Genomic DNA, 112,028 nt, shown 5'->3' with positions numbered 1-112,028 from the left:
CGGTGACGATCGTTCCGCCCTTGATGACTGTGGTCATGGATCTGTTCCTTGGCTGCTCAGAGGGACGGTCGGGGAACTTGCAAAAAGCGTTGCGGCAAGCTGCAGGAAGACAATCAGCGCACGGTCCAATTGAACCATCTGATCGGCTTCCAAGGTGCCGATCGGTCCGAACACCTTTGCGCGCGGATAAGTCTGGATCTTGTCGGTCATCAACTGAGATTTTTCTCGCAGGCCATTCGCCGCATTCGCTTCAATCGTGACCCGGATGGAGATTTCGCTCGCCACGTCGCTCGTGAACGGCACGACGGTGAGGCTTCCAAGATACTCGGCAAAATAGTCAGCCTGGACGACCACGGCCGGTCGGGATTTGCCGTAATCTCCCTTTCCGGAAACGAGGACGACGTCGCCTCGCTTCATGGGGCGGGATCGATCCAGAGATCGTCGACCTCCTCTGAAAGTCGGTCGAGCTCTCCCGACCGACTGTCTGCCTGGTTGATGGCCTCGCAGTCTTGTCGCAATCTTTTAACAAAGGCCGGGCTGTCCCAGTCCGGAACCCACACCTCCATCGGCCGCCAACCCTTCGCCAGAAGCGCCGACCGTTCTTCGTCCGATAGTTCCCTCGGCCTTCCCATCCTGGCACCTCCGGCTGTGCGACCGCCCGATCCTACTCCACGATACCCGCTGTCTCCACCACCGCGCGCATCAGCACGTTGGCGCCGGCAGCTGCCCATTCCTTGGTGATTTCCTCCGCCTCGTTGTGGCTGAGGCCGTCGACGCAGGGGCACATGACCATCGCCGTCGGCGCGACGCGGTTGATCCAGCAGGCATCGTGGCCGGCGCCCGAGACGATGTCGCGGTGCGAGTAGCCGAGCGCCTCGGCGGCGTCGCGAACCGCCTTGACGCATCCGGCGTCGAAGGTCACCGGATCGAAATGTCCCACCTCGTCGATCGAGACATCGATGTCGAGGGCCTCGGCGATCAGGTCGATCCCGTCCTCGATCCGCTCGCGCATCTCGTCCAGCGTCTCCTTGGACGGCGAGCGGATGTCGATGGTGAAGGTGGTGCGGCCGGCGATGATGTTGCGGGAATTCGGATAGACATCCATGTGCCCGATCGTGCCGACGGCGTCCGGCTGGTAGTCCATCGCCACCTCGTTGACGAGCTCGATCACCCGCGCCATACCGAGCCCGGCGTCGCGGCGCTTGTACATCGGCGTCGAGCCGGTGTGGCTCTCCTTGCCGGTCAGCGTCACCTCGAGCCAGTAGAGCCCCTGGCCATGGGTGACGACGCCGATGTCGATACCCTCGTCTTCGAGTATCGGCCCCTGCTCGATATGCAGCTCGAAGAAGGCCTTCATCTTGCGCTGGCCGACCGGCTCGTCGCCTTCCCAGCCGATGCGCTTCAGCTCTTCGCCGAAGCTCTTGCCGCCCGCGTCCCTGCGCTCCTTGGCCCAGGCCTCGTCGTGGATGCCGGCGAAGACGCCGGAGGCGAGCATGGCAGGGGCGAAGCGCGTGCCCTCCTCGTTGGTCCAGTTGACCACGACGATCGGATGCCTCGTCTTCACGCCGAGATCGTTGAGTGATCGGATGACTTCCAGCCCGCCCAGCACGCCGAGCACGCCGTCGTACTTGCCGCCGGTCGGCTGGGTGTCGAGATGGCTGCCGACATAGACGGGCAGCGCTTCGGGATCGCTTCCCTCGCGCCGGGCGAACATGGTGCCCATCGTGTCGACGCCCATCGTGAGACCTGCTGCATCGCACCAGGACTGGAAGAGCCGGCGCCCCTCGCCGTCCGCGTCGGTCAGCGTCTGGCGGTTGTTGCCGCCGGCGATCCCCGGGCCGATCCGCGCCATCTCCATCAGCGAGTCCCAGAGGCGGTCGCCGTCGATCTGGAGATTGGTGGCAAGGCTCATGAATTCACTCTCTGCTGCTGACGGTCGAAAAATCAGTCCAGGTTCTTCAGGATGGACCGCAAGGTCTCGACGATCTCGCCGATCTGGTCCTCGCTGATGATCAGCGGCGGCGACAGCGCGATGATGTCGCCGGTGGTGCGGATCAGCAGACCCGCCTCGTAGGCCTTCAGGAAGGCCGAGAAGGCCCGCTTGGTCGGCTCGCCCGTCACGGGCTGCAGCTCGATCGCGCCGATCAGGCCGATGGTGCGGATGTCGATGACGTGCGGCTCGCCCTTCAGCGAGTGGATCGCCTCCGCCCAGACCGGCTCCAGCGCCCTGGCCCGCTCGAACAGCCCCTCTTCCTTGTAGGTCTCCAGCGTCGCGAGCCCGGCGGCTGCAGCGATCGGGCTGCCGGAATAGGTATAGCCGTGGGCGAACTCGATCAGGTGCTCGGCCCCGCCCATGAAGGCGTCGTAGATCTCGTCCTTCACATAGACCGCGCCCATCGGGATGACGCCGTTGGTCAGGCCCTTGGCCGTGACCATGATGTCGGGCGTGACGCCGAAATAGTCGGCCGCAAAAGCCGTGCCCATGCGCCCGTAGCCGGTGATCACCTCGTCGAAGATCAGCAGGATGCCATGCTGGTCGCAGATCTCGCGCAGGCGCTTGAGATAGCCCCTGGGTGGCGGCAGGACACCCGTGGAGCCGGCCACCGGCTCGACGATGACCGCCGCGATGGTCGAGGGATCGTGCAGCGCGGCGATACGGGCGAGATCGTCGGCAAGCTCCGCCCCGTATTCCGCCTCGCCGCTTGAAAAGCCGTTGCGCTCAGGGTCGTGCGTGTGGCGCATGTGGTCGACGCCGGTCAGCAGCGTGCCGAACATCTTGCGGTTGCCGACGATACCGCCGACCGAGATGCCGCCGAAATTGACGCCGTGATAGCCGCGCTCGCGCCCGATCAGGCGGAAGCGCGAGCCATCGCCCCTGGCGCGATGATAGGCGAGCGCGATCTTCAGCGCCGTATCCACCGATTCCGAGCCGGAATTGGTGAAGAAGACGTGGTCGAGCCCGGCCGGCGCGATCGTGGCAAGCCGCGAGGCGAGCTCGAAGGCCTTGGGGTGGCCCATCTGGAAGGCCGGTGCGTAGTCGAGCTCGGCCGCCTGCCGCTGGATCGCCTCGACGATCAGCGGCCGGCAATGACCGGCATTGACGCACCAGAGCCCCGCCGTGCCGTCGAGGACCTGCCGCCCCTCGGCAGTGGTGTAATGCATGTCCTTGGCCGCAACGAACATGCGCGGCGCCTGCTTGAACTGCCGGTTCGCCGAGAACGGCATCCAGAAAGCATCGAGATTGTTGGGGGCGATCGTCGCGTGCTCGTTCATCGTCTGCCGCCTCGGTGGGGCTGGTCCCGGTTGCCGGAGACGCCCGAAAATCTTGACTAAATGGTCAAAAGGGAGGCTAGAAGTTCACCCTGTACCGGTCAAGCGTCATGCCGCGAAACTGCACAGTCTCTCGCAGTGCAAACAGAGCAGGCAGCGTGGGGAGGATGGGGCGTGGACGTAAAAGTCGAACCGGCCGGCGGCCAGATGGGCGGCGCAGGCGAGGAGCGCCAGTCGACACGAATCCAGTCGATCAACCGCGAGATCATCCTCGAAGCGGCGCTGGAGGTCTTCTCGATCCACGGCTTTCGCGGCTCGACAGTCGACCAGATCGCGGCCCGGGCCGCCATGTCGAAGCCGAATCTCCTCTATTACTTCAGGCGCAAGCAGGACATCTACCGCGCCGTTCTCGAAGGCACGCTCGCCGACTGGCTGGCGCCGCTCGCCGCGATCGACCCCCAAGGCGATCCGGTCGAGGAGCTGCGCCGCTACATCACCGCGAAGCTCGACATGTCGGCGCAGAAGCCCGCCGCCTCGCGGCTCTTCGCCAACGAGATCCTGGCGGGTGCGCCGGTGGTCGGGGACTTCCTGAGGACACAGCTGAAACAGCTGGTCGACGAGAAGGCGGCGGTGGTCCGCACTTGGGTGAGCACCGGCCGGCTGGCGCCGGTGGATCCGCACCACCTGATCTTCATGATCTGGGCGACGACCCAACATTACGCCGATTTCGACGTACAGGTGCGGGCCATCATGGGGAGCCAGGTCGATCGGCCGGGCTTTCGGGAGCAGACGGCACAGGCCGTCCTGACGCTGGTGCTCAACGGGCTGAAGCCCCGGCCCTGACCTTCGGGCCGGATTGCCGGCCCGCGCCGTTCGGGCCATGATCGTGCCGCGTCAGGGCACCGGCGCGTATGGGAGGACCATTGTCTTGGCAAAGCTCACCGTGCTCTACAAGCACCCCAAGGACCCCGCGGCGTTCGACGCCTACTACATGCGGACACACGTACCCCTGGCGAAGAAGATCCCGGGTCTGGTTCACTACGAGATCAGCGACGGAACGGTAGCGGGACCGGGCGGCGGAACCGACTACCACCTGGTGGCTGTGCTGAGTTTCGCCTCGCTTGCCGAGATCGAGGCGGGTCTCGCAACCCCGGAGGGTCAGGCAGCTGCGGCTGATCTTGGCAATTTTGCCGATGGCGGCGTGGAACTGCTGATGTTCGACACCAAGACCCTTTGATGAGGGAGATGGCTCCGCCGATGGCCTCGCCATTGGCGGCGCGGCGCCTAGGCAGCGACCTCCCTTCGGAGCGCCTCGGTCACCGCGAAGTCGTGGTTCCAGCGGTTTGATATGTCTACCAGCATGAGCGGGATGTCGGCGGCGGGACGGGGCCGGGAAAAGTAGTAGCCCTGCATTTCCCGGCATCCCTCCTCGTAGAGGATCCGCATCTGCTCTTCCGTTTCGATGCCCTCTGCGATCACCTGCATCTCCAAGGCCTTGGATAGACCGAGCACGGAGCGGACGATGGCGATATTCTCCGGCCGGCGCATGTCGCGGACGAATGACTGGTCGATCTTGATCTTGTCGAAGGGAAAGCGGCTGAGATAGCCGAGGGAGGAATAGCCGGTACCGAAATCATCCATCGAGATCGTCAGGCCCATGCTGCGGAATTCGGTGAGGATCGACAGGACCTTGTCGCTTTCGTCGATGAACAAGGATTCGGTCACTTCGATCTGCAGGCGCGAGGCAGGCAGGCCGGACGCCGCGAGAGCCCTGCGGACATCTTCGACAAGCGTCGCGCTCTGGAATTGCACGGCCGACAGATTGACCGAGATCGCAAGATCCGTCGGCCACTGGGTCGCCTGATGGCAGGCCTTCTCGAGGGCCCATATGCCGAGTTGCTCGATGAGACCGGTTTCTTCTGCAAGTGGGATGAAGACGGACGGAGCGATCGTCCCCTGGCCGGGGTGACGCCAACGCAGCAGCGCCTCGAAACCGATGACCCGCCGCTGCCCGGCGTCGATGAACGGCTGGTAGAAGAGTTCGATCTGCTCCTCTTCCAGCGCGGCCCTGAGGTCGAGTTCCATCTCGCGCCGGCGCTGCAAACGCTCGCGCATGGCCGGCACGAAGCGACGCAGGGGCCGGCGACGCCCGCCCTCTTTCGCCTGGTCGAGCGCCAGGTCACAATTCTGCAACGCGAAGTCGGCGTCGAGACCGGGGGTGCGTTCTCCGCCCGGCACGAACAGAACCCCGGCATGCGCCGCTGCGACGATCCGGCGATTCTCCACCTCGAACGGCTCGGCGAAACTGGCAAGGATCGACTGTGCCAGCACATCGACGTCCTCTGGCGCGCGCAGACCCGGCACGATCACGGCGAATTCGTCACCGCCGAGCCTGGCGACCGTCGCATTGGACCCGGCGATCCCGCAGAGCCGCTGGCCGAATTCCTTCAGCAGCGCGTCTCCAGCCGCGTGACCGTAATTGTCGTTGATCGACTTGAAGCTGCTGATGTCGACCACGATGATTCCGAGCGGCTTCAACCCCTTGGAGAGCAGCCCATCAAGTATCTCCCCGAAACGCCGGCGGTTGGGCAGTCCGGTCAGGCCGTCATGATTGGCAAGGTGCTCCAGGCGCGTCGAAATGCCCTGTCGCTCGGTAATATCTTCGAAGGTGATCAGCAGACCGCGGTCCTTGATGCCGCGCCGCTTGACCTCCATCGTGCGGCCATCCAGCGTCTCGTGAAGGTGGTTCGAGGTGCCGTTCTCCGGCAATTGCAGGGCGAGTGCGGAATCGTCGAAAAACGTGCGCGCGGGGGTTCCCGGCCCGAATTTTCCGAAGAGCTCGATGAAGCCGTCGTTGCAGACGACCAGACGTTTCTCGCCGTCGAGCATGCACAGGGCCTGTGTCATGTTATTGAGCGCTGCTTCCAGTTGCGTCTGCTGCATCGCAAGCTGCCCGGCGAGGAACCCGGTCTCGCTCGTCATGGCTCCCTGCAGCTTCGAGCAGCGGACCTGCATCGCCCGGAGCGCCTCCATGACGTCGCGAACTTCTGCCGGACCGCTTGGCCGGATGGGCTCGACCGTCTCGCCAGCCGCCAGCGCCCGCCCCAGGAGGGAGAGCCGGCTTAATGGTCGGCCAGCCAAACGCGTCAGCAACAGGAGAAAACCGCCCAGGACGAGGAGGACGACGGACAGTCCCGCGAGGTTCCCGGCGATCGAGCGATCGATTCGCTCAACGGCCCCGACGCGCTGCGCATCGAGTCCCGCGCGCATCTGCGCACCGGCCCCCGAAAGCCGGTCCGAGAACTCGGCCAGTTCGCCGCGCGCGAGCCGTGGGGAAAGATTGCCGCTCGTCGCCTGCAGGCGGGTCAGGTCGTATAACAGCCCGCTGACTGCGGCATGCTCTTCCGGTGCAATGGGAGCAGCGAGAATGTCTTCCAGGTCGCCGACGGTTTCCGCGAGCGTGCGACGAAAGCTCTCTGCCTCCCGCGCGTCGAGGCCCGGCGCCTGGCGGGTCGTCTCCGCGGTCTCCGAGAGCCGCTGATGCAGGGAGCGGATCCTGATCTGGGCGGACTGCAGAGCCAGCATCGGCTCAAGATTTCGATCATAGAGCCCCGCGACCAGATCCAGCGATGTTCGTTGGGAATGATAGGCGAACCCGGCGAAGCCGACGGCTAACAGGGCGAACACCAGGCTGCCCGCGATAAGCCTTGAGTTGATCGACATTTGCGCCGCTTCTTGCGTTGAAAGTGGTACCCGTCGCCGGACGGCGGCGGCATTCGTGCGACGATAGCCACCCGAAGTTACTTCACGGTTACGCGATCTGACCTTCGGGCTCCTTGTCGCTGCATCGCAGCACGAACGGTCTACGATTGCCGTGCGTCATCATGGGCAGCTGGGCGGTCGGGCTACTCTGCGGCAGCAGGCAGGACCACCGGTTCGGCGGCGAATTGCTGCTTTTCCTTCGCCATCGGGTTGTTCGGATGCGTCGTCCAGTTACCGTATTCGTCGGGGATCGGCTTGCCGGTGCGCGGGTCGACACCGCCGATCTGCTCCATGGTGATGCAGTCCTCGACCGGGCAGACATTGACGCAGAGATTGCAGCCGACGCACTCCTCGTCGATCACCTCGAAATGCCGGACGCCGTCGACCATGGACGTGATGGCCTGGTGCGATGTGTCCTCGCAGGCGATGTGGCAGCGGCCGCACTTGATGCAGAGATCCTGATCGATCCGCGCCTTGGTGACGTAGTTCAGGTTGAGATACTGCCAGTCGGTGACGTTGGGGACGGCGAGCCCACGGAAGTCCTCGATGGTGCGGTAGCCCTTCTCGTCCATCCAGTCGGACAGGCCAGAGACCATCTCCTTCACGATCTTGAAGCCGTAGGTCATCGCGGCCGTGCAGACCTGCACGTTGCCGCAGCCGAGCGCGATGAACTCGGCGGCGTCGCGCCAGGTGGTGATGCCGCCGATGCCGGAGATCGGCAGGCCGCGTGTCTCTGCGTCGCGGGCGATCTCGGCGACCATGTTGAGCGCCATCGGCTTTACCGCCGGGCCGCACATGCCGCCATGGCTGCCCTTGCCGTCGATGGTCGGCGTCGGGGCGAAACTGTCGAGGTCGATCGACATAATCGACGAGACCGTGTTGATCAGCGAGACGGCGTCGGCGCCGCCTTTCTGCGCGGCACGGGCGGGAAAGCGGATGTCGGTGATGTTGGGCGTCAGCTTGACGATCACCGGCAGGTCCGAGTGCTGCTTGCACCAGCGCGCGACCATCTCGATGTATTCCGGCACCTGGCCGACCGCCGAGCCCATGCCGCGCTCGCTCATGCCGTGCGGACAGCCGAAATTCAGCTCCACCCCGTCGGCCCCGGTCTCGCCGACGAGGGCGAGGATCTTCTGCCAGGGCGCTTCCTCGCAGGGCACCATCAGCGACACGACCATCGCCCGGTCCGGCCAGTTGCGCTTGACCCGGGCGATCTCTTCCAGATTGGTGTCCAGCGCGCGGTCGGTGATCAGCTCGATATTGTTGAAGCCGAGCAGCCGCCGGTCCGGCCCCCACATCGCGCCGTAGCGCGGGCCGTTGACGTTGACCAGCGGCGGGTCCTCGCCGAGCGTCTTCCACACCACCCCGCCCCAGCCCTGCTCGAAGGCCCGCTGGACGTTGTATTCCTTGTCGGTCGGCGGCGCCGAGGCCAGCCAGAAGGGGTTCGGCGAGGATATGCCGAGGAAGGACGTCGATAGGTCGGCCATGACTCTGCTCCTCACGCCCTGCCGGGAATTGCAGTCTTGACCGCATCCAGCGCCCGCGACAGCAGGCCGGCCGGAGCCGACAGAGCGGCATGGATGCTGGCGGCGGCGATCTTGCCGTCCTCGACGGCGACGACGGTGAGATCGTCGCCGCCGGCGATGCAGTCGCCGCCGGCCCAGACGCCGGAGAGGCTGGTGCGGCGCTCCGCGTCGACCTTGATGCGGCCCTTTTCGAGCGCCACCGCAGAACCTTCGGCAGAAGTGCCTTCCGGCTCGAAAACCTGTCCGATCGCCTTGAACACCTGGTCGGCGGCGATCGTTACCACCTCACCGGTCCCGGAAAGGCGCCCTTCCCCGTCCAGGCGCGTCCGCTCGAATTCGACGCCGACGACCTGCCCCCCATGGGCAAGCACGCGCTTCGGCTGCAGATTGCAGCGAATATGGACGCCGCGCGTCTGGGCGATCTCCTGCTCGTAGCCGGAAGCGTTCATCGCCGGCTGGTCTCGGCGATAGGCGATGGTCACCTCCTCCGCCCCGAGCCCGCGGGCCTGCACGGCCGCGTCGATGGCGGTCATGCCGCCCCCGATGACGACGACGCGGCGCCCGACCGGGAGCGTGGCCATGTCGCTTGCCTGACGCAATTCGGCGATCCAGGCGACGGCGTCGCGGCTGCCGCGACTTTGCTCGCCTTCCGCGCCGAGCGCATTCACCCCGGCAAGTCCGAGGCCGAGGAAGACCGCGTCGAAGTCGCGACGCAGCTCGGCGAGATGAAGGTCGCGGCCGAGCAGCTTGCCGGTCTCCAGCGTGATGCCGCCGATCGCCAGGATGAACTCGACCTCCCGCTGCGCGAAGTCCTCCGTCGCCTTGTAGGCGGCGATGCCGTACTCGTTGAGGCCGCCGGGCTTCGGGCGCGCCTCGTAAAGCGTGACATCGTGGCCGAGCATTGCCAGGCGGTGGGCGCAGGAAAGGCCGGCGGGTCCCGCGCCGACCACGGCGACGCGCTTGCCCGTCGGTTCTGCCCGTTCGAAGGGATGACCGCCCTTCTCCATCATGATGTCGGTGGCGTAGCGCTGCAGCAGCCCGATCTTCACCGGCTTGCCCTCGGCGATCTCACGCACGCATACCTCTTCGCAGAGTGTTTCGGTGGGGCAGACGCGGGCGCACATCCCGCCAAGGATGTTCGAGGAGAGGATGGTCTTGGCCGCGCCGGTCGGGTTGCCGGCCTGGATCTCGCGGATGAACAGCGGGATGTCGATCGAGGTCGGACAGGCCGTCATGCAGGGCGCGTCGTAGCAGAAATAGCAGCGGTCGGCCTCGACCAGGGCTTCGTGCGCCTCCAGCGGCGGGTGGATGTCCGAGAAGTTGCGGGCGAGCGCCGCCCGGTCGAGCCGTCCGGCGGCGATGTCGGGTCGGATCGGGTGGGCTTCGTTCATCGCGGCACTCCCCAGGCGCTTCGGTCCGAAGCGTCGCATGTCGCGTCGGGACGAATTTAGAATGATCCGAATTTTTCGAGCCGTCAAATTTTTGACCGGACGATCAAAAACGCGGCAGCGTGTGGCTGGGTAGCTGTCTATGCAGGCTCGCGGCCATGGCGGGAACGGCAGAGGGAGCCTGCCGTTGTGCTGAGGACATTGCGGCCATCGTTCCTCCTCGCCCCTTCCCATGACGTGCATCGAGACAGCCCCATGAGTTCATCCTCCTCCCGCGGCCGCGACGCCACGACACCGTCCGACATTCCCGCACGCGGCTGGAAGGAGATCCTCTGGCGGGTCTACAGCGAGATCAACGAGGACCGCGTCATGCTGATCGCGGCGGGCGTCACCTATTATCTGCTGCTCGCGATGGTCCCGAGCCTCTCCGCGTTGATCTCGATCTACGGGCTGTTCGCCGATCCCGCGACCGTCCAGGAACATGCCCAGGCGCTGAGCGGCTTCGTGCCGGGCGGCGGCATGGAGATCCTCAACGAACAGATGGAGCGGCTGGCCGCCGGCGGCCGCACGACGCTCGGCGTCACCTTTGCCATCTCCCTGGCGATCGCTCTGTGGAGCGCCAATGCCGGCATGAAGTCGCTCTTCCAGGCGATGAACGTCGCCTATAACGAGAGGGAGACACGCAGCTTCATCAAGATCACCGCGATCTCGCTGATCTTCACGCTCTCGGCCATCGTCGGCGTCATCTGCATGATCGGCGTGGTCGTCGTCGTTCCGACCGTCCTCGGGTTTGTCGGCCTCGGCAGCGCGGCGGAATGGCTGATCCGCATCGGCTCCTTTGTCGGGCTGATCATGCTTGCCTCGCTGGCCGCTGCCGCGTTGTTCCGCTGGGGACCCGACCGGGAGAACGCCCGGTGGGAGTGGATTACCCCCGGCACGATCCTCTCCGTCGTCGTCGTGGTGGCCGTCTCTGCGCTGTTCTCCTATTACGTTGCGAATTTTGGCTCCTACAACGAGACTTATGGCTCGCTTGGAGCCTTGATCGGCTTCCTGACGTGGATCTGGCTGGCGGTGACGATCCTCATCGTCGGGGCGGAGCTGAACAGCGAAATGGAGCACCAGACCGCCAAGGACACGACGACCCCGCCGGATCAGCGGATGGGCAACCGAGGTGCCCGGATGGCCGATACGGTCGCCGACGGACCCGATGACGGCGGCGCGGACGAGGTCCCGAACGAGAGACCGCAGCGGGAAGAGCGCAAGCGCCACTCGGCGGGCAGTCTCGCCTTCGCGGTCCCCGCCGCCCTCTTGCTGAGCTACCTGGAGCGTCGCTCGAAGCGGCGGTAGCGCGGACTGCGGGCACGGCAGACAAGGCAAAGATCCGACTGGACGTCGCCGGATCATCGGTCGAGCCGGCGGATTCTGCGGTCAAATCGCGGAAATGAAGCGCTGCCGCGTGCAATCACGGCAGAAAACGACTATTTCCCGCGAGTTGCCGGCATCGATGCGAGAGGTGACGGAGGTGGCGCCGCATGGGCGACGCCGTCGGCCGCCCGGCACATCGGCACTGTCCGCAGGCCAAATGGGGAATGACATCTTGAGCGCGACTGCCCTTTCCGAGACGATTCCGGCCACAGCGCCGAAGGAAGAAGCTGTCGGGCACCACAGCCGCCGCACCTTCGCGATCATCTCCCATCCCGATGCCGGCAAGACGACGCTGACGGAGAAGCTGCTGCTGGCCGGCGGCGCCATCGAGATGGCCGGGGCGGTGCGCTCCAAGGGCAACGGCCGGCGCGCCAAGTCCGACTGGATGGACATCGAGAAGAGCCGCGGCATCTCCGTGACCTCGTCGGTGATGACCTTCGAGCGCGACGGCATCACCTTCAACCTGCTCGACACGCCGGGCCATAGCGACTTCTCCGAGGACACCTACCGCACGCTGACCGCCGTCGACAGCGCGATCATGGTGATCGACGCGGCCAAGGGCATCGAGGCGCAGACCCGCAAGCTGTTCGAGATCTGCCGGCTGCGCGATATCCCGATCATCACCTTCGTCAACAAGGTCGACCGCGAGGGCCGCGACCCGTTCGAACTGCTCGACGAGATCGAGGAGCAGCTGGCGCTCACCGTGGCGCCGCTGGTCTGGCCGGTCGGCCAGGGCGGGCTGTTCAAGGGCTGCTACAATCTTGCCAGCAACGACTTCCTGTTCGCCGGCAGCGACAAGACCGTGCATTACGACGGCGGACTCGACGACCCGGCGCTGGTCAAGGCGCTGCCGGCGGACATCTACGCGGGCTTTCGCGATTCAGCCGAACTCGCCGCCGAAGGCTATGCCGACTTCGACCCCGAGGCCTACCGGCAGGGCCATCTAACGCCGGTGATCTTCGGCAGCGCGCTGCAGAACTTCGCCGTCGACCAGCTGATGGACGTGATAGCCGAGCACGCCCCGTCGCCGCGCCCGCAGCCCTCCGACAAGGGACCGGTCGATCCCGATGGCGACAAGGTCTCCGGCTTCGTCTTCAAGGTGCAGGCCAACATGGACCCCAAGCACCGCGACCGCGTCGCCTTCGTGCGGTTCTGCTCGGGCCATTTCCGGCGCGGCATGAAGCTCGACCACGTGCGGTCCGGCAAGCAACTCGCCGTATCCAACCCGATCTACTTTTTCGCCCAGGAGCGGGCGCTGACCGAGGAGGCCTATGCCGGCGACGTCATCGGCATCCCGAACCACGGCACGCTCCGCGTCGGCGACACGCTGACCGAGGGCGAGAATTTCCGCTTCACCGGCCTGCCGGCCTTCGCGCCGGAAGTGCTGCGGCGGGTGCGGCTGGAAGACTCGATGAAGCTGAAGCAGCTGCGCCGGGGCCTGGAGGATCTCGCCGAGGAAGGCCTCGTGCAGGTGTTCCGCCCGTCGATCGGCTCGGACTGGATCGTCGGCGTCGTCGGGCCGCTGCAGCTCGACGTGCTCGCCTCGCGCATCGCCGGCGAGTACAAGGCCGATGTCAGCTTCGAGCCGGTGCCGTTCAACGTCGCGCGCTGGATCCGCTCGGAGAACGACGCGAAGCTGCAGGCCTTCATCCGCGAGAACATCACCCATGTCTCGCGCGACCGCGACGGGCGGCCGGTCTATCTCTGCAAGGACAGCTGGGACCTGCGCTTCATGATGGACCGCAACAAGGACATCGCCTTCGACGCCACCCGCGAGATCGTCTCGATGTGAGCCGCGCGGTGGGCGCTCGCGCGTCCGCCCGGCGATATGTCGCGGCGGACACCTGAGCGTCCGGCACTATCTTCGCCTCATGCGATTGACCCGTCCCCCGCGCCTGCCCGCCACCCCCGATCCGGTCCGCCCCGGCCAGGAGAGCGTCTGGGACTTTCCCCGCCCTGCCCGGCTCGAGCCTGTCTCGTTTCATCTGGTGGTGCAGTTCGCCGGACGGACCATCGCCGAGACGCGGCGCGGGTTCCGGGCGATCGAGACCAGCCATCCGCCCTCGTACTACTTTCCGCCCGACGACATCGAGGCCGGCATCCTGAGGCCGTCATCGGCGCGGACGCTGTGCGAATGGAAGGGCGGCGCGGTGTATTTCGACCTGGTCGAGGGCGAGCATGCGTCGCATGACGCGGCGTGGTCATATCCGCACCCGGCGCCCGACTTCGCTCCCGCCACCGGCTACGTGGCGTTCTATCCGGGGCGTGTGGATGCCTGCTTCGTCGACGGCGAGAAGGTCACCCCGCAGGAGGGCAGCTTCTACGGCGGCTGGATCACCAGCCACGTCGCGGGGCAGTTCAAGGGACCGCCGGGCACGGCTGGCTGGTAAGATCGTCAGACAGGCTCGCGACGCGTCGCGTCAGCCCATGAACTGGCCGCCATTGACCTCGATGACCTGCCCGGTGACGTAGCCCGACAGGCTATCGCTCGCCAGGAACAGATAGGCCGGCGCGCATTCCTCGGCTGTGCCGAGCCGGCGCAGGGGGATCGCTGCGGCGGTCGCCTCTAGCTTCTCCGGCGAAGAATAGCGCCGGTGGAAATCCGTCATGATCGTGCCGGGCGAGACCGCGTTGACGCGAATGCCGTCGGGCGCGAGCTCCTTGGCCAGCGCCCGCGTCCAGGTCGAGATGAAGGCCTTGGAAGCCGAATAGAGCGACGAGCCGGGGCTGCCGCCGATCGTCGCCGAGATCGACGAGGTGTTGACGATCGCGGCGCCGCCCGCCGCCTTCAGCGCCGGCAGCAGCGCCGTGGTCAGTGCCACCACCGAGCGGATGTTGAGGTCGAGCACCTTGTCGTATTGCACCGGCGTCACGTCCACGGCCGCGACCCGCCCGCCCATGGTTCCTGCATTGTTGACGAGCACGTGGATCGGTCCCGACGCCGAAGCGAGAACTTCCGCGGCAAGCCGATCGCCGCCATCGATGGCGGCAAGGTCGCCGGTCAATAGCGTCAGCCGATCGCGTTGCGCCGGCAGCAGGTCGGCGAGAAGGTCCGCCTCGGCATGCTCGAGCGAACGCCCGGCATGGGCGACGACCGTCGCGCCACAGGCGAGAAATGCCCGCGCGACGGCGGCGCCGATACCGCGGCCGGCGCCGGTCACCACGATCGTCTTGCCTGCGAACAGGCTCGCGTCAAAGCCGTTCATCGTCGGCCCCCCTGCCATCGCCAGTGCGCCCCGTGCGCAACGCCTGCACCAGCCCCGACAGGGCGACGATCGACCAGGCGGCGATGAGCAGTCCGCCGCCGATCGGCGCCGCATTGGCAAACAGCCGGTCGCCGAGGACGACGCGGGCGGCGAGATCGCCCGAGAACAGCAGCGTCCCGACGATCATCACCAGCCCGCCTGCGTCTGCCCAGCGTCCCAAGAATGGCCGCAGGGCCGCCAGACCAAGCAACGCCGGTGCATGAACGAGCGCGATGGCGGCGGCGGTGGCCACCAGCCGCACATCCCCGCCATGCGCTGCGAGCGCCGCGCCGGCGACGCCGGCTGCGCCGAACAGCCCGGCAAACAGGACGAGCAGCGCGGCCATCAAGCGACCCCGCAGCCGTTGCGCATCACGGCTGATCGATCGCCGGCTGCGGCGAGGCATTGCGCGCGTCCGCTGGCGCGTCTGTGCCGACATTCGTCGGCCGCGGTGGCGGCATCTCGTCGAGAACCGATTCCGGTCCAAGCTTGTAGCCGACCGAATAGGCCGCCTTGGCGAGGAGATGGGCGGCGAGCGGCGCGGTCAGCAGGATGAATACGACGGCAGCCAGCGCCCTGAGCGCCGTGGGCGTCGAGTCGGCGGTCAGCGCCAGCGCCAGGAGCAGCATCCCCGCCCCGACTGCGCCAGCCTTGGAAGCCGAGTGCATGCGCGTATAGACGTCGGGCAGGCGAAGGATGCCGAGTGCGGCGACCGCGGCGAAGGCGGAGCCGGCCAGGACAAGCAGCCCGGCGAGGATCAGGACGAGGTCACCGATCATGGCCGCTGGCCTCCCGAAAGGCCGGCTTCGGCGTCGATCCCCGCACGCGCCTCGCGCCGCAAGTGCTCCGTCTTGCCGCGCGAGAGTATGAAACGCGCAAAGGCGACGGTGGCCAGGAAACCGACGAGACAAAGCCCGATCGCGACGTCCACGTAGAGCGTATAGCCGCTGTCGAGTGCGATCACCGCGATGAAGCCGATCGCCACGTTGGTCAGCACGTCCAGGCCCAGCACCCGGTCCGGCAGGGTCGGCCCCAGCAGGATGCGGGTTACCGTCAGCAGGAAGGCGATGCAGAGCAGGACTAGCGCGCCGGTGAGCGCCAGCGCGAAGAACGCGACGGCGAAATCATGCAGGTTCATCGGAAGACCTCCAGGATCTTGGCTTCGAACCCGTCACGGATGTCGGCCTTTGCCGCCTCGGGATCGGAGCAGTCGAAAGCATGGACGTAGAGTGTCGACCGGTCTTCCGAGACGTCGATCGACAACGTCCCCGGCGTCAGGGTGATCATGTTGGCGAGCAGCGTGATCTCCGCATCGCTCTTGACCCTGAGCGGGAAGGCCAGGATCCCCGGCTTCAGGTTCATGTTGGGGCTGAGCACCATGACCGCCACCCGCCACGCCGACTTGAGCAGCTCGAGCAGGAACAGGAGGAACAGCGAGAAACCGAGCCGCGCCCGCCCGATATAACTCATGTTGCCCTCTTCGCGGATCAGATACAGAGCCGCGGCGCCGAGCAGGAAGCCGAACAGAAGATTCAGGAGGGTGAACGAGCCGGAGACGACCACCCACATCAGCGCCAGGACGAGGTTGAACAGCAGCATGGTCATGGGGCGTCTCCGAACACCGACGACAGATAGGCCGCAGGGTCGATGACGCCTGCTGCCGCCGCGTCGGTCAACCGTGCCAGCCATTCCGGCCAGAGGCCTGCAGCCAGCACGAAGACCGTCAGGCCGAGGAGCGGGACCAGCGACCAGGAACCGTAGAGACCGGGCGCCGGGGCCGAGGGATGCGGCGCCTGCGCTGCTTCGGTGCCGCTCGCTTCCGCCACCTCCGGCGCGGGGCGCCAGAAGGCCAGCGCGAAGATCCGGGCACTGGCCACGGTCATCAGAAATCCCGAGACCAGGATGGCGGCCGCGAGCCAGGGCATGTCGGCAATGATCGTCGCCCGCACCAGCGCGACCTTCGGCCAGAAGCCGGAGAAGGGCGGCAGCCCGGAAACGGCGAACAGGAAGACCAGCATTAGGGCGGCGAGCAGCGGCGTGCTGCGCCACAGCCCGCCCATCTGCGCAAGCGACGACGACCCCGTCAGCGACGCCGCGACACCAGCCGTCAGATACAGCGCCGTCATCACCACGATCGAATGCAGCGCGTAATAGATCGACCCGGAAAGGCCCGTCTGCATCGCGCCGGCCGCCGTCGAAGCCGCCGCCGCGAGTTCACCTGCGGGTCCCGCCTGCGCCACCATCACCTCTGCGACCTGCGGCAAGGCGAGCCCCGCCATGATCGTGCCGATGCCGGCGATGACCATGTAGTTCAGGAGCCGTCTCAGGTCGCTCTGGGCCAGCGCCCCGAGCGCGCCCACCATCATCGTCAGGCCGGCGATCCAGGCGATCACGGGTGTGACGCCCGCATGTTCGACCGGGAACAGCATCAGCAGGAGACGGATCAGCGCGTAGACGCCCACCTTGGTCAGCAGCCCGGCAAACAGCGCCGACACCACGAAGCGCGGTGTGTGGTAGGAGGCCGGCAGCCAGAAATTCAACGGGAACGCCGCCGCCTTCAGCGACAGCGAGGCCAGATAGAGCACGCCGATGACGTAGACGGCGCTGTCGTTCTCCATCGCCGCCGCCTTGATGGCGATGTCAGCCATGTTGAGCGTGCCGAACACGCCGTAGAGATAGCCGGTAGCGATCAGGAACAGCGTCGTGCCGACGAGGTTGAGGAAGCAGTATTTCGTGGCGCCGTCGAGCTGGTTGTGCTGGGAGCCGAGGATCAGCAAGCCGAACGAGCCGATCAGCAGCACCTCGAACCAGACATAGAGGTTGAAGACGTCGCCGGTGAGGAACGCCCCCGATACCCCGCCCATCATCAGGAACATGAACGGGAAGAAGCCGTAGCGCCGCTCGGTGCTGCTGATCGACGCGACCGCATAGATGCCGCAGGCCAGCGCGACGAAACCCGAGACAGCCAGGAAGAGCGCCCCCATCATGTCGACGGTGAAGGCGATGCCGAAAGGCGGCTTCCAGCCCCCCATCATCATCGTCCATGGCCCCTCGGCCGCGACCTTGAGGAGCACCGCGACGTCGATGGCGAACAGCAGGACGAGTCCCGGTATCGCGAAATAGGCCTGCTGGGTCACGCGCTTGCGCATCATCAGGAGGCCGGCGCCGAAGATGAAGCAGACGAGGATAGGCAGGATGATCAGATAGTCGGACGCGGCGACCGGGGCGGTGACCATCGCCTCCGCCTTCAGCATCTCCAGGCTGTATTCCACGCTCGGGCTCGTCGCCTCCATGTCAGTAGCCAAGGGGCGGGAGCCCCTCTTCTTCAGGTTCGGCGAGACGCATCTCGTCGGTGTTGTCGGTCTCCAGATCCTCGTAGGTGCGGTAGGTCAGCACCAGCAGGAAGGCGAAGAAGGAGAACGAGATCACGATCGCGGTCAGGATCAGCGCCTGCGGCAGCGGGTTGGCGATCAGGCCCTCGGGAACCGACAGATTCCCGGGAATGATCGGCGGCGCGCTTGGCCCGATGCGGCCAGCGGTGAAGATCAAGAGATTGACGGCGTTGCCGAGCAGCACGACCCCGAGCAGCATCCGGATGATCCGCCGCGAAGTCAGGAGATAGACGGCGGCGGCGAGCAGGCAGGCGACGGCGAGGGAAAGGACGGTTTCCATCAGTCGGTATCCCTTTCCTCGAGGGCGAGGGCGATCGAGCTGATGGCGCCGAGGACCACGAGATAGACGCCGATGTCGAAGAACAGCGGCGTCGAGATCGCGACCTCGCTGCCGAGGATCTGCGGGAATGCCCAGAGGCCGGTGAGAAACTGTGCCGACACCACGAGCGAGGCGACACCCGACAGCACTGCCAGCATCAGGCCGGCCGCGGCTACCGACATCGGATGGAAATACATCGCCCGCCGCACCGGGCCGACGCCGCAGGCGATGCCGTATATGCCGAAGGCCGAGGCGGCGATCAGCCCGCCGATGAACCCGCCGCCGGCCTCGTTGTGGCCGCGCAGCAGCACGAAGATCGAGAACAGCACCATCAGGCTCGTGAGATACGGCGCGACGGTGCGGAAGATGATCGTCCTCACGGCGTCTTCTCCAGCGGATCGGGATAGCGCACGCCCTTGGGCCCGACGCGGATCCGGATGAGCGCCAGGACGGCGAGGCCGGTCACCATCACCACGGCGATCTCGCCCATCGTATCCACCCCGCGGAAGTCGACCAGGATGACGTTGACGATGTTGCGCCCGTGGGCGATCGCGTAGCTGTAGCGCTCGAAGAAATCGGACAGGGTGCGGTCGAACGGCCGCTGGGCGATCGACAGCAGGAACAGCCCGAAGCCGGACCCCGCGGCGATGGCCAGGACACCCGCCTGCACCTTGTCACGCAGCGGGCGGTGATCGGCGACCGACAGCTTCAGCCGGGTCATCGCCAGCGCCAGGATGACGACCGACAGCGTCTCCACCATGAACTGGGTGAAGGACAGGTCCGGCGCGCCGAGCAGCATGAAGATCAGCGCCACCGCGAAGCCCTGGATGCCGAGCGAGAGGATGGCGGTCAGCCGGTTGGTCGCCAGCACGACCGGCAGGATACCCGCCAGAAGAAGGGCGAAGACCGCCCATTCGTAGAAATGCAGGCGGGGGAATGCCGGGATCGCCGGCCACCCGCCCGTGTAGATGAGCGGGCCGAACAGGGCCGCGATGATCACCGCGATGGTGACCGCCATGTACTGATCGAGATGCCCCGGCTGCAGCAGCCGGGTGATCCTGACGGCAGCGCGGATCAGCCCGCGCATCGCCTGGTCGAAGCCTTTGTCCGGTCCCCAGCCGACGGCAGCGAGGAAGCCGGCGATGCCGGCGCGAAGCCGTGCGGACAGGAGGTAGATCACGATGCCGAGTACCACCGTTGCCATCGAGAGCGCGAAGGCGAGGTTGAGATGCGGCACCCAGCCGATCCCGATCTCAACCGGCGCGCCGACGGCAGCGGACGCCATCGGCATGGTGAAGAGCTGGTGATAGGTCGCGTAGAACAAGGCGCCGACGAGACCGGCGACACCGAGGATGAGCGGCCCGATCCAGATGGTGAGGCTGCCCTCATGCGGATGATGGATCGTCTCGGGCATCCGGCCGACGAAAGGCTTCAGCGCGACGATGAAGGCCGCCGCGAACATCAGCGCGTTGCCGACGATCGCAGCGATCATCAGCGCGACGTAGTATGGATCGGCATATTCCAGCGCGTGATAGATCTCTTCCTTGGCGAGGAAGCCGACGAAGGGCGTGACGCCGCCCATCGACAGCGCGCACAGCATGGCGGCCGCGAAGGTGATCGGCATCGCCCGGCCGAGCCCGCCGAGCTTCTCGATCTCGCGCGTGTGGGCGCCATGGTCGACCGAGCCCGCCACCATGAACAGGCCGCCCTTGAACAGCGAGTGGGCGATCAGATAGAGCACCGCCGCGATGATCGCGGTCTCCGTGCCGACGCCGATCAGCATGACCAGCAGTCCCAGCGAGGCGACCGTCGTATAAGCGAGCGTGATCTTGATGTCCGTGGCGCGGAGCGCGAGCAGCGCGCCGACGACCAGAGTCACCGCGCCGAAGGCCGGGAGGATCGTCGTCCAGAGCGCCGTGTCGCCCAGCGCCGGATGGAAGCGCAGCAGCAGGTAGATGCCGGCCTTCACCATCGTCGCCGAGTGCAGGTAGGCCGAGACCGGCGTCGGCGCTTCCATGGCGTTGGGCAGCCAGACGTGGAACGGCATCTGCGCGGATTTCGTGAAGGCGCCGCAGAGGACGAGGATCAGGATCGGCACGTACAGCGCGCTGTCGCGCAGCGCGTCGCCCGCCGCCAGCACCTCGGTCATCGAGGCAAGGCCGGTGAGTTCGCGGATCACGATGAAGCCGGCCAGCAGCGCCAGACCACCGCCGCCGGTGATGACCAGCGCCTGGATCGCGCCGCGCCGGGCCGCTTCCCGGTGATGGTCGAAGCCGATCAGCAGGAACGACGTGATCGACGTCAGTTCCCAGTAGACGAACAGCGTCATCAGATCGTCGGCGAGCACTAGGCCGAGCATCGAGCCCATGAACAGGAAGATGAAGGAGAAGAAGCGCCCCTGGTCCTTGTGTCCGGCGAGATAGCCGCCGGAATAGAGCACGATCAGGGTGCCGATGCCCGTGATCAGCAGGCCGAAGACGGTCGAGAGCCCGTCCAGCCGGAACGAGAAGCGGATGTCGAAGGATGGGATCCAGTCGAAGCCGAACAGGAAGACGTCGCCGGCCGAAACGCCGGGCACCGCGCCGAACAGGATGAAGAACGCCGCCGCGGGGGCAATCGCCAGGGGCCAGGCGGCATGCTGGCCGAGGACGCGAGTGAGGAGAGGTGCCAAGGCCGCAGCGAGGAACGGCAGAGCGAGGGCGATATATCCGTTCGTTGCCTCGATGCCTGTCATCCGGCGCGTCCACCCCTTCATTCCGATTTCGCCGCCCAGAGCGACGTGGTTGCGGACCTCTCATAGTCAGGCGATCCAGCCCCGACAAGCTTTTCCGGTTGACACAGAATTGATCGCGACCGGGGTTGCCGGCATTGGCTTCGGCTGACTTTCGCTGACCGGTCGGCGGGTCATGGCACGACAGGCCCGGGCACGATGCGGATTAGTGGTTGGCAAAACAACAGGTTTTGTATTGAAACTATTCCGATTAGGATAAGCCCACCGGTTCGATCCGCCGGACGACAGGCTTTTCCCCAACCTTCCGGCCAGCGCGACTCATGAAGCAAGCACCTATCGACGCCGTGAACCTCGTGCCTCCTGTTGCTTCGCAGCAGGTACGTACGGACGTCCGCCACGGCCGCGAACGCTCGGACGCTTACGGTTGGCTGCGGGCCGACAACTGGCAGGACGTCTTCAAGGACACGACGGTCCTTGATCCGGCGATCCGGGACCATCTCCTCGCCGAGAACGCCTATCAGCAGGAGGTGATGGCCGGCACGGAGAAACTGCGCGAGACGCTCGTCGCCGAGATGCGCGGCCGGATCAAGGAGGACGATTCCTCGGTTCCGGCGCCGGATGGAGAATGGGCATACGGGATCGCCTACGAAACCGGGGCCGAGTATCCGAGGATCATCCGCCGGCCCCGCAGCGGCGGCGACGACGCGGCCACGGTCATTCTCGACGGCGCCAGAGAAGCGGCCGAGCGGCCGTATTTCTCGATCGGCGGCGTCGGCCACTCCCCGGATCATCGCTGGCTCTCCTGGTCCTATGACGACAAGGGCTCGGAGTTCTATGCCGTCTCCATCCGTGATCTGGAGACCGGCAAGGATCTCGACGTCAGGATCGAGGATACCAGCGGCGGCGCCGTCTGGTCGGCGCGCTCGAACGGGCTGTTCTATACGCGGCTCGATTCCAACCACCGCCCGAGCCGGGTGTTCTTCCACCGGCTCGGCAGCGACCCGCTCGACGACTCCCTGATCTACGAGGAGACTGACACCGGCTTCTTCATGGGCGTCGGCAAGACGCAGTCGGGCGAGTTCGTGGTCATCGACATCCACGACCACGAGACGTCAGAGGCCTGGCTGATACCCGCCAACAACCCAGCGGCCGAGCCCCGCCTCGTCGCCGAGCGCGAGACCGGGGTGGAGTACGACGTCGATGAGGGCGACGGCACGCTCTACATCCTCACCAATGCCGACGGCGCCCACGACTTCAAGATCGTCACCGCCCCCACCGATGCATCGCGCCGGTCGGACTGGAGCGAGTACGTTCCCCACAAGGACGGCAGGCTGATCCTCAGCCACATGGTTCTGAAGCGGCATCTGATCTGGATGGAGCGGCGCGACGGCCTGCCGCGCATCGTCGTCAAGCGCCTCTCCGATGGCGAGGAGCATGCGATCGCCTTCGAGGAGGAGGCCTATTCGCTGGGCCTTGCCGGCACTTACGAATTCGACACGGACACGATCCGCTTCACCTATTCGTCGCTGACGACGCCGACCCAGACCTACGACTACGATGTCGCGACCCGCCAGCGCACGCTCCTGAAGACGCAGGAAGTCCCCTCCGGTCACGACCCCGACGACTACGTCACGCGGCGGATCTTCGCGCCGGCCGCCGACGGCGAGCTCGTGCCGATCTCACTGCTCTATCGCAAGGACCTCAAGCTGGACGGCACCGCGCCGTGCCTGCTCTACGGCTACGGCTCCTACGGCATCGCCATCCCTGCCTCCTTCAACGCCAATGCGCTGTCGCTGGTCGACCGAGGGTTCATCTGGGCGATCGCCCACGTGCGGGGCGGCAAGGACAAGGGCTTCGCCTGGTACGACGCCGGGCGGCGGCGCAACAAGCCCAACACCTTCACCGACTTCATCGCCTGCGCCGACCATCTTGTCGCGGAAAACTACACCAGCCACGAGCGCATCGTCGCCGAAGGCGGCTCGGCGGGCGGCATGCTCATGGGCGCCGTCGCCAACATGGCGCCGGAGAAATTTGGCGGGATCATCGCCGTGGTCCCCTTCGTCGACGTCCTGAACACGATGCTCGACGACACGCTGCCGTTGACCCCGCCGGAATGGCCCGAATGGGGCAACCCGATCCTCTCCGGCGAGGATTACGAGGTGATCTCGACCTACAGCCCCTATGACAACGTCAAGCGGCAGGCCTATCCGCCGATGCTGGTGCTGGCGGGTCTCACCGACCCGCGGGTGACCTACTGGGAGCCGGCCAAGTGGGTGGCGCGGCTCCGCGAGATGAAGACCGACGACAATCCTGTGCTGCTGCGGACCAACATGGATTCCGGCCATGGCGGCGCTTCCGGCCGCTTCTCCAAGCTGGAGGAGGTCGCCTATATCTACGCCTTCGCGCTGAAGCTGATGGGCAAGGTGGCTTAGCCCGTGCTCTACTGCACTGGCGTGGCGGCCTCGCTGTCAAGCGCCGGCACCGCCTTCAGATAGGCGGCAATCGCCGCGCGATCCTCGTCCCGCAGCCGCGCCAGGTTGCGCTGGACCGCCACCATCGACCCGCCGACGGAGTCGAAGTCGGGGGTGAAGCCAGTCTCGAAATAATAGGCGAGGTCGCTCGCGGACCACGAGCCGATGCCGGAATCCGACGGGGTGATGTTGGGGATGCGGCCCCTGCCCTCCGGATTGGGCGCACCGGCGAGCCAGCGGTCGTGCTCGAGGCCACCTGCGCCGCCGAGCGAGCGCGGCGTGTGGCACTGGCCGCAATGGCCGGGCCCCTCCACCATCGAGCGGCCGGCGACGACCGTCTCGGACGCGTCCGCGGGCAGCGCCACGATCGGCTCGTCGTCGCCCAGATAGAGCAGCTTCCACAGCCCGATGCCGCGGCGAACGGAGAACGGGAAGGCGAGGTCGTTGTCCGGCGCTCGTCCCTCGACGGGCGGCAGCGTCTTCATGAAGGCCCAGAGGTCGGCGACCTCCTGCGGCTGCATCTTGATGTAGGACGTGTAGGGAAACGCCGGGTAGAGGTGACGGCCTTGCGGATCGACGCCGCGCTGCATGGCGTTGGCGAAATCGGCGAGGCTCCAGTCGCCAATGCCGTCTTCGGGGTCCGGAGAGATGTTCGGCCCGTGGAACGTGCCGAAATCCGAAGTCAGCGGCGCGCCGCCGCCGAGGCGCAGGGCCTCGTCGCCCTCGGCTCTCGACACGGCATGGCAGGAGCTGCAGCCGCCGGCCCAGAACAGGCGCTCGCCGTTACCCGCATCCGCCAACGCCTCGTTGCCGAGGCTTGCGGCGTCCAGACGCTGCGGAACGGTCAGGAGATAGACCGCTCCGGCCCCGACCAGGACCACGACGAAGACGGTGGTGAGTATCCGCTCGATCACCGGCCGATCTCCGTCATCGGTGCGGTATGGGCCAAGCGGCGGGCCAAGGCCTCGCCTTCACCCTGCCCGTTGACCGACGACATCGGCGCTCGCTCCGGCTCAATCGTCCTTGTCGATCCTGAATTCCTCGTGGCAGCCCTTGCAGTTTTCCGCGACGCGCCCGAAGGCCTGCCTGAATGCCTCGACATCCTGCGGCGCTGCGTCGATGGCCGCCTGCGTGTCTTCCTGAAACTTAACCAGTGCCGCCTGGAACTCGGCCGGACGCTCCCAGATCGCCGGTGCGGCCTCGGTGTCCTCGCCGGTCTTGGAGTCCTCGGGGAAGTAATCGCCGAATTCCATGGCGACGTCGTGCATCTCGGTAAAGATCGTCGCGGCGGTCGCCGGGTCGAACACTGCCTCACCCTTGATCATCTCGCCGGCGCCTTTCGCCGACCGGCCGTTCTCCTTCATCAGCTCCTGGCGCTGCTTGATCGGATCGGTGTTCTGCGCGCCTGCCGGCAGGGCGATGAGGGACGTGCCGAGTGCCGCCAGCGTGACGGCGACAGTGAGATAACGGGCCTGCATGAGATGATTTCCTCCCTTGGGCCAAGGCCGCGTCGAGCGGACCGGAGTCCGCGAGTTGAACCGAGTTTTTGGAATGGTTCAATTACCAATATGCGTCCCCTTCTCACGAAAGTGTTGCCCTGCCACGAAAAAGGCCCCGCGGATGGACATCCGCGGAGCCTCGAAGACCGGACTTGGCTGGGACGATCCTAGCGGGTCGCCGCCTCGTAGCGCTCCAGCACGTAGTCCCAGTTGACCAAGTTGTCGACGAACGCGCCGAGATATTTGGGCCGGGCGTTGCGGTAGTCGATGTAGTAGGAATGCTCCCACACATCGACGCCGAGGATCGGCTCGGCCCCGTGCACCAGCGGGTTCTCGCCGTTCGGGGTCTTCATGATCTCGAGCTTGCCGTTCTTGACGGCGACCCAGGCCCAGCCGGAGCCGAACTGGCCGGCGCCTGCCGCCTCGAACTCGGCCTTGAACTTGTCATAGCCGCCGAGGTCGCTGTCGAACGCCGTCTGCAGCTTGCTGGGCAGGCTCTTGCCACCGCCGCCGGGCTTCATCCACTTCCAGAAATGGATGTGGTTGTAGTGCTGGCCGGCATTGTTGAAGAGCGCCTGGTCGGTCCCGTAGGACTTCTTGACCACCTCTTCGACCGACAGGTCGGCCATGCCGGCCTTTTCGGCCAGCTCGTTGCCCTTGGTGACGTAGGCCTGGTGGTGCTTGTCGTGGTGAAACTCGAGGGTTTCCGCCGACATGTAGGGACCCAGCGCGTCGTAGGCGTAGGGAAGTTCCGGCAGGGTGAAAGCCATATCGCAGTCTCCTTCTGAGGTGATTGGTCCTGGCGGAGCACAGTCACCGATGCGCATCCGCGTTGGGGGGAGAAACATAGGTGGCGACGATTGTCCGTCCACCGCCGAAGCAGGCGGCGACCATATCGCCGCCGGTCATTTCATCTGATCAGCGAGGCTCCGGGTGAGCGGTGTGACCTCGTCGCCGGTGTGCTTGGTCGATTCCGGTTCGATCAGCAGGATCCAGCACTCCTCTTCGGCCACCGGATTGTGTCTGATCCCCTTCGGGATCGTCAGGAAGTCGCCCTCGGCGAGTTCGGCAACATGATCCTCGAATTCGATCCTGAGGCGACCCTTGACGATATAGAAGAGCTCGTCCTCGTTCTCGTGGGCATGCCAGACGAGTTGCCCCTTCACCTTTGCAACCTTCAGGAGCTGGTCGTTCACCCGGCCGACGATCTTGGGCGACCAATGTTCCGTCACGCGGTCGAAGGCAGCGAGGAGACTCTGCGAGGCGATCATGATCGGTCATTTTCCTTGCGAAGACAGGATGGAACGGCCTCGGGAATTCGCCGCTCGGCTCAGCGGCCGGCCCGCGCAAAGGCCATGTAGGCCTCCCGTGCCTGCCGATAGACCGGCCCGGGCTGCAGTTCGCGGCCCTCGATGCGCGTCACCGGCACCACCTTCGAATGGTTGCCGGTCGAGAAGATCTCGTCGGCGGAAGCGAAATCCGCCACCGTCAGCGACCGCTCGACGACGTCCCAACCGTCGCCGCGCAGCAGCGCGATGATCCGCTGCCGGGTGATCCCGTTGAGGAAGCAGCCATTCGGCACCGGCGTGTGGACGACGCCGTCCCTGACCATGAAGATGTTCGACGTGCCGGTTTCGGCGACATTGCCCAGCATGTCGAGGACCAGCGCGTTGTCGAAGCCGCGTGCGCGCGCCTCGATGATCGCCCGCGCATTGTTGGGATAGAGGCATCCGGCCTTGGCGAGGGTCGGCATCGTCTCCGGCGTCGGGCGGCGGAACGGCGAGACGGTGAGCGAGAAACCGGCCGGCGAGATCATCGGCGATTCGTAGAGGCACAGGCAGAAGCGGGTCGATTCCGGCTCGGCCGGCACGCCCATGTAGCCGCCCTCCTCCGCCCAGTACATCGGTCGGATATAGACGGCGGTCGAGCCGTCGAAGGACTTCAGGCCTTCCCATGTCAGCCGCTCGATCTCCTCGGCCGCCATGGTCGGCTTCAAGCCGAGCGCTTCGGCAGAACGGTTGACCCGCTGGCAGTGGGCGTCGAGGTCGGGCGCCAGCCCGTCGAACCAGCGCGCGCCATCGAACACCGTGCTGCCGAGCCACATCGCGTGGCTGCGCGGCCCGATCAGCGGCGGGTTGCCGTCGTGCCAGCTGCCGTCGACATAGCTGCGCGTGCGGGTCATCTCTTGTGGCATCGACAATTCGCTCCGGTCGGTTTCGCGCCCATGGCACGTGCAACGGTTGCGAGGGCACTGTTACCGCGAGAAAGCGAGCCCGTCACGGTACGATGTCCCCGTTGCGGCACGAGACGCTTTTCCCCGGCCGATGGCAGCGCTATGACCCGGTGGTCACTCCGCGCCCTGTCCCTTCAGGAGGTTCTGCTTGCATTCCGTCTACGTCTTCGACGCCTACGGTACGCTGTTCGATACCGGCGCGGCCGCTGCACGGCACGCCGGCGACCTCGGCGAATCCGGCCGGCTGCTCTCCGACATATGGCGCCGCAAGCAGCTCGAGTATTCCTGGGTGCGCAGCTTGATGGGCCCGGCTGACCGGAACTTCTGGCAGCTGACCGAAGACGCGCTCGACTACGCCTTTCAGAAGGTGCCCGAGGCCGATCCGGGCCTGAGGGCCAAGCTTCTCGATGCGTACCGCGACCTCGACACCTTCCCCGAAGTGCCGGCGACGCTTCGCGCCCTCAAGGCGCGGGATGCCAAGCTCGCCATCCTGTCGAACGGCTCCCGCGACATGCTGCATCGGGCGATGCGCTCGGCGAGCATCGAGGATCTCTTCGATGGCGTGTTCTCCGCCGAGGATTGCGGCGCCTACAAGACCGCGCCGGCCATCTACGATCTCGTCACCACCGAATTCCGGCTGTATCCTCAGGCGGTGTCGTTCCAGTCGTCGAACCGCTGGGACGTCGCCGGAGCGACGAAGTTCGGCTTCCACACGGTGTGGATCAATCGGACGGGCGAGCCGGACGAGTATCTGGACCTGCAGCCCAACGCCGTCCTGCCTGATCTGCGGGCATTGCCGGGACGGCTTTAACCGATCGTAAGCTCAACTGACCGTGAGCCGGGAACCATGGAACGGGCCGCCAGTTTTCGGCCATACGACAACCGACCGGGCGCCCGCATCCGTCAGGGAAGCCCGGCACAGCGAGGCTGGACCCGATGATCCCGACTGAAGAGAACACTCCCTCCCGACGCAAGTTTCTGATCGGCCTTGGCCTCGGGGCCACGGCCATGATGGCCGGCTGCACGTCGGGCCCGCGCGCCCAGATCGTCGGCGTCGCCTATCCCGGTGCCGCGGGGGGCGGCGGCATCTTCAGCAATGTCGATCCTCGCTATGCACGGATGTATTCGCGGGTCGTCGACGAGGGTCACGTCATCCCCGCGCCGAATCTGTCGCGGGTCGACCCCCTGTACTATCGGCAGGAGGTCGCCGATCCGACGGGTGAGCGGCCGGGCACCGTGGTGGTCGATACCGCCTCGCGCTTCGCATACGTGGTGATGCCCGGCGGTCGGGCGATGCGCTACGGCGTCGGCGTCGGACGCGAGGGCTTCGGCTGGTCCGGCCGCGCCGTCGTGCAGTGGAAGCGCAAATGGCCGACCTGGACGCCGCCGCGGGAGATGATCGCCCGCATGCCGGAACTCGCCCGGTATGCCGACGGCATGGAACCGGGCATCGCCAATCCGCTCGGCGCACGCGCGCTCTATCTGTTCCAGGGCGGCAAGGACACGCTGTACCGGCTGCACGGCACGCCGGAATACTGGACGATCGGCACCAGCGGCTCGTCCGGCTGCATCCGCTTCATGAACCAGGATATCATCGACCTGTACGAGCGCGTGCCGAGCGGCTCGCCGGTGCTGGTGCGGCAGGGCGGCCTGTCGGTCTGAGGTGTTCCGATAGCAAGGTGGCAGCCGCCGCCTTGCTATCTCCAAGGGTAGGCAGCGCCGCGCGGACGGGGCGCTTCCTGCCGATCAGAGGACGCGCTGGCGCTCGCGCTCCATCATATCGATTCGGCTCTCGAGATTCTCCTCCCGGACCATGCCCGGGATGAGGAAGAGGTCGATGATCTGGCCGATGCCGAGGAGGCCGAGCGTCAAAAGCCATAGCAGCCCGGTCCAGGGCCGACCCAGATAGAACCGGTGCAGGCCGCAGATTCCGCCGAGGCAGAGCAGCCAGAGGATGTAGGAGGCAAGCGTCGACTTCCGGTTCATGATCGTCCTTCCAGCGTTCGTTGCTCTCCAGATGGGATCTGGAGCCGACGATTGAAAGTCCGATCCGAAGCGGTGGTCATCGGAGTCGGCCAGGGCGACTACCGGCCACGTTTCAGGCTGCCGAGGATGCCGCGGACGATGGCGTTGGTGACCGTGGAAGCGACCGTTCGCCCGACCTGCTTCATGATCGTCTCGGTCACCGTCTGCCGCTGATAGCCGGACGACCGTGTCCTGGCAGGCGCGCGAGCGCGGGTCTCTGCCCGCTCGGGCTCCTCGCCGCCGCCGAAATCAGGCAGCTGGAATCCGGTCCGTGTGCGGGTCGGCGCATCATCCGCCCCCTCTTCCTCCCGCCGGCGGGCAGCGTCGGCTCGCCTCTCGGCCTCGCCGTTCCGTCGGTCAGCCGCCGCCTCGTCTTCCAGCCGGCGCTGCTCGGCTTCCTGCTGCAGTTCCTTCTCCGCCCGACCGACCAGCATCTCGTAGGCCGATTCCCGGTCGACCGTGTGGTCATAGAGACCCGCCACCGGGCTGCGGCCGATGACGGCGGTCCGTTCCTCGGGAGTGATCGTGCCGAGCCGGCCGGATGGCGGCCTGATCAGCGTCCGCTCGACCATCGACGGCACGCCGCCCTTGCCGAGCGTCGAGACCAGCGCCTCGCCGACGCCGAGCTGGGTGATCGCCTCGAACGAGTCGAAGGCCGGGTTCGGCCGGAAGGTTTCGGCGGCGGTCTTCACCGCCTTCTGCTCGCGGGGCGTATAGGCGCGCAGCGCATGCTGCACCCGGTTGCCGAGCTGCGCCAGCACGCCATCCGGCACGTCGAGCGGATTCTGCGTGACGAGATAGACGCCGACGCCCTTCGAGCGGATCAGCTTCACCACCTGCTCGACCCGGTCCACCAGCACCTTCGGCGCGCCATCGAACAAGAGGTGCGCCTCGTCGAAAAAGAAAACCAGCTTCGGCTTGTCCGCGTCCCCTACCTCCGGCAGTTCCTCGAACAGCTCGGAGAGCAACCAGAGCAGGAAGGTCGCGTAGAGCCGCGGGTTCATCATCAGCTTGTCGGCCGCGAGCATGTTGACGATGCCGCGCCCGTCCCGGTCGGTGCGCATGAGGTCGGCGATCGCCAGCGCCGGCTCGCCGAAGAAGTTCGCCGCGCCCTGCTGCTCCAGCACCAGCAGCGAACGCTGGATGGCTCCGACCGAGGCTTTGGCGACATTGCCGTAAAGCCGCGAGACGCTCTCGGCATTCTCGGCGACATGCGCCAGCATCGCCTGCAGGTCCTTGAGGTCTAGGAGCAGCAGCCCTTCCTCGTCGGCGATCTTGAAGACGATGTTGAGGACGCCCTCCTGCGCCTCGGAGAGATTCATCAGCCGCGACAGAAGCAGCGGCCCCATCTCGGAGATCGTGGCGCGAACGGGGTGGCCCTGCTCGCCGAAAATGTCCCAGAACACGACCGGATAGAGGTCGTGGTAGTAGGGCTCGAGGCCGATATCGCGGGCGCGCTCGACCAGGAAGTCCTTCGGCTCGCCCCGCTCGGCCATGCCGGCGAGGTCGCCCTTGATGTCGGCGCAGAAGACCGGGACGCCGGCTTCGGAGAAGCCCTCGGCGAGGATCTGCAGCGTGACCGTCTTGCCGGTACCCGTGGCGCCGGTGATCAGCCCGTGGCGGTTGGCGAGCCGCAGGTCGAGATACTCGCCCTGCTGCGCAGCTTCTTCAAGCTTGCGGCTGCTCCCGATGTAGATCCGTCCCGCTTCCAGCATGCGCTTCCCCCAAACCGATGGCCGAGCTTACCGGAGCGGGGTCGGCGCTCACAAGCGTGGCGACGCCCGATCTTGGCCATTGCATCCCCCTGACCGAGTTGCCAAGTTCGCGCCGATTCGCCCGGCCCGGCCGGGCCATGCAGACATGATCGAGGACATGATGGACGAACTGCTGACACGCATCACCGCCGAGACCGGCCTCGACGCCGCAACCGCCAAGCGGGCGGTCGGGAATATCCTAGGCTTCCTGTCGGCGGAAAGCGACGATCCCGCCGTCGGCACGATGATCCGGGAGACGCCCGGCGCCGAGGACGCGATGACGGCCACCGGGGACGGTGGCTATTCGGGCGGCGGCATCATGGCGCTCGGCGCAGGGCTGATGGGCATGGGTCTCGACATGAGCCAGATCCAGACCGTCGCGCAGGAACTGGTGGCGTTCTCCAAGCTCCATGCCGGAACCGACACGGTCGACCGCGTCATCGCTTCGGTTCCGGGGCTGGCGCAGTTCGTCTGACGAAGGCCGGAACCCAAAGCCGAGGCGCACGATGGACGAGGCGCCTTCGCGGGCGGCGCGATGCCGCGCTGCCCTATTCGTGTGGATAATGCCCATAGCCTCGCGTATGCTGTGAAACGGAACAAATTCAAGGTTTAACGATGAGGCGCGGTATCCAGGGGGATGGGCGCCGCGGGGGAATTCGAGGTTGATGAGCGTCGATACGCCAGCGGCAAACGGGCGACCGCGAGGGGGACGCGCTGGCCGCTTCCTGCCGGGCGCGCTGCGGAACGCCCGGCTGGCGCGCCTCTGGCGCCGCCCGCCTCTGCTGGCGCACCTGATCGTCTTCGCCGTCATCGTGCTGATACCGGCGCTGCTGTTCAGCGCCTTCCTGATCCTGCAGTTCTCGCGGCAGCAGGAAGAGATCGTCACGGCACAGGTCAACGACACGGCCGAGATCATCTCCAGCGCCATCGACCGCGAGATCTACGGCATGATCACGACCGGCCGCGTCCTGGCGTCCTCGCCTGCCTTGGCGCGCGGCAGCCTGGGCGGTTTTCGGGAGCGGACCATCGCCGCGCTGACGGAAACGCGGACCACGGCGGAGCTGATCGATCCCGAGCTCAACGCCGTCGTTTCGACCAATGGCGGCGCCACGCCCGTCGGCCACACGCTGGGCGACCCGAGCACGATCGAGATGGCGTTCCGGACCCGCCGTCCGGAAGTCTCGGGCGTCATGTTCTCCGAACCGGTCGGCCGTTTCGTCTTCCATGTCGCGGTGCCGGTCATCGAGGGAACGCGGGTTCCCTACGTGCTGGTGCTGCAGAAGTCGGTGGATGCGCTGGGTGCCGTCATCGCCGACCGGAATCTTCCGAGCCAATGGTCGGCGATCATCAAGGACCGGCAGAACCGCCGCGTCTTCGCGGCCATCACCCGCGACGGCAAGATCCAGCCGCAGGAAAGCGTATCCTACGACAATCCTTCCATTGTCGAGACGCTCGGAGGCAGGCGCGCCGACCACATCGAGGGTTCGATCGTGTCCAGTCTTACCGGCTGGGCGACCACCGTCGCGGTGCCGAACGAGGTGATCATCAGGCCGGCGCTGCGCTCCTGGTTCATGCTGGTCAGCGCCGGATTGCTGCTCGTCGTCTTCTCCATCCTGCTGGCGCTCGTGTTCGGCCGGCGACTTGCCGCGCCGATCAGGCAGTTGTCGAAGCAGGCCGAGTCCATTGGCCACGGACGCCCCGCCAACATCATCCAGACCGACATCGCCGAGATCGGGGAAGTGTCGATGGTCCTTGCCCAGGCGTCGCGCGATCGCCGCGAGGCCGAGGAGCAAAGCCGCTTCCTCATGCGCGAGATGACGCATCGGGCCAAGAACCAGTATGCGCTCATCGCCGCTATCGCGCGCCGGGCCGCCAAGGAAAGCTCCGACACGACGCAGCTTCTCGCCACGCTGTCCGAGGCGCTGAACTCGCTGGCACGATCGGCGGACCTGCTCGCCGGCCGCGGCTGGGAGAGCGCCGACATCAACGACCTCGTCCTCGCCCAGCTCAAGCCTTTCGGCGCCGCTGGCGACCAGATTTCCGTCTCCGGCCCGAAAATCTGGCTCAATCCGACGGCGGCCCAAACCATCGGCCTGGCGCTGCACGAGCTGGCGACGAACGCGGCAAAATACGGTTCGCTCTCGGAGTCCGAGGGCACCGTCACAGTGCGCTGGTCGATGGACGAAACGTTCACGATCGAATGGCGCGAGGCCGGCGGACCGCCGGTCGTCGAACCAAAGCGGTCCGGTTTCGGCACGCTGGTCATCCAGAAGATGACGGCAAGGGGGCTGGGCGGCCAGGTCGACATGGAATACGCCGAGACCGGCGTCGTGTGGAAACTGGTCGCGCCGCCGGAGGCTGTGCTTACGCACTGAGCAGGGCGCCGATACCACCGGCCATTTCGCTTTCCTGCGCGGCGCGTTATCTGCTCGTGAAGAAGCCGAGCCGGGCCGGTATCGTTCGAGAGCTGCGCATCGCGGCAGAGGGAGGAGAGATGAGCGCGACGAAGATCGAGCCCGACGCCTTTCCGCCTGCCACTGAGGCCGACTGGCGCGCGCTGGTCGAGAAGGCGGACCGCAGCGTCGATAGTCTCGCCACCGACGCCGAAGACGGTTTTTCCTACGGCCCGATCTATGGACGGCGGCACCAGGCTTCGCCCCTCGCCCGGCTGCGCGCCGGAAGCTGGTCGATCATGGCACGGGTGGACGACATCGATCCGGCACGGGCAGGCAGCCAGGCGGTCGCTGATCTGGAAGGCGGGGCCAATGGCCTGGCACTGGCGCTCGCCGGCGCACCATGCGCCCATGGTTTCGGCTTACCGCCCGAGGCCATCGCCGGCGCACTGGCCGGCGTCCGGCTCGACATCGCGGCGCTGCGCATCGAACCTCACCCACGATCCCGCGAAGCCCTGGAGACCATCATCGCCTTCGCGGCCGAAGGCGGCCATGACCCGGCGGCGCTGTCCGTCGATTTCAGCCTCGACGATACCGGCAGCTTCGCCTTTTCCGGCCGCTTTCCCGGCAGCGAAAGCGAGCACCGCCTCCGGCTCGGCCGCGAGACCAAGGCGCTGCGGGCGCGCGGCTTGTCAGGCCGCACGGCCGAGGCGGACGGCCGGGTCTACAGCGACGCCGGCGCGACGGCCGGCCAGGAACTGGGCGCCGTGCTTGCGACCGCCCTTTACGACCTTCGGGCGCTGGAGGCGGCCGGCCTGTCGATCGCCGAGGCGACGGGCGCGATCGGCTTCACCCTTGCCGTCGACCAGACGCAGTTCGAGCAGACCGCCAAACTGCGGGCGCTGCGGCTGCTATGGGCACGGCTGCTGGAGGCCAGCGGCGAGAGCCAGCCGCAGCCGGCGCGCATACACGCCGAGACGGCCTGGCGCATGCTTTCGCAGAGCGACCCCCACACCAATATGCTGCGCGCGACCATCGCCGTCTTCGCCGCGGCCACCGGCGGCGCCGACAGCATCGCCGTCCTGCCGCACACCGCGCCGCTTGGGCTTGCCGACAAGGTGGCGCGGCGGCTCGCGCGCAACATCCAGGTGATCCTGCAGGAAGAGGCGGGCCTCGGCGCCGTCTCTGATCCCGCGGCTGGATCGGGTGGCATCGAGGCGCTGACCGATCTGACCGCCGAAGCCGGCTGGAACGAGTTCCGCAAGATCGAGTCCGAAGGCGGGATCGTCGCGAGCCTTGCAGGCGGCGCCTTGCAGAACCGCATCTTCGACGCAGCCTCTGCCCGGCAGCGTGCACTCGCCGAGAAGCGCACGGTGATCATCGGCGCGACGATATATCCGCTGCAGACCGAGCGACCTCACGCGGTGCTGGCAACAGCGACGCCGTCGGAATCCGACTGGCAAGGCGAGCAGCTTTGCGCGCCGCTCCGCCCGCGCCGGCTCGACGAGGAAGCCGAGGTCGCCGCATGAGCCGCATCCCCGATTTTACCGCCCTCGCCTGGACACCGCCGGCCAACGCGCCGAGAGCCGCGCGCAACGATCGCGCTGGCGAAACACCCGAGGGGATTCCGCTTGCCGGGGCCTATGGCGAGACGGACATCGCCGGCCTGCCCTTCCTCGACACGTGGCCCGGCATCGCGCCTTTTTTGCGCGGGCCCTACCCGACCATGTACGTGGAGAAGCCCTGGACGATCCGGCAATATGCCGGCTTCTCGACCGCCGAGGCGTCGAACGCGTTCTATCGCCGCAACCTCGCTGCCGGCCAGAAGGGCCTTTCGGTCGCCTTCGACCTTGCCACGCACCGGGGATATGATTCCGATCATCCGCGCGTCGCCGGCGATGTCGGCATGGCGGGCGTGGCGATCGACTCGATCATCGACATGCGACAGCTCTTCGACGGCATCCCGCTCGGCGAGATGAGCGTCTCGATGACGATGAACGGCGCGGTGCTGCCGGTGCTGGCGCTCTATGTCGCCGCGGCCGAGGAGCAGGGCGTCGCCCAGAAGCAGCTGTCGGGCACCATTCAGAATGACATTCTGAAGGAGTTTATGGTCCGCAACACCTATATCTACCCGCCGAAGCCGTCGATGCGGATCATCTCGGACATCTTCGCCTATACCGCGAAGAACATGCCGCGTTACAACTCGATTTCGATCTCCGGCTATCACATGCAGGAAGCCGGGGCGACGGCGGACCTCGAACTCGCCTACACGATCGCCGATGGCATCGAATATGCCCGCGCCGGCGTCGCGGCGGGTCTTGACATCGACCGTTTCGCCCCGCGCCTGTCGTTCTTCTGGGCGACCGGCATGAACTTCTTCATGGAAGTCGCCAAGATGCGTGCGGCCCGGCTGATCTGGGCGGCGCTGATGCAGCGGGAATTCGCCCCTGGTGATCCCCGGGCCTTGTCGCTACGCACCCACTGCCAGACCTCCGGGTGGTCGCTTACGGCGCAGGACGTGATGAACAACGTCGCGAGAACCTGCGTCGAGGCGATGGCGGCGACCCAGGGTCATACCCAGTCGCTCCACACCAATTCCTTCGACGAGGCGCTGGCATTGCCGACCGACTTCTCCGCCCGCATCGCCCGCAACACCCAGCATGTCCTCGCCCGCGAAAGCGGCACCACCCGCCTGATCGACCCGTGGGGCGGCTCGGCCTATGTCGAGCACCTCACCCACGCACTCGCCGAGAAGGCGCTTGCGCACATCGACGAGGTCGAGGCGATGGGCGGGATGGCGGCCGCGATCGACAAGGGCCTGCCGAAGCTGCGGATCGAGGAGGCTGCCGCCCGGACCCAGGCGCGTATCGATTCCGGCGCCCAGACGGTGGTTGGCGTCAACCGGTTCGTCGCCGAGGGAGCCGACGATATCGACGTGCTGCGGGTCGACAATGCCGACGTGCGGCGCCAGCAGATCGAGAAGCTGCACCGGCTGAAGGCGGAACGCGACCAGTCCGCCACCAACGCGGCGCTCGCCGCACTCACGGCCGCCGCCGCGCGGGGCGACGGCAATCTCCTCGAACTCTCGATCGCCGCCGCCCGCGCCCAAGCGACGGTGGGCGAGATGGCCGACGCGCTGGAAAAGGTGTTCGGCCGCCATGTGGCAAGGACGCAGGTGATCGCCGGCGTCTACAAGCGGGAGGCCGGCGCCATGTCGGAGCAGATTGCGCGCGTCCAGGCCCTGAGCGACGCCTTCGCGGAGGCCGAAGGCCGCCGGCCGCGCATCCTCGTCTGCAAGATGGGCCAGGACGGGCACGACCGGGGCCAGAAGGTCATCGCCTCGGCCTTCGCCGATCTCGGTTTCGACGTCGACATCGGCCCGCTCTTCCAGACCCCGGAGGAAGCGGCACGCCAGGCGGTCGAGAACGACGTGCATATCGTCGGCGCCTCCTCGCTTGCCGCCGGTCATCTGACGCTGGTGCCGGAACTCAGGGCGGCGCTGGAACGCGAGGGCCGCGGCGACATCATGATCGTCGTCGGCGGGGTGATCCCGCCGCAGGACGTTGAGACGCTGAAACAGGCCGGCGCGGCGGCGATCTTCCTGCCGGGGACGGTGGTGGCCACGGCGGCCGAGCAACTTATCGTCGACCTGTCGCGCCGCCTCGGTCACGCCAAGATCGCCGCCGAATAGACCGGCTTGCGGCAAACCCTGAACGAACCCCAATACAAGAGGCGCACGTGATCAGGGCATATGTCCCGGAAGACAACCAGATGCGCGCGATGACGGCCGACGCGACTGGCGTGCCGGCCGATGCGATCTGGATCGATGTCATCAACCCCACGCGGGAAGAGGAACTGGCGGTCGAGAGGCTCTGCGAGATCGAGATGCCGACCCGGGAGGAGATGCGGGAGATCGAGGTGTCGAGCCGGCTCTATGCCGAAGACGGCGCTACATTTCTGACTGCTTCGGTAGTATTCGGGCTCGACGGCGGCAAGCCGGGCTTCGCGCCGGTCACCTTCATTCTCGCTGGCTCGCGGCTGATCACCTTGCGCTACAGCGAGCCGAAGAGTTTCGCGATCTTTGCCGCCAAATTGTGCCGCGAGACCCTGCGCGCCGCGCCGGAGGAATTCGAGAAGCCGTCAGCCGGCAACGGCCGCCCGCAGACGGCCGAGACGATCCTGATCGGCCTGCTCGAAACGGTGATCGACCGCGTCGCCGACATTCTGGAGACGGTTTCAGCCGACCTCGACGGGATCGGCGACGACATCTTCTCCTCGTCGGATCGCAAGAAGCCGACCAAGACCGGTGACTTCAAGTCGCTGCTGCGCCGCATCGGGGCTGTCGGCGACCTGACCTCGCGCATTCGCGAGAGCCTCGCGACGCTCGACCGACTGTTGCCATTCCTGCAACTGACGCTCGACGCGCGCAAAGCCGTGAGCAAGGATTCCAAGCCACGCGTCAAGGCGATGGCCCGCGACGTGCACTCGCTCAACGATTTCGTGGCATTCCTGTCAAACAAGACCGTATTCTTGCTGGATACTACAGTTGGAATGATCTCGATCGAACAGGCGGCGATCATCAAGATATTTTCCGTGGCGGCGGTCGCATTTCTCCCTCCAACCCTGATCGCTTCCGTCTACGGCATGAACTTCGAACACATGCCGGAACTCACCTGGACATATGGCTATCCTTTGGCGATCGTGTTGATGATTGTTTCTGCGGTTGTTCCGATGATATTCTTTCGGATCAAGAATTGGCTTTGAAAAAATATAGCTTCCCCTCGTGTATGACATGAGGTCTGCTATACTGCCCGTCGAGGCGCCTGAGCAATTCAACCTGACATTGCAGATGAAATTGTAATTCCTGGGCGACGTCGCGCCGAGAACTGTTCCCCGCGCTATCGTTAACCGATAATTTCGTGTTTATCGTCAAGCTGCCGCAGGATCACTCGGCTTCGGAGACCATGCAAGGCCCGTCCGCGAAGGCAAAGAGCAGGGAATATCAGGACGAACTCCAGACGGTCCGCTCCCTCTACGGGGACGTGGGCTCGTTCGCGATCGGTTCGTTCGTGGTAATCGTCGGCACGGCAATGACGGGCGTCCGGATCGGACATTCGGCACTTTGGCTCGTCTGCGGCCTCCTGACGGTGCTCACCGGGGTCCGCGTGGTGACGATGCTGCGCTTCGAGAAGCGTGACGCTCAGGGCTTGGCCAACCCGCACCGCTACCTCCTGCTCTACTCCATACTCGGGACTCTCCATGTTCTCACCGTGGGTTCCTGGACCACGGTCGTGTTCTGGTTCGATTCGGACCCGCTCAGCGAGCTCATTGCCCTTTCCACCGCCGTCGGTTTCATGGTCGGCATCCAGGGCCGCAACTTTGCGAGCCCCGCGACGGTCTCGCTGCAGCTGGTCGCCCTCGCGGTTCCGGTCACGCTCGCCTTCCTGGTGAAGAACTCGGCCTGGTATCTCGTCTGCGGCATGTTCTTCGGCGTCTTCATGCTCTCCGTGCTGGCCAATTCGCGGCGGGTGGGCAAGACCTTCCTCGACGCGCTCAACACCGCGCGGATCAACCAGGATCTGGCTCACCGCGATTCCCTCACCGGCCTGCCGAACCGCGCCGCGACCCAGCGCATGATTGCAGCCGGAGTGGAGCGACTGGACGATCCCTTCGCCTTGCACTTCCTCGATCTCGACAGGTTCAAGCGCGTCAACGACACGCTGGGTCACAGTGCTGGCGACCGCCTGTTGCTGGAGGCTGCACGGCGATTTACAGCTGTCGCGGGAGAATCCTGCGTCGTCGCCCGCCATGCGGGCGACGAGTTCGTCATCCTCCAGTACGGCCTGACCTCCCGCCAGGATGCCGCCGATCTGGCGGCCGCGCTGATTGACTCGTGCAACGAACCCTATGATCTCGGGGCCACCGTCGCGAATATCGGCTGCTCGATCGGCACCGCGATCTTCCCCGAGGATGCCGCGAGCGCCGAGCATCTGCTGCAGCGCGCCGACGTCGCCCTCTATCACGTCAAGCACAACAGCCGGAACAGCTTCGCCTTCTACGAGACGGCGATGGCCGACGCCGAGCACGAACGGCTGGCAATCGAGACCGACCTGCGCAAGGCGCTCGAGTCCGACGACGACCTCTACATGGTGTTCCAGCCGATCATCGGGGCGCGCTCGATGCGGGTGGTGTCCTTCGAGGCGCTGGTGCGATGGAAACATCCCACCCGCGGGATCGTCACGCCGGGACAGTTCCTGCCGATCGCCGAGGAGTCCGGGCTGATCTCCAGCGTCACCGACAAGACCGTGGCGATCGCCTGCCGCGTCGCGGCGGGTTGGCCCGGCGACGTGGCGGTCGCCATCAACATCTCGCCCAGCCAGCTGCAGCGGGCGGACCTTCAGGACATGATCCTGCGCAATCTCGCGGAGAGCGGCCTGCCCGCACATCGTCTCGAGGTCGAACTGACGGAAAATCTCTTCGTCGGCTGCGACAGCGAGACGATGCGCCAGATCCGGGCGCTGCGCGACCTCGGCGTGCGCTTCTCGATCGACGATTTCGGCACCGGCTATTCCAACCTCGGCTACATCAACAACCTGCCGATCGACAAGGTGAAGATCGACCGCAGCTTCCTGACAGGCGTGCTCGATGATGCCCGCCGCGAAACCCTGCTGCGCGGGCTCATTGCCTTCATCGCCGAACTCGACCTCATCACCGTGGTCGAGGGCGTGGAGACCCATGACCAGCTCGATCTTCTGGCCAACAACCCGAATGCCCACCAGCTGCAGGGCTTCGTCTTCGGAGAGCCGCTGAATGCCTGTGCCGCGCGCGAGTTGATTCGCCGCGCGTCCCCGATCGTGCCCGCCGCCCGTCAAGCGGCCCAGTAAACATTAACCACAGCTGACAATTTGTCCGACTGAACAGGGTTAATGCATTGCAAAAAATCGGTAAAATTGTACCTTGTTTCGACAGATGCGGGGGCGTGTGTGCCGATGAGTACGACTGACAACCGGTCGGGGCTTTTTGCCCTGAAGGTCTCCTCGTTACTGCAGGATCTCGAGTACGACCGCGTGGTCACGGACGAGCAGCGGGAGGCGGTCTACCGGTTGCGCTACGACTGTTACCTATCCGAAGCGGCCATAAGACCGAGCGAACACGCGCGTTTTACCGATCGGTTCGACGAACAGAGCAACGGCTTCCTGTTCGCTATCCGCCACGGCGGCAGGTTGATCAGCTCCATCCGGCTGCACATCGCAACGCCCGAATTTCCCGACACGCCGAGTACCACGGCCTTTTCCGACGTGTTGGGCGAGATCACCGGGCGTGGCGAGACCTTCGTCGATCCGACCCGCTTCGTCGTCGATCGCCGGGTCAGGGCTGCAACGGCGCTGATGCCCTATGCCACATTGCGGCTCGCCGCGATGGCTGCGGATCACTTCGACACCGACCACATCATCGCTACCGCCCGGCTGGAGCACACGCCCTTCTACCGCCGCATATTCCACCTGGAGCCGCGCACCCAGCCGCGCGACTATCTCGGCCTGGTCAAGCCGCTCTGCCTGATGTCGAACGATACGGAGACGATCCGGGAGAAGGTCTATACCCGCTTTCCGATCTTCTCCTCCGATCCGGAGGAGCGCGAAGCGCTGTTCGGCGTGTCACGCTCGACCGACTTCCTCAACCGGCACGCCATGCTGGCGAACGACAACATCGGTCGCTCGTTTCGGCGCTACCCGATACCGGTCGACCTTGCGGCGCAGGCTCCGGCACGAGCCAAGCTTCGCTTGGAAGATATCTGAGCCGACAGCAAGCGGGGCGGAGCGCCGCTCAGCTGGCGCGGAAGCCGCGATAGACGACCGCCAGCGGATCGACGACGGACGAGGCCTCGCTGGTCGCCATCTCGCCGAGCTCCCGGTGCAGCGGCGACTTGATGCAGGCCGGGTCGGTGTTGGCGGCATCGCCCGTCAGCGCCAGGGCCTGGCAGCGGCAACCGCCGAAATCCACATGCCGGCGCTCGCAGGACGTGCAGGGCTCCTTCATCCATCCCGTGCCGCGATAGGCCTCGAAGGCCGGCGAACCCGTCCAGATGTCGGCCAGCGAGTGATCGCGCACCGACCAGAACTCCAGATGCTTGATCGTCTCGGCGGCATGGCAGGGCAGCGCCCTTCCCGCCGGCGTGACGCTCAGCGTGCGAGCGCCCCAGCCGCCATTGCAGAGCTTGGGATAGCGCGCGTAGTAATCCGGGAACACCGCATCGATGACCAGCTGGCCCTTCAGCCGCTCGCGAGCTTCCTCGACCTCGACGATGGTCCGGTCGACGTCCTCGTGAGCCGGCATCAGCTGAGCGCGGTTCTTGAGGGCCCAGCCGTAATATTGCGTATGCGCGATCTCGAGCCGCCTTGCGCCGAACTCGACGGCCTTCTCGATCATCGCCGGCACCTGATGGATGTTCATCCGGTGGATGACGGCGTTGAGGGTCAGCGGAAAGCCGCGGGCGACGACGGCGCGCGCGAAGGCTTCCTTCTTCTCGAACCCGCCGCGGTAGCCGCCGACAAGCTCGGTGACTTCCGGGTTGGCGCCCTGCAGCGACAGCTGGATGTGGTCGCAGCCGGCCTCGAGCAGCGCGTCGAGCTTCTCGTCCGAGACGCCGATGCCGGAGGTGATGAGGTTGGTGTAGAGACCGACCTCGGCCGCATGACGGGTCAGCTCGACAATGTCGCGCCGCGCCGTCGGCTCGCCGCCGGAGAGATGGATGTGGATTACGCCGAGTTCGGCGGCCTCCGTGAATACCCGCTTCCAGGTCTCGGTGTCGAGTTCCGACGAACGCCCATCGAGTTGCAGCGGGTTCGAACAATAGGTGCAGCGCAGCGGACAGCGATGCGTCAGCTCCGCCAGGAGACCCAGCGGCGGCGGCGGCGCGGCACGGACTGCCGGTTCCGGGCGCCGGTCGAGCAAAGTCGCGCTCATAGCGTCACCATCTGCTTGTCGCGAAGGTCGAGCAGGAAACTCTCGACGTCCGGACGGATCGTCGTTTCGTCGGCGGCGAACACCTCGCCCAGCTGGCGCACGATGTCGCCGATCGAGGCCCTGCCGTCGACCCGCTGCAGGATCTCCCGGGCGACGCCGTCTGCATTGAATATCCGCTCGGGTCCCACGAGGATGAAGCCGCCGCGGATCTTGTCCTCGCGCAGCCGGACCCCGTGCGGCAGTTTCGGCACCGTATCGTCCGGCAGTTCGGTCATGTCGCGTCCGCCCTCATGCCGACGCCCGGCCGCCACGCGTCGGGCGGCGTCATCGCGGGCTCCACATAGGAGAAGTAGAGGGCGTCGAGTTGCGCCCAGAGCACCTCGCACTTGAAGCGCAACGCGTCCAGGACGGCCTGCTGGTCCTCCGGCCGGCGCGCATGGTCGAGGCAATAGGCGAGCGCAAAATCGGAGTCGCGCTTCGCCTGCACCGGCCGCTTGTCGAAATAGGCCAGGGTCTCAGCGGAGATGAAATCGTAATGCGCCAGCATGCCCTTGCTGCGGACGCCGATCACCGTCGGCGAAAACAGCTCGGTCAATGACGAAGCGATCGCCTCGAGCAGCGACTTTTCCCGAACGAAATGAACGTATGCATCCACGGCGAAACGCGTCGCCGGGAGAATTCCTTCGCCTGTTTCCACATAGGAGCGGTCGAGCCCAACCCCGTCGGTAAGGGCAATCCATTTCTCGATGCCGCCGCGCTGGGCCGGCTGGCCGTCCGATGCTTCCTGGCCGTCGTGGTCGATGATGCGCTGGCGCCATTCGCGTCGCAGCGCCGTCGTCTGCAGCCGCGCGAGGATCGAGGCGTCCTTCACCGGGATCTGCGACTGGTAGTAATAACGGTTGAGCGCCCAGGCCTGAACCTGAACCTTCGTGAGCTTGCCGTCCTGCAAGAGCTTCTGGAACGGGTGCAGGTGATGATAACGCTCGGCACCGATCTGCCGCAGCGCTGCTTCGAATTCCTGCCGATCCATCATCGCCTTCATGGCGCGATCTCTATGCCGTCGTGCGATACCCGCCATCCCGCCGCCTCGACTGCCTGCCGCTCGGCAGATCCGTCGATGAGGATCGGGTTGGTGTTGTTGATATGGATATAGGCACGCATGCCGATGCCCAAACCCTCGAACGCGTCGAGACTGCCGCCTTCTCCCGAGATCGGTACGTGCCCCATGCGCCGGCCGGTCTTTGCGCCGACGCCGGCTTGCGGCATTTCGTCATCCTCGAACACCGTGCCGTCGAACAGCAGCGCGTCGGCATTCCTGACGCGCTCTCGAAGGCTCTCGGTGACGGCGGCGCAGCCGGGTATGTAGAAGGCCGTCCGGCCGTGGGCCGTAAGGCGGACCCCGACGGTCATCTCGCCCTCCTCGCCGACATCGACGTCACCTTTTTCCAGGTAGAGCGGCACCTTTCCTGGCACGGAAAAGGCTTCGACTTCGAGACCGGCAACCGGCTCGAATGGCTTGCCGATCTCCACGGGCCGGCGTTCGACACAAGCCGGGTCGAGAACCGAAAACACGGGGTTCGACGCGATCACGTCGAGCACGCCGGTCGTTCCGTAGAGTTCGAAGTTCTGCTTTTCCCGCAAGGTCAGCAACCCGGCGACATGATCGACGTCGCCATTGGTGACCAGCACCGCGCCGAGGGGCGAGTGGCGGCGCTGCGCCTCGTCGGCGCCGGCCGCAGGCGAAATCGGCGGAGACCGCATGATCTGCTCGCGCAGGTCCGGGGACGCATTGAGAAGGAGCCAGTGCACGCCGTCGGCGCTCGCAGCAATCGACGACTGTGTCCGGGCGGCTACCCGGGGATCGCCGTCCCAATAGAGCCGGCAAACGCGACAGAGGCAGTTCCATTGGGGATAGCCGCCTCCCGCAGCAGAGCCCAATACAAAAAGCCGCAGGCGGGTCTCGACCCGCCCGCGGCTATCGATGCTTGTCGGCAATCAGAACTCGATCGGCATGTAACCGTTGATTTCCATTGCGACACAGACTTCCGTGATAACGGGCTTGTTCCAGGCCATATTTTCTCTCCCAAAGTTGAGGGCAACCGACAGGAGGCCGATCGCTCCTTTGGCACCCACAATACGCGAAGCTAGCAAAAGCCGTTCCCTTCTGGAAGGCGGGATCGCCCCTGGCGGCAAATCGGGAATGTTTCCCACGCCGCCCGACGATCCTGTCGACACACGTCCCGCCCGCATGCGACGAACCGATATGGACAAGCGACTCGATCCCGACGCCTTGGCGGACGGCGTGCGGCAGGGGAACCGCGCGGCGCTCAGCCGTGCGATCACCCTGGTCGAATCGACCCGCGCCGATCACCGCACCGCTGCGGCTGCCGTGCTCGACCGGCTCGCCGCCGACACCGGCCGGTCGATCCGGATCGGGTTGAGCGGCGTCCCCGGTGTCGGCAAGTCGACGCTGGTAGACGCCTTCGGCACGATGCTGACCGCCGAAGGCCACAAGGTCGCAGTGCTCGCTGTCGATCCGTCCTCGACTCGCACCGGTGGCTCGATCCTGGGCGACAAGACCCGCATGCCGCGATTGAGCGTCGATCCCTCGGCCTATATCCGCCCATCCCCCTCCTCCGGCACGCTGGGCGGCGTCGCGGCCCGGACCCGCGAGACGATGCTGCTCTGCGAAGCGGCCGGCTTCGACGTGGTGATCGTCGAGACGATGGGCGTCGGCCAGTCCGAAATCGTCGTTGCCGAGATGGTCGATCTGGTCCTCCTGCTGATGATCGCCGGCGGCGGGGACGAACTGCAGGGCATCAAGAAGGGCATACTGGAGATCGCCGACATCATCGCGATGAACAAGGCGGACGGCGACAATGCGGTGCGGGCGAAGTCGGCTGCCGCGGAAATCCGCGCGGCGCTCAACATCCTGACGCCCCGCTCCGCCGCCTGGCGGGTACCGGTCCTCACCGTGTCGGGGCTCAACGGCGCCGGCCTCGTGGGGCTATGGGACGAGATCCGTCGCTTTCGTGACATCCACACGGCGGACGGCAGCTTCGCTTCCCGCCGCGCCGACCAGCGTGTCCACTGGCTGAAGTCGGCTATCGACGACGGCATCAGGCGGCGCATCCTTGCCGACGACGGGATAAGGACCGCCCTGGAAGCCGGCGAGAGCGCGGTGCGAGCCGGCGAACGCGCGCCCACCGCCGTCGCCGAGGCGATCCTCGACCGGCTCGGCTTCGGCACGGACGCGCCGCCGCGCGACTGAGACCAGCCGAGGTGGCACGACCTGCCGGTCCGCCGGTTGTGGCTCGTAGCCGGGCGGAGTATTGCGAGGGACGCACGAGACCCGGCATCGCAAGTCGGCCGCCAAAGCAAGGAACGACGATGTCCCTGACCCGAGCCGACCGCACGCATCGCCTTGCCGTGCTGATCGACGCCGACAACGCCTCGGCGCGCATCGCCGACGGCCTGTTCGAGGAGATCGCCAAGATCGGCGAGGCCAGCGTCCGGCGCATCTATGGTGATTTTTCCAGCCCCCGCTCGAAGAGCTGGGCCGACATCCTGTCGCGCCACGCCATCATCCCGCAGCAGCAATTCGCCTATACGACCGGCAAGAACGCTTCGGACATCACGCTGGTCATCGACGCCATGGACCTGCTCCATAGTGGCCGCTTCGACGGCTTCTGCCTGGTGTCGTCGGACAGCGACTTCACCCGCCTCGCCGCCCGCATCCGCGAGCAGGGCGTCGACGTCTACGGCTTCGGCGAGCAGAAGACGCCGGAGAGCTTCCGCCAGGCCTGCCGGCGCTTCATCTACACCGAAAACCTCCTGCCGCAGCGGATCACCGCGGAGAAGGACGACGGCAAGCCGGCACCGGCTCCCCTGGCCAAGCCGCAGCAGGCAGCCGATCTCCTGAAACGGGTGATCGACCAGATGGATACCGAGGACAACTGGGTGAATCTCGGCAGCTTCGGCAAGCAGCTCCTCAACATCGCGTCGGATTTCGATCCGCGCACCTACGGCTTCAAAAAGCTGAGCGACCTAGTTCGATCGACCGGGCTGTTCGACGTGGAAGATCCGGAAGGCGGCAGCGTCCGCATCCGGCTGAAGCCGGCTGCGCCTGCCCGCGGGCGGCGCACCGCGAGCGCCGGTGCGGCGACGAGCCGCAAGAGCGAGACACCGAAAAGCGACTGGAGCTGAACGGCCGACGGCGGCGCTGCCGGAAAGGCACGCCGGCTGGCGGGTAAAAGCACCTTGGGAGCGGCTAGGGAGAGCCTGTTCCACGACTCCGGCGGCTCATAAGCCGCTCCCGAGGCATGTCAGTAAGAAGCCGCTGGGCAGGACCCCGAACAACAGATCCTGTCGTCTAGGCGGCGGCGTGCTGAGGTGGTTCCATTGCTAACCTCCCGCTGCGTCAAGGACGCAAAGAGCAGCCTACGCCTGTTACGTCGCCCGTCAAGCGGTAATCACCGGCCACTTCGAAACGGACGGAACACGCGCCCCTCACGCGGGCATCGTTACCCGGATCTCGCCGACCTCGACCTTCTCCCAATTGCTCAGTGTCCGCCGTGCCAGTCCTTCGAACCTTCCTGCAAGCGCTGCGTCCTCGTCCCGCAAGGCAGTGGCGATCACCGCGGCGGCCAGCGCTTCGCTGGCGCGGGTCGCGCCGTCGTCGATCTTGAGCGCGAAGCCGAGACCGAGATCCGGCAAGGCGCCACAGAACACGCCCTCGACGCCGGTCTTGGCGAAGACGCGCCCCGGCGCGACGCCCATCAGCGTCTCGCAGAACCGTCCCGTACCGGACATTTCCCAGGGATGCGCCATGCAGGCGTCGATCAGGCTGCGCCCGGCTGCCGCCCGCTGCGGCGAGATGCCGTGGCCGCTGACGAGCTTGGCAAAACCGTGGGCGAAGCCCTTGAGCGGTGCAGCGAAGGTCGGGATCGAACAGCCATCGATGCCGCAGGCATCGACGGTCAGCGCCTGGCCGACGAGTTCCTCGATCACCGCCTTTGCCCGCAACTGCACGGGATGGTCGCGGCCGACATAGCCCCGCGTGTCCTCGCCGCGATGCACCGCCGTGCAGAGGAAGCCGGCATGCTTGCCCGAGCAATTGTTGTGGAGCGCCGTCGGCGTCTCGCCGCGACGGGCGAGGTCCCGGGCGACGGCGGCGTCGAACGGCCAGTGGCAGCCGCATTCCAGCGCCGAGGCATCGAGCCCCGCCTTTGCCAGCATCGCCGCCACCTGCCGGACGTGCCCCGTCTCGCCCGAATGCGAGGCGCAGGCGAGCGCGAGTTCGGCCGGCGACAGCTGGAACGCCGCGGCGGCACCCGTCTCGATCAGCGGGATCGCCTGGAAAACCTTGATCGTCGAGCGCGGGAACACCGGGCGATCGACATCGCCGGCGGAAGCGAGAAGGCGGCCCTCTCCGTCCATCAGCGCAAAGGCGCCGCGATGGAAGCTCTCGACCATCTCGCCTCGGGTCACTTCCACGAGAACCGGGTTTGCCATGTCCTACCTCGACCTTACACTCTCAGGATACGTGCCTCGCCCTACCAGCCCTCGCCCGCTTTCGCCACCTCGCCACCGAGACCGCCCCCTTGCTGAAACTGCTGCTCATCGTGATCGCGGGCGTCTATCTGCTGCCCGCCGCCCTCGCCGCGCTTCTGTGGTGGTCGGGCGACCACCCGTCCTCCTGGCGCCAGGCCGACTGGAGTTCGTCGCGCATTCTGCCGACGCCGCAGGACGGCTCGGACGCGGCACTGTACATTCTCGCTGCTCGTACCGGCGGCATGAAAGGCGCGGTATCGGAGCACTCCTGGATCGTGGTCAAGGACAAGGATGCCAGCGCCTACGAGCGCTGGGACAAGGTCGGCTGGGGCATCCCGATCCGCCACAACCACCGGCCCGCCGATGGTCTCTGGTACTCGAATGTGCCGAAGATCATCGTGGGAGTGACCGGCGCGCAGGCCGAGCGGCTGATCCCGCAGGTGCGCGCGGCGATTGCCGCCTATCCCTTCGCGGAGGCCGGCGGCTACACGATGTTTCCCGGCCCGAACTCCAACAGCTTCGTCGCGCATGTGATGCGGGCGGTGCCGGGCATCGATGCGAGCCTGCCGGTTGCCGCGGTCGGACGGGATTACCCCTCTGACGGCCGGCTCGTCGTGCTCGATACGGAGCGTGGGGAGATCCGGCTGTCGCTCTGGGGCTATGCCGGCGTCGTCGTCGGCTGGAAATCCGGCCTCGAAGTGAACCTGCTCGGTCTCGTCGCAGGTGTCGATCCGCGCCATCTGGCGGTCAAGGTGCCGGCCTTCGGCACCTATTCGCTGCTCGGCGCCTGACGGCTCTCCGATCAGCGATGCTCGCCGGCAAAGGCGGCAATTTCCGCCTCCGCCTCCGGACCCCAGAGATCGAGCGCCTTGAGGATCTCGGTCGTGAAGCTCACCGGGGAACTGCCCGGAGCGGTTATCACCCTGCCGTCGGATACAGCCCGCGGCTGGTCGCGGTAATAGGCCTCGCCGCTATAGGCGGCCTGTTCGCGGTGGGCCGACAGCGAATTGCCGGTATGAGCCACCCTGTCGAGCAGGCCGGTCGCCGCCAGCGCGCTTGCGGCAGCGCAGATGCCGCCCACCACCTTGCCGGCCGCGTGGAAGCTGCGCGCGAGCGGGCCGAAATCCGGCGCCGTGCCGCTTTCCCAAGACAGCCCACCGGGAATGACGAGCGCGTCGAAGCTGGCCGGGTCGAGACCATCATAGCCAAGATCGGGCGTCACGTGCAGGCCACCCATCGAGCTGACCACGCTGCCATCCGGCGAAGCGGTCACGACGTCGACGCCGAGATAGGCGCGCGCCACCGCCATCAGCAGCGCACATTCCCAGTCGGCAAAGTCCGGCGTCAGGGCGATGGCGATACGTGTCATGGCGAACCTCCTTCGGGCGTACTGGCTGATTATGCCCGGCATCGGCATGGGTCGGAAAGTCCCGACCTGCCGAAGCTAGATCTCTGCCAGCGACAGGTTCCCGAGCAATTCCTCTGCTATCCGGGTCGCGGCACCGGCGGCCATGGCCATCTGCGGCAGCAGCATCCATTCCAACGTCCAGGCGGCACCCGAGCGCTCGTTCTCGTGAACCAGCGAATGATGCAGGCCGGAAACCAGCGTCGCGTTGAACCGCGCCAGCGTCACCAGCATCTCGGCGCCGACCGGGTTTTGCTTGTGCGCCATCGCCGACGAGGTGCCGCCGCCCTCGAGCCGTAATTCGCCGACCTCCGACTGCAGCGCCAGAGCGACGTCCTGGCCGAGCTTGCCGAGGGCGCCGGTGACCAGCGACAGCCAGTGGCCGAACTCGGCGATCCCGTCACGCTCGGTGTGCAGCGAGCCGGGCGCCGCAAACAGGCCGAGGGACGCCGCGACGCGATCTGCCACCGCATCGGCCTGCTCGCCGAGCTCGGCCCGGTCTCCGACGGCGCCGCCGAAGCGCAGCGCGAACGCACGTGGCGCGATTTGCTCGAGCCGCAGCCGGCAGCGCACCAGCGGATCGGCCCAGGACGACAGCTTGCGCTGGAACTGCGTCGGCCGCGCCGCCTGCATGCGGGTATGAGCCATCACTTCGGCATCGCCGGCCTCGATGCCCCATTGCGCGAGGCGGTCGCCGAGCTGCGCCAGCCGCCGGTCGAGAACCAGCGACACGCCCATGAGGCGCATCGCCATCGAGGCATCGATGGCGTCCTGGCTGGTGGCGCCGTTATGCAATGCTTTGGCCGCCTCGGGATCGAGACTTGGCCGAATCTGCCGCAGCAGCCCTGGCATCACGACGCCGTCGCCGGCGGTACCGGCGCTCAGGTCGGCAAGGTCTGGCGCGAATTGACCGGCCACCTCCCGGATCGCCGCGGCAGCTCCCTCGCTTATGATGCCCTCGGCAGCCTCGGCCTCCGCCAGCGCCGTCTCGAAGGCGAGCAACGCCTCGATGTCGGCCGCAGCGGTGAAATAGGACGCCATCTCCTCGTCGCCGAGCAGGCCGGCGAGAAACGGATGCTCGAATACCGAGGCGGTCATGGGCGGGCCGTCGTGCCGAAGACCTTGTCGGCAAATCGTTCAACGAGCGCGGCCGTCACCTTGGGCTGCTCGATGCACGGCAGATGCCCGGCATTCTCGACGACGGCGAATTCGGCGGCCGGAATCAGGGCGGCGGTGGATCGGACGAGTTCCGGCGGCGTCGACCCGTCCTGGTCGCCGACGGCGCAGAGCACCGGCAGGCCGAGCCCGGCGACGTCCACCGAGTAGTCGGCGTCGCGCAACGCTGCGCTGCTGCCGAGATAGCCCTCGCGGGGCGTCCGCAGCAGCATGTTGGAATAGCCGACGAAGTCGGAATTCTCCGGACGGCGATACGCCGCCGTGAACCAGCGCGCCAGAATGCCGTCGGCGATGGCCGCAATCCCGTCGGCCTCGACTGCGGCAATCCGCTGGTTCCACAGCTCGTCCGTGCCGATCCGATGCGCGGTATCCATCAGGATCAGGCCGCGGGCGAGACCCGGATGACGATGGGCGAGACGCTGGGCGATCATCCCGCCGATCGACAGCCCGACGACCAGCGGATCGCGCAATTCCAGATGGTCGATCAGCGTCTTCAGGTCGTCGACATGGTCGTCCATGACGTAAGGCGGCGGGGTCGCTTCGGAGAGACCGTGGCCCCGCTTGTCGTAGCGCAGCACCGTGTACCGCTCCCCGAGTTCGGCGAGCAGCAGGTCCCAGATCCGGAAATCCGTGCCGAGCGAGTTGGCGAAGACGAGGGTCGGCCCGGGCCCACGGCGCTCCAGCCTGTAGTGCAGGACGATGCCGTTCACACGTTGGAATGCCATGGTTTCCTTCGCTCCCCTGTGCGGCGCGATCATAGGCACCCACGGGACAGATGAAAGGGCCGACCCGCGGCCCCGTCCGCACGGGTCTTTTCCACCCGCGGCAATCCTGCTAGCGGCAGGATGTGTCAGGGATGGACGGGAGGTCTGCCATGTTCCTCAGTTGCGGCGACTCTCTGTTCGATCTGTTTGCGCAGGATACGGACGACGTTGCCGAGATCCGCCTTGCCGGCCGCGTGGGCGGTTCGCCGCTGAATGTCGCCCTCGGCCTCGCCCGTCTGGGCCATCCCGTGGGATACTTCACCAAGATCTCGCGAGACCTGTTCGGCGCGCGCATCCGCGCCTTCATGGAACGGGAGTCGATCGACGGGCGCTTCCTCATTCCCACCGACCGCAACACCACGCTTGCGATGGTCTCGCTCGGCGACGACGGCTCGCCGGCCTACGCGTTCTACATCGATGGCACCGCCGACCGGTCGATCGAGACGGGCGAGGTGCCGGCGGAGCTGCCGGAGTCGGTCCGTGCCATCCATCTCGCCTCCTATTCGACCGTCACCGAACCGACGGCTTCCGCCCTTGCCCGGCTGGCGCGCCAGGAGCACGAACGGCGGTTCATCTCCTACGACCCCAATGTCCGCGCCTCGATCGAGCCCGACCTCGATGTCTGGCGGGCGAAAGTGGCGGAGCTCGTTCCCTTCGCGGCGTTGGTGAAGGCCAGCGAGGAGGATCTCGGCCTGCTCTATCCCGGCCGCAGTCTCGATTCGGTTCTCGACGATTGGCTGGCGGCGGGCGCCGGCATGGCGGTGCTGACGCTCGGCGAGCGCGGCGCGGTGGCGCGCACCAGCGCGGGTATCTCGGCATCGGCGGAGGGGCGCGCGGTTGCGGTCGTCGACACTGTCGGAGCGGGCGACACGTTTCAGGCGGCGCTGCTCGCAGGGCTCGCCGAGTCCCGCACCCTGTCACGCGAGGCGCTGCACGCCCTGGACCGCGACCGCCTCGCGGCGTTGCTCGAGCTGGCGGTCAAGGCTGCGGCGGTGACATGTTCGCGGCGCGGCGCCGACCTGCCGCGGCGCGCCGATCTGGGCCTGCCGCCGCTGTAGCGGCAGGAGCCCTTTTCATTTCGATGTCACAACGAAAAACCCCGCCGGATCAGGCGATCCGACGGGGTCCAACGATGCCGGGCTAGTACGCCCGGCTTGGCGCGAACGCCTTAGTTGAAGCGATACGAGGCCTTGGCCCAGATCGTGTGGAAGTCCAGGTCGTCGTCGTTCGACTCGGTGGTGAAGTTCAACTCGCTGTTGGCGTTGGTCGCCGTCACCGAGTAGTCGTTCGAGCCGAGGTTCGTGTAGAGATACTCGACACCGAACGAGATGTTCTGCGTCGCCATCACGTCGATACCACCACCGACCGTGTAGCCGACGTCGGCATCGTCGCCGTCTTCTTCGAAGGTGTAGCCAGCGAAGCCCGTGGCCGGCATGGAGCTGCTGCGGTCGTAGCCCGCATAAGCCAAGCCGCCCGTACCGTAGACCAGGATGCTGTCAAACGCATAACCGAGACGGGCGCGGACGGTGCCCATGTAGTCGAGTTCTTCGTTGAGCCCGAAATTGGCGGTACCGCCGCCGCCCGGGAGGACGACCGAGTAGTTCCGGTTGGTCTCGGCATCGATGTAGTTGATGTCGGCGACCGCGCCGAGAACGACGTTGTTGGCGAACTGGTGGTCGTAACCGATGTGCGCGCCGCCGATGAAGCCGGCGTTGTTGTCGTCGCCGCTGTCGAAGGTGCCGTCACCGAAGACGCCATCGTTGTCTGCGTCGAAGTCGACCGAGTCGCTGTCGCTGAACGCGACGCCGGCCTGGCCACCGATGTAGATGCCGGTCCAGGTCGCCGTGGTGGCGACGGGCTCGATCATCATCGGCGCCGGTGCCGGCGGCTCATCGTAGATCACGTCAGCGGCGAGCGCCGGGGTGACGAACGCCGTCGAGGCGAGAAGCAATGCAAAACGTTTCATGACTGAACTCCATTCTGTCGCCGGAGCGACTCTCTGTTTCGGACGCCAGACCTCGTGTCGTCCGAAATTCCGGACCCAGCTGTGCGGGTTCGGGAGTGGTTATGGGCCGGCTCCTTGCCCGAATAAGGGCAGGAATCTGTTCTCCTCCGCCGTGTTGCCGATGTGCAACGAGATGCTGATCGGCGCGGCGTCGTGAATGGTTTGTAACTGCAGATCGTTGATTGGGGTTTAAAATCCATGGTTTACGGAAACAATTTGGTGACGCTCGGCCTTAACGAAGGTGACCGGAATGTGGCGGAATTGCTTCCTACAGCGTCCTCGCCAGCCCTTGCCCGCGGAGCGCACAGACGGGCGAAAGATTGCGCATCTTGCGGGTGCCGACAGGCTTGCATGGCGCAGGCTCGTGCGGCGGAACGTCGCAAACATGCTCCCGCAATGATCACCACGGCTACCGCCTACGCCAAAGGAGGAGGCGAGGCAGCGTCCCGCGCCGTGGAGCGATTGCCATTGTTTAGAGCCGTTACATATGATGTCGCCGGTGAGGCTAATTGAGCTCGATGAGCGTCGGAGGAAACATGCGAATTTTGATGGTGGCTGCAGCCGCGGTGCTGGCGACGGCGAATGTGGCGGCAGCGCAGACGGTGGGCGATCCCGCAGCCGGCGAAAAGGTCTTCAACAAATGCCGGGCGTGCCACGCCGTCGGCGAAGGCGCAGCCAACAAGATCGGGCCTGAGCTGAACGGCATTATCGGCGAGAAGCCGGGCGCGGTCGAAGGCTACTCCTTCTCGGCCCCCTTCGTCGCATGGTCTGCCGACAAGACGGCCTGGAACGAGGAGCTGATGAGTGCGTGGCTCACCGACCCGCGGGCGGTGGTCAAGGGAACCAAGATGGTGTTTCCGGGCCTCAAGAAGCCCGAGGAACTGAGCAACGTGATCGCCTACCTCGCCACCTTCGACGAGTCGGGCGCGACGCGCGACCCGGCTGCGGCCCTGGCGGCAGCCGCCGGCCAGTAGGGCCCGGCGCGGTCGATCCGCATTCCGGCATCGATGAGTATCCCGACGGCCGCCGCGAGGCGGCCGTTTCCTATTCGGGCGCCGGCGTGGCGCCGGCTTGTGGGAGGGGTTTCGGAGGCAGGCCGGGCTTGCCCTCGTCTTCCCCGCCGAGAGCTTCCACCATCTCGGCGAGCTCGGGATAGAACCATTTCTCGCCCGGATAGCCTTCCAGCCGGGCAACTTCGCGCCCCGCATCGTCGACCAGCACGAAAGTTGGGGTGAAAACCGCGGGGGTGAGACCCTCGAGGCCACCGCGCCGGTCGACACGAATGTCGACGCGTCGCAGCGGCGCGATTCGCCCGTAGCGACTGTCGGCGTAGCCCGGCGCAATCTCCCGGTCGAAATTCCGGCAGAACGGGCAGCCGGCCTGCTCGAACATCAAGAGCTCGGCTGCCTCGGCCGAAGCGGGGAACGCGAGCAACAGCAGGCAGGCGCCGCCGTACAGGAAGCCGGAGCTCAGGCCGCGCCTTGCCGAAGGGTTTCGCATCGCCTCACCATAGCACCGCCCCCGCGCCGGCGGCAGCCTGAGGGGGCTCCGGACGCGTTCGGCGCCCGGAGCCCATCGATCAGGCGTAGAGGTCCATGACCTGGCCGAGGAGCTTGACCGCTTCGGCACGGGGACGCTGGAACGAGTTGCGCCCGATGATCGAGCCGTTGCCGCCGCCCTCGCGGATCGCGCGCACCTCCTCCAGCAATTCCTCGGTATTCTTCGCGGCGCCGCCGGAGAACACCACCAGCCGCTTGCCGGCAAAGGAGGCCTGCATCACGTGGCGCACCCTGTCGGCGGCTGTTGCCCGTGGGATGTCGTTGTCCTGGTAGGTGGCCTTGGCGGCATCGAGGTCGACGTGGTCGGTCGGAAGCTTCACCTTGATGATCGTCGCCCCCATCAGCGCCGCCATGTGGGCGCCATAGGCGATGATGTCGAGCCCGGTCTCACCCTCCTTGGTGACCTTGCCGCCGCGCGGATAGGACCACACGACCGTCATCAGGCCGCGCGACTTGGCCTGGAGGCTGAGGTCGCGCAGTTCCTCGATCATCTCGTAGGAGCTTTCCGAGCCCGGGTAGATGGTGAAGCCCACGCCGACGCAGCCGAGCCGCATCGCATCCTCGACCTTGCCGGTCATCGCCTGGTCGTTGCCCGAGACCAGGCCGTTGCCGCTGTTCAGCTTCAGGATGAGCGGCACCTCGCCGGCGAACGTGTCAGCGCCCTGCTCGAGCAGACCGAGAGGCGCGGCATAGCCCGATACGCCCGCTTCGATCGCCAGTTCGTAGAGGTAATGCGGGTCGTAGGCGGCCGGATTCGGCGCGAAGCTGCGGGCGGGGCCGTGCTCGAAGCCTTGGTCTACCGGGAGGATGACGACGCGGCCGGTACCGCCGAGGCGGCCGTGCATCAGCAGACGTGACAGGTTGGCCTTCAACCCGGGCGTCTCGCCCTCGTACCAGGACAGGATGTTACGGACGACCTCGGTTCTCAGCATATGTGTTTTCCTTGCCTCGGCCGCCTCCGGGGCAGCCTTCATGATAGGGTTCCGTTGTGGTGGCATGTCACCGTCTCGTCCAGACGCGTGGCCGTCTTCTGCCATATTAAAATCGGTTGAAGAGAACCGGCGGGCGCGAGGGTCGCCGGAATGTCTTGATCCCACGACTTGCGAGGACTCGGAACCATCGGGCGTCCAGCCGATTTCCGAATTGGAGGTGCGTCATAATGAAGGGCACGAAAGCCTTTCCCGAGGGATTTGGCGACGACACGGCATTGATGTTCGCCGGCAGCGCGGGCTTGCCCGTAGCAGGCGCAGACAAGCCCCCGTCGCCATCCACTGCCGAGACCGATCCACCCACCGACGAAGCGGCGCAGAGCGTTCCACCACCTCCTCCGTCTGTCGTGGAAAGCTACGAGCAGGCATGGACGCCAACCGTGAAGCTCGGCCGCCGCGGCTTTCATTTCCCTCCCCCGCGGGACAGCGCGGATGATACTGCGGACATCGCGGGCCGGCAGCCGCCGAGCGTGCTGATCCCGGCCGCCATCGTCGGCCTGATCCTCGCGGTCGCCACCTATTTCTTCAATTTCATCAACTGATGCCGTGACCCGATCTGCGGGGCTGGTATGCCGTCCTGGCATGGCCCTTCAGGCCGGTACCCCGTCAGGGCCTCATTTCGGCCCGACGATTGGTTGAGATGGCGGAACGATTCCACCGCCGCCCTCCCCAACCGGAGTTCCCGAATGAAATGGTTCATCACGCTGATGACGGCCGCTCTCATGGCCGTCGCGGCGCCGGCTATGGCGCAGACGCCGCCGGACGTGCTCGTGGTCGGACAGGTCGCCGAGCCGAAGTCGCTGGATCCGCAGGCCGTGACCGCGACCAACGACTTCCGCATCCTGGTGAATCTCTATGACGGGCTGGTGCGCTTCAGGAAAGGCACCATGGAAGTGGAGCCGGCGCTCGCCACGAGCTGGACCATATCCGATGATGGACTGACCTATCGTTTCCAGCTGCGCGAGGACGTGACCTTCCACGACGGCACGGCCTTCGACGCCGCGGCCGTGAAGTTCACCTTCGACCGGATGCTAGAGGCCGATCACCCTTTTCATAGTACCGGACCGTTTCCGCTGGCGTTCTTCTTTTCTGCCGTCGAGGAGGTGACCGTCGTCGATCCGCTGACGGTCGAATTTGTGTTGCGCGAACCCTTCGCCCCCTTCCTGTCCGCGCTTGCCTACCCGACGGGGCTGATCGTCTCGCCCGCGGCGGTGGCCGAAACGGGCACGGAATTCGGTCGCCGCCCCGTCGGAACGGGCCCCTTCCGCTTTGACGCATGGGAGCCGGACGCCAAGGTGGCGATCAGCCGCAACGACGACTACTGGGCGGATGCGCCGGAGCTCGAAGCGGTCGAGTTCAAACCGATCGTCGATGCCGCCGCACGGACCGCGCAGATGCTGGCCGGCGAGATCGACCTGATGGTCGAGGCGCCGGCCGCCAATCTGGCTACCTTCCGCGCAGACCCCGGCTTCGTCGTCCATGAGGAAGCCGGCCCGCATCTCTGGTTTCTGATCCTCAATACCAAGGAAGGTCCGTTCGCCGACAAGCGGGTCCGCCAGGCGGTGAACTACGCCATCGACAAGCAGGCAATCGTCGACGGGGTCCTGAAGGGGTCGGCCTCGGTCGCCGCAGGGCCGATCCCGCGAGCCTTCGACTGGGCCCATGACGAGACGGTCGAGCCCTACCCGCACGATCCGGAAAAGGCGCGAGCGCTCATCAGGGAAGCCGGAGCGGAAGGCGCCACGCTGACCTTCTACGTCGCCGAAGGGGGCTCCGGCATGCTCGACCCTGTCGCCATGGCGACCGCCATCCAGGCCGATCTAGCGGCGGTGGGTCTCAACGCCCGCATCGAAACCTACGAGTGGAACACCTTCCTCTCCAACGTCAATCCGGGTCTGGAAGGCAAGGCGGACATGGCGGAGATGGCATGGATGACCAACGACCCGGACACGCTGCCGTTTCTGGCGCTCCGCTCGGACGCTTTTCCCGACAATGGCGGTTTTAACGCCGGCTACTATTCCAACGCCGAGGTCGACCGACTGCTGGGCGAGGCCCGGCGTTCAACCGACCAGGCTGTCCGCGGCGACCTGTACAAGCAGATCCAGCGGATCGTCCATGACGACGCGCCGTGGGCGTTCATCGCCAACTGGAAGCAGAATGCCGTGTCCAGCGCGGGGGTGTCCGGCTTTGAACTCGAACCGTCCTTCCTGATGATCCTCCGCGACGTGTCCAAAGGATAGGATCGCCCGCAGCCTGTCAGCTTGGAATGATTCCACGAAGCAGCGATAGAATATCGAACGATTCTAAACTTTGCTTACTTGTTGACAGCTAGCCCCGCCCGGTCGTAGCCAAAGCAGAGACGGCGCACCAAGGTGCGCCATTTGCGAAAACGACTTGGCCGGCACGTGCCCGGCGGGAGGCTCCATGAATATCATCGCGATGAACAGCGCACGCCTGGCGTGCGCTCTTGCTTCGGCCCTCTTGATCGTGGGCGCGGCACCGACGGCAGCGCAGGAGACCGATACCGCCGCCGTCGTCGCGACCTACGCCGACATCGCCCTTGCCGGATACGAGGATGCGCTGGCGACAGCCAAGGCACTGGATGCGGCGACGGACGCGCTGATCGCCGATCCCAGCGAAGCGACCATGACGGCGGCGCGCCAGGCCTGGCGCGACTCCCGACCGAGCTACCAGCAGACCGAGGCGTTCCGCTTCGGCAATCCGATCGTTGACGACTGGGAAGGCCGGGTGAACGCCTGGCCGCTCGACGAAGGCATGATCGACTATGTCGACCAGAGCTACGGCAGCGAATCCGACGAGAACGGCCTCTATACGGCCAATCTCATCGCCAACCCGCAGCTGTCGGTCGCCGGCGAGACCATCGACGCGACGACGATCACCCCGGCGCTGCTGCAGGACGAGCTGCAGGAGGCCGGCGGCATCGAAGCCAATGTCGCCACCGGCTACCATGCGGTCGAGTTCCTGCTGTGGGGCCAGGATCTCAACGGCACCGAGGCCGGCGCCGGCGAGCGCCTCTTCACCGACTATGCGAAGGGCGACGACTGCACCAACGGCAATTGTGACCGGCGCGGCGAATATCTCGCTGCCGCCACCGACCTCCTCGTCACCGACCTCGAGGAGATGGTTGGCAACTGGCAGGCCGACGGCGCCGCGCGCAAGGCGCTCACCGATGCGCCAGACGCGGCGATCTCGGCCATCCTCACCGGCATGGGCTCGCTCTCGTACGGCGAACTGGCGGGTGAGCGGATGAAGCTCGGGCTGCTGCTGCACGATCCGGAGGAGGAGCACGACTGCTTCTCCGACAACACCCACGTCTCGCATCTCTACGACGCCATCGGCATCCGCAACGTCTATACCGGCCGCTACGAGCGGACCGACGGAACCGTCGTCGAAGGCCCTTCGGTGTCCGACCTCGTTGCAGCCAAGGACGAAGCGGTCGACGCAGAGCTTCGTGCCGATCTTGACGCCACGATCGAGGCGATGCGGCTGATGGCCGCGGCGGCCGAAGGCGGCGAGGCCTACGACCAGCAGATCGGCGAAGGCAATGCCGAAGGAAACGCGCGGGTGCAGGCGGCGATCGACGGTCTCGTCAAGCAGACCCGTACGATCGAGCGCGCCGTCGCGGCGCTCGATCTCGGCAGCGTCACCATCGAGGGTTCCGACAGCCTCGACAACGTCGACGCGGTCTTCCAGTAATCCCGGACCGGGTGTGGCGGGCGCAAGCCTGCCGGCCCGCATCGCCGGCGAGATCGGTAAGGCAATCGGGAGAGTTGAATGCGGCTTGCCGCACGCATGACGGTGATCGCTGCGGCCATCGTGCTGCCGGCGGCGCTGAACCTGACCTCGGCCGTGGGACTCGACCGGCCGGTCCGTGGCGACCTGACGCCGAATGATCGCGCCCGGGTGGCGAAGGTCACGGCCCCGACCACCGAGTTCTCCCGCCCCGAGGCTTTCGAGGCGATGCCCGCAGGTGCCGCGACGTCCCAGAAGCTGGTCAACCGCGACTCCTTCAGCCACATCTCCGCCAACCAGACCTTCGAGGGCGAAGACCGCTTCAAGCTCGGTAATGCGCTGTTTCGCAAGCTTTGGGTCTCCTCGCCGTCCTCCACCGAGGCGTCGGACGGGCTAGGCCCGCTGTTCAACGCCAGGGCCTGCCAGAGCTGCCATCTGAAGGATGGCCGCGGCCGGCCGCCGGCGGACGGCGAGACGGCCGTCTCGATGTTCCTGCGCCTCTCGGTGCCGCCGCGCACGGACGAGGAACGCCAGAAGCTCGCCGACCGCGAACTGACCCGGATCCCCGAGCCGACCTATGGCGGCCAACTGCAGCATTTCGCCGTGCCGGGCCTCGAGGGCGAAGGCCGCATGGCGATCGACTACGTCGAAGAGCCCGTCACGCTGGCCGACGGCGCCGTCGTCAGCCTGCGCCGGCCAAGCTACCGGGTGGAGGACCTCGCCTACGGCCCGCTCGATCCGGACGTGATGCTGTCGCCGCGCATCGCGCCGCCGATGATCGGGCTCGGCCTCGTCGAGCAGATCGAGCCGGCCGACATACTGGCGCTCGCCGATCCCGAAGATGCCGATGAAGACGGGATATCCGGCAAGGCCTCGATGGCCCGGGACCCCGAGACCGGTTCGCTCACGCTCGCCCGCTTTGGCTGGAAGGCCACCGTGCCGACGATCAAGTCGCAGACGGCAGAGGCCTTTGCCGGCGACATCGGCATTTCGACGCCGCTGGTCACCGACGCGTTCGGCGAATGCTCGATCGCGCAGCAGGCCTGCCGCGACGCGCCGTCCGGCGTTCAGGAGCGACTGGGCGAGGTCGAGGCCCCCGACCCGATCCTCGATCTCGTGACTTTCTATTCCCAGAACCTCGCCGTACCCGCCCGCCGCGACGTCGACGATCCGGCCGTCCTCCAGGGCAAGCAGCTGTTCTACGGCGCCGGCTGCGCCTCCTGCCATACGCCGAAATTCGTCACCTCCCGCAAGGCGCCGGACAAGGCCCAGCGCTTCCAGCTGATCTGGCCCTATTCGGACTTCCTGCTGCACGACATGGGCGAGGGTCTCGCCGACGGCAGGCCGGTCGGCGATGCGGACGGCAGCGAATGGCGCACCCAGCCGCTCTGGGGCATCGGCCTGACAGAGACGGTCAACGGCCACACGTTCTTGCTGCATGACGGCCGCGCCCGGAACCTTGCCGAGGCAATCCTCTGGCATGGCGGCGAGGGTCAGACTGCCCGGGACGCCTACGCCGCCATGGCGGCGGCCGATCGCGACGCTTTGCACGCCTTCCTGGAGTCCTTGTGAGAACGCACATCAAACGACTCGCGGCTCTTGGCCTCGCGCTCTGCCTCGCCGCCGGACCTGCCGCCGCGCAGGAGGCCGGTCCTGTGACCGGGATAGCCGATCCGGTCGCCTCCCTCGTCGTCGTGCGCAACGTGATTGATGGGTTCATCCGCCCCGGCTACGCCGCCTTCCGCCAGCAGGCGGACGCGACGGCTTCGGCGATGGCGACGCTGTGCGAAATGCCAGGGACCGACAGCCGCCAGGCGGCCGAGGAGCGCTTCGGCGATCTCGTGCGGGCGTGGTCGCGGATCGAGCTCGTCCGCTTCGGCCCCGTGGTGGAAGACAACCGTCTGGAGAAGATCCTGTTCTTCCCGGACCGGCGCGGCATCGCGCTGCGCCAGGTCCAGGCGATCCTCGGGACGGAGGACCAGACCGCGACGAGTGCCGATAGCCTGGCCGACAAGTCGGTGGCCGTGCAGGGCCTGGGCGCGCTGGAGTTCGTGCTCTACGGCACCGACTCCGAGACGCTGGCGACGCCGGACGGCGCATTCCGCTGCGCCTATGGGCTCGCCATCGCGCAGAACCTCGCGGCGATCGCTTCGTCCATCGACGCCGCCTGGGCCGACGAGACCGGCATCACCGCGCGGTTGACCGCGCCGGCACCAGAAAACCCCGCCTATCGCAGCCCGACGGACTCGCTGCAGGAGATCGTCGGGACCTTCGTCCACGGCCTGGAGGCGATCCGCGACCTGCGGCTCAACCCGGCAATGGGCAAGAGCGCTGCCGAAGCCAGGCCCAATCTCTTCATCTTCCGCCGATCCGGACTGACGCTGGCCTCGCTTCAGGGCAATTTCGACGGCCTCCGCGATCTCTTCGCCGGCTCGGATCTGGCCGCCCTGCTGCCGGCGCCGCAGGCCTATATGGAAACCTCCATCGACTTCGAATTCGCCAATGCCGACCGCACGCTGGCGGGGCTGTCCGAACCGCTGACCGATGCTGTCGCGTCACCGCAGCGCCAGGCGCTGACCTATCTGCTCATCGTTACCGGCAGCCTTCAGGACCTATTCGACGCCCAGCTCTCGCCAACGCTCGGGCTGTCGAGCGGGTTCTCCTCGCTCGACGGCGACTGAAGGAGACGCGGCATGGCGTTCCGTCCCCTCCCCCTCGGCCCGGGCCCGCAGGTCGACCGGCGGAGCTTCCTTGCGGGCGTCGGCGCCGCCTTCGTCGCCGGGCTGGGACCCCGTTCGGCCTCCGCACTCGATCGCGCCGATGCACTGTTCGGCGCCTCCTGCCGCAGGCCCGACGGCAGCTATGGCTGCGCGGTGTTCTCCGACCGCGGCGAGATCGTCTCCACCGTCACCCTGCCGGAGCGCGGCCACGACATCGCCTTCGACAGGATCAGCGGCCGAGCCGTCGTCTTCTCCCGAAGGCCGCGCACCTTCGCGGTGGTGTTCGAACCGGCGAGCGGCCGCACCCTCCAGACGCTGACCTCTCCCGAGGGACGGCACTTCTTCGGCCATGGCTTCTTCTCGCCCGACGGCGCGCTGCTCTATGCCACCGAGAATGACTATGACGGCGCCCGCGGCATGATCGGCGTCTACGACGTCGCCGCCGGCTACCGCCGCATCGGCGAGTTTCCCTCCCACGGCATGGACACGCACGAGGCGCTGCTGATGCCGGACGGCGAGACCATCGCCGTTGCCAATGGCGGGATCGAGACGCATCCCGACTACGGCCGGCAGATGCTCAACATCCCGACCATGGAGCCCTCCATCGCCTTCATCGACCGGCGCACCGGCGAGCTGATCGACAAGCAGCTGCTGCCGCAGGGCCTGCACAAGCTTTCGCTGCACCATATCGCCGTCGACGCGCGACAGCGCGTCTGGTTCGGCGGCCAGTACCAGGGTCCGGCCGGGGACGCTCCGCCCCTCGTCGGCTTCGCCGAAGCCGGCAAAGCGCTGACGCTGAGCAAGATGCCGCCGAGCGACCTCGCCGGCCTCGGCAACTATATCGGCTCGGTCGCGACCAGCCGCGACGGCGCCCGCGTGGCGGTGTCCTCGCCGGTCGGCAACACGACGCTGATCCTTCAGGCAGCGACCGGCGACATCCTCAGCCGCCACGCCATAATCGACGGCTGCGGTCTCGCCCCCGACGGCAGCGGCTTCCTGGCGACCACCGGCGCGGGCCAGCTGATGCGGCTTGAGGCGGACGACCGCCCCACGCGCGCCGATCTCGAATGGGACAACCACATCCTGGCGCTTGACGCCCTCGCCTGACCGTCGGACCATCGGCGCCCGATCATAAAGGCGCGCCCATGTCCCTGCTCGTTCCCGTCATCCTCGGCTCGGTGCGCTCGGAGCGCCAGGGCATCAAGGCGGCCAACTTCATCATCGCGAAGCTGCGCGAGCGCGGCCACGAGCCGGTGCTGGTGGACCCGATGGAGCTCGACCTGCCGCTGCTCGACAAGATGTACAAGGAATATCCGCGCGGCGAGGCGCCGGAGAAGCTGGAGCGGCTGGCCGATCTCTACCGCCGCGCCGACGGCTTCATGATCGTCAGCGCCGAATATAACCAGTCGATCCCGGCGGCGCTGAAGAACACGCTCGACTATTTCCTCGAGGAATATTTCTACCGGCCGTCCAGCATCGTCTGCTACTCGGCCGGCCGCTTCGGCGGCGTCCGGGCGGCGATCGCGCTGCGCCCGGTCCTCGCGGAGATGGGCATGTCGAGCCTGCCCTCGGTTCTCGCCATTCCGTCGATCGGCAAGTCGCTGCAAGAGGACGGGACGTCCAACGAGCCTTGGATCGACAGATCCGCCGTCAAATTTCTCGACGAGTTCGAATGGTATGCGACGGCGTTGAAGGCCAAGCGTGACGCGGATGGCGTGCCGCAATGATCAGTGGCCGACACGGTCGATGACGGCAGATAGCGAGCGGTCTGAGAGCCACCCATCGAGCGCCGATACGGGAACGGGACATGCCGGGGAAGATCACATTCTACTATAATCCGATGAGCCGTGCGGCGACGGCCCGCTGGATGCTGGAAGAAGTCGGTGCCGAATACGAGACGGTGCTGGTGGATTTCGAGGCGGGCGACAACCGCAAGCCGGACTTCCTCGCCATCAACCCGATGGGCAAGATCCCGACGCTGGTCCTCGCCGACCGCACGGTGCTGACCGAAACCGCGGCGATCCTGACATGGCTCGCCGAAGCCTATCCGGCGGCGGCGCTTGCGCCGGAGCCCGGATCCTCCGCGCGAGGCAGCTATTATCGCTGGCTGTTCTTCGGGGGCAGCTGCTTCGAGCCGGCACTGACCGAGACGATGATGCGCAAGGGCGCCGCGCCGCTGTCCAAGGGATCCGTCGGCTGGGGCAGCTACAATGACGTGATCGACACGCTGGAGCAGGCGGTGTCGCGCAACACCTATCTGGTCGGCGACCAGTTCACCGCCGCCGACGTCTATATCGGCTCGCAGCTCTCCTGGGCTGGCGGTTTCGGCGCGCCGCGCATCCAGGACAGCGCCGCGATCCAGGCCTATGTCGAAAGGGTCACCGACCGCGATGCCTATCGGCGGGCGATGCGTCCCGCCTGATCGCTCAGACGGCCGGAGCCCGCGCCGCCTCTTCCAGGAATGTCCAGACATAGTCGGCGAAGGAGCGCCAGCACTCGATCTCGAAGCGCTCCTCGCCGGTGCGCCGCAGGACGATCTCGGCCTTGGACAGCACCGTCCGGCTGGCGGCGCCGACCGGGAAACTGCGGAGCCGCAGATCCTGCGGGCAGCCCGCCGCGACTATGGCCTCGGCCGCCGGGCCCTCGATCGCGATCCCGACATTTCGCTGCGAGACATCGACCATGGAAATCCCAGGCACGGCGGCGAGGGACGCCGACATCGTGCCGGGTTCCCCCTCGTCGCCAGGGGCGGCCCGGTCGTCGAGAAGCAGCCATTCGTCCGGACCCAGCCACAGGGCAGCGATCCCCTCGTTGACGGTGGTCGCCTTCGGCCGCGTCGGCAGGTCGAGGCCGAGCGCCGCGCCTATCCCCGGCAAGGATTCAGCACTCGCGTGGAGGCTGAGCCGCCGACGGTAGCCGAGCGGTGTCAAGGTCACGCCGGGTCCGCCGGCATAGCGGCCGTCGAGCGGCGACATGCGGCGAGCAGTTGGACCGGTCGTTGCCGACGCCGCGGGCGCCATGGCCTTTGCATCGACCGTGCCCGCCACCTTGGCGGTTCTCGAAGGCCTTGCGGGGGCCGGATCGGCCGGCTTCCTGCGTGGCGCCGCGCGCGGCTTTGCCGGCTTCTTCTCGTCAGCCATGCAGCCGCTCCCCTTCCGGATCGAAGAACACCGACGACGTCACTTCCACCGCGATCGTCTCCTTCGGCATCGGCACGTAGAGCGTCCGCCCCATCAGGCTCTGCCCGTCCCGCACCATCGCCATGGCGATGGAGCGGCCGAGCGTCGCCGAATGATAGGCCGAGGTCACGTGGCCGAGCGCCGTCATCGGCACGGGCTCGTTCGGGTCGGCGACCAGTTGCGCGCCCTCTTCAAGAACCGTCAGCGGGTTTGCGGTCTTGAGCCCGACCAACTGTTTGCGGCCGGGTGCGAAGAGGTCCGGTCGCTCCAGACCGCGCTTACCGACGAAATCCGACTTCTTCTTCGACACCGCCCAACCAAGGCCGGCATCGGCCGGAGTCACGGTGCCATCGGTCTCCTGGCCGACGATGATGTAGCCCTTCTCGGCGCGCAGCACGTGCATCGCCTCGGTGCCGTAGGGCTCAGCACCGAGGCCGCGGCCGCGCTCGCGCAGCGCGTCCCAGACCGCCCGCCCGTAATCCGACGGAACGTTGATCTCGTAGCCGATCTCGCCGGTGAACGAGACCCGGAACAGCCGGCAGGGAACCCCCATGAAGCGGCATTCCGCAACACTCATGTGGGGGAAGGCTGCCGCGCCGATATCGAGACCCTCGACGAAGGGCGCAACGATCTCCCGCGCCTTCGGCCCTTGCACCGCGATCACCGCGAACTGTTCGGTGATCGACGTGGTCCACACGGCGAGCTCTGGGAACTCGGTCTGGCGGTAATCCTCCATGTGGGCCAGCACGCGCGGCGCGCCGCCGGTCGTGGTCGTCACGTGGTAGCGGTCTTCGGCAAGACGCGCGACGATGCCGTCGTCGATGACAAACCCCGCCTCGTTCAGGAGCAGCGCATAGCGGCATTTGCCGACGGCAAGGCTCGCCAGCGGCGTCGCGTAGACGAGGTCGAGGAAGCGCGCTGCGTCCGGGCCGGTGACCTCGATCTTGCCGAGCGTCGAGGCATCGAACAGTCCCGCCGCGTCGCGCACAGCGCGGCATTCCCGGTCGACCGCCGCGTGCTTGTCGTCGCCGCGGGGGAAGTACCAGGCGCGCTTCCACATGCCGACATCCTCGAACACCGCGCCCTCCGCGGCGGCACTGTCGTGGATCGGCGTCTTGCGGGTCGGATCGAACAATTCGCCCCGCGCATAGCCGGCGATCGTCCCGAAGGTCACCGGCGTGAACGGCGCGCGGAACGTTGTCAGCCCGACTTCCGGCATCGGCCGCGACAGCGCCTCGGCGGCCACCCCGAGCCCGTGGATGTTCGAGGTCTTGCCCTGGTCGGTGGCCATGCCGTTGGTGGTGAAGCGCTTGATGTGCTCGACCGACCGGAAGCCCTCGGCGACGGCAAGGCGAATGTCGCGCGCAGTGACGTCGTTCTGGAAGTCGACGAAAGCTTTTACGGTCTTGCCGGGACCCGCGGCCGGCGTCGCGCCGGCCATGCCGCCACCGGACAGGGCTGCGCCCTCCACGGCGACCAGTGCCGCACTGCCAGCTTCGCCTGTCGCCGCCGAACGGCCTGCGGCACGCGCTCGGCTGATCGTATCGGCCAGGTCGAACTCTCCCGCGGCCGCGCCGACATTCAGGCAATTCTGCACCGCCTCGCCCGGCACATAGGCCTGGAGCGCTGCGTCGAAGGCGAGCTTGCCGCGCGATTGCGAGAACAGATGCACCGAAGGCGTGAAGCCGCCGGACATCAGCAGCGCGTCGCAATCGAAGCCGCGATTGTCGGCGCCGGTGCGCAGGTCCTCGACCGTGAAGCCGCGAATGCGGTTCCTGCCGCGCACGCTCTTCACGCCGTATCCGGCCAGCACCTCGATGCCGAGCGAGCGTGCCGTGGCGGCAAGGCCGGCGCCCGGCTCGGCGCGCAGGTCGACGATGACCGGCACGTCGACCCCGGCACGCCGCAAGTCGAAGGCCGCCTCGTAGGCCGCGTCATGGGCTGTGAAGACAGCGACCCTGAGGCCGGGCGTCACGCCGTGATGATTGAGATAGAGCCGCGCCGCTCCGGCAAGCATGATGCCGGGCCGGTCATTGTCCGGGAACACCAGCGGCCGCTCGATCGACCCGGTCGCCAGCACCACCGTCTTGGCGCGAACCTGCCAGAGCCGTTCGCGCGGCAAAGCGGGATCGGGATGCGGCAGATGCTCGGTGACCTGCTCGGCCAGCGCGACCATGTTGTGGTTGTAGTAGCCGAAGCCGGTGGTGCGCGGCATCACCCTGACATTCGGCATCGCCTCGAGCCGGGCGAGCGCATTCGTGACCCATTCCATGCCGGGCACGCCGTCGATCCGCACGCCGCTCTCGACCTTCAGCCAGCCGCCGAAGCTCTGCCCCTCGTCGCAGATGAGCACGTCGGCACCCGTCTCGCCTGCCTCGAGCGCTGCGGCAAGGCCGGCCGGGCCACCGCCGACGACCAGCACGTCGACATGCGCGAAGCGGTTGTCGTAGCGGTCGGGGTCGGCCTCTTCCGGCGCCCGGCCGAGCCCGGCGGCGGAGCGGATATACGGCTCGTAGACCCGGTGCCAGAAGCCCTTCGGCCACATGAAGGTCTTGTAGTAGAAGCCCGCCGTGAGGAAGCGGGAGAACAGGCCGTTGACGGCGCCGACATCGAAGGCGAGCGACGGCCAGCGGTTCTGGCTATGCGCTTCCAGCCCCTGGTAGAGCGGCTGCATCGTGGCGCGGATGTTCGGCTGGCGCCGGCCGGCGTCCCGGCGGATCTCGACCAGCGCATTGGGCTCCTCGGGGCCGGAGCCGAGAATGCCGCGAGGGCGGTGATACTTGAACGAGCGTCCGGTGAGGTGGATGCCGTTGGCAAGCAGCGCCGAGGCGAGCGTGTCGCCATCGAGGCCGGTCAGGCGGTTGCCGTCGAAGCTGAAGGTGACGCGCCGCGCGCCGGCGAGCCGGCCGAGGCCGGGCAATCGGAACGACTTCATGGGCGCGGCTCCGGCTTGCTCGGTCCGACAGCCGGGCCTGCATCCTCCGCAGCGATATCGGGCCGCTTCTCGCCGGCCTTGTAGAAGGCGAGAAACGCGTCCGACACCGAATGCCGCGCGGCGTTGAAGAACCGGCCGCAGCCATGCACGTGCCGCCAGCGCTCGAAGACGACGCCGCGCGTATTGGTGCGCAGATACAGCGCCTCGGCAACGGCGCGGCCGGGCTCGACGCTCTGCGAGGGCCGCGAGACATGCGCCTCGCCGGCGTGGCGGAACTCCAGCTCCGGCCGGTCGTCCTCGCAATAGGGGCAGTGGATCAGCAGCATCGTTCTACCTAGTGCGCGACGGCGGCGGCGGCCGCCTCGTCGATGAAGCGGCCGGTTTCGAAGCGGTCGAGGCTGAACGCGGCGTTGATCGCATGCGGCTCGTCGCGGGCGATCGTGTGGGCAAAGACATGGCCCGAGCCGGGCGTTGCCTTGAAGCCGCCGGTGCCCCAGCCGCAATTGACGTAGAGCCCCTTCACCGGCGTCTTCGACAGGACCGGCGAGCGGTCCGGCGTGACGTCGACGATGCCGCCCCAGGTGCGCAGCATGCGCATCCGCCGGAACATCGGGAACATCTCCGAGATCGCGTCCAGCGTGTGGTTGAAGATCGAGAGGCTGCCGGTCTGGGAATAGGACGGGTACTGGTCGGTGCCGGCGCCGATCACCAGCTCGCCCTTGTCCGACTGCGAGACATAGGCGTGCACGGTGTTCGACATTACCACGCAGGGAAAGCACGGCTTCACCGGCTCCGAGACCACCGCCTGCAGCGGAAAACTCTCGATCGGCATGCGAACGCCGGCCATGTCCATGACCACCGACGTGTGCCCGGCCGCAACGACGCCGATCTTTCGCGCCCCGATGAAGCCGCGCGAGGTCTCGACGCCGGCGACGGCGCCGCTGGCGTCGCGGCGGATGCCGGTCACCGTAGTGTTCTGGAGGATGTGGACGCCGCGGTCCGAGGCGGCGCGGGCATAGCCCCAGGCGACGGCGTCGTGCCGCGCCGTGCCGCCGCGCCGCTGCAGCGCGCCGCCGATCACCGGGTAGCGGGTGTTCGCCGAAATGTTCAGCGGCGGGCAGTAGGCCTTGCACTCTTCCGGCGTCAGCCACTCGTTGTCGACGCCGTTGATCCGGTTGGCGTGGATGTGGCGCTGGGCGCTCTGCCGGTCGTGCTCGTTGTGCGACAGCATCAGGACGCCGCGCGGCGAGAACATGACGTTGTAGTTGAGGTCCTGCGACAGGCCTTCCCACAGCTTGACCGCGTGGTCGTAGAGCGCCGCGGACTCGTCGTAGAGATAGTTCGAGCGGATGATCGTGGTGTTGCGGCCGGTGTTGCCCCCGCCGAGCCAGCCCTTCTCGATCACCGCGACGTCGGTGATGCCATGCTCCTTGGCGAGATAATAGGCGGTAGCGAGCCCGTGCCCGCCGGCACCGACGATGACCACGTCATACTGGCGCCTTGGCTCCGGAGAGGCCCACTGCTCGGTCCAGCCCGAATGGCCGCGCATTGCCTCGCGCGCCACGGCGAAGGCCGAAAATCGTCGCATCTGTCGCCTCGCGTCCGCATGGCCGAGGCCCGGCGAGCGCCGAGCCATCGCTTTGGTGTAGCGTTGCGCCAGCCCTAGAGGCAATGGCGGAACGCCCTTACAGCTCTAGCCGGGATGCCGCACGACCGTGCTCAGAATGCGACCGACGATGACGCAGCCGCCGCGATAGGCGCCATGCAGGGTGGGCGCCCGGCGAAAGACCGGGCGCCGAGCCTTCATTCGCTGGCCTGGAGTTCGTCGAACAGCCTTGCGAACACCGTCTTCGCTCGGCCGGGCGCCTTGGCCGCAGCTTCCCTCGCCTTGTCGAGATTCGACAGATCGTCGCCGACCTGGATCAGCGCTACCATCCCCATCGCGTAATGCGGCGTGCAGTGGATGCCGTACACGCCCTGCTGTTCGACGGCGTAGACGACCTCTTCGTTCATCCCGCCTTCCAGCGTCTCGGCTTCCGCCGGCATCATGCCCTCGACGCTCACCGCGTTGTGGCTGGGGTCGACCGGCACGAACCGTACCGTGTCGCCCGGCATGGCCCGGACCAGTGCGGGCTCGAACACCATGATGCCGCTCTCGCCGCGATTGAGCATCTCGACCACGTGCTCCTCGGCGGACGCCGTCGCCGCGCTGGTCGCGAGGCCGGCGAGCGCGATGAAGCCCGCGGCGACGACGTGTCTCCCGGCGGAGACGATTGCGTTGTTCGCGGTCATTGTGGCGCTCCCATATATTCCGGCTTCGGCGTGTCGATCGTGCTCGGCGGCAGGATCGGATATTCGATCGTCGGCTGCTCGCCGGTGAGCGTGCGCAGGAAGGCGGCGACCGCGGTAATGTCGTCCTCCGCCAGCTCGGTACCAAGCTGGCTGGTGCTCATGATCGCCACGGCCTGCTCGAGGTCCCAGGCCTGTCCGCTGTGGAAATACGGCGCCGTCAGTTCGACGTTTCGCAGCGGCGCTGCCCGGAAGACGTATTCGTCGTCGGCGGTCTGGGTGACGGCAAAGCGGCCCTTGTCGCCGAGCGGCAGCATGCTGGCGCCCGGCCTCTCGACCACGCCGAACGGGAAGTAGTCCTGCCCGCCGAAATTCGAGCCGCTGTGGCAGGCGCCGCAGCCGCTGTCGATGAACACCTGCAGACCGTGGGTCTCCTGGTCGTCGAGCGCATCGTCGCTGCCGGCCAGGAACTGGTCGAAGCGCGAATTCGGCGTGATCAGTGTCGTTTCGAAGGCTTCGATGGCGATCGCCATGTTGTCGAAGGTCACGGGGTCGCTCTCGCCCGGAAACGCTTCCTGGAAAGCGCTCTCATAGCCGGGCATGCTCTTCAGCGTCGCCACGACGCGCTCTGGCGTGCTCGCCATCTCGACCCCGGCCTGCACGGGACCCTTGGCCTGTTCGCGAAGGTCCGGTGCGCGCCCGTCCCAGAACTGCGCGATGTTGAAGACCGAGTTGAGGACCGTCGGGGAGTTTCGCGGCCCCTTCTGCCAGCCGTGCCCGATCGAGGTCGGGACGTTGTCGGCGCCGCCGGTCCCGACATTGTGGCAGGTATTGCAGCTGATGATGTGACTGCTCGACAGTCGCGGATCGAAGAACAGCATCCGTCCGAGTTCGACCCGTTCCTGCGTCACGGCCTCGCCGCGCACTTCCGCTACCGCTGTCGGCACTGCTCCGAAGAGCATGGCAGCCGTCTCGCGCAATTCGTTGGCGCCGGCGGTCGTCGCCCACGCGACCATGCCGACGCCGAACAAGACGCTCCTGCTTGAAAACATCGTATCGCTCCTTGTGATCTCGCATCTGCGAGACCAGCATTCGCGATCACGGTGTTCATTGATCTCGATCAACCCACGCCAGCTCGGACACCGCGCTGGCCGGGCGGCGTCAGACCAGCGTGCGGCTCGGCCGGCCGGCCAGACCGCCAAGGGCGCCGACGACGAGGCCCAGCAAGAGCGCGATGAAGGCGCCGAAGGATGCCGTGGAGACGGCGCCGGCCGCGGCATCCGCCGCCTGGCGCGCCGTGCGGATCGCCTCGTCGTATCGCTGCTGGAACCGCTGCAGGCGCTGGCGGGCCTCCGACTCGGGAATGCCGGCTTCACGGGCGATCGCGTCGACCGCCGCCTGCCGCTCCTCGGACGTCGCGGCCTCGTCGATACCGGCAATGACCGCGGCGATGGCCGTGGCGGTCTCTTCCGCGCTGCTCGGCTGTTGCGGTGCTTCCGCCGGGGGCGTCTCACCCTCTGATTCCGGCGCGGCGGCAGGCGGCACCTGCCGGGCCCGTCGCAGCATCTGCTCGGCTTCGGCGCGGAGCGCCCCGGCCGTTTCATCCGCCGTTCCCGGAGCCATCGTCTGCGCAGCCTGTGCCAGACCCTGGATGGAATTGCCGATGGCACCGAACGCGCCGCCGAGGACGACCGACGCGCTGCTGGTCAACAGATAGATCACGAGGAGGGTCGAGGCCGCCCAGGTGACGGCGCCGTGCAGGGCGGCGTCGGTCTTCTCCGGCTGCCCGGCAAAGCGCCCCGCCGCGAATGCGCCGGCGAACAGGCCGATCAGCACCACCGCGACGGTCCAGAGGCCGCCGGCGGAAGCGAATGCGCTGGCATCGAGATTGCCGCTCCCGACGGGGTCGATGGTCGACAGGCCGATGCCGAGACCCAGCAGGCCGAGCATGAACTGGATGGCGAGCGCGAGCAGCGTGCCGGCTGCGATGGCGCCCCAAGAAATGCGCCTGACGCTGCTCGAAGCCAGCACCGCCGCCCGGTCCCTGTCCCGCCTGATATCGCTCATGCCACCCTGCCGTGTCAGCGGGCGCGCGACGCCCGGTCGTTGGTCTTCCGTTTCGTAAACACGACTTCACCGCTCGCGTGAAGCCATGGGCGACGCAAACTTCACAGCCGTCTCGCCGTACCGCCGCATCGAGACAGCGCTCACAAGACGAGAGGCAAGATGCGTGACACGTTCGAGACACGCGGCTACCGTCGGGAAAAACAGCGGTAAACCGCAGGGCCGGGATCGGGTCCGCAACCGGGAGGAACCCATGCACAGCCGATGGTCTATGGTCGCCCTGCTCGGAGCGCTCGCCGCTCTCGCATCGGCCGGCACGACGCGCGCGGCCGACGTGCCGCGCATCGCCCTGGCCGACTTCTACTATCTGGACACATCCGGCGAGCCGGGCGACCGCGCAAGCGAACACCAACAGCGGGTCGACCTGTTCGAGACGGTGCTGCGCGAGGAGCTCGCCGCCACTGGCCGTTTCGAGGTCGTCGCCCTCGAATGCCCATTGCCCGAATGCGGTGTCGGCTCGCTCAGCGTCGAGGATGCAGTCAATGCAGCCGAACGGGTGAATGCGGACTACGTGCTTCTCGGGGCGATCCAGAAAATCTCCACCCTCGTCGGCACGGGACGCCTCGATCTCGTGAATGTCCCGCAGCGCCGCAGCTCGATGAGCCGGGTGCTGTCGTTTCGCGGCGATTCCGACGAGGCCTTCCGCCGCGCTGCCGAATTCTCCGCGCGCAACGTGGTGGAAGCCGACCTTTCGCCCGCTGCCGAGGGTGCGCGATAGCCGGCTCCGCATTCGCACGGAACGGTCCCGCGGGGAGCGACACGGGCCATCTCGACAAGCTGCATCGCGTCTGTTAAGGCGAAATCGCTCTCGAAGACTTGTCTTCGCGGAGGCTCAGGCTAGTGGGAGCCGACCCTTCGCAGGACCCCAGAAACGGATTGCAAGGTGCAGGTACTCGTCCGCGACAACAATGTCGATCAGGCTCTTCGCGCTCTGAAGAAGAAGATGCAGCGCGAGGGCATCTTCCGCGAGATGAAGATGCGCAATCACTACGAGAAGCCCTCGGAGAAACGTGCCCGCGAGAAGGCGGAAGCCGTCCGCCGCGCCCGCAAGCTTGCCCGCAAGCGCGCCCAGCGCGAGGGCCTGGTGGGCGGCGGCCGCAGCCAGTAGGCGCCATCCTTTCGGCCATATCGGAATTTAGCGAAAGGCGGTGGGCATGGCCCGCCGCCTTTCTGCTTGATTGTTGCATGAGTCAGGGTCCAGAGGGGATGGGTCCGGATCGGTCGCGGGCAAGTCCGGGCGAGCGCGCTCAGGCTTGATCCTGTGTCCGCCTATCGCCTTTGGGAGAAGTATCAGCCAATGTTGCAGTCGCAGAGAACTGTCCGGGCGCTCGCCGCTCGCCCGCTGTCTGGAACCGCAGCAAGCCTTCCGGCGAACAAAATGGCGCGGATCGCCGGGCTGCTGATGCTGGGTGCTCTCGCCGCCTGCCAGTCCGACGGCTCGAACGCACCGCTGGTCCAGGCCATCGCGCTCGACCAGAACCAGGGCCTCGACCAGAACATCGCGTCGCTGACGCAGACGGTGAACGCCAATCCGAACGATCCGGAAGTCTACAACGTGCGCGGCACTGCCTATGGCCGCGCCGGTCAGTACGATGCGGCCATCGCCGACTTCGCCACGGCGATCCGGCTGGATCCCAGCTTCCACCAAGCCTACGCGAACCGCGCGCTGATCTACCGCCAGACCAACCAGCCGGCTTTGGCGCTGGCGGACTACAACAGCGCGCTGCAGATCAATCCGAACTACGACTCCGCCTATATCGGCCGAGGCAATGTCTACCGCGTCGCCGGCCGCAACCAGGAAGCGCTAGCCGACTTCCAGCGGGCGATCGACCTCAATACCACGGATCCGCGGGCCTATCATAATCGCGGCCTGCTCTATCAGCTCGACGGCCAGCACAAGCAGGCGATCGAGGATTTTTCCACCTCGATCTCGCTGCAGGCGACGGCGCCGGAGCCCTATTCCGGCCGCGGCGTGTCGTATCTCGCGCTCGGCGACGAGGAGAACGCCTTCACCGATTTCAATGCGGCGCTGAAGCTCGACGACAAGAAAGCCGAGTACTGGACCAACCAGGCGGTGATCTTCGAGCGAAGGGGTGATCGCCCGCGCGCCTTCCGGTCCTACTCAAGGGCAGCCCAGCTGGATCCCAACTACCGGCCAGCCAAGGATGGCATGGCCCGTACCAGCGGCCCCGCCGGCGCCTGATCGCCGCAGCCGGGGCGGCGCGGCCAATCGGTGGTCGTCGACGCAATTTTGGGAACTCCTGGTGGTTTCAGCGGTTCTGCCGCCGAAGCGGGCAATACGTCAAAAGGACTAATCCCATGAAAATCGCCATTTCTTCCGTCGCTCTCGCGACGGCCCTCGCCGTCTCTCCGCTCGCCATCGGTGTTGCGTCGGCCGGCGAAGTCGGCCTTCTGGGCTGCAACAGCGACGGCAACACCGGCTTCATCATCGGCTCGTCGGAAGATCTGGTCTGCGACTTCACGCCGGCCGACGGCGGCCCTGTCGAGCGCTACAACGCGACCCTCGATACGTTCGGCCTCGACATCGGCGTCACCGGCCGCACCGTGATGAGCTGGGCCGTAGTGGCTGCAGGCGATGGCGGCTATCAGCCGAGCGCCCTGGCAGGCACCTATGTCGGCGCCAGCGCCGATGCGTCGGCCATCGTCGGCGGCGGCGCCAATGTGCTCGTCGGCGGCGCCGACAACAGCTATTCGCTGCAGCCGGTCAGCATCCAGGCGCAGGAAGGCATCAACGCCGCGGTCGGCGTCACCAAGTTCACGCTGGAGGCAGTTGCTCCCCAGCCGGTGGTCATCGAGAAGCGCACGACGATCATCGAGCAGTAAGCCGTCCATCACGGACAGAGCAGAAACGGCCCGCGGATCCTTCCGCGGGCCGTTTTGCATTTAAAAGTCTGGTCTAGAGGCGGCCCTGTCCGGGGCCGCGCCGAGGCAGGAATCTGCCCGCCGGTGCCGGCAGGCGGCTCAGCGAAAGACCAACCAGGCGACGGCCAGAACGATGGCGAAGGCGAGTACCGAGGCGATCACGCCTGCGCCCATGATCAGCCCGACGAGCATGCCCACCAGGATCGCGATGATGGCGGCAGAGCCCCATTTGGTCATCGCCAGGAACCGCGAATAGGTCCGCTCGTGCTCGGGATAGTCCATCTCGGCGGGGTTGTTGATGTCGAACTCGGGCGTGCCGGCCATGCAATCGTCTCCATAAAAGCTGATCAGGCACATACACGAACTGGCTCGGCGCTGGCAACGGCGCCCGCGTCAGCCACGGCAGATGAAGCGACGCACGCGAACGGCCGGCGCATCAAGCGCCGGCCGTCATTGTCGTTCCAGGTATTTCCGCAACAGGCGAAGCGCGGTCAGGCGACCTTGCGGTCCTCGTGGCGTCCCTCTTCGATTTCCTCGATGATCTTGGCGACGAAGGCCGGGAGATCGCCCGGATTGCGCGAGGTGATCAGCGCCTCGTCGACGACGACCTCGGAATCTTCCCAGTTGCCGCCAGCGTTGACCATGTCGGTCCTGATCGACTTGTAGGAGGTGACATTCCGCCCGCGGACAACGTCGGCCTCGATCAGCAGCCATGGTGCATGGCAGATGGCGGCGAGCGGCTTCTTGGAGTTGAAGAACTCGCGCACGAAGCTGACGACCTTGGGGTCGGCGCGCAGTACGTCCGGGTTGATCTGGCCGCCCGGCAGCACGAGGCCGTCATACTCGGAGACGCGAACCTCCGACAGCAGCTTGTCCACCGGAACTTCCTTGCCCCAGTCGTCCTTGTCCCAGCCCTTGATGGAGCCCGACTTCGTCGAAAGGACGTGAACTTCGGCGCCGGCCTGCCGCAGCTTCTCCAGCGGCTCGAAGAGTTCCGACTGCTCGAAGCCGTCGGTAGCCAGAATCGCGATCTTCGCCTGATTGATACTCGGCATGATGTCCGTTCCTTCTTGATCGACCATAGCGATGCGTTCCCCACGCGAATTCGCGGGGTGCCTCATCCAGTTCCTGGTCGGTGTTGGTAAGGCTAACGTGCTGACTTCAAACGGGTTCCGACTCGTCGATCCGGTCTTCCGTCCTCTCGGCAGCAGCCGTCCGGCGGCATCGGCGCTCCGTAGGGGTTCCCTAGGCCTCGCCGGTGTCGGCTTCGCTGTCGATGGCAGAGGCCGCGTCCGGAAAGGTGAAGCCGGCGCGGATCATCGCCGCGACGTCGCGGTCGCGCCGCTCCCCGCGTTGCCGGCTGCGCCATGGCCCCAGCCGCCGACGCTTGGCATAGGCATGTGCCGCCGTGAGCTCGTCGGTCTCGTCGGCGGCGACAAGTTCTTCCACCAGCGCCTTCTCGACCCCTTTTTCGAGAAGCTTCGCCGTCGTCATCCGCCGCGACGTGCCCCGACGGCGAAGGCTGGCGAGCCGCCCCTCCGCGAAGGACCGGTCGTCCACCAAGCCGAGCTCGACGAAGCGCCCCACGGTCGCATCGACCAGGCCCATGTGCTCGGCGGCGTCCTCGCCGCGCGCGTGGGCGCGCCGCATCACCTTGCGCTCCAGCACCCGGCGCAGATTAGCTGTCGTGGAGGCATAGCGCTCGAGATAATGCGCGGCCGCCCGGAACAGCCATTCCGCCGTGATCGGCCGTGGAACTGGCCGCTCCACTATTCGGCAGCTTCCGCGACGCGCACAGCCGTGGAGAAAGCCGCTTCCGCCTCGACCCGTCGCGCCTCGGCTTCGGCGGCGAACCGGCGCCGAACGGGCCCGAACCCTTTTAGCGTCTCCGGCCAGCGGGCCAGGGCCGCCGCCGCCTGATGGTTGGCTGGCGAGAGGCCGGCAAGGATCGCGTCGAGCGTCGCCTCGTAGGCTGCCAACTCGGCGCGTTCCGCCTTGCGTTCGCCAGAGTAACGGAACGGATCGAGCGCCGTGCCGCGGATCCGCCGCATCGCCGCCAGCGCCCGGAAGCCGAGCATCATCCACGAACCGAAGGCGCGCTTGCGCGGCCGGCCGTTCGGCCCGTCCTCCCCCATGATCGGCGGCGCGAGATGAAACTCCAGCCGGCCGTAGTCCGCAAAACGCTCGCCCAGCTGCGCGGCGAAACTGCCGTCGGTGTAGAACCGCGCCACCTCGTATTCGTCCTTCTGCGCCATCATCCGGTAGAGTTGCCGGGCTGCAGCGTCGGCCACGTCCTGGCGTCCCGGTGCAACGCCGGCTTCCGCGCTCCTGATCGCGGCAATCCTCTTGCGGTAGCGCGCGGCGAAGGCCGCATCCTGATAGGCGGCGAGATCGTTCGCCCGTCGCTCGATCGCTTCGTCGAGGCTTTCGGAAAGGCGACGGTGATCGAGGCTGCCGCCAATGCGGCCGGCGGCCTCCGGCGCGGGAATGCACGCCGGATCATGGGCGATCGCCCGCCCCCATTCGAAGGCCGCGAGATTGGCGTCGACAGCGACGCCATTGAGGGTCAGCGCCCGGCGGATGGCTGCACGCGAGACCGGCAGCGCCCCCGTCTGGAAGGCAAGGCCCAACATCAGCATGTTGGCGAAGATCGCGTCCCCGAACAGCGCGACGGCGATCTGTTCCGCATCGACGACGCGTAGCCGATCCTTGCCCGCCGCGTCACCCAGCGCCTCGAGCAGACGCCGCGTGGGAAACGAGAAATCGACATTGCGGGTGAATTCTCCCGACAGCGTCTCATGGCTGTTGAGGACGACCGTCGTACGGCCCCGCGCAACGGTGGAGCGCACTTTGGCGGACGCCGCAGTCACCATGTCGCAGCCGATGACGAGACGCGCCTCGCCCGCGGCGACGCGGATCGACTTCACGTCCGCCGGCGTCGGCGCGATCCGGACATGGCTCATCACCGCGCCGCCCTTCTGGGCGAGGCCCGCCATGTCGATGATGCCGGCGCCCTTTCCGTCGAGATGCGCCGCCATCCCGATGATCGCGCCGATGGTGACCACGCCGGTGCCGCCGACGCCGGTGATGACGATGCCCATGGCCTCGTCCAGTGGCGCCTTCGCCGGCTCGGGCACGTTCGGGACGGCCTCGCGGCGGCGTTCCGCTTTCCTGGCGACCGCGCCGTGGACGGTGACGAAGGACGGGCAGAAGCCTTCGAGGCAGGAGAGGTCCTTGTTGCAGGCGGACTGGTCGATCTGGCGCTTGCGGCCGAACTCGGTTTCGACGGCGGTCACGGCGACGCAGTTCGACTGCACCCCGCAATCGCCGCAGCCTTCGCAGACCCGCTCGTTGATGACGACCCGCCGGTCGGGATCGGGGAACGCGCCGCGCTTGCGTCGCCGGCGCTTCTCGGCCGCGCAGGTCTGGTCGTAGATCAGCACCGTCAGGCCTTCGGCGGCCGCCAGATCCCGCTGCACGGAGTCCAGTTCCGAGCGGTGGAACAGCTTCGTCCCTGCGGGCAGACGCGGATCGCCCTCGTGCTTGGCGGGTTCGTCGGAGACCACCACCACCCGCTTTGCGCCCTCCGCGAGGACCTGCGCCGCGATGGCCGGCACCGACAGCCCGCCCTCGTGCCGCTGCCCGCCGGTCATGGCGACGGCATCGTTGAAGAGGATCTTGTAGGTGACGTTGGCGCCGGATGCGGAGGCCGCCCTCAGGGCGAGGGCGCCAGAATGGTTGTAGGTGCCGTCGCCCAGATTCTGGAACACGTGGCCGCGGGTGGAGAAATGCCGCTCGCCGATCCAGTTGGCCCCTTCGCCGCCCATCTGGGTGAAGCCCTCGGTCGCGCGATCCATCCACTGTGCCATGTAGTGGCAGCCGATGCCGGCATAGGCGCGGGCACCCTCGGGCACGCGGGTCGAGCTGTTGTGGGGGCAGCCGGCGCAGAAATATGGGGTCCGCAGGGCGTATTCCGACGCACTATGCGCGCCTGTCTGCAGCCGGTCGATTTCCGCCACCGCCGCGCCGAGACGCTCGTTCGGCCGACGATCGAGGATGCGCCGACCGATCGCCACCGCGATGTCGTTGGCATCCAGCGAGGCCTTCGGCGTGAACAGAGTGCTGCCGGACTCGTCGGTCTTGCCGACAATCAACGGTGCGTTCGCGGATCCGTAGAGTATCTCCTTCATCTGCGGCTCGACCAGCCCGCGCTTCTCCTCGACGACGATCACCAGTTCGAGCCCGTCGGCAAAGCTGCGCACGAAGGCCGGGTCGAGTGGCCAGGGCACCCCGACCTTGCCCAGCCTGACGCCGAAATTCGCCGCGCCGAGTTCGTCGATCCCGAGCCCGGCCAGCGCCTGCTCGACATCGAGCCACGATTTGCCGAGCGAGAGGATCCCGATGCGCGGCGTGCGCCCGCCCGAATGGGTGATCCGGTTGAAGCGGTTTGCGGCGATGAAGGCGCGCGCCGCCGGCAGCCGGAAATCGTGCAGCATCGCCTCCTGCTCCAGCGGGTGGGCGGCGCGCCTGATGTTGAGGCCTCCGGGAGGCGGCGAAACATCCGGGAGGGCGAAGGATGCGCCGGCCGCCGCATGGACGGTGGCCGTGGATTCGATGTTGTCCTTGACGCATTTCATCCCGGTCCACAGCCCGGAGAAGCGCGACAGGGCGAAGCCTGCGAGACCGTATTCGAGGATCTCCTGCACGCCGGCCGGGTTGAAGATCGGCATCATCGCGTCGACGAACGCGAACTCGGACTGGTGAGCTGTGGTGGAGGATTCGCAGGTGTGATCGTCCCCCATCAGCGCCAGTATGCCACCCAGCCGCGACGTGCCTGCCAGGTTCGCGTGACGGAACGCGTCGCCGGACCGATCGACGCCGGGGCCCTTGCCGTACCAGATGCCGAACACGCCGTCGTGGCGGCCCTCGCCACGCACTTCCGCCTGCTGGGTGCCCCAAAGGGCCGTGGCCGCGAGGTCCTCGTTGAGGCCGGGCTCGAAGACGATGTTCTGCTCGCGAAGGCGGGCCGCCGCCTTCAGGAACTGCTGGTCCAGTCCACCCAGCGGCGAGCCGCGATAGCCGGTGACGTAGCCGGCCGTGTCATGGCCGGCCTGGCGGTCGAGGAAGGCCTGCAGCAGCACCAGCCGCACCACGGCCTGCGTCCCGGACAAGAAGACGTCAGGGACAGAGAGATCGTACTTGTCGTCCAGCGAAATGCTGCGCGCGGCCATGAAGGCACCTCCCGCGAGCGGCGGCGCGTAGGGCACCCACCGTCAACATCCTGTTTCCCCGACTGTTTTGGGGCGCCTGCGCGGCGAGGTCAAAACCTTTCGGTGCCCCGGCCTGCCCGGAGTTCGATTTGTAGCGGATAAATTCAGTGCCCTTGCATAGGCAACAGAATTTCCTTAACGGACCGCATCCCGGGCAGCCGGGCGATGCGGGTCTACCATAGCGACGACGACGCCTGATTCCCCTGCACCTTCGGCCGCGCCGCCGGCGCGCAGGAGGAGCAGGACGGAGCCGCACTCGTCTCGCGCGCACGAACGGGTCCATCGACGGGGCACACGAGGGAGGCGAGGCACAATGTCGGCGCTCATGGCTTTTTCCCGCGGCATCGACCGCGTGACGACCTTCATCGGTCGCGGCGTGTCTTGGCTGGTGCTCGTCGTGGTGCTGGTCAGCGCCGGCAACGCGGTCATCCGCAAGGCCTTCGACATCTCCTCCAACGCCTGGCTGGAGCTGCAGTGGTATCTGTTCGGGGCGATCTTCATGTTGGCGGCGGCCTGGACGCTCTTGAAGAACGAGCACATCCGCGTCGACATCGTCTCGAACGTCGTCTCCAAACGCACGCGTGACTGGATCGACCTGCTCGGCCACATCTTCATGCTGCTGCCGTTCACGATGCTGATGCTCTGGCTGCTCTACCCCTACGTGCTGCAGTCCTTCATGCGTGGCGAGACCTCGCCGAATGCCGGCGGCCTGATCCTCTGGCCCGCCAAGGCGCTGCTGCTCGCCGGCTTCGCGCTGTTGTTCCTGCAGGCCATATCCGAGCTGATCAAGCGCATCGGCGTGATGTTCTTCGGTGTCGAGGACACGACCCCGATGGCATCGGCGCATGCGGAGGTCTCCGAGCTTGTCGCCCTGGCACCCGACCATCCGGAGGGTGGCGCAGAACCGCCGGTCAATCCGCCGCCATCGAAACAGCCCCGAGACGGTGGCCCGGGAGTGACCCGATGATCGAGTTCGTCGCCCACAATCTCGCGCCGATCATGTTCGGCTCGCTGATCGTCTTCCTGCTGCTCGGCTATCCGGTGGCGTTCTCTCTGGCCGCCAACGGCCTCCTGTTCTTCATCATCGGCGTCGAACTGGCGCCGCTGTCCGACGACATCAACCTGTTCTGGCCGCTGCTCGGCGCCCTGCCCGATCGCTTCTTCGGCGGCGTCATGTCGAACGACACGCTGCTGGCGATCCCGTTCTTCACCTTCATGGGACTGATCCTCGAACGTTCCGGCATGGCCGAGGATCTGCTCGACACGATCGGCCAGCTGTTCGGCCCGCTGCGCGGCGGCCTCGCCTATGCGGTGATCTTCGTCGGTGCGCTGCTGGCCGCCACCACCGGCGTCGTCGCCGCCTCGGTCATCGCGATGGGCCTGATCTCGCTGCCGATCATGCTGCGCTACGGCTACGACCGCCGGCTGGCCAGCGGCGTCATCGTCGCGTCCGGAACGCTTGCCCAGATCATCCCGCCCTCGCTGGTGCTGATCGTCCTCGCCGACCAGCTCGGCCGGTCGGTCGGCGACATGTATTCGGGCGCCCTCGTCCCGGCGCTGGTCCTGACCGGGCTCTACGTCCTCTACATCTTCGCCATGACGATGATCTATCCGAATGCCGCGCCCGCCTTGCCGAAGGAAGCGCGGACCCTCGGGCACGGCGTCACTTCGCTGATCTTCGCCGCGGCGGCAGCCGTGGTCCTCGCCTATCTGGCAACGACCTTCCTGGAGGGTCAGGTCGAGCAGGGTGCGGCGATCTGGGGCGCCACGATCGCCATCCTCGCGGTGTATTTCGTCGCCGTCCTCAACAAGGCGTTCAAGCTGCCGCTGCTGTCCTACCTGACGCAGCAGGTGATCATCGTCCTGATCCCGCCGCTGGCGCTGATCTTCCTCGTCCTCGGCACGATCTTCCTCGGCATCGCCACGCCGACGGAAGGTGGCGCGATGGGCGCCGTCGGCGCGCTCGTCCTCGCCTTCGGCAAGCGCAAGCTGAACCTCTCGCTGATGACCCAGGCGATGGAGTCGACGACCAAGCTGTCGGCCTTCGTGCTGTTCATCCTGATCGGCGCCCGGGTGTTCTCCCTGACCTTCTACGGCGTCAACGGCCATATCTGGGTCGAGGAACTGCTGACCGCCGTTCCGGGCGGCCAGACCGGCTTCCTCATCGTCGTCAACATCCTGGTCTTCTTCCTGGCATTCTTCCTCGACTTCTTCGAGCTCGCCTTCATCATCGTGCCGCTCCTGGCACCGGCGGCGGACAGCCTGGGCATCGACCTGATCTTCTTCGGGGTGCTGCTCGGCCTGAACATGCAGACCTCGTTCATGCATCCGCCCTTCGGCTTCGCGCTGTTCTACCTGCGCTCGGTGGCGGCGCGCGTGCCGTATCTCGATCGCGTCACCGGCAAGCGGATGGAGCCGGTGACGACCGGGCAGATCTACCGCGGTGCCGTGCCGTTCGTGTGTATCCAGCTGGTGATGGTGGGCCTGACGATCCTCTTCCCGCAGATGGTCATGCGCTACAAATCAGAGGCGCCTGTGCAGGATCCCTCGACGATCCAGCTGCAGATCCCGAATTTCGGCGGCGAAGGCGGGCTGCCGCCGCTGGGCGGCGCATCGGGCGTCGGCAACGGCGGGCAGCAGAACAACCCGCTGGGTCTGCCGCCGCTCGGCATGCCGCCCCTCGGCGCACCGCCGGCTGATGGGGCAGCGGCACCTGCGCCTGGCGGCGCGACGCAGCAAGCGCCCGCGCCGGCAGCCGCCCCTGCCCCATCGATGGGCCTGCCGCCACTCGACTTCAACAATGCTCTGGGTAGCGGAGCCCAAGCTCCTGCGGCGCCGCCAGCGGCTCAGCAGCCGGCACCGGCGTCACCAGCGCCGCCGGCATCCTCCGGCCAGAGCGCCCCGATCGACCTGTCGCAGCCGCCGAGCTTCCAGTAAGGCGAAAAGCCAGCCGCTCCATTCCCGCCGCCTCGACGCGCAGGAACGGGTTCAGGCGGCCCGGCGCTGCGCGTCGAAACTGGGTGCCGGCTTTGATTCGACTGCCGCACCAAGGATGCCGACGGCGTGCGCAAAGCTCGCCGCCTCCGCCCGCGCGTGATCGAGTCCGGCAACGACCGTGTCATCCAGCGTGAAGATTGTGCCCCCGTGAACGAAGGGGGCCAGGTGGGCCGCGCATTGCGACAGTCCCACAGGCAGGCGCAGCGTATCGCTGGTGCCGATGATCGCCTCGATGCTCCGGGCAACACCGTTGCCGATCGCAGTGATGGCGCTGGCGACGAAGCAGCGGTCGCCGCGAGGGGCGAGCCGCGCATCGGCCGCCAGCAATTGATCGGTGACGAGGGCCGAATAGGCCGAGAGCGGCGAGAAGCGCACGGGGATCAGCGCCCGCTCGGCAAGGCCCGCTGCGGCACGGACTGTCAGCTCTTCCTCGCCGGCGTCGATGATGGCGAGCGCGCCGCGCCGCCACGCCTGTCGCAGCGCTCGTTCGATGGCAGCGATGTCGGCGGCGTGTTCATACTGGAGAAGCGGCGGATGCGCGCCCTTGGCGGCCCAGCCGGCGAGTTCCCCATGCGCCGCGGCATCGACCAGCATCACCGGGATTTCGGCCGCGGCAGCAACGCTCGCGAGGGTCAGCGCGACCGTCGCGCTGCCGGAGGCCTTCAGGGATCCGACGGAGATGACAGAGAGCATGATCGGCCTCGTCGCAGGGCATCGCGCCGCGTGAATTCTGCGGGGCGGTTCTGCCGCCCGATCAGGCGGTGCCGAGAGGCCTGCTGCCGATGCGGCGCAGAATCCCGTCCATCGTCCGATCCGTCGAAGTCTCCGACCTTATGGTTAACCAAGGGTTAACGTTGTGTGCCGGCGAATGTCGCCGCCACGGAAAAGGCCCGGAGCGCTTCCGCCCCGGGCCTTCCATGGTCTCGACGTTTCGGGCGGGATCAGCCGCCCTGCTGCGGCACCAGCGCGCCTTCGCGCTGCTTGATCATCATGAAGGTGTCGAACGTGTATTCGCCGACCTGCTGCCAGAGATAGGTGTCGTTCCGGAACGCCACCATGGAGTCGTAGATCTTCTTGAAGGCCGCGTTCTGGCCGTTGATCTCGGCATAGACCTCCTGCGTGGAGTCGAAGCTCGCCTGCATGATCTCCTGGCTGAACGGGCGCAGCTGCGCGCCCTGCTGGACCAGCGTCTTCAAGGCCGTCGGGTTCTTGTAGTCGTACTCGGCGAGCATCTCGATCGTCGAGGCGCGCGCGGCCGTCGCGAGCAGGCTCTTGTAGGCATCCGGCAGAGCGTCGTACTCGGCCTTGTTGGTGAAGAAGCAGAGCGCCAGGCTCCCTTCCCACCAGCCCGGGTAGTAGTAGTACGGCGCGACCTTCACGAAGCCGAGCTTCTCGTCGTCATAGGGTCCGATCCACTCGGCGGCGTCGATGACGCCCTTTTCGAGCGAGGGATAGATGTCGCCGCCGGCGATCTGCTGCGGCACAACGCCGAGCTTCTGCATCGCCTGGCCGGCGAGGCCCGCGATGCGCATCTTCAGGCCGTTGAGATCGGCGACCGTGTTGATCTCCTTGCGGAACCAGCCGCCCATCTGGGTGCCGGTGTTGCCGCCCGGCATGTACTGCAGGCCCTGGCCATTGAAGTACTCGTTGAGGAGCGTGATGCCCTCGCCGTAATAGAGCCAGGCATGCAGGCCACGGGCGTTCAGCGTGAACGGCACCGTCGCGCCGAGCGCATAGGTCGGGTCCTTGCCCACATAGTAGTAGGACGCCGTGTGGCACATCTGGACCGTGCCGTCGGTGACGGCGTCGGCGGCCTGCAGGCCCGGCACGATCTCGCCGGCGGCAAAGACCTGGATGTCGAAATTGCCGTCGGTCGCCTCACGGACGTATTTGGCGAGATCCTCGGCGCCGCCATAGATCGTATCGAGCGATTTCGGGAAGGACGAGGTGCAGCGCCACTGCACCTTTGGCAGCGACTGGGCGATGGCCGGGGCTGCCAGCGCGCCGGCACCGGCGACGCCGAATGCGCCGACGGCACTGTTACGGATAAACTTGCGGCGGTTCATGAGGACGGACTCCCTGGGTCCCACCCGGTCTTGGAGCAGGTGGCGACGAATTGTTAAAGCTGGTTTGATGCGAAACCCGGCGACGGGTCCCTGATGCGTGGCTCCCTACCCGCCGGCTTCACCGGCGAGCCCTGCCTGATCGTAGGCATCCCTGCGCATTTTGCAACGCACGCGTCGCGTGTTCCCCAAGGAGAAGCGGAAGCCGCGGAGAGCGGCTTCCGCGCAGATGTCAGAGCGCGTTCTGGCGCTGCTGGACCATCATGAACGTATCGAAGCTGTACTCGGAGATCTGCGCCCAGAGATAGGCGTCGCGCTTGAAGGCGTTCTGGCTGTCAAGCAGCGTCTTGTAGTCGGCATTGGTGGCGGAGATTTCCGCGTGCACTTCGTTGGCCGCCTCGAAGCTCGCCTGCATGATCTCCTGGCTGAACGGGCGCAGCTGAGCGCCTGCAGCCGCGAGACGCTTCAGCGCCATCGGATTGCGATAGTCGTAGGAGGCCAGCATCGAGCCGTTGATCGCCTGGCAGGCCGATTCCAGCATCGCCTTGTAGGCCTGTGGCAGCGAATTCCACTGCTCGAGATTGAACATCATGTGCAGCGCTGCGCCGCCTTCCCACCAGGCGGGGTAATAGTAGTACTGGGCGACCTGCTGGAAGCCGAGCTTCTCGTCGTCGTAAGGACCGACGAACTCGACGGCATCGAGCGTTCCCCGCTCCAGTGCCGCGTAGATGTCGCCCGCCGGAATCTGCTGCGGCACGACGCCGAGCTTCTCGACGACCCGTCCCGCCAGTCCGGCGATCCGCAGTTTCAGGCCACGGAGATCGGCGAGCGTGTTGATCTCCTTGCGGTACCAGCCGCCCATCTGCGCACCGGTATTGCCGGCCGGCAGGCCATAGACGCCGGTCTTGCCGTAGAACTCGTTCAAGAGGTCGTTGCCGCCGCCCTCGTAAAACCAGGCATTGAGCTGGCGTGCGTTCAGTCCGAACGGAACCGCGGTGCCGAAGGCGAAGGCCGGGTCCTTGCCGACGTAGTAGTAGGAGGCGGTATGAGCCATCTCGACCGTGCCGTTCTGCACAGCGTCGAGCGCCTGCCCCCCGGGCACGATCTCGCCGGCGGCGAACATCTGGATCTCGAACTGACCGTCGCTCGCCTCGCGGACATAGCGGGTCAGAAGCTCGGACGCGCCGTAGATCGTGTCCACGGACTTCGGGAACGACGAGGTGCAGCGCCAGGTGATCTTGGGCCGCTCCTGCGCGATGGCGGGAGCCGCCAGGCTCACCGCGCCGATGCCGACCGCGCCGGCGCCGATCGCGCTCTTGGCCGCACCGCCGATGAATTTGCGTCTGTCCATTGTCGCCTCCCGGGAACGAACGCGCCGCCCGAAGGGGCGGCGTGTGTAACTGCGGCAAATTGGTCGCCGTCTTGCCCGCGATCCTACGCAGGCGGCCCCGAAACGCAAGTCAGGGTTCTGCACCCGCCGCTCGGCCGGCGGACGTGCCGGCCACAAAAAAGGCGGCGATCCCGAAGGACCGCCGCCTGGTATGTCCGCACGTCGAGGAGGATCAGGTCAGGTCCTGCTTCTTGGCGTCGTCCTTAGCAGCCTCGCCGGCCGCGCGAGCGACGCTGCCAGCCTTCTCGGCAAGCGTTTCGCCGGACTTGGTGTCTGGCTTCAGACCCTTGGCCTCGGCTTCCTCGCTGGCCGCCTCGTAGGCGGCGCCAGCGACGTGTTCCGCGCGGTGGAGCGTGTCGCGGCCATAGGCGACGGCATCATCACGCACCTTGTCGCGCATGCCGCCGACCAGCTCGTCCTCGCGGCGGGTCGCCGGCAAGGCTGCGCCGATCGCAGCACCGATCGCCAGTGCCAAGGCACCGAAGACCAACGGCTCGTCATGCATCGCATCGATGATCGTGCGCTGGGCGCGACGGCCCGTGCGGTAGGCGCCCTGGCCGGCATGACGAGCGCCTTCCCAGGCCGCGCTGCCGGCATGACGGGCCGCATCGGTCGCGTCATGGGATGCACGGCGCATGGCGTCCGTGGCCGAACCGGCGGCGTCGCTCGCGGCTCCGCCGGCGCGGCTGGCCGCGTCTCCGACGGATGACGCAAGATTGGACGCGCCGCTCTTCACGGAGCCGGCTGCACTACCGACGGCGTCGGAAGCGCTGGAGGCGCCGGACTTGATGGTCCCACCCACCGAGCCGTGGCTGCCGCCCGAGACATTGGTCGACGACGTCGAGGCCACGCCGCCGACCGGCGGCGTGCCGCCCTGCGGATAGGCGGGCATTGGACGACCGCCGCGCGGCATGGCGCCGGCGCCTGCCGATCCGGCAGGGAATGCGCCTTCGAAGTCGTCATACTCGCGATCATCGCGCCAATCGCCGTAGCGGTTGGCGAGGCGCTGGCTTTCCGAGCGTACGCCGTCGCCGAGGAAGAGCCAGGCGAGGCCTGCCCCTACCAGGCCGAGGGCCAGCGGATTGTCACGAACCTGACGGCCAAAATTGTTCACGGCATCCGCGCCGCCGCCCTCGCGGACATAGCCGGAGAGTTCGTCGACGATCTGGCCGACCGACAGGCGGCCGCGCAGTTCATCGAGGGTGGAGTCGAGCTTGGACCGATGCGATTCGGCCTCCTGCTCGAGGCGGGTTGTGTTGTCGCTCATCGGATCTGCTCCTTCACGAGCTGGCCGTCCTTGCTCAACTGGTTGGTCGAGCGGTCGGGCATGAGATTGCTGGGGGCGAGGTCGCGGCGGCCCTTGGCGAGAAGCGCCATGCCGATGGCGGCAATCACGACCCCGACGAGAAGTGCGGCCCAGGCGTCGCCGATGACGTCGCCAAGCGCGACGATCAGGGCCTGCGCCAGAACGAAGAGGGCGACCAGCAGGCAGATGGCACCGGCGGCAAGCGAGCCGCCACCCATCTCGAGCTGCCGCACCTTGTCCGAAATTTCGGCCCGCACGAGGCGGCTTTCAGTCCGGACGAGTTCACCGGTCTCGCGGATCAGATCCGTGATCAGGTCGGTGACTGAACGGGATTCGCGCGGTTCAACGGACATTGCTGCCTCCGGGTGCTTTGGGGGTGATGCCCGATGGGGAAGTGGACGACGTGGAAGCGGTTCCCGACGTCGAGCCCTCATAGCGAGGCTTGCCGGTGAGCGGGTCGTTGCCGGCCGAGAGATTGCTCGTTCCGGGCCTGGAAACCGTCGCGGCTCCGACGGCCGGATCCTGATGGCGCTGCTTGCCCGTCACCGGGTCGACGCCTACGGGATGAGCGCCCTCGACGGGGCGCGGCTGGTCGCCATAGGTCGGCGCATATCCGCTGGCACCTGCCGCCGAGCCAGGCCGTTCGCCCGACGATGACGTGCTGTCGCCATAATCCTGCGAGGTGTGCTCGCCGGAGGCGCGGGCAAAGCGCCCAAGCGCCACGCCGGCAAGCGCGGCACCGACAAGGAACGTCGTCGGCCGACGGCGGGCGAAGCTTGCAACCGACCGCGTCAGGTCCTCGATGCTGTGCCCGTGAATGCTGCGCGACGCGTCCTCCAGTCCGCCGGCGACCTCGCGAACGAGCTTGGAGGCCATGGACTGGTCGCGGTCGCCCAACTCGTCGGACGCCTTGCGCACTGCGGCGGCGAAGTCGTCGAGGCCACCGGCCACCGTCTCCTTGCCCGTCTCCGCGCCTTCGTAAGCCCGCTCCTTCGCCTTCCCGGCGAGGTCCCCGGCCTGCTGACGGACCGTTTCGCCCAGCTTGCGGGCTTCCTCACGGGCAGCGCCCGCTTCCTGACCGGCGCGATTGCGCGCCGCGTCCAGATCTTCGCGCGCCCGGTCGGGCGCTGATTTGTTGATATCTGACATTGTGGTCTCCTCAGCTGAGTCCCAGGAGTGAAAGGACGGCGAGGACCACGACGATCAGGCCGATAAGATAGATGATACTGTTCATGATATTTCCTGCCTCGTGTCGCGCTGGGACTGACGGACACGCGATAATTTCGCCGCTCCGGCTCGTCCGGCTCTAAGGACCAATCACCGAACAGTGAGATGGTTCCGGGTCGATGGTTGACTACCGGCCTGTATTGCGGAGCGAAGCACACCGAGAATCACTGTCGCAGTACTTTGCCGATACCGTCGACAAGCCGGGCGGGCACGCTTATCTGGCGGCTACCGGAACACTCGAAAGACTGCCATGCCGCTCGATCCGATCCTCGTTGCCGTGCCCGCCGATGTCCGGGAGTTCGAGAATTATCGCTGGCACGCGACTCCCGACACCTACCTGAAGGCGCTGACCCGGGTGGCGGGCGCCATCCCGGTCATCGTGCCGGCGCTTGCCGACGAGTTCGACGTCGCGGCGCTGCTGTCGCGCGTGGACGGCTTGATGATGACGGGCTCGGCTTCGAACATTCATCCGGATCGCTACGGCATGGAGCCATCGACGGCACACGAGCCGTACGATCCGGCGCGTGACCGGCTGACCGAGGCGCTGATCCACGGCGCCATCGAGATCGGCCTGCCGCTCCTCTGCATCTGTCGGGGGCACCAGGAATTGAACGTTGCGCTGGGTGGCACGCTGGCGACGGAGATCCAGGAGGGCGAGGGCCGGATGGATCACCGTGCGATCAAGCACGACGAACAGCGGGAACGCTTCGCCGTGCGCCATCCAGTCGCCGTCGCGCCCGGCGGCGTGCTGGCGGGCATCGTCGGCGACGACGAAATCCGGGTGAACTCGCTGCACCGCCAGGCGATCGACCGGCTGGCGCCGGGGCTCGCCGTGGAGGCGGAGGCGGAAGACGGCACGATCGAGGCGGTTTCCGTCGAGGGCGCGAAGGGCTTCGCCCTCGGCGTGCAATGGCATCCGGAGTACTGGGCGGAGAGCGACGCAGCTTCAGCGGCGATCTTCCACGCTTTCGCCGCCGCGTGCCGGGCCTATGCGTCGGCACGCGCGGAATCACCGCGTGGCTGAGGTCACCGTCTGGTTCGACGGCGCCTGTCCGCTGTGCCGGCGGGAGATCGCGCTCATGCGTCGGCTTGATCGCCGAGATGCGATCGCCTTTGTCGATGTCGCCGATGACAATGTCGCCTGCCCCATCGACCGGCGTGAATTGCTGGCGCGATTCCACGCGACGGAAGATGGCAAGCTGCTCTCGGGCGCCGCGGCATTCGCTGCCATGTGGCGGGCGATCCCGAAGCTTCGGCCGCTGGGGCTTGCGGCCCGGAACCCGCTGGTCCTGCGGTTCCTCGAACGGTCTTACCTGCTGTTCCTCAAGGGCCGACCGCGCCTGCAGGCGCTGCTATCCCGGCCCGGGCCGTAGAAGCGCCCGGCTCAGACCGTCTGCAGGGCCCCGCCGAGGAGCAGCAGCCCGACGAGCAGCAGCAGCAGCGCGCCGGCGATCTCCACGACCGTCGTCACCGCCCGGTAGCGCGACCCGCCGAGCTGCAGCGCGAACCCTTTTGCAAACACGGCAATGGCGGCGATGGCGGACACCGTGATCGCCGTCCCGAGCGCCATGGCAAGCACCGAAAGGATGCCGCCGAGATAGAGCCCGTTCACCAGCGCGAAGGTGAGGACGACGATCGCGCCGGAGCATGGCCGGAGGCCGACCGCGAAGACCGCCGAGACGGCGGAGCCGAAGGTGACCTTTTCCGAAAGCGATTTCGGGTCGGGCATGTGGCTGCGCCCGCAGCCGCAGTCATCCTCGGAATCGGTGCAGATGTCGGCGGCTAACGCGCCCGAAGCAGGCTGCATCAGCCGGGTGCCGCCGGATGCTTCGGCCCGTTCGGGCGCGGCGAAGGCGAGAGCGCCCATCGCGCCGCTTTCCCGGTATCCGCCGGCGGGAGCGAAAGCTAGGGAGCCGCCCCCCTTGCGCCAGTCGCCCGCGAGGGCAGCGAGCTTGCGGACCAGCAGCCAGGCTCCGAAGCCGGCGACCAAGGCGTAGGAGACGAGCTCCAGAAAGTCCGTCGCATCGGTCATCGAGACCGCCGTGCCGCGCAGGATGAACCAGCCGGCGCCCACGATGACGAGTGCCGAGACGGCCTGGACCATCGAGGAAACGAAGGAAAGCATGATGCCGCGGCGCAGCTCGACCTCGTTGGCCAGAACATAGGCCGAGATCACCGCCTTGCCGTGGCCGGGCCCGGCGGCGTGGAACACACCGTAGGCGAAGGACAGGCCAACCAGGAACGGCAGCGCCAGGCCGTCGTCCTTCAAGTCGATCAGCGCGCCGCGCAGCGCCGTGAAGAACTCGCGCTGATAGACCGCGATCTGGGTGAACAGCCCGCCCAGGAGACCGCCTGACGGCTGCGCCGTGACCTCGGCGCTGCCGATGCCGAGCGACGAGCGCGCCAGCGCCGGCCCGGCCGTGACGAGCGCGACCGCGAGCAGGGCGAACAGGATCAGCTGGCGGGGCCGCATGAGACCTCGATGCGCGTCGCCAGAACCTGGGAATAGTTGATGCCGTCCTCGGGGATCGATTCGTCCGGGCCGAGACTGGCGACGGACTCCATCCATTGCTGCGCCGCTGCGTCCGCATCCGGGACGACATATTGCTTGGTGCATTGCTTCGGCATGTCGATGAGCTGGAAGTCGGCTTCGCTGGCGACGTCGAAGGCGACGAAGAAGGTGTCGTCGAAATTCGCCACCGTCAGCTTGCCCGCGGCGAGACCCACCGGCTCGGCCGCCCGCATCTCGAAGAACATCAGCAGCTGGCCGTCTTCATACAGCGTGTGGATCACGTCCGGCGGCGTCAGCTTTACCGAGCGGCCGGCGGTTTCGACGAAAGTGTAGAAATCCCACTCCGCGATGGACTCCTTCACCGTCGTGCCGATCTCAAGAAGCTCGTCCTGGTCGAGCGTGCCGTTGGCGTTCTTGTCGAAGTCGACCAGCACGGAGGAGGAGAACAACTCGTCCATCCGCCACACATTGCGCACTGCCGCGAGGCGCGAATCGGGCGTGCCGACGATCTCGACCTTCGCCTCGGCGAAGACGTGCGGATGGGCAAGGGCCGGAGCCGCCGTCCCCACGATCGCCATCAGCGCCACGGCGCCGAGCATACTGCACTGGTTCAAAGGCCGAATCCCCTCCAGAGTCACCTTTTCCAAGACACGACAAGAATGGCCGAAGTTTGAAGAATCGAGCGGGCCGTGGCTGTCAGCGCAGCACGACGACCTGCGCGCCGACATTGACCCGCTCGTAGAGGTCGCGGACGTCCTCGTTGCGCATCCGGAAGCAGCCGGCCGAGGCGGCGCTGCCGATCGAGCGGGGGTTGTTGGTACCGTGGATCCGGTAGGCGCCCCAGCCGAGATTGATGGCGCGTTCGCCGAGCGGGTTCTTCGGGCCAGGCCCGACCGATTGCGGCAGGCGCGGGTTCTTCTGGCGCATCGACGGGGTCGGGGTCCAGGTCGGATTCGGCCGCTTCTTCGACACCCAGCTCTTGCCGAACCATTGCTCGCTCGGCTTGCCGACGGCGATGTCGTAGGCGAGCGCCCGGCCGTTGCCGGTGACGAGGTAGAGCTTGCGCTCGGACGTCCGGATCACGATCGTCCCCGGCTCGCCCTCGACGGCGAAGGCGATTTCGGCGGGCCCCTCCCCGGTCGCGGCGAACGCTGCGCCAGAGACGGCGAGGATGGGAAGAATCAGGGTGGCGAGGATCAGGTGACGCATGACCGGCAAGCTACGGTCAGAGCGCTGAACTTTGCGTAAAAGCCGGAAGCCTTCGGCTTAGTGCTCGTCCCTGGACCGCCCGTCGCATTTGCGGAACCAGCTCGCCAGATAGTCGACGAAGAGGCGCACCCGCGCCGGCAGGTGCCGGCGATGCGGGAAGACGGCATAGATGCCGGCCTCGCTCGGCATGTAGTCATCGAGCACGGTGACCAGCCGGCCGGCTTCCAGATCCTTGCGCACGACGAAGGTTGGGCTCAGCGCAAGGCCGAGCCCGGCGATCGCCGCCGCCCGCACGGTGACCGGGCTGTTGGCGGTGAACTGCCCGGAGACCGTGACCGGGATCGTCTCCTTGGTCTCGGGGTCGCGGAAGATCCAGTTCGAGAACATGCGGGAGTTGGAATCGATCACCGCCGGGAAGCCGGCGATCTGCGACGGGTGAGTCGGGCGGCCGAGCCGCTTCAGGAGATCCGGACTGCCGACGATGGCGAAGTCGAGCGAGGCCAGGCGGCGGGCGATCATCGCCGAATCGGCGAGGCGGGTCATGCGGATCGCAACGTCGAAGCCTTCCTCGACGAGATTGATGAAATTGTCGTCGAGATGGACGTCGAGGCTGATGTCCGGATGGTCCTTGGCGAAATCGACGAGGCTGAGCCCCAGTTCTGCGTCACCGAAGGTGCGGGCGGCGGAAACGCGGATCGTACCCTTCGCCTCGCCGGTCGCCTCGCGCGCCTCCTCGTTGAGGCTCTCGAGGTCCGAAAGGATCGCCGAAGCGCGCGACAGATAGACCTCGCCCGCCGCCGTCAGGGCGATCTGCCGAGTCGTGCGGTTGATCAAGAGGACGCCGAGTTCGTCCTCCAGTTCGCGCACATATTTCGACAACAGCGCCTTGGAACGGCCGGTCTTGCGGGCGGCTGCCGAGAAGCCCTCGTTCTCCACGACCGAGATGAAGGCGCGCATCCGCGTCAGCGTGTCCATCGAATGCACCTTGCTCCAGGCTTGCGTGGTGTTGCCGCCGGTCCACGGCAGCGGCCCTTCCTCCGCCGGAAGGGACGAAAAATCAACCGGCAACGGAATTTCCCACTTGTGTATGACAGGGCGCCCGCATACATCGCGCCTTGCCCCATGTCGCACGTGCCCGTGGGCGTCCCCCGGCCCTCAAATGCGAGGTCACCGGGACGGTACCTGGACGTAACACACCCAGTCGGTTTCGCCGCATCGCGGAATCGAGGACGCCTTTAAGCAACGACGGTCCGGGCCTTTCTGGTCTCTCCTGGTCTCCATCGCCAGGAATACTGAAGAGGCACACCATCATTGCCTGAAGTGCGGCGGGTCCAAGCCCACCATGCCATGGCAGATTGACTCCGGCGACGGACGCGACGCGTTCGAAACCGGCCATCGTCGCGTCTCGCGGAGAGACCGCCCTGTCATGCCGTTTCGGCTGGCACGGGGGGAATCCGAGCGGTCGCTTCTTGTCGACCTTTCGGTTCTCGGGAGAGCCCCATGGCCACGCAGCGCATCCTCGACTTCCTCGCCACCCGACGTCCGGAAGGCCCGTGCCTCGTCGTCGATCTCGACATCGTCGAGAACAATTTCCACGCCTTCCGCAAGGCCTTGCCGGATTCGGCGATCTTCTACGCGGTGAAGGCCAATCCTGCTCCCGAGGTGCTGCGTCTCCTCGCCTCGCTCGGCTCGAACTTCGACTGCGCCTCCGTCGCCGAGATCGAGATGGCGCTCGAGGCGGGCGCGACGGCGCGGCGCATCTCCTACGGCAACACGATCAAGAAGGAGCGCGACATCGAGCGCGCGGCCGCTCTCGGCGTGTCGCTGTTCGCCGTCGACTGCGTCGAGGAAGTCGAGAAGGTCGCCCGTGCGGCGCCCGGCGCCCGCGTGTTCTGCCGCGTCCTGACCAACGGCGAAGGCGCCGAATGGCCGCTGTCGCGCAAGTTCGGCTGCGTGCCGGCAATGGCGATCGACGTGCTGCTTGCAGCCGCCCGCCTCGGCCTCGTCGCCACCGGCATCTCCTTCCATGTCGGCTCGCAGCAGACCGACACCAACGCCTGGGATGCGGCGATCGGCGACGCCAAGTTCGTCTTCGAGGCGCTGGCCGAGAAGGGCATCGTGCTGACGCTGGTCAACATGGGCGGCGGCTTTCCGACCCGCTATCTCAAGGACGTGCCGGCCGCCGAAGCCTATGGAAGGGCGATCTTCGAGAGCCTGCGCCGGCATTTCGGCAACCGGCTGCCGGAGACGATCATCGAGCCCGGCCGCGGCATGGTCGGCGACGCCGGCGTCATCAAGGCCGAGGTCGTGCTCGTGTCGCGCAAGTCGGCGACCGACGAGAACCGCTGGGTGTATCTCGACATCGGCAAGTTCGGCGGCCTCGCCGAGACGATGGACGAGGCGATCCGCTACCCGATCGTGACCGCCCGGGACGCGGACCTCATGGAGCCCTGCGTCCTCGCCGGCCCAACCTGCGACTCGGCGGACGTCCTCTACGAGAAGAAGCCCTATCCGCTGCCGATCACCCTGACGGTGGGAGACGAGGTTCTGATCGAGGGCACCGGCGCCTACACCACGACCTACGCGTCGGTGGCGTTCAACGGCTTCGAGCCGCTGCGCGCATACGTGATCTGAGCGGCATGACGACCCGCCTCGAACGACGACGGAGCGACATGCTCCGACGCTGACCCGGCGCTGCGGCGCCGGGTCTTCGCCCGCGCCGTATTGCCCGGCTCGTTCCTCTCGCCTCCGCATCCCTGGGGGTCTTCATGTCCGCATTCCAGCATGCCGGCTGCTTCGAAGTGGCCGCACCCTTCTTCGCCATCCGGCCGGAACTGCCGGGCGACGTCGCTGCGCGCGAAGCGCTGCTCGACGCCGCCATGGGTCCGGGCCGCACCCGCAAATCGTCCGAGGCCCTGCGCCGCGGCCGCCTGCCCGCGCACGGCCTCAGCCTGGCAGCGATCGCCGCCGATAGCGCCCTCGTCGGCACGGTCCGGCTGTGGGAGATCGCCGCCGGGACGCGCGGCGGCGCGCCAGTCCCGGCCCTGCTGCTCGGCCCGCTTGCGGTCGATCCCGGCCAGCATGGCGCAGGCATCGGCGGCGCGCTGATGCGCCACGCCATCGCCGAAGCCGCGCGGCTCGGCCACGGCGCTATCCTGCTCGTCGGTGATCCGGAATATTACGGCCGCTTTGGCTTCTCGGCCGCGGCGACCGGCGCGCTTGCCATGCCCGGCCCGTTCGAGCAGCGGCGCCTGCTGGCGCTGGAACTGCAGGTTGGCGCGCTTGCCGGCGCGACCGGGCGCATCACTGCCACCGGTCGGCTGCAGGGCAACGGCGCCCTGCTCGAAGCGGCGGCCTGAAGGCCGACACCTGTAGGCCGGGCTGACAGCCCGGCCTCCTCTCTCAGCCGGTAATGTCGACGACGCCGGCCTCGCCGGATTCGCTGCCGAAGGCGAGGAGCCGGCCCTTGGCGTCCCACCCCATGGTCCGCACAGGACCGGTGCCGCCACGGCGCAGCAGCGCTTCCTTGGCGTCGGCGAAGCGGACGGCGAGGATCATCCCGTCCTGGTAGCCGATGGCCACCATGTCCTCGGTCGGATGGCAGGAGACGGCGGTGACCATCGTGTCGCCGCGCGTGCCGAGCTCCAGCGGCGCCTTGCCCATCGGGCCGTCGCGGCCCGAGAACGGCCAGAGGATCGCCGCCGGTGCGCCGCTGGTCGCCAGGAACTTCCCCTTGGCCGAGAACGACCAGTCCTTCACCTTGGCCGGATAGCCGGTCATCTTCATGTGCTTGCCGTCCTCGACCCGCCAGCCATGCAGCGCGTTCTCCTGCATCAGCGTGACCAGGAAGCGCCCGTCCGGCGAGAAGAGGACGCCGAGATGGGCGCCCTTCCACTCGAGCGAGACCGGTACGGCCCCTGTGGCCGGGAAGAACATCGAGGCGCCGTCGTAATGCGCCGTCGCCGCCCGCAGCCCCTTCGGTGCAAAGGCGATGTCCTCAACCGTGCGGGCATGGGGAACAGTCTTCAGCGACCCGTCCGGCAGCCGCACATACGCGGTGCGGCCCGAAGCAAAGCCGATGGCGCCCTTCGGCCCGCCGGCGACCGCACCAATCCACTTCGAGCCGATCGATGCCAGTTCCTCGGCTTGCCCGCCGGGCGAGATGGCGACGACCCGGCCATCCTCGCCGCCGGAAAGGAGCCGCGCGCCGTCCATGTCGAGGCGGGCCGAGAGCAGCCCGCCTTCATGCGCGACGACGGAGCGCTCCCCGCCGGCCGGAAAGCGCACGGTGCCGTCCGCGAGGGCGAAGACCGGCTCGTCTTTCAGGAAGGTCGCGGTCTGGACGAAATCGGCGAATTCGTAAGCCGCGATGGACGGCATCAGGCGTCGGCCCGCTGCCGCGCCGCGCAGGCCTCGAACTCCGCCGACAGCGCCTCGGCATCAAGCTCGCGGCCGATGAAGACCAGCCGGCTCTCCCGCTTCTCGTCGGCACGCCAGGGACGCTGGTGGTCGCCCTCGACGATCATGTGGACGCCCTGCACGACGTAGCGGTCCGGATCGTCGGCGATCGCGATGATCCCCTTCAGCCGCAGGATGTTCGGGCCCTGCTCCTGGGTGAGGGCCTGGATCCACGGGAAGAACTTCTTCGGGTCGACCTCGCCGCCGCGCAGCGAAACGGAAGTCACGGTAACGTCGTGGATGGCCGCCGGACCGTGATCGTGCCCGTGATGGTCATGGCCATGATGATCGTGGCCATGGTGGTCATGCGCGTGCCCGTGGTGGTCGTGACCATGATCATGATCGCAATCCGGACCGCAGACATGATCGTCATGCGCCTTTTCGGCTTCCTCGAGAAACTCCGGATCGGCGTCGAGCACCCGCTTCAGGTCGAAGGCCCGCTGGCCGAGAACCCGCTTCAGGTCGATGGCCGCGCGCTCGGTGCGGTGAATCACGGCGTAGGGGTTGATCGCGCGCACCGTCGCCTCGATCTTGGCGAGTTCCGCGGGCGTCACGAGGTCGGTCTTGTTCAGGAGGACGACGTCGGCGAAGGCGATCTGGTCTTCGGCTTCGCGGGAATCCTTGAGCCGCAGCGGCAAATGCTTGGCGTCGACCAGCGCGACCACCGCGTCGAGACGGGTCTTGGCTCGCACGTCCTCGTCCATGAAGAAGGTCTGCGCCACCGGCACCGGGTCGGCGAGACCCGTCGTCTCGACGATGATCGCGTCGAACCGGCCCTTGCGTCGCGTCAGGCCTTCGACGACACGGACCAGGTCGCCGCGTACCGTGCAGCAGACGCAGCCATTGTTCATCTCGTAGATTTCCTCGTCGGACTCCACGATCAGATCGTTGTCGATGCCGATCTCTCCGAACTCGTTGACGATGACGGCGTAGCGCTTGCCGTGGTCCTCGGACAGGATGCGGTTGAGCAGCGTCGTCTTGCCGGACCCGAGATAGCCGGTCAGCACGGTGACGGGGATCTGGTCGAGATTCTGGCTGGCAGTGTCGGACATAAGGAAGCTCCGTCTTGGGACGGGCAGCATATAGGCCCGCGCTGAAGCGAATGCACGGGGGCCGTCGCTCCCGATCGTCAGTTTCGGTCGTCGGGCGCCAGCCGGTCGAGGTCGAATTCCAGCACATCGTCGAGAAACGCCAGGAACGCCGACGCCTGATGCTCGGCGATCGCCGCCCCGATCTCCGCCGTCGCCAGGCGCGCATCGCCGACGACGCCGGCCGTATTGAGGTCGCGCGCCATCCAGCCGAAGCCGAGCCTGCCATGCGCCCGCAGATGCGCCGCCTCCGTTGACAGTGTGTCCTGCAGCGACGGGAAAGCCGCGATCGCTTCGCTGCGGACCAGATCCGGCCGGAAATGCAGCATCAGCGACGTCTCCACCGCCCCGCCATGGATGCCGGAAGCGATCTCCGCCGGCGGCAGCAGCCCATCCGGATAGCCGAAGCGCAGCCAGGAGCAGGTGGCCACCAGCACCCCGTGCGCCCGCCGCAACTCCAGCGCCGCCGTATCCATCACCGGCGTGTTGCCGCCATGCGCGTTGACGATGACGAGGCGGCGAAAGCCGGTGGCGGCGAGCCCGGCGCCGATCTCGATCAAGGCCGATGTCGCCGTCTGCCAGCCATGGCTCAGCGTGCCGGCGCAGTCGGCATGCTCGGTCGACTTGCCGATCCGCGAGGTCGACAGGAAGGTCACCGGGCGATCCTGCGGCAGCATCGAGAGGAGCATCGCCACCATCGCGTCGGAAAGGATCGCGTCGGTGCCGAGCGGTAGATGCGCGCCATGCTGCTCCACGGCGGCGATGGGGATGACAGCGACCGCGTCGGCCAGCGATCCCCACTCGGCGGCAAGCTCGGCGCTGGTCATCTCCTCGTAGATCGGCCGCATGCGCGCGCCTCCTTCTGTCTGCTCTGATGCCCCGCCCGGCGCGGCGAAGGCTTACGGCACCGGCAAGGTGGACAACATAGGCGCCTCACGTCATTTTGCCTTGCAAAATGGCGGTGACCTGAACGGTCCCCGCGCAATCGGGTGGGACGTCGATGGCTGTCAAGAAGAAGAAGCAGTTCGTCACCGCCCATCTGAGCCTTGCCGGCCGGGCAGCCCGCACGGCCCTCTCGCAGCGGCTGACGTCGCTGGAGCTCTATCCCGGTCAGGATGCGGTGCTCTTGGCGATCGGGGAGGAGGACGGGATCGCGCTACGCGATCTTGCCGAGCGCCTCGCGGTGCGGCCGCCGACGATCACCAAGACCGTCGCCCGGCTGGGCAGCCAGGGACTGGTCGAGAAGCGCAATTCCGACAGCGACGCCCGCCAGAGCCATGCCCACCTCACCGAAAAGGGCCTCGCCATCGTCGACGCGGTGCGCAGCACGCAGAAGGCCGTCGAGCGACGCGCCCTCAAGGGGTTTTCCAACAAGGAGCGCAAGCTGATGCGCAAGCTGCTGCAGCGCGTCACCGCCAATCTCGACGGCACGCCCCTCCCCGCATTGGTTCCCGACGAGGAATAGGCCATCAAACCCTGCCTTGCGAACCGGCGGCCTTTCCCCGCCGGGCCGTCTTTGCCATAGATCGGCCGGGCACCCGCATGAAAAGAACCGAACGAGTCTAGGTGGCGCAGAAGGTCAAACTCTCGACGATCGCGGATGCGCTGGGCGTGTCGACGGCGACGGTCTCCCTGGCATTGCGCGACAGCCCGCTCGTGGCCGAGGTGACGCGCGAGCGCATCAAGGAAGCGGCGCGCGACTTCGGCTACATCTACAACCGCCGCGCCGCCTCGCTTCGGACCTCCAAGTCCGGCATCGTCGGCGTCTGCGTCCACGACATCATGAACCCGTTCTTCGGGGAAATCCTGATGGCGGTCGAGGAAGAGCTCGATCGCCAGCGCCAGACCTTCATCCTCTGCAACCACCACGACGACCTGTCCAAGCAGCGCTCCTTCGTCGACACGCTGCTGCAGCTCGGCGCCGACGGGCTGATCCTCTCGCCGGCCCTCGGGACGCCGGCGGCCGACATACGCCTCGCCGAGGACAACGACCTGCCGGTGACGCTGATCGCCCGAACCGTCCAGGGATCCGGCGTTCGCGGTTTCAGAGGCGACGATGCCTATGGGATGGGCCTCGCGGTCGATCATCTCGTCGAGCGCCGCCACCGGCAGATCGCCATGGTCGGCGGCACCGGGATGACCTCCACCGGCCGCGACCGCGAGGCCGGCTACCTCGCCGCCTTGAAGCGCGCCGGCATCGCCTTCCGGCCGGAATGGCGGATCGAGGGGCCGCGCAACCGTCATTCGGGCTTCGACGCGACGGCGACCGTGCTGGCGATCGAGCCGCGCCCGACGGCCATCGTGTGCTTTTCCGACTTGGTGGCGCTCGGCCTGATGTACGGCCTGTCGCGCGCCGGACTGCGGCCAGGGGTCGACATCGCCGTCATCGGCTATGACGACATCGACGAGGCGGCGATCGCCATGCCGTCGCTCTCCACCGTGTCGAACGGCCAGCGCGAGGTCGGCCGCCGCGCCGCCGGCGCCCTGCTCGATCGCCTCCGGGGAGAACCCGCCATCGACGAGACGGTCCTCATCCGCCCGGAACTCAAGATCCGGCAATCCAGCGAATATGCCTGGCCGTCATGACGGCCGGACAGACATTTTCATAAGGGAAGGAAACCCATGACCGACTTCGCATCCGTGACCATTCTGGTCCCCGGCCGGCTGAACCCGGACACGCTCGAGACGCTGAAAGAGACCTTCGACGTCGAACATGTCGAGGACCGTGATCTCTCCCGGCTCTCGGCGGAGCGGCGGGCCAGCATTCGCGGCATTGCCCAGATGGGCCCGATCGACGGCGCCACCATGGACATGCTGCCGAAGCTCGAGATCATCGCGAATTTCGGCGTCGGCTATGACGCGGTCGACACCAAGGCGGCGACCGAGCGCAAGGTGGTCGTCACCAACACGCCGGATGTCCTCACCGAGGAGGTCGCGGATACCGCGCTCGGGCTGCTGCTGATGACCGTCCGCGAACTCGGCGCAGCCGAGCAGCATTTGCGCGCCGGCCTGTGGGAGACCAAGGGTAATTACCCGCTGACCGGGGCGACGCTGCAGGGTCGCACCGTCGGCATCATGGGCCTCGGCCGCATCGGCCTTGCCATAGCGCGTCGTCTCGAGGGCTTCGGCGTGAAGATCGCCTATCACAACCGCTCGGAGCGGAGCGACGTCCCCTATCCTTATCACCCGACGCTGGAGAGCCTTGCCGGCGCGGTCGACACGCTGATCATCGCCGCGCCTGGCGGCGCGTCGACGGAAAAGGCGGTCAATGCCGCCGTGCTCAAGGCACTCGGGCCCGACGGCATCTTCATCAATATCGGGCGCGGCTCGACGGTCGATGAGCCGGCGCTGATCGAAGCGCTCAAGGACGGCACGATCCGTGCGGCAGGACTCGACGTGTTCGACAAGGAGCCGCATGTGCCGGCAGCGCTGATCGCGCTGCCCAACGCAGTGCTGCTGCCGCATGTCGCCTCCGCCTCGCGCCACACGCGGCGCGCCATGGGAGACCTCGTCATCAACAATCTCAAGGCGTGGTTCCAGGGCGAGAAGCCGCTGACGCCGGTGGCGGAATCGGTCGAGGCAGGCCTGGCGCGCAGCGCCTGAGGCATCGCCGAGCCGGCCGGGTCATCCCGGCCGGCTCGGCATTCTTTTCCGAACTTATCCGGCGTCCTTGAGGCATTCGCCCGCCGCCGTGGCGGAGGAGCGGGCCGACATGCGCTTTACTTGGCCAGCCTCCACCAGCGCTTTGGTCTCGGCCGTGACTCGGTCGCGCAGCGAGCCGGTGGCCGGCGCGGCAGCGACAGCGTCGTAGATCAGTTTTGCTTCTGCCGGCAGCGCAGCGGCGCAGGCTGGCGCCTGCGCGTGGGCGGCGCCGGAGAGGACGGAAGCAGATAGGAGGGTAGCGAGCAGGAGCCTCGTCATGGATGGACCTCGTCGCGACAGGCCACGATCGGGATGACCGGGCGAGCCGGACCTTAGGCGCGACCCGAGCGCTTGTCATCCACTCGCGGCTGCAGCCGACGGCCTGGCAACGCAACGCTAGCAGCCGCGCTCTAGTGCGCCGCAGCAATCCAGCAAGAGCTTGGCGATATTGGTAAATTCCTAAAATTTCTTCTGCGCGTCAACCTTCGGTTAAGCCTATTGGCGGCTAATGCGGGCGAACGATGTTTGGAGTGTTCGTCATGAATTTCGCCGCAACGGTAGTTGGCGCTGGAATCGCAGGTGCAGCGCTCATCTTCTATATCGAAAGCACGCACGCGGTCGTCGCGGAAATCGGCACCGAGGAGTCCAAGGTCGACCGGATCCATACGGCGAGCATTGGCCCGGCTTCGCCGCGCGACCAGCGCTCGAGCGCGATCCGGCTGATCGACCTGCGCAGCGGGGCGAATTGCAAGATGGCACGGCCCGATGCGCTGCCATCCTATTACACCCCTGCCCCGCTCGGCCCCGATTGCGTCAGTTCGCCGGAGCTACGGCAGGTATCGCAGTGGCGTTCGGGCGACGACGGCGCGCTGGAGATGGCCGACACTGACGGCCGCATGGTGCTGCGCTTCATGCCGGGCGACGGCGTGCTCTTCGAGTCGATCTATCCGACCGACACGATGATGACGATCGTTCCCGCGAGGGGCTAGGCGGAGCCGGCTGACAGCAGCCCTGCAACACGGGTCAGGTACGGTCACCCAGCGCCGCCCTCACATCCTCCAGCCGCCGGATCTGCCGGCCGCTCGGTTCGAAGTTTTCCGGTTCAAGCCATTCCTCGAAGCCGCCCCGCAGTGCGGGCCATTCGCTGTCGAGAATTGAGAACCACGCCGTGTCGCGGTTGCGGTTCTTGACGATCATGTGCTGGCGGAACGTGCCCTCGTAGCGGAAGCCGAGCCTTTCGGCCGCGCGGCGCGACGGCAGGTTGCGGTCGTCGCATTTCCATTCGAGCCGTCGATAACCGAGCTCGTCGATAGCCCGGCGCACGATCAGGAACAGCGCTTCCGTCGAAGCGACCGTCTGCTGCAGCGAAGGCGCCAGGCAGATATGGCCGATCTCGATGACGCCGTTCGCCGGATCGGCGCGCATCAGCGCCGCGACGCCGGTGGCCCGGCCCGTCGATGCCGGCACCATTGCGTGGAACCGCATCGCGCCGCCAAGATAGATCTCCCGGGCAAATTCGAGAAACGCTGCACGGTCGCCAAACGGCCCATAGGCCAGGTAATCGAAGATCCGCCCGCTCCGGTCTGCGGCGAACGCATCGTACAGCTCGTCGAACCGCCGTTCGTCGACGATCGGCTCCACCCGGACATGGCGGCCCTCTATCGGCTCTGCCCCTGGGAGAGCGCGCGGCTCGAAATGCGCGAGGTCAGTCACAGCATGGCTCATCGGGCATACCGCCGGATGAACGAAAGCGTTGCCGACGGAATCGCGCCATCCTGGAAGGGAATGGCGGTCGCGAAGGCGGTGATCGCGCCGGTATGCGTTACGCCGGGATACATGATTTCCTCCACCTCGACGCCTTGCGCCCGGGCCTTTGCAGCGAGGGATCGCGTGTTCTTCGGATCGACGACCGTATCCGCCTCACCTGCGATCAGCAGCATAGGCGGCTCGCCGCCATCGACGAATGCGACCGGCTGCGTGTCGCCAAGCGTGTCGGCGGGAAACACCCGCCGGTAGCGGTCTTCGGTCAGCGGCAGGAAGTCGTAGGGTCCTGCAAGGCCGATGAAGCCGGCTAGTCCCTCCGCCGGAAAGGATTGCCGCGCCAGCCAGCGTTCGTCGGTGGCCAACAGCCCGGCAATCTGGGCCCCGGCGGAATGCCCCATCAGGAAGACCTTCCGCTGCCCGGCCGGGACGCCATGGTCGCCGCGTCGTAGCTCCCCGGCGATGACCGCCGTCGCTGCCGCCGCATCCTCGACGAACCCGGGAAACCGCACGTCCGGATAGAGGCGATAGTTCGGGATGGCAACGATGATGCCTTCGCTGGCCAGCGCCTGGCCGAGGAACGGGTAGATGTCCTTCGACCCGTCCGCCCAGCTGCCGCCGTGGATGAACACGACGAGGGGCGTGTCGCCGTCCGCTCCGTCCGGAACGTAGAGGTCGTACGTGCCCCGCTCACCGTCCCGGTAGCGCAGATCGCTGACGCGTTCGTAGCCGTCACCGCTCGTGGCGGCGTTCAGCGCCGCCGCGCAGCCGGCGAACCACAAGCCGACCAGCGAGACGATGATCGGGGCGAGCAGGGTTCGCAGGCGATGGATCGGAAAGGATTGGGATGATCTCATCGGCACAGACATAGCGGTGCGGCGCAGCGCAGCAATCCGACCAGCGCGTTTGCAGCCTGTGAAGACGGGACGTCAGGTCGAGCCGAGCCGCGTGCCGATGCGCTCCAGTGCCGCGGCGGTTTCATTGAGGCTTTCGACGAAAGCCTGCCGGTCGCGCTGGCGAACATGCTCCAGCTCGCCAGTATCGGCCGATTTTCTCTCGATGCCGCCTTCGAGTTCGGCGATCCGCCGGCGCGCCTCGAACAACTCGTCCGTCGCGGTGATCGCCGCCATGACCGTCAGCCGGAGATCGCCGATCTGCCCGAACCCCTCGCGCAGTTCCGCGATCTTGCGGTCGACCTCGGCGGCAAGCGCCGTCAGATGCGGCTCCTCGCCCTCGCCGCAGGCCATGCGGTAGGTCTTCCCGTCGATGTTGACCACGACTTGCGGCATCCCGACTCCTAAACTCTCACCGATGCTGTTCCAGGACGCCGCGAACGCGCTCCATCGCGTCGACCAGCCGCTGTGACACCTCGCGATTGGCCTGGGTCAGCCGCTCGTTGCGGGCCAGCGCCGCGTCCAGCTCCCGTGCCAGCCGGCCCCGGTCGGCGGTCATCCGCTGGATTTCGACCTCGGCGCCGTGCACCACCGTCTCGCGTTCGAGCCGGGCTTCGACGGCATGCTCCAGCCGCTCGATCGCAGTTCGAAGGCGCAGGCGCGCCGCTTCGAACGGATCATCCAGCGGCATGGCTTCGTCCCCCCTTAGGTTTCGGTCCCTGGTCGGTCCGGCGTCATCGCCGGCGGGGCCGTTCCGGTGTTTCCTCAAGCTCTAGCGGCTCGTGGCGGGGATGAAAAGCGTGGGGTCGCGCCCCCGGCCGGTTTGTTGACACCCCAGAGGGCATGTGATGTCTGCCGCGCGTTCCGGCCAGCGTGGCCGCCAATGGAGCGGACCGATGACCACACCCGAGATGCAGCGTTCGATGGCGAACGCGATCCGCTTCCTTTCGGCCGACGCGGTGGAGGCGGCCGGGTCCGGACATCCCGGCCTGCCGATGGGCGCGGCGGACATCGCGACCGTGCTGTTCACGCGCTTCCTGACCTTCGATCCCAAGCAGCCGGCATGGCCCGATCGCGACCGCTTCGTCCTCTCGGCCGGCCACGGATCGATGCTGCTCTACAGCGCGCTCTATCTGCTCGGCTACGAGGACATCGACCTCGAGGAAATCCGCCGGTTCCGCCAGCTCGGCGCCCGCACCGCCGGCCATCCGGAATATGGGCATGCCGCCGGCATCGAGACCACCACCGGGCCGCTCGGCCAGGGATTTGCCAACGCCGTCGGGATGGCGCTGGCCGAACGCGCCATGAACGCCCGGTTCGGCGACGACATCGTCGACCACACGACCTATGCCTTGGTCGGCGACGGCTGCCTGATGGAGGGTCTCAGCCAGGAGGCGCTGTCGCTCGCCGGGCACCTGAAGCTGAACAAGCTGATCGTTCTATGGGACGACAACGGCATCACCATCGACGGCAAGGTCTCGCTCTCCGACTCCACAAATCAGGCCGCTCGCTTCGCGGCGAGCGGCTGGAACACGCTTTCCTGCGACGGCCACGATCAGGAGGCGATCGCCGCTTCGATCGAGACGGCGCGCACCAGCGACCGGCCGACGCTGATCGCCTGCAAGACGACGATCGGCTACGGCGCGCCGGGCAAGGCCGGCACGTCGAAGGTGCACGGCTCGCCGCTCGGAGCCGAAGAACTGGCGACGGCCCGCAAGGCGCTGGGCTGGGATCACGCTCCCTTCGAGGTGCCGGCGGCGATCCTCGACAAATGGCGGATCGTCGGGCTGCGCTCCAGCGCCAGCCGCAAGGAGTGGGAGAAGCGCTTCGCCATGGTCGACGGCGAGACGCGGGGCGAGTTCCTGCGCCGCGTCCGTGGCGACCTGCCGAGTGGCATCGGCCAGGCGGTTCACCGCTGGAAACGCCGGCTCAACGCGGACCGACCGAAGATCGCGACACGCAGGGCATCTGAGCTGGCGCTGGAAGTCATCAACGAGCTCGTGCCCGAAACCCTCGGCGGATCGGCCGACCTCACCGGCTCGAACAACACCCGCACCAGCCAGATGCAGGCGATCGCACCGGGCGACTACGCGGGACGCTTCATCCACTACGGCATCCGCGAACACGGCATGGCGGCGGTGATGAACGGCATCGCTCTGCACGGCGGCTTCATCCCCTATTCCGGCACGTTCCTGGTCTTCTCAGACTACTGCCGTGCAGCCATGCGGCTTTCGGCCCTGATGGGGCAGCGCGTGATCTACGTGATGACGCATGATTCGATCGGCCTTGGCGAAGATGGCCCGACCCACCAGCCGGTCGAGCACCTCGCGGCTCTGCGGGCGATCCCCCGGATGCAGGTTTTTCGACCGGCCGATGCGGTGGAAGCGGTCGAGTGCTGGGAGCTGGCGCTGCAGTCGCGTGACGCCCCCTCGGTTCTCGCCCTCAGTCGGCAGGACCTGCCCACCCTGCGCCTCGACCAGCACGACGAGAACCGCAGCGCGCGCGGCGCCTACGAGATCGGCCCGGCCTCGGGCGAAGCGGAGGTGACGATCTACGCGACAGGATCGGAGGTCGAGATCGCCTTCGCCGCCCAGGCACAGCTGGAAAGCGACGGCGTCCTGACCCGCGTCGTCTCCGTCCCGTGCTTCGAGTTGTTCGAGGCGCAGAGCCCCGAATACCGGCATGCCATCCTTGGCGACGGCAGCACGGTCAACGTCGCCATCGAGGCCGGCATTCGCCAGGGCTGGGACCGATTCATCGGACGCGATGGCATCTTCGTCGGCATGGCCGGCTTCGGCGCCTCCGGCCCTGCCCCCGCGCTCTACGAACATTTCGGCATCACGGCCGATGCGGTGATCGAGGCGGTGAGGGCCAGGCGCGAGGTCGCGCTCTGACTGCAACCCCGCGAGACCGTTGCGCCGATGAGCTGGCCCGGACCGGTGCGGCGGCATCAGCGGAAATCATCCCGGTCATCAGAAAAGCTGACCGTCGCCAATATTGATCCGCGCCGCCGGGGACTGTACAGCCCATTGCGACCGAGATTTCCGGCGTTTTCACCCACCGGGCACCCATCACAGGAGACGGATCAATGACAGTTCGCGTTGCCATCAACGGCTTTGGCCGAATCGGGCGCAATGTCCTGCGGGCGATCATCGAGTCCGGGCGCACCGACATCGAAGTCGTCGGCATCAACGATCTCGGCCCGGTGGAGACCAACGCCCATCTGATCCGCTTCGATTCCGTGCATGGCCGCTTCCCCGGCACCGTGACGGTCTCCGGCGAGACGATCGACGTCGGCCGCGGCCCGATCCGCGTCACTGCCGAGCGCGATCCGAAGAACCTGCCCTGGGCCGAACTCGGCGTCGACGTGGCGATGGAATGCACCGGCATCTTCACCGATCCGGCCAAGGCCTCGGCGCATCTCGACGCCGGCGCCAAGAAGGTGCTGATCTCGGGCCCCCTGTCGGGCACGGCCGGCGCGGAGAAGACCATCGTCTACGGCGTCAACCACCAGAGCCTGACGGCCGACGACAGGATCGTCTCGAACGCGTCCTGCACCACCAACTGCCTCGCCCCCGTCGCCAAGGTCCTCAACGACGCCATCGGCATCGACAAGGGCTTCATGACGACGATCCATTCCTACACCGGCGACCAGCCGACGCTCGACACGATGCACAAGGATCTCTATCGCGGCCGCGCCGCCGCCCTGTCGATGATCCCGACCTCGACCGGTGCCGCCAAGGCGGTCGCCCTCGTGCTGCCGGAACTGAAGGGCCGCCTCGACGGCGTCGCCATCCGCGTCCCGACGCCGAACGTCTCGGTGGTCGACTTCAAGTTCGTCGCCAAGCGCGACACGACGGTCGAGGAAGTCCAGGCGGCGATCCGCGCGGCGGTCGAATCCGGCCCGCTCAAGGGAATCCTCGGCCTCACCGACGCGCCGAACGTCAGCCATGACTTCAACCACGACCCGCATTCCTCGGTCTTCCACATGGACCAGACCAAGGTGATGGACGGCAATTTCGTGCGCATCCTGTCCTGGTACGACAACGAGTGGGGCTTCTCGAACCGGATGTCGGACACCGCCATCGCGATGGCCAACGCCGGCTGATCTCGTCGAACAGGACGATTGCTTGAAGGGGCGCCTGGTCGAGGCGCCCCTTTTGCATTTGGCCTCGATGATCAGGCGAGCGCCGGGCGCCTGCGGGTCATGGCCCAGTCGAGCGCCAGCATCACCAGCAGCGAGGCGCCGACGAGCGGGAAGACGATCCCGCCGACGACGAGGATGGCGAGGAGCCCGCGAAACACGCCGCGGTCCTGCGGCATCGGCGGCACGCCCATCGAGCCGCTCGGCCGCCGCTTCCACCACATCACGCCGGCCGACACCGCGAGCAGGACGTTGCCGACGCAGACCGCCAGCAGCAGGAGCTGGTTGAGCAGCCCGTATTGCTGGCCCATGTGGACATTGATCCCCCATTCCAGCCAGCGCCCGCCCGGTCCGTAATCGGCGTAGCTCATGTCGACCAGGGGCTCGCCGGTATACTGGTCCAGATGCACGACGCGCTGCCGGGAGAGGTCATCCGGGTAGACCGAGCCGGTGTAGACCCCGTCCGGCCTGCCCGGAATGTTGACGGCATAGCCGCGATTGAGGCCGAGATCGTCGAAGATCGCCGCCGCCCGGTCGAGGCCGATCGGCTGCGTCGCCGCGGAAGCGCCCGGCGAGGTCGGCACCTGCGCCTGCTCCATCGACCACGCCGTCAGCCCCTCGTCGGACAGCTTGCTGCCCGACATCGGCACGTCGGTGCGCACGCCGGGCGGGTAGCCGAAATTGGCGCCGTTGGCCCATTCGTTGACCTTGCCTCCCCAGACCTGCGACCAGGGCATGCCGGTCACCGCGAGGAAGACGATGAAGCAGCCGACGATGCTGCCGGTCACCGCGTGGACGTCACGCCAGAACAGCCGGTTGCGCGGCCGGCCCCGCACCGAGACGACGCCGCCCTTCTGGCCGCGCGGCCACCAGAGGAATATCCCCGTCCCGACGAGAAGGATCGCCCAGCCGCCGGCGATCTCGATGATGCCGCGTGCCACCGGCCCGAAATAGCGCAGGCTGTGCAAATAGCGCACCGTCCACATCACCGTGCCGCGATCGGCCAGCGCGCCGAGCACCGCACCGTCATACGGATCGACATAGACCGCCAGCCGCTCGCCGCTGTCGGCATTGACCGTGATCTCGGCCGAGCTGTCCGGCGTCGCCGGGTCGGTATACTTGACGGCTGTGCCTGGATAGGCGGCCGTCGCCGCCGCGACCACTGCCGACGGGGATGCGAGCGCGGCGTCCTGGCGGATCTCGACGGTCTTGAGGTCGGCGTGGACGAAGGCGTCGATCTCGTCCCGGAACAGGTACAGAGCCCCGGTGATCGACAGGGTGACGAGAAAAGGCAGGACGAAAAGGCCTGCATAGAAATGCCAGCGCCAGACGGCGCGGTAGAGATCGGGCGAGGCGGAAGAACGCGCGGCGTCCTCGGCCTGCCCGGCAACGAGACGGGACATGGTTCCAATCCTTTGGACAAGGTGACACGAGCAGGGCCGGCGTGACGGCAGCCGAAAGCCGCCGCCGACATCGCGGACTGCGTGAATGCATTTCAGGCGGAGCCGCCGGGGGTAGCCGCGGCGGCCGGGTCAGTCCGGCCTAGTGGCCGGCGTGGCCGTCATCCTGCGGCTCGACATCCACGGAGACGTCATCGGCAGGGATGCTCGAGTGGTCCATCGTTGCATGATCCGGCTCGGGCGCGCCCATGGCTTCCACCGCAAGCTCGACCTCGACCGGCCCGGCCGTTTCGAACTCGAGCGTCAGCGGCACGCGGGCCCCGGCCTTCAACGGCTCGACGGGGTCGATCAGCATCAGGTGGTACCCGCCCGGGGCGAGCGCGACGGTTTCGCCGGCCGGAATGTCCAGCCCATCCGTCACCTGCCGCATGCGCATGACCCCGTCGGTGACCTCGGTCGAATGGATCTCCACCGCCCGCGCCGCAGAGGTCGAACCGCCGACCAGACGGTCAGGGGCCGCGCCGTTGTTTTCGATGGACAGATAGGCGCCGGCGACCTTCGCCTGCGGCGGTGTCGCGCGGGCCCAGGGATGGCCGATGTGGATGTCAGCGACCGTGTAGTCGTGGGCGGTGACTGTGGTGGTGGCCAGAGCCGTCAGGGCAGCGCCGACGAGCAGCGACTTGAGAAACGACATGGGAATTCTCCAGATGAACGTGGATCGCGGCCCTGCCGCAATAGGCGGCCGGCCGATGGATGCGCTGTCAGGTGGAGATGGCTGGCGGTCCGGTCGGATCGGGGGCAAGTGCGAGGCTCGGCGAGACCCTGTCCGCATCGCCACCGTCGGCGAGATCCGGCCCGGCGCCCGCTACCAGCGAGAACGCCGCACCAAGCCCCTCTTCCGGGGCGAATTCGGCGAGCACGGCGGCGGTCGCCGAAC

At 66.9% G+C, this 112,028-nt stretch carries 110 protein-coding genes and 1 pseudogene (2 of these 111 cut by a window edge); 44 read left to right on the top strand and 67 right to left on the bottom strand.

All coding sequences use genetic code 11. The features are described 5' to 3' along the window. The 5 genes in view from hydA to aptA are tightly spaced (at most 32 nt apart) and all read right to left on the bottom strand, a layout consistent with a single transcriptional unit that may run on beyond the window. A protein-coding gene (gene hydA, locus GGR03_RS20220; RefSeq protein WP_183210564.1) for a dihydropyrimidinase crosses the window boundary here: on the bottom strand, positions 1-37 show its 5' portion. It extends 1,412 nt beyond the left edge of the window; 37 of the gene's 1,449 nt are visible here — the first part of the coding sequence; it begins with the start codon at positions 35-37; its stop codon lies off the left edge, out of view. Beyond that, positions 34-417 (bottom strand): type II toxin-antitoxin system PemK/MazF family toxin, encoded by a 384-nt coding sequence (locus tag GGR03_RS20215; RefSeq protein ID WP_183210563.1) that lies wholly within the window; start codon positions 415-417, stop codon positions 34-36. Before GGR03_RS20215 ends, hydA begins: the two co-directional genes overlap by 4 nt. Next, positions 414-632, bottom strand: coding sequence for an antitoxin MazE-like protein (locus GGR03_RS24940; RefSeq protein WP_353956214.1), 219 nt, complete (start codon positions 630-632; stop codon positions 414-416). The genes GGR03_RS20215 and GGR03_RS24940 overlap by 4 nt, the downstream gene beginning before the upstream one ends. Positions 633-664: 32 nt before the next feature. After that, entirely contained in the window at positions 665-1,912 is a 1,248-nt protein-coding gene (locus tag GGR03_RS20205) for a Zn-dependent hydrolase (protein WP_183210561.1), read from the bottom strand. A gap of 32 nt (positions 1,913-1,944) precedes the next feature. Further along, entirely contained in the window at positions 1,945-3,273 is a 1,329-nt protein-coding gene (gene aptA, locus GGR03_RS20200; protein ID WP_183210560.1) for an omega-aminotransferase AptA, read from the bottom strand. Between the two features lie 204 nt (positions 3,274-3,477). Here aptA and GGR03_RS20195 point away from each other — a divergent pair, with 204 nt between their 5' ends. Together GGR03_RS20195 and GGR03_RS20190 are read left to right on the top strand one after the other, a co-directional pair. Further along, positions 3,478-4,113, top strand: a complete 636-nt coding sequence (locus tag GGR03_RS20195) for a TetR family transcriptional regulator C-terminal domain-containing protein (RefSeq protein ID WP_183210639.1) — start codon at positions 3,478-3,480, stop codon at positions 4,111-4,113. A gap of 85 nt (positions 4,114-4,198) precedes the next feature. Then, positions 4,199-4,507, top strand: a complete 309-nt coding sequence (locus tag GGR03_RS20190) for an EthD family reductase (protein WP_183210559.1) — start codon at positions 4,199-4,201, stop codon at positions 4,505-4,507. Positions 4,508-4,554: 47 nt separating this feature from the next. Here the strand turns inward: GGR03_RS20190 and GGR03_RS20185 are convergent, their stop codons facing one another. The 3 genes from GGR03_RS20185 to GGR03_RS20175 all read right to left on the bottom strand — a co-directional run bounded on the left by GGR03_RS20185 (position 4,555) and on the right by GGR03_RS20175 (position 9,949). After that, on the bottom strand, positions 4,555-6,993 hold the full coding sequence (locus tag GGR03_RS20185) for a putative bifunctional diguanylate cyclase/phosphodiesterase (RefSeq protein ID WP_183210558.1): 2,439 nt from the start codon (positions 6,991-6,993) through the stop codon (positions 4,555-4,557). 182 nt (positions 6,994-7,175) lie between these two features. Further along, a complete protein-coding gene (gene preA, locus GGR03_RS20180) occupies positions 7,176-8,519 on the bottom strand; it encodes an NAD-dependent dihydropyrimidine dehydrogenase subunit PreA (RefSeq protein ID WP_183210557.1) in 1,344 nt (447 codons plus the stop codon). An 11-nt stretch (positions 8,520-8,530) separates the two neighbouring features. After that, positions 8,531-9,949: an NAD(P)-dependent oxidoreductase gene (locus tag GGR03_RS20175; protein ID WP_183210556.1), complete on the bottom strand. Its 1,419-nt coding sequence runs from the start codon at positions 9,947-9,949 to the stop codon at positions 8,531-8,533. A gap of 252 nt (positions 9,950-10,201) precedes the next feature. Here GGR03_RS20175 and GGR03_RS20170 point away from each other — a divergent pair, with 252 nt between their 5' ends. From GGR03_RS20170 to GGR03_RS20160, 3 genes are all read left to right on the top strand, one after another. Further along, positions 10,202-11,293, top strand: coding sequence for a YihY/virulence factor BrkB family protein (locus GGR03_RS20170; RefSeq protein WP_183210555.1), 1,092 nt, complete (start codon positions 10,202-10,204; stop codon positions 11,291-11,293). Between the two features lie 250 nt (positions 11,294-11,543). After that, the gene (locus GGR03_RS20165) at positions 11,544-13,163 is read left to right on the top strand and encodes a peptide chain release factor 3 (protein ID WP_246368264.1); all 1,620 of its coding nucleotides are present in this window, start codon (positions 11,544-11,546) and stop codon (positions 13,161-13,163) included. A gap of 79 nt (positions 13,164-13,242) precedes the next feature. Further along, the gene (locus tag GGR03_RS20160) at positions 13,243-13,761 is read left to right on the top strand and encodes a DUF427 domain-containing protein (RefSeq protein ID WP_183210553.1); all 519 of its coding nucleotides are present in this window, start codon (positions 13,243-13,245) and stop codon (positions 13,759-13,761) included. A gap of 30 nt (positions 13,762-13,791) precedes the next feature. Here the strand turns inward: GGR03_RS20160 and GGR03_RS20155 are convergent, their stop codons facing one another. The 9 genes from GGR03_RS20155 to GGR03_RS20115 are packed head-to-tail and all read right to left on the bottom strand — an operon-like array spanning position 13,792 to position 21,061. Further along, the gene (locus GGR03_RS20155) at positions 13,792-14,577 is read right to left on the bottom strand and encodes an SDR family NAD(P)-dependent oxidoreductase (protein WP_246368262.1); all 786 of its coding nucleotides are present in this window, start codon (positions 14,575-14,577) and stop codon (positions 13,792-13,794) included. Continuing rightward, positions 14,564-14,962 carry a DUF423 domain-containing protein gene (locus GGR03_RS20150; protein ID WP_183210551.1) on the bottom strand — a complete coding sequence of 133 codons (399 nt, stop codon included), beginning with the start codon at positions 14,960-14,962 and terminating at the stop codon, positions 14,564-14,566. The genes GGR03_RS20155 and GGR03_RS20150 overlap by 14 nt, the downstream gene beginning before the upstream one ends. 25 nt (positions 14,963-14,987) lie before the next feature. Continuing rightward, positions 14,988-15,395 carry a monovalent cation/H(+) antiporter subunit G gene (gene mnhG, locus GGR03_RS20145; protein ID WP_183210550.1) on the bottom strand — a complete coding sequence of 136 codons (408 nt, stop codon included), beginning with the start codon at positions 15,393-15,395 and terminating at the stop codon, positions 14,988-14,990. Further along, positions 15,392-15,754, bottom strand: coding sequence for a cation:proton antiporter (locus GGR03_RS20140; RefSeq protein WP_183210549.1), 363 nt, complete (start codon positions 15,752-15,754; stop codon positions 15,392-15,394). Before GGR03_RS20140 ends, mnhG begins: the two co-directional genes overlap by 4 nt. Further along, positions 15,751-16,221: a Na+/H+ antiporter subunit E gene (locus tag GGR03_RS20135; protein ID WP_183210548.1), complete on the bottom strand. Its 471-nt coding sequence runs from the start codon at positions 16,219-16,221 to the stop codon at positions 15,751-15,753. The genes GGR03_RS20140 and GGR03_RS20135 overlap by 4 nt, the downstream gene beginning before the upstream one ends. Then, positions 16,218-17,870 carry a proton-conducting transporter transmembrane domain-containing protein gene (locus GGR03_RS20130; protein ID WP_246368334.1) on the bottom strand — a complete coding sequence of 551 codons (1,653 nt, stop codon included), beginning with the start codon at positions 17,868-17,870 and terminating at the stop codon, positions 16,218-16,220. Before GGR03_RS20130 ends, GGR03_RS20135 begins: the two co-directional genes overlap by 4 nt. 40 nt (positions 17,871-17,910) lie before the next feature. Beyond that, positions 17,911-18,288, bottom strand: coding sequence for a Na+/H+ antiporter subunit C (locus GGR03_RS20125; protein ID WP_183210547.1), 378 nt, complete (start codon positions 18,286-18,288; stop codon positions 17,911-17,913). Continuing rightward, entirely contained in the window at positions 18,288-18,707 is a 420-nt protein-coding gene (locus GGR03_RS20120) for a Na+/H+ antiporter subunit B (RefSeq protein ID WP_183210546.1), read from the bottom strand. Before GGR03_RS20120 ends, GGR03_RS20125 begins: the two co-directional genes overlap by 1 nt. Next, on the bottom strand, positions 18,704-21,061 hold the full coding sequence (locus GGR03_RS20115) for a putative monovalent cation/H+ antiporter subunit A (RefSeq protein WP_183210545.1): 2,358 nt from the start codon (positions 21,059-21,061) through the stop codon (positions 18,704-18,706). The genes GGR03_RS20120 and GGR03_RS20115 overlap by 4 nt, the downstream gene beginning before the upstream one ends. 317 nt (positions 21,062-21,378) lie before the next feature. Between GGR03_RS20115 and GGR03_RS20110 the strand changes: the two genes are divergently transcribed. Beyond that, positions 21,379-23,490, top strand: coding sequence for a S9 family peptidase (locus GGR03_RS20110; RefSeq protein ID WP_183210544.1), 2,112 nt, complete (start codon positions 21,379-21,381; stop codon positions 23,488-23,490). An 8-nt stretch (positions 23,491-23,498) separates the two neighbouring features. Here the strand turns inward: GGR03_RS20110 and GGR03_RS20105 are convergent, their stop codons facing one another. The 5 genes from GGR03_RS20105 to GGR03_RS20085 all read right to left on the bottom strand — a co-directional run bounded on the left by GGR03_RS20105 (position 23,499) and on the right by GGR03_RS20085 (position 27,222). After that, positions 23,499-24,443, bottom strand: a complete 945-nt coding sequence (locus tag GGR03_RS20105; RefSeq protein ID WP_183210543.1) for a cytochrome c — start codon at positions 24,441-24,443, stop codon at positions 23,499-23,501. A 99-nt stretch (positions 24,444-24,542) separates the two neighbouring features. Then, complete coding sequence (locus GGR03_RS20100; protein ID WP_183210542.1) at positions 24,543-25,007, bottom strand: c-type cytochrome; 465 nt, start codon at positions 25,005-25,007, stop codon at positions 24,543-24,545. Between the two features lie 188 nt (positions 25,008-25,195). Continuing rightward, entirely contained in the window at positions 25,196-25,798 is a 603-nt protein-coding gene (locus tag GGR03_RS20095; protein ID WP_183210541.1) for a superoxide dismutase, read from the bottom strand. A 135-nt stretch (positions 25,799-25,933) separates the two neighbouring features. Continuing rightward, positions 25,934-26,299: a cupin domain-containing protein gene (locus tag GGR03_RS20090; RefSeq protein WP_183210540.1), complete on the bottom strand. Its 366-nt coding sequence runs from the start codon at positions 26,297-26,299 to the stop codon at positions 25,934-25,936. 59 nt (positions 26,300-26,358) lie between these two features. After that, complete coding sequence (locus tag GGR03_RS20085; protein ID WP_183210539.1) at positions 26,359-27,222, bottom strand: branched-chain amino acid aminotransferase; 864 nt, start codon at positions 27,220-27,222, stop codon at positions 26,359-26,361. Positions 27,223-27,409: 187 nt separating this feature from the next. Between GGR03_RS20085 and GGR03_RS20080 the strand changes: the two genes are divergently transcribed. After that, on the top strand, positions 27,410-28,072 hold the full coding sequence (locus GGR03_RS20080) for a haloacid dehalogenase type II (RefSeq protein WP_183210538.1): 663 nt from the start codon (positions 27,410-27,412) through the stop codon (positions 28,070-28,072). A gap of 125 nt (positions 28,073-28,197) precedes the next feature. Further along, positions 28,198-28,923, top strand: coding sequence for a L,D-transpeptidase (locus tag GGR03_RS20075; protein ID WP_183210537.1), 726 nt, complete (start codon positions 28,198-28,200; stop codon positions 28,921-28,923). Between the two features lie 84 nt (positions 28,924-29,007). Here the strand turns inward: GGR03_RS20075 and GGR03_RS20070 are convergent, their stop codons facing one another. Further along, a complete protein-coding gene (locus GGR03_RS20070) occupies positions 29,008-29,247 on the bottom strand; it encodes an NINE protein (protein WP_183210536.1) in 240 nt (79 codons plus the stop codon). 98 nt (positions 29,248-29,345) lie between these two features. Beyond that, a complete protein-coding gene (locus tag GGR03_RS20065; protein WP_183210535.1) occupies positions 29,346-31,001 on the bottom strand; it encodes a helicase HerA-like C-terminal domain-containing protein in 1,656 nt (551 codons plus the stop codon). Between the two features lie 145 nt (positions 31,002-31,146). Between GGR03_RS20065 and GGR03_RS20060 the strand changes: the two genes are divergently transcribed. The 7 genes from GGR03_RS20060 (at position 31,147) to GGR03_RS20030 (ending at position 41,229) form a co-directional block, all read left to right on the top strand. After that, positions 31,147-31,515, top strand: a complete 369-nt coding sequence (locus tag GGR03_RS20060; protein ID WP_246368260.1) for a DUF2267 domain-containing protein — start codon at positions 31,147-31,149, stop codon at positions 31,513-31,515. A gap of 190 nt (positions 31,516-31,705) precedes the next feature. Then, positions 31,706-33,415, top strand: coding sequence for an HWE histidine kinase domain-containing protein (locus GGR03_RS20055; RefSeq protein ID WP_183210534.1), 1,710 nt, complete (start codon positions 31,706-31,708; stop codon positions 33,413-33,415). 119 nt (positions 33,416-33,534) lie between these two features. Continuing rightward, complete coding sequence (locus GGR03_RS20050) at positions 33,535-34,962, top strand: methylmalonyl-CoA mutase family protein (RefSeq protein ID WP_183210533.1); 1,428 nt, start codon at positions 33,535-33,537, stop codon at positions 34,960-34,962. After that, positions 34,959-37,124 (top strand): methylmalonyl-CoA mutase, encoded by a 2,166-nt coding sequence (gene scpA, locus GGR03_RS20045; RefSeq protein WP_183210532.1) that lies wholly within the window; start codon positions 34,959-34,961, stop codon positions 37,122-37,124. Before GGR03_RS20050 ends, scpA begins: the two co-directional genes overlap by 4 nt. A 47-nt stretch (positions 37,125-37,171) precedes the next feature. Beyond that, a complete protein-coding gene (locus GGR03_RS20040; protein ID WP_183210531.1) occupies positions 37,172-38,197 on the top strand; it encodes a CorA family divalent cation transporter in 1,026 nt (341 codons plus the stop codon). A 155-nt stretch (positions 38,198-38,352) separates the two neighbouring features. Continuing rightward, positions 38,353-40,317 (top strand): putative bifunctional diguanylate cyclase/phosphodiesterase, encoded by a 1,965-nt coding sequence (locus tag GGR03_RS24460; RefSeq protein WP_183210530.1) that lies wholly within the window; start codon positions 38,353-38,355, stop codon positions 40,315-40,317. A 105-nt stretch (positions 40,318-40,422) separates the two neighbouring features. Continuing rightward, on the top strand, positions 40,423-41,229 hold the full coding sequence (locus GGR03_RS20030; RefSeq protein WP_183210529.1) for an N-acyl amino acid synthase FeeM domain-containing protein: 807 nt from the start codon (positions 40,423-40,425) through the stop codon (positions 41,227-41,229). Positions 41,230-41,257: 28 nt separating this feature from the next. Here the strand turns inward: GGR03_RS20030 and pqqE are convergent, their stop codons facing one another. The 4 genes and pseudogenes from pqqE to pqqA form a co-directional block, all read right to left on the bottom strand. Beyond that, positions 41,258-42,397: a pyrroloquinoline quinone biosynthesis protein PqqE gene (gene pqqE / locus GGR03_RS20025; RefSeq protein WP_183210528.1), complete on the bottom strand. Its 1,140-nt coding sequence runs from the start codon at positions 42,395-42,397 to the stop codon at positions 41,258-41,260. Further along, positions 42,394-43,475, bottom strand: a pseudogene (gene pqqC / locus GGR03_RS20015) (pyrroloquinoline-quinone synthase PqqC). Before pqqC ends, pqqE begins: the two are co-directional and overlap by 4 nt. After that, complete coding sequence (gene pqqB / locus GGR03_RS20010; protein WP_183210636.1) at positions 43,436-44,350, bottom strand: pyrroloquinoline quinone biosynthesis protein PqqB; 915 nt, start codon at positions 44,348-44,350, stop codon at positions 43,436-43,438. Before pqqB ends, pqqC begins: the two are co-directional and overlap by 40 nt. Positions 44,351-44,392: 42 nt before the next feature. Continuing rightward, positions 44,393-44,608 (bottom strand): pyrroloquinoline quinone precursor peptide PqqA, encoded by a 216-nt coding sequence (gene pqqA, locus GGR03_RS24825; RefSeq protein WP_183210525.1) that lies wholly within the window; start codon positions 44,606-44,608, stop codon positions 44,393-44,395. 52 nt (positions 44,609-44,660) lie between these two features. On the opposite strand from pqqA, the gene meaB reads away from it, so the two are divergent. Together meaB and GGR03_RS19995 are read left to right on the top strand one after the other, a co-directional pair. After that, positions 44,661-45,668: a methylmalonyl Co-A mutase-associated GTPase MeaB gene (meaB, locus tag GGR03_RS20000; protein ID WP_183210524.1), complete on the top strand. Its 1,008-nt coding sequence runs from the start codon at positions 44,661-44,663 to the stop codon at positions 45,666-45,668. A gap of 119 nt (positions 45,669-45,787) precedes the next feature. Continuing rightward, on the top strand, positions 45,788-46,603 hold the full coding sequence (locus GGR03_RS19995; RefSeq protein ID WP_183210523.1) for an NYN domain-containing protein: 816 nt from the start codon (positions 45,788-45,790) through the stop codon (positions 46,601-46,603). Between the two features lie 303 nt (positions 46,604-46,906). Here GGR03_RS19995 and GGR03_RS19990 read toward each other — a convergent pair whose 3' ends face one another. Then, positions 46,907-47,911, bottom strand: coding sequence for an asparaginase (locus GGR03_RS19990; protein ID WP_183210522.1), 1,005 nt, complete (start codon positions 47,909-47,911; stop codon positions 46,907-46,909). A gap of 89 nt (positions 47,912-48,000) precedes the next feature. On the opposite strand from GGR03_RS19990, the gene GGR03_RS19985 reads away from it, so the two are divergent. Continuing rightward, on the top strand, positions 48,001-48,741 hold the full coding sequence (locus GGR03_RS19985) for a DUF3750 domain-containing protein (protein ID WP_183210521.1): 741 nt from the start codon (positions 48,001-48,003) through the stop codon (positions 48,739-48,741). 11 nt (positions 48,742-48,752) lie between these two features. Here the strand turns inward: GGR03_RS19985 and GGR03_RS19980 are convergent, their stop codons facing one another. The 3 genes from GGR03_RS19980 to pcaD all read right to left on the bottom strand — a co-directional run bounded on the left by GGR03_RS19980 (position 48,753) and on the right by pcaD (position 51,256). Next, positions 48,753-49,319 (bottom strand): DJ-1/PfpI family protein, encoded by a 567-nt coding sequence (locus GGR03_RS19980; protein WP_183210520.1) that lies wholly within the window; start codon positions 49,317-49,319, stop codon positions 48,753-48,755. A 75-nt stretch (positions 49,320-49,394) separates the two neighbouring features. Continuing rightward, entirely contained in the window at positions 49,395-50,453 is a 1,059-nt protein-coding gene (locus GGR03_RS19975) for a 3-carboxy-cis,cis-muconate cycloisomerase (protein WP_183210519.1), read from the bottom strand. Next, positions 50,450-51,256 carry a 3-oxoadipate enol-lactonase gene (gene pcaD, locus GGR03_RS19970; RefSeq protein WP_183210518.1) on the bottom strand — a complete coding sequence of 269 codons (807 nt, stop codon included), beginning with the start codon at positions 51,254-51,256 and terminating at the stop codon, positions 50,450-50,452. Before pcaD ends, GGR03_RS19975 begins: the two co-directional genes overlap by 4 nt. 149 nt (positions 51,257-51,405) lie before the next feature. Here pcaD and GGR03_RS19965 point away from each other — a divergent pair, with 149 nt between their 5' ends. Further along, the gene (locus GGR03_RS19965) at positions 51,406-52,353 is read left to right on the top strand and encodes a carbohydrate kinase family protein (protein ID WP_183210517.1); all 948 of its coding nucleotides are present in this window, start codon (positions 51,406-51,408) and stop codon (positions 52,351-52,353) included. Between the two features lie 110 nt (positions 52,354-52,463). On the opposite strand, the gene GGR03_RS19960 is transcribed toward GGR03_RS19965, so the two are convergent. Continuing rightward, complete coding sequence (locus GGR03_RS19960) at positions 52,464-53,261, bottom strand: outer membrane protein (RefSeq protein ID WP_183210516.1); 798 nt, start codon at positions 53,259-53,261, stop codon at positions 52,464-52,466. A 575-nt stretch (positions 53,262-53,836) separates the two neighbouring features. Between GGR03_RS19960 and GGR03_RS19955 the strand changes: the two genes are divergently transcribed. Further along, positions 53,837-54,274, top strand: a complete 438-nt coding sequence (locus GGR03_RS19955) for a c-type cytochrome (protein ID WP_183210515.1) — start codon at positions 53,837-53,839, stop codon at positions 54,272-54,274. A gap of 70 nt (positions 54,275-54,344) precedes the next feature. Here GGR03_RS19955 and GGR03_RS19950 read toward each other — a convergent pair whose 3' ends face one another. Together GGR03_RS19950 and GGR03_RS19945 are read right to left on the bottom strand one after the other, a co-directional pair. Continuing rightward, a complete protein-coding gene (locus tag GGR03_RS19950) occupies positions 54,345-54,800 on the bottom strand; it encodes a thioredoxin family protein (protein WP_335630412.1) in 456 nt (151 codons plus the stop codon). Positions 54,801-54,879: 79 nt separating this feature from the next. Then, complete coding sequence (locus GGR03_RS19945; RefSeq protein WP_183210514.1) at positions 54,880-55,791, bottom strand: class I fructose-bisphosphate aldolase; 912 nt, start codon at positions 55,789-55,791, stop codon at positions 54,880-54,882. A 227-nt stretch (positions 55,792-56,018) separates the two neighbouring features. Here GGR03_RS19945 and GGR03_RS19940 point away from each other — a divergent pair, with 227 nt between their 5' ends. The 8 genes from GGR03_RS19940 (at position 56,019) to GGR03_RS19905 (ending at position 64,743) form a co-directional block, all read left to right on the top strand. Continuing rightward, a complete protein-coding gene (locus tag GGR03_RS19940) occupies positions 56,019-56,390 on the top strand; it encodes a hypothetical protein (RefSeq protein ID WP_183210513.1) in 372 nt (123 codons plus the stop codon). A gap of 144 nt (positions 56,391-56,534) precedes the next feature. Then, positions 56,535-58,088, top strand: a complete 1,554-nt coding sequence (locus tag GGR03_RS19935; RefSeq protein WP_183210512.1) for an ABC transporter substrate-binding protein — start codon at positions 56,535-56,537, stop codon at positions 58,086-58,088. Between the two features lie 184 nt (positions 58,089-58,272). Next, positions 58,273-59,565 carry an imelysin family protein gene (locus tag GGR03_RS19930; protein ID WP_183210511.1) on the top strand — a complete coding sequence of 431 codons (1,293 nt, stop codon included), beginning with the start codon at positions 58,273-58,275 and terminating at the stop codon, positions 59,563-59,565. Positions 59,566-59,643: 78 nt separating this feature from the next. Further along, positions 59,644-61,173 carry a di-heme oxidoreductase family protein gene (locus tag GGR03_RS19925; protein ID WP_183210510.1) on the top strand — a complete coding sequence of 510 codons (1,530 nt, stop codon included), beginning with the start codon at positions 59,644-59,646 and terminating at the stop codon, positions 61,171-61,173. Positions 61,174-61,256: 83 nt separating this feature from the next. Then, positions 61,257-62,282: an imelysin family protein gene (locus GGR03_RS19920; RefSeq protein ID WP_183210509.1), complete on the top strand. Its 1,026-nt coding sequence runs from the start codon at positions 61,257-61,259 to the stop codon at positions 62,280-62,282. A gap of 12 nt (positions 62,283-62,294) precedes the next feature. Further along, positions 62,295-63,428 carry a DUF1513 domain-containing protein gene (locus GGR03_RS19915; RefSeq protein ID WP_183210508.1) on the top strand — a complete coding sequence of 378 codons (1,134 nt, stop codon included), beginning with the start codon at positions 62,295-62,297 and terminating at the stop codon, positions 63,426-63,428. Positions 63,429-63,466: 38 nt separating this feature from the next. Then, the gene (locus GGR03_RS19910; protein WP_183210507.1) at positions 63,467-64,048 is read left to right on the top strand and encodes an NADPH-dependent FMN reductase; all 582 of its coding nucleotides are present in this window, start codon (positions 63,467-63,469) and stop codon (positions 64,046-64,048) included. 80 nt (positions 64,049-64,128) lie between these two features. Beyond that, complete coding sequence (locus GGR03_RS19905) at positions 64,129-64,743, top strand: glutathione S-transferase family protein (RefSeq protein ID WP_183210506.1); 615 nt, start codon at positions 64,129-64,131, stop codon at positions 64,741-64,743. A 4-nt stretch (positions 64,744-64,747) separates the two neighbouring features. Here the strand turns inward: GGR03_RS19905 and GGR03_RS19900 are convergent, their stop codons facing one another. The 7 genes from GGR03_RS19900 to GGR03_RS19870 all read right to left on the bottom strand — a co-directional run bounded on the left by GGR03_RS19900 (position 64,748) and on the right by GGR03_RS19870 (position 72,791). Next, positions 64,748-65,461, bottom strand: coding sequence for a sarcosine oxidase subunit gamma (locus GGR03_RS19900; RefSeq protein ID WP_246368258.1), 714 nt, complete (start codon positions 65,459-65,461; stop codon positions 64,748-64,750). Beyond that, on the bottom strand, positions 65,454-68,435 hold the full coding sequence (locus GGR03_RS19895) for a sarcosine oxidase subunit alpha family protein (RefSeq protein WP_183210505.1): 2,982 nt from the start codon (positions 68,433-68,435) through the stop codon (positions 65,454-65,456). The genes GGR03_RS19900 and GGR03_RS19895 overlap by 8 nt, the downstream gene beginning before the upstream one ends. Then, positions 68,432-68,761: a sarcosine oxidase subunit delta gene (locus tag GGR03_RS19890; RefSeq protein WP_183210504.1), complete on the bottom strand. Its 330-nt coding sequence runs from the start codon at positions 68,759-68,761 to the stop codon at positions 68,432-68,434. The genes GGR03_RS19895 and GGR03_RS19890 overlap by 4 nt, the downstream gene beginning before the upstream one ends. A gap of 8 nt (positions 68,762-68,769) precedes the next feature. Then, positions 68,770-70,023, bottom strand: coding sequence for a sarcosine oxidase subunit beta family protein (locus GGR03_RS19885; RefSeq protein WP_183210503.1), 1,254 nt, complete (start codon positions 70,021-70,023; stop codon positions 68,770-68,772). A gap of 215 nt (positions 70,024-70,238) precedes the next feature. After that, positions 70,239-70,727 (bottom strand): pseudoazurin, encoded by a 489-nt coding sequence (locus GGR03_RS19880; protein WP_183210502.1) that lies wholly within the window; start codon positions 70,725-70,727, stop codon positions 70,239-70,241. Beyond that, positions 70,724-71,776: a cytochrome-c peroxidase gene (locus GGR03_RS19875; RefSeq protein WP_183210501.1), complete on the bottom strand. Its 1,053-nt coding sequence runs from the start codon at positions 71,774-71,776 to the stop codon at positions 70,724-70,726. The genes GGR03_RS19880 and GGR03_RS19875 overlap by 4 nt, the downstream gene beginning before the upstream one ends. A 109-nt stretch (positions 71,777-71,885) precedes the next feature. Further along, on the bottom strand, positions 71,886-72,791 hold the full coding sequence (locus tag GGR03_RS19870; protein ID WP_183210500.1) for a hypothetical protein: 906 nt from the start codon (positions 72,789-72,791) through the stop codon (positions 71,886-71,888). Positions 72,792-72,876: 85 nt separating this feature from the next. Here GGR03_RS19870 and GGR03_RS19865 point away from each other — a divergent pair, with 85 nt between their 5' ends. The 4 genes from GGR03_RS19865 to GGR03_RS19850 all read left to right on the top strand — a co-directional run bounded on the left by GGR03_RS19865 (position 72,877) and on the right by GGR03_RS19850 (position 75,692). After that, the gene (locus GGR03_RS19865) at positions 72,877-73,566 is read left to right on the top strand and encodes a DUF2380 domain-containing protein (protein ID WP_183210499.1); all 690 of its coding nucleotides are present in this window, start codon (positions 72,877-72,879) and stop codon (positions 73,564-73,566) included. A gap of 165 nt (positions 73,567-73,731) precedes the next feature. Beyond that, the gene (rpsU, locus tag GGR03_RS19860) at positions 73,732-73,956 is read left to right on the top strand and encodes a 30S ribosomal protein S21 (RefSeq protein ID WP_183210498.1); all 225 of its coding nucleotides are present in this window, start codon (positions 73,732-73,734) and stop codon (positions 73,954-73,956) included. Positions 73,957-74,145: 189 nt separating this feature from the next. After that, positions 74,146-75,051 (top strand): tetratricopeptide repeat protein, encoded by a 906-nt coding sequence (locus tag GGR03_RS19855; protein WP_425486726.1) that lies wholly within the window; start codon positions 74,146-74,148, stop codon positions 75,049-75,051. 116 nt (positions 75,052-75,167) lie between these two features. Beyond that, positions 75,168-75,692, top strand: a complete 525-nt coding sequence (locus tag GGR03_RS19850) for a DUF992 domain-containing protein (protein WP_183210496.1) — start codon at positions 75,168-75,170, stop codon at positions 75,690-75,692. A 138-nt stretch (positions 75,693-75,830) separates the two neighbouring features. Here GGR03_RS19850 and GGR03_RS19845 read toward each other — a convergent pair whose 3' ends face one another. The 4 genes from GGR03_RS19845 to GGR03_RS19830 form a co-directional block, all read right to left on the bottom strand. Beyond that, positions 75,831-76,055 (bottom strand): aa3-type cytochrome c oxidase subunit IV, encoded by a 225-nt coding sequence (locus tag GGR03_RS19845; RefSeq protein WP_183210495.1) that lies wholly within the window; start codon positions 76,053-76,055, stop codon positions 75,831-75,833. A 167-nt stretch (positions 76,056-76,222) separates the two neighbouring features. Next, the gene (locus GGR03_RS19840; protein ID WP_183210494.1) at positions 76,223-76,786 is read right to left on the bottom strand and encodes a type 1 glutamine amidotransferase domain-containing protein; all 564 of its coding nucleotides are present in this window, start codon (positions 76,784-76,786) and stop codon (positions 76,223-76,225) included. A gap of 190 nt (positions 76,787-76,976) precedes the next feature. Further along, the gene (locus tag GGR03_RS19835) at positions 76,977-77,501 is read right to left on the bottom strand and encodes a RecX family transcriptional regulator (protein ID WP_252920316.1); all 525 of its coding nucleotides are present in this window, start codon (positions 77,499-77,501) and stop codon (positions 76,977-76,979) included. Next, positions 77,501-80,962 carry an indolepyruvate ferredoxin oxidoreductase family protein gene (locus GGR03_RS19830; RefSeq protein WP_183210493.1) on the bottom strand — a complete coding sequence of 1,154 codons (3,462 nt, stop codon included), beginning with the start codon at positions 80,960-80,962 and terminating at the stop codon, positions 77,501-77,503. The genes GGR03_RS19835 and GGR03_RS19830 overlap by 1 nt, the downstream gene beginning before the upstream one ends. 352 nt (positions 80,963-81,314) lie before the next feature. Here GGR03_RS19830 and GGR03_RS19825 point away from each other — a divergent pair, with 352 nt between their 5' ends. Further along, on the top strand, positions 81,315-81,968 hold the full coding sequence (locus GGR03_RS19825; RefSeq protein ID WP_183210492.1) for a TRAP transporter small permease subunit: 654 nt from the start codon (positions 81,315-81,317) through the stop codon (positions 81,966-81,968). Then, entirely contained in the window at positions 81,965-83,938 is a 1,974-nt protein-coding gene (locus tag GGR03_RS19820; RefSeq protein ID WP_183210491.1) for a TRAP transporter large permease, read from the top strand. Before GGR03_RS19825 ends, GGR03_RS19820 begins: the two co-directional genes overlap by 4 nt. A 51-nt stretch (positions 83,939-83,989) precedes the next feature. On the opposite strand, the gene GGR03_RS19815 is transcribed toward GGR03_RS19820, so the two are convergent. The 6 genes from GGR03_RS19815 to GGR03_RS19790 all read right to left on the bottom strand — a co-directional run bounded on the left by GGR03_RS19815 (position 83,990) and on the right by GGR03_RS19790 (position 89,906). Further along, a complete protein-coding gene (locus GGR03_RS19815) occupies positions 83,990-84,691 on the bottom strand; it encodes a chromosome partitioning protein ParA (protein WP_183210490.1) in 702 nt (233 codons plus the stop codon). Between the two features lie 248 nt (positions 84,692-84,939). After that, entirely contained in the window at positions 84,940-86,064 is a 1,125-nt protein-coding gene (locus tag GGR03_RS19810) for a TRAP transporter substrate-binding protein (RefSeq protein WP_183210489.1), read from the bottom strand. A gap of 229 nt (positions 86,065-86,293) precedes the next feature. Next, the gene (locus tag GGR03_RS19805) at positions 86,294-87,412 is read right to left on the bottom strand and encodes a TRAP transporter substrate-binding protein (protein WP_183210488.1); all 1,119 of its coding nucleotides are present in this window, start codon (positions 87,410-87,412) and stop codon (positions 86,294-86,296) included. Positions 87,413-87,623: 211 nt separating this feature from the next. Continuing rightward, on the bottom strand, positions 87,624-88,718 hold the full coding sequence (locus tag GGR03_RS19800; RefSeq protein ID WP_183210487.1) for a DUF3618 domain-containing protein: 1,095 nt from the start codon (positions 88,716-88,718) through the stop codon (positions 87,624-87,626). Continuing rightward, entirely contained in the window at positions 88,715-89,110 is a 396-nt protein-coding gene (locus tag GGR03_RS19795) for a phage holin family protein (protein WP_183210486.1), read from the bottom strand. The genes GGR03_RS19800 and GGR03_RS19795 overlap by 4 nt, the downstream gene beginning before the upstream one ends. Continuing rightward, on the bottom strand, positions 89,100-89,906 hold the full coding sequence (locus GGR03_RS19790) for a F0F1 ATP synthase subunit B family protein (protein ID WP_183210485.1): 807 nt from the start codon (positions 89,904-89,906) through the stop codon (positions 89,100-89,102). Before GGR03_RS19790 ends, GGR03_RS19795 begins: the two co-directional genes overlap by 11 nt. A gap of 328 nt (positions 89,907-90,234) precedes the next feature. Between GGR03_RS19790 and GGR03_RS19785 the strand changes: the two genes are divergently transcribed. Together GGR03_RS19785 and GGR03_RS19780 are read left to right on the top strand one after the other, a co-directional pair. Next, the gene (locus tag GGR03_RS19785) at positions 90,235-91,008 is read left to right on the top strand and encodes a gamma-glutamyl-gamma-aminobutyrate hydrolase family protein (protein WP_183210484.1); all 774 of its coding nucleotides are present in this window, start codon (positions 90,235-90,237) and stop codon (positions 91,006-91,008) included. Further along, positions 91,001-91,357, top strand: coding sequence for a DCC1-like thiol-disulfide oxidoreductase family protein (locus tag GGR03_RS19780; protein WP_252920315.1), 357 nt, complete (start codon positions 91,001-91,003; stop codon positions 91,355-91,357). The genes GGR03_RS19785 and GGR03_RS19780 overlap by 8 nt, the downstream gene beginning before the upstream one ends. An 11-nt stretch (positions 91,358-91,368) precedes the next feature. Here GGR03_RS19780 and GGR03_RS19775 read toward each other — a convergent pair whose 3' ends face one another. The 4 genes from GGR03_RS19775 to GGR03_RS19760 form a co-directional block, all read right to left on the bottom strand. Further along, entirely contained in the window at positions 91,369-92,457 is a 1,089-nt protein-coding gene (locus GGR03_RS19775; RefSeq protein WP_183210482.1) for a nickel/cobalt transporter, read from the bottom strand. Beyond that, positions 92,439-93,110 carry a DUF1007 family protein gene (locus GGR03_RS19770; protein WP_246368256.1) on the bottom strand — a complete coding sequence of 224 codons (672 nt, stop codon included), beginning with the start codon at positions 93,108-93,110 and terminating at the stop codon, positions 92,439-92,441. Before GGR03_RS19770 ends, GGR03_RS19775 begins: the two co-directional genes overlap by 19 nt. An 82-nt stretch (positions 93,111-93,192) precedes the next feature. Next, on the bottom strand, positions 93,193-93,705 hold the full coding sequence (locus GGR03_RS19765) for a L,D-transpeptidase (RefSeq protein ID WP_183210481.1): 513 nt from the start codon (positions 93,703-93,705) through the stop codon (positions 93,193-93,195). Between the two features lie 57 nt (positions 93,706-93,762). After that, positions 93,763-94,680 (bottom strand): LysR family transcriptional regulator, encoded by a 918-nt coding sequence (locus GGR03_RS19760; RefSeq protein WP_183210632.1) that lies wholly within the window; start codon positions 94,678-94,680, stop codon positions 93,763-93,765. 525 nt (positions 94,681-95,205) lie between these two features. On the opposite strand from GGR03_RS19760, the gene odc2 reads away from it, so the two are divergent. Together odc2 and GGR03_RS19750 are read left to right on the top strand one after the other, a co-directional pair. Next, positions 95,206-96,339, top strand: a complete 1,134-nt coding sequence (odc2, locus tag GGR03_RS19755) for an ornithine/lysine decarboxylase (RefSeq protein ID WP_183210480.1) — start codon at positions 95,206-95,208, stop codon at positions 96,337-96,339. 134 nt (positions 96,340-96,473) lie between these two features. Then, positions 96,474-97,064, top strand: coding sequence for a GNAT family N-acetyltransferase (locus GGR03_RS19750; RefSeq protein ID WP_183210479.1), 591 nt, complete (start codon positions 96,474-96,476; stop codon positions 97,062-97,064). A gap of 43 nt (positions 97,065-97,107) precedes the next feature. On the opposite strand, the gene GGR03_RS19745 is transcribed toward GGR03_RS19750, so the two are convergent. From GGR03_RS19745 to GGR03_RS19735, 3 genes are all read right to left on the bottom strand, one after another. Beyond that, positions 97,108-98,085, bottom strand: a complete 978-nt coding sequence (locus GGR03_RS19745) for a WD40 repeat domain-containing protein (RefSeq protein ID WP_183210478.1) — start codon at positions 98,083-98,085, stop codon at positions 97,108-97,110. Continuing rightward, positions 98,085-99,215, bottom strand: a complete 1,131-nt coding sequence (locus GGR03_RS19740; RefSeq protein ID WP_183210477.1) for a CobW family GTP-binding protein — start codon at positions 99,213-99,215, stop codon at positions 98,085-98,087. The genes GGR03_RS19745 and GGR03_RS19740 overlap by 1 nt, the downstream gene beginning before the upstream one ends. A gap of 77 nt (positions 99,216-99,292) precedes the next feature. Then, the gene (locus GGR03_RS19735; RefSeq protein ID WP_183210476.1) at positions 99,293-100,099 is read right to left on the bottom strand and encodes a creatininase family protein; all 807 of its coding nucleotides are present in this window, start codon (positions 100,097-100,099) and stop codon (positions 99,293-99,295) included. Between the two features lie 152 nt (positions 100,100-100,251). Here GGR03_RS19735 and GGR03_RS19730 point away from each other — a divergent pair, with 152 nt between their 5' ends. The 3 genes from GGR03_RS19730 to GGR03_RS19720 all read left to right on the top strand — a co-directional run bounded on the left by GGR03_RS19730 (position 100,252) and on the right by GGR03_RS19720 (position 102,854). Next, the gene (locus GGR03_RS19730; protein WP_183210475.1) at positions 100,252-100,716 is read left to right on the top strand and encodes a MarR family winged helix-turn-helix transcriptional regulator; all 465 of its coding nucleotides are present in this window, start codon (positions 100,252-100,254) and stop codon (positions 100,714-100,716) included. A 101-nt stretch (positions 100,717-100,817) separates the two neighbouring features. Further along, positions 100,818-101,837 (top strand): LacI family DNA-binding transcriptional regulator, encoded by a 1,020-nt coding sequence (locus GGR03_RS19725; RefSeq protein WP_183210474.1) that lies wholly within the window; start codon positions 100,818-100,820, stop codon positions 101,835-101,837. A 36-nt stretch (positions 101,838-101,873) separates the two neighbouring features. Further along, a complete protein-coding gene (locus GGR03_RS19720; RefSeq protein ID WP_183210473.1) occupies positions 101,874-102,854 on the top strand; it encodes a 2-hydroxyacid dehydrogenase in 981 nt (326 codons plus the stop codon). A 54-nt stretch (positions 102,855-102,908) separates the two neighbouring features. Here GGR03_RS19720 and GGR03_RS19715 read toward each other — a convergent pair whose 3' ends face one another. Continuing rightward, positions 102,909-103,172, bottom strand: coding sequence for a hypothetical protein (locus GGR03_RS19715; RefSeq protein ID WP_183210472.1), 264 nt, complete (start codon positions 103,170-103,172; stop codon positions 102,909-102,911). Positions 103,173-103,432: 260 nt separating this feature from the next. On the opposite strand from GGR03_RS19715, the gene GGR03_RS19710 reads away from it, so the two are divergent. Further along, a complete protein-coding gene (locus tag GGR03_RS19710) occupies positions 103,433-103,882 on the top strand; it encodes a hypothetical protein (RefSeq protein WP_183210471.1) in 450 nt (149 codons plus the stop codon). Positions 103,883-103,916: 34 nt separating this feature from the next. Here GGR03_RS19710 and GGR03_RS19705 read toward each other — a convergent pair whose 3' ends face one another. From GGR03_RS19705 to GGR03_RS19690, 4 genes are all read right to left on the bottom strand, one after another. Further along, entirely contained in the window at positions 103,917-104,606 is a 690-nt protein-coding gene (locus GGR03_RS19705; RefSeq protein WP_335630385.1) for a GNAT family N-acetyltransferase, read from the bottom strand. Positions 104,607-104,614: 8 nt separating this feature from the next. Next, positions 104,615-105,511 carry an alpha/beta hydrolase gene (locus tag GGR03_RS19700; RefSeq protein ID WP_183210469.1) on the bottom strand — a complete coding sequence of 299 codons (897 nt, stop codon included), beginning with the start codon at positions 105,509-105,511 and terminating at the stop codon, positions 104,615-104,617. A gap of 72 nt (positions 105,512-105,583) precedes the next feature. Next, complete coding sequence (locus GGR03_RS19695) at positions 105,584-105,943, bottom strand: cell division protein ZapA (RefSeq protein WP_183210468.1); 360 nt, start codon at positions 105,941-105,943, stop codon at positions 105,584-105,586. A 16-nt stretch (positions 105,944-105,959) separates the two neighbouring features. After that, on the bottom strand, positions 105,960-106,238 hold the full coding sequence (locus GGR03_RS19690) for a DUF4164 domain-containing protein (RefSeq protein ID WP_183210467.1): 279 nt from the start codon (positions 106,236-106,238) through the stop codon (positions 105,960-105,962). Between the two features lie 205 nt (positions 106,239-106,443). Between GGR03_RS19690 and tkt the strand changes: the two genes are divergently transcribed. Together tkt and gap are read left to right on the top strand one after the other, a co-directional pair. Then, a complete protein-coding gene (gene tkt, locus GGR03_RS19685) occupies positions 106,444-108,441 on the top strand; it encodes a transketolase (protein WP_183210466.1) in 1,998 nt (665 codons plus the stop codon). 194 nt (positions 108,442-108,635) lie between these two features. Further along, positions 108,636-109,655, top strand: coding sequence for a type I glyceraldehyde-3-phosphate dehydrogenase (gene gap, locus GGR03_RS19680; RefSeq protein WP_183210465.1), 1,020 nt, complete (start codon positions 108,636-108,638; stop codon positions 109,653-109,655). Positions 109,656-109,726: 71 nt separating this feature from the next. Here the strand turns inward: gap and GGR03_RS19675 are convergent, their stop codons facing one another. The 3 genes from GGR03_RS19675 to GGR03_RS19665 form a co-directional block, all read right to left on the bottom strand. Further along, complete coding sequence (locus GGR03_RS19675; RefSeq protein WP_183210464.1) at positions 109,727-111,094, bottom strand: PepSY-associated TM helix domain-containing protein; 1,368 nt, start codon at positions 111,092-111,094, stop codon at positions 109,727-109,729. A 139-nt stretch (positions 111,095-111,233) separates the two neighbouring features. Beyond that, positions 111,234-111,785, bottom strand: coding sequence for a copper chaperone PCu(A)C (locus tag GGR03_RS19670; protein ID WP_183210463.1), 552 nt, complete (start codon positions 111,783-111,785; stop codon positions 111,234-111,236). A gap of 67 nt (positions 111,786-111,852) precedes the next feature. Then, a protein-coding gene (locus tag GGR03_RS19665) for a hypothetical protein (RefSeq protein ID WP_183210462.1) crosses the window boundary here: on the bottom strand, positions 111,853-112,028 show its end. It continues 184 nt past the right edge of the window; the window shows 176 of its 360 coding nt (coding positions 185-360); its start codon lies beyond the right edge, outside the window; it ends in the stop codon at positions 111,853-111,855.

This window comes from Aurantimonas endophytica (assembly GCF_014196845.1).
GTDB classification, from domain to species: Bacteria; Pseudomonadota; Alphaproteobacteria; order Rhizobiales; family Rhizobiaceae; genus Aurantimonas; species Aurantimonas endophytica.
The sequence above is the reverse complement of the archived record's forward strand: the minus strand, read 5'-3'. Positions and strand labels throughout refer to the sequence as shown.

Bases quoted from the DNA above. Each gene is read 5' to 3' on its own strand.
- GGR03_RS19930 (WP_183210511.1), top strand. From the start codon at position 58,273: ATGAATATCATCGCGATGAACAGCGCACGCCTGGCGTGCGCTCTTGCT.
- GGR03_RS19690 (WP_183210467.1), bottom strand. From the start codon at position 106,238: ATGCCGCTGGATGATCCGTTCGAAGCGGCGCGCCTGCGCCTTCGAACT.
- GGR03_RS19785 (WP_183210484.1), top strand. From the start codon at position 90,235: ATGCCGCTCGATCCGATCCTCGTTGCCGTGCCCGCCGATGTCCGGGAG.
- GGR03_RS19800 (WP_183210487.1), bottom strand. From the start codon at position 88,718: ATGAGCGACAACACAACCCGCCTCGAGCAGGAGGCCGAATCGCATCGG.
- GGR03_RS19950 (WP_335630412.1), bottom strand. From the start codon at position 54,800: ATGCGAAACCCTTCGGCAAGGCGCGGCCTGAGCTCCGGCTTCCTGTAC.
- GGR03_RS19865 (WP_183210499.1), top strand. From the start codon at position 72,877: ATGGGCGACGCAAACTTCACAGCCGTCTCGCCGTACCGCCGCATCGAG.
- odc2 (WP_183210480.1), top strand. From the start codon at position 95,206: ATGGCCACGCAGCGCATCCTCGACTTCCTCGCCACCCGACGTCCGGAA.
- GGR03_RS19735 (WP_183210476.1), bottom strand. From the start codon at position 100,099: ATGCGGCCGATCTACGAGGAGATGACCAGCGCCGAGCTTGCCGCCGAG.
- GGR03_RS24940 (WP_353956214.1), bottom strand. From the start codon at position 632: ATGGGAAGGCCGAGGGAACTATCGGACGAAGAACGGTCGGCGCTTCTG.
- GGR03_RS19715 (WP_183210472.1), bottom strand. From the start codon at position 103,172: ATGACGAGGCTCCTGCTCGCTACCCTCCTATCTGCTTCCGTCCTCTCC.
- GGR03_RS19995 (WP_183210523.1), top strand. From the start codon at position 45,788: ATGTCCCTGACCCGAGCCGACCGCACGCATCGCCTTGCCGTGCTGATC.
- GGR03_RS19935 (WP_183210512.1), top strand. From the start codon at position 56,535: ATGAAATGGTTCATCACGCTGATGACGGCCGCTCTCATGGCCGTCGCG.
- GGR03_RS19940 (WP_183210513.1), top strand. From the start codon at position 56,019: ATGAAGGGCACGAAAGCCTTTCCCGAGGGATTTGGCGACGACACGGCA.
- GGR03_RS20130 (WP_246368334.1), bottom strand. From the start codon at position 17,870: ATGCTGAAGGCGGAGGCGATGGTCACCGCCCCGGTCGCCGCGTCCGAC.
- mnhG (WP_183210550.1), bottom strand. From the start codon at position 15,395: ATGATCGGTGACCTCGTCCTGATCCTCGCCGGGCTGCTTGTCCTGGCC.
- GGR03_RS20115 (WP_183210545.1), bottom strand. From the start codon at position 21,061: ATGACAGGCATCGAGGCAACGAACGGATATATCGCCCTCGCTCTGCCG.
- GGR03_RS19975 (WP_183210519.1), bottom strand. From the start codon at position 50,453: ATGACCGCCTCGGTATTCGAGCATCCGTTTCTCGCCGGCCTGCTCGGC.
- GGR03_RS19925 (WP_183210510.1), top strand. From the start codon at position 59,644: ATGCGGCTTGCCGCACGCATGACGGTGATCGCTGCGGCCATCGTGCTG.
- GGR03_RS20075 (WP_183210537.1), top strand. From the start codon at position 28,198: ATGATCCCGACTGAAGAGAACACTCCCTCCCGACGCAAGTTTCTGATC.
- GGR03_RS19765 (WP_183210481.1), bottom strand. From the start codon at position 93,705: ATGCGTCACCTGATCCTCGCCACCCTGATTCTTCCCATCCTCGCCGTC.
- GGR03_RS19670 (WP_183210463.1), bottom strand. From the start codon at position 111,785: ATGTCGTTTCTCAAGTCGCTGCTCGTCGGCGCTGCCCTGACGGCTCTG.
- GGR03_RS19870 (WP_183210500.1), bottom strand. From the start codon at position 72,791: ATGAGCGATATCAGGCGGGACAGGGACCGGGCGGCGGTGCTGGCTTCG.
- GGR03_RS19700 (WP_183210469.1), bottom strand. From the start codon at position 105,511: ATGAGATCATCCCAATCCTTTCCGATCCATCGCCTGCGAACCCTGCTC.
- GGR03_RS19895 (WP_183210505.1), bottom strand. From the start codon at position 68,435: ATGAAGTCGTTCCGATTGCCCGGCCTCGGCCGGCTCGCCGGCGCGCGG.
- GGR03_RS19675 (WP_183210464.1), bottom strand. From the start codon at position 111,094: ATGTCCCGTCTCGTTGCCGGGCAGGCCGAGGACGCCGCGCGTTCTTCC.
- GGR03_RS19910 (WP_183210507.1), top strand. From the start codon at position 63,467: ATGTCCCTGCTCGTTCCCGTCATCCTCGGCTCGGTGCGCTCGGAGCGC.
- GGR03_RS19850 (WP_183210496.1), top strand. From the start codon at position 75,168: ATGAAAATCGCCATTTCTTCCGTCGCTCTCGCGACGGCCCTCGCCGTC.
- GGR03_RS20155 (WP_246368262.1), bottom strand. From the start codon at position 14,577: ATGAACGGCTTTGACGCGAGCCTGTTCGCAGGCAAGACGATCGTGGTG.
- pcaD (WP_183210518.1), bottom strand. From the start codon at position 51,256: ATGGCATTCCAACGTGTGAACGGCATCGTCCTGCACTACAGGCTGGAG.
- GGR03_RS19965 (WP_183210517.1), top strand. From the start codon at position 51,406: ATGTTCCTCAGTTGCGGCGACTCTCTGTTCGATCTGTTTGCGCAGGAT.
- GGR03_RS20085 (WP_183210539.1), bottom strand. From the start codon at position 27,222: ATGCCACAAGAGATGACCCGCACGCGCAGCTATGTCGACGGCAGCTGG.
- aptA (WP_183210560.1), bottom strand. From the start codon at position 3,273: ATGAACGAGCACGCGACGATCGCCCCCAACAATCTCGATGCTTTCTGG.
- GGR03_RS19830 (WP_183210493.1), bottom strand. From the start codon at position 80,962: ATGGCCGCGCGCAGCATTTCGCTGGACGACAAGTACGATCTCTCTGTC.
- GGR03_RS19945 (WP_183210514.1), bottom strand. From the start codon at position 55,791: ATGCTGAGAACCGAGGTCGTCCGTAACATCCTGTCCTGGTACGAGGGC.
- GGR03_RS19740 (WP_183210477.1), bottom strand. From the start codon at position 99,215: ATGTCCGACACTGCCAGCCAGAATCTCGACCAGATCCCCGTCACCGTG.
- GGR03_RS19915 (WP_183210508.1), top strand. From the start codon at position 62,295: ATGGCGTTCCGTCCCCTCCCCCTCGGCCCGGGCCCGCAGGTCGACCGG.
- GGR03_RS20205 (WP_183210561.1), bottom strand. From the start codon at position 1,912: ATGAGCCTTGCCACCAATCTCCAGATCGACGGCGACCGCCTCTGGGAC.
- GGR03_RS20030 (WP_183210529.1), top strand. From the start codon at position 40,423: ATGAGTACGACTGACAACCGGTCGGGGCTTTTTGCCCTGAAGGTCTCC.
- pqqE (WP_183210528.1), bottom strand. From the start codon at position 42,397: ATGAGCGCGACTTTGCTCGACCGGCGCCCGGAACCGGCAGTCCGTGCC.
- GGR03_RS19955 (WP_183210515.1), top strand. From the start codon at position 53,837: ATGCGAATTTTGATGGTGGCTGCAGCCGCGGTGCTGGCGACGGCGAAT.
- GGR03_RS20195 (WP_183210639.1), top strand. From the start codon at position 3,478: ATGGGCGGCGCAGGCGAGGAGCGCCAGTCGACACGAATCCAGTCGATC.
- GGR03_RS20090 (WP_183210540.1), bottom strand. From the start codon at position 26,299: ATGATCGCCTCGCAGAGTCTCCTCGCTGCCTTCGACCGCGTGACGGAA.
- GGR03_RS19775 (WP_183210482.1), bottom strand. From the start codon at position 92,457: ATGCGGCCCCGCCAGCTGATCCTGTTCGCCCTGCTCGCGGTCGCGCTC.
- GGR03_RS20110 (WP_183210544.1), top strand. From the start codon at position 21,379: ATGAAGCAAGCACCTATCGACGCCGTGAACCTCGTGCCTCCTGTTGCT.
- tkt (WP_183210466.1), top strand. From the start codon at position 106,444: ATGACCACACCCGAGATGCAGCGTTCGATGGCGAACGCGATCCGCTTC.
- GGR03_RS20160 (WP_183210553.1), top strand. From the start codon at position 13,243: ATGCGATTGACCCGTCCCCCGCGCCTGCCCGCCACCCCCGATCCGGTC.
- gap (WP_183210465.1), top strand. From the start codon at position 108,636: ATGACAGTTCGCGTTGCCATCAACGGCTTTGGCCGAATCGGGCGCAAT.
- GGR03_RS19805 (WP_183210488.1), bottom strand. From the start codon at position 87,412: ATGGACAGACGCAAATTCATCGGCGGTGCGGCCAAGAGCGCGATCGGC.
- GGR03_RS19810 (WP_183210489.1), bottom strand. From the start codon at position 86,064: ATGAACCGCCGCAAGTTTATCCGTAACAGTGCCGTCGGCGCATTCGGC.
- GGR03_RS19750 (WP_183210479.1), top strand. From the start codon at position 96,474: ATGTCCGCATTCCAGCATGCCGGCTGCTTCGAAGTGGCCGCACCCTTC.
- GGR03_RS19855 (WP_425486726.1), top strand. From the start codon at position 74,146: ATGTTGCAGTCGCAGAGAACTGTCCGGGCGCTCGCCGCTCGCCCGCTG.
- GGR03_RS19885 (WP_183210503.1), bottom strand. From the start codon at position 70,023: ATGCGACGATTTTCGGCCTTCGCCGTGGCGCGCGAGGCAATGCGCGGC.
- GGR03_RS19695 (WP_183210468.1), bottom strand. From the start codon at position 105,943: ATGCCGCAAGTCGTGGTCAACATCGACGGGAAGACCTACCGCATGGCC.
- GGR03_RS20125 (WP_183210547.1), bottom strand. From the start codon at position 18,288: ATGGAAACCGTCCTTTCCCTCGCCGTCGCCTGCCTGCTCGCCGCCGCC.
- GGR03_RS19900 (WP_246368258.1), bottom strand. From the start codon at position 65,461: ATGGCTGACGAGAAGAAGCCGGCAAAGCCGCGCGCGGCGCCACGCAGG.
- GGR03_RS19730 (WP_183210475.1), top strand. From the start codon at position 100,252: ATGGCTGTCAAGAAGAAGAAGCAGTTCGTCACCGCCCATCTGAGCCTT.
- meaB (WP_183210524.1), top strand. From the start codon at position 44,661: ATGGACAAGCGACTCGATCCCGACGCCTTGGCGGACGGCGTGCGGCAG.
- GGR03_RS19820 (WP_183210491.1), top strand. From the start codon at position 81,965: ATGATCGAGTTCGTCGCCCACAATCTCGCGCCGATCATGTTCGGCTCG.
- GGR03_RS20055 (WP_183210534.1), top strand. From the start codon at position 31,706: ATGAGCGTCGATACGCCAGCGGCAAACGGGCGACCGCGAGGGGGACGC.
- GGR03_RS19825 (WP_183210492.1), top strand. From the start codon at position 81,315: ATGTCGGCGCTCATGGCTTTTTCCCGCGGCATCGACCGCGTGACGACC.
- GGR03_RS19880 (WP_183210502.1), bottom strand. From the start codon at position 70,727: ATGACCGCGAACAACGCAATCGTCTCCGCCGGGAGACACGTCGTCGCC.
- GGR03_RS20060 (WP_246368260.1), top strand. From the start codon at position 31,147: ATGATCGAGGACATGATGGACGAACTGCTGACACGCATCACCGCCGAG.
- GGR03_RS19845 (WP_183210495.1), bottom strand. From the start codon at position 76,055: ATGGCCGGCACGCCCGAGTTCGACATCAACAACCCCGCCGAGATGGAC.
- GGR03_RS19815 (WP_183210490.1), bottom strand. From the start codon at position 84,691: ATGCTCTCTGTCATCTCCGTCGGATCCCTGAAGGCCTCCGGCAGCGCG.
- GGR03_RS20065 (WP_183210535.1), bottom strand. From the start codon at position 31,001: ATGCTGGAAGCGGGACGGATCTACATCGGGAGCAGCCGCAAGCTTGAA.
- GGR03_RS19710 (WP_183210471.1), top strand. From the start codon at position 103,433: ATGAATTTCGCCGCAACGGTAGTTGGCGCTGGAATCGCAGGTGCAGCG.
- preA (WP_183210557.1), bottom strand. From the start codon at position 8,519: ATGGCCGACCTATCGACGTCCTTCCTCGGCATATCCTCGCCGAACCCC.
- GGR03_RS20215 (WP_183210563.1), bottom strand. From the start codon at position 417: ATGAAGCGAGGCGACGTCGTCCTCGTTTCCGGAAAGGGAGATTACGGC.
- GGR03_RS20135 (WP_183210548.1), bottom strand. From the start codon at position 16,221: ATGACCATGCTGCTGTTCAACCTCGTCCTGGCGCTGATGTGGGTGGTC.
- scpA (WP_183210532.1), top strand. From the start codon at position 34,959: ATGAGCCGCATCCCCGATTTTACCGCCCTCGCCTGGACACCGCCGGCC.
- GGR03_RS19990 (WP_183210522.1), bottom strand. From the start codon at position 47,911: ATGGCAAACCCGGTTCTCGTGGAAGTGACCCGAGGCGAGATGGTCGAG.
- GGR03_RS20095 (WP_183210541.1), bottom strand. From the start codon at position 25,798: ATGGCTTTCACCCTGCCGGAACTTCCCTACGCCTACGACGCGCTGGGT.
- GGR03_RS19890 (WP_183210504.1), bottom strand. From the start codon at position 68,761: ATGCTGCTGATCCACTGCCCCTATTGCGAGGACGACCGGCCGGAGCTG.
- GGR03_RS19980 (WP_183210520.1), bottom strand. From the start codon at position 49,319: ATGACACGTATCGCCATCGCCCTGACGCCGGACTTTGCCGACTGGGAA.
- GGR03_RS20175 (WP_183210556.1), bottom strand. From the start codon at position 9,949: ATGAACGAAGCCCACCCGATCCGACCCGACATCGCCGCCGGACGGCTC.
- GGR03_RS19790 (WP_183210485.1), bottom strand. From the start codon at position 89,906: ATGTCAGATATCAACAAATCAGCGCCCGACCGGGCGCGCGAAGATCTG.
- GGR03_RS20185 (WP_183210558.1), bottom strand. From the start codon at position 6,993: ATGTCGATCAACTCAAGGCTTATCGCGGGCAGCCTGGTGTTCGCCCTG.
- GGR03_RS20050 (WP_183210533.1), top strand. From the start codon at position 33,535: ATGAGCGCGACGAAGATCGAGCCCGACGCCTTTCCGCCTGCCACTGAG.
- GGR03_RS19720 (WP_183210473.1), top strand. From the start codon at position 101,874: ATGACCGACTTCGCATCCGTGACCATTCTGGTCCCCGGCCGGCTGAAC.
- GGR03_RS20170 (WP_183210555.1), top strand. From the start codon at position 10,202: ATGAGTTCATCCTCCTCCCGCGGCCGCGACGCCACGACACCGTCCGAC.
- GGR03_RS20140 (WP_183210549.1), bottom strand. From the start codon at position 15,754: ATGAACCTGCATGATTTCGCCGTCGCGTTCTTCGCGCTGGCGCTCACC.
- GGR03_RS19795 (WP_183210486.1), bottom strand. From the start codon at position 89,110: ATGTCCGTTGAACCGCGCGAATCCCGTTCAGTCACCGACCTGATCACG.
- GGR03_RS19745 (WP_183210478.1), bottom strand. From the start codon at position 98,085: ATGCCGTCCATCGCGGCTTACGAATTCGCCGATTTCGTCCAGACCGCG.
- GGR03_RS20100 (WP_183210542.1), bottom strand. From the start codon at position 25,007: ATGCAGGCCCGTTATCTCACTGTCGCCGTCACGCTGGCGGCACTCGGC.
- GGR03_RS19840 (WP_183210494.1), bottom strand. From the start codon at position 76,786: ATGCCGAGTATCAATCAGGCGAAGATCGCGATTCTGGCTACCGACGGC.
- GGR03_RS20150 (WP_183210551.1), bottom strand. From the start codon at position 14,962: ATGGCCGCGCTGCTCGTCCTGTTTGCCGGGCTGTTCGGCGCAGCCGGC.
- GGR03_RS20070 (WP_183210536.1), bottom strand. From the start codon at position 29,247: ATGAACCGGAAGTCGACGCTTGCCTCCTACATCCTCTGGCTGCTCTGC.
- GGR03_RS19960 (WP_183210516.1), bottom strand. From the start codon at position 53,261: ATGAAACGTTTTGCATTGCTTCTCGCCTCGACGGCGTTCGTCACCCCG.
- GGR03_RS19875 (WP_183210501.1), bottom strand. From the start codon at position 71,776: ATGTTTTCAAGCAGGAGCGTCTTGTTCGGCGTCGGCATGGTCGCGTGG.
- GGR03_RS19905 (WP_183210506.1), top strand. From the start codon at position 64,129: ATGCCGGGGAAGATCACATTCTACTATAATCCGATGAGCCGTGCGGCG.
- GGR03_RS19760 (WP_183210632.1), bottom strand. From the start codon at position 94,680: ATGGACACGCTGACGCGGATGCGCGCCTTCATCTCGGTCGTGGAGAAC.